The sequence below is a fragment of the Flavobacterium sp. UW10123 genome (assembly GCF_040538975.1).
GTDB lineage: Bacteria > Bacteroidota > Bacteroidia > Flavobacteriales > Flavobacteriaceae > Flavobacterium.
Map to the genome: position 1 here is coordinate 115343 of NZ_JBEWQE010000005.1, position 115343 is coordinate 230685.

Consider the following 115343-nt stretch of genomic DNA (forward strand, 5'->3'; position numbering starts at 1 on the left):
TCTAGCAATATTCCACCGCCATCAGCAACTGCTTCACGCTGAGGAACTCCATTGTGATTTTTACTCACTGTACTCTCATAAATTCCCGTTGCATGTCCGTATTGCTGATCTAAAGAATACACATCTCCTCCTTTTTTAACATCAATTAAGAAATTGAAAGAAAGGTTTTTGTACGTTAAAACGTTATTGAAACCACCAATCCAATCTGGCGCTACATTTCCAATTACAGCCCCTGCTGTCTGCAAGTATCTTCCATTTGAACGAATTACTTTTTCCCCATTTAAATAAGTGTATCCAGAACCAACTAGCTGTCCTACTGGTTTACCTACTTCTGCCACATAATTTACTCCTTGGAATGATCCTAATGAAATTTGACTTGCTCCTCCTAAAGAGATTACCTCATTTTTATTAGTTGACCAGTTTACTGTAGCTTGCCATGAAAAATCTTTAGTTTTTATTGGAGTTGCATTTACGGTTACCTCAAATCCTTTGTTTTGAACATCCCCAGCATTAATCCACGCTCTTGTATATCCTGTCTGCGTTGGAGTTTCTATAGAAAGAATCTGATTTGTTGTGTTGGTTTTGTAATACGAGAAATCAACTCCTAACCTGTTTTTGAAAAACTTAAGCTCAAGACCAGCCTCTACTCCTTTAGTTAGCTCACTTTTCAAATCAGAATTACTTTTATCATTATCTGTAGAAAAACGTACTCTACCTCCAAAATTGAAATTTTTAGGATAAAGTGTAGAAGTCACTCCAAACGGAGCATCGTTTCCTGTTTCAGCATAATTCAGACGTAACTTACCAAATGACAGCCAATCTGCTTTAATATGATTACTAAAAATATAAGTTGCTGTAATCGATGGATAAGAATAAGTATTATTATCTTTTGGCAAAGTAGACGATTGATCTATTCTATAAGTTCCTTCAAGGAAATACGTGTCAAGGAAATTAAAACTTGCCATACCGTAAACACTATTAGTTCCTAGAGTCTGCTGTATTTCTTCTGGATTTGTAATCCCATCAATTGAATTAGTTAATGCATAAATTCCCGGAACAACCAATCCTCCATTTGTTAACGCATAGATAGAATTGTTTACAGAACGTCTTGAGTTACCCCCTAACATACCATTAAAATTGATTCCATCAGTAATAGCTGTTTTGAAATTCAATACTAAATCTAAATTGATTTCGCGGAAATTTTTATCAAATCTAGAATATTGACCAAGACCATTTGGCGTTCTTTTAGAACCTACAGCAATACGTTCTTCCTGCAATTGATGATAAAAATCTACAGCACCACGCCCCATTATGTCAAACCAGTTTGTAACTTCTGTTTTCACTACTACATTACCAAAGAAACGATCTCTTTTTAATGAGTTGTAATTATTGGCACGTTGAAAATATGGATTGTCATGGAACTGAACTCTTAAATCGGTTGGACCGTATACATTCCATGTGGTATTTTTACCTGTTAACTCATAAGCATCTTTTAGATCTTGAAAATCGGCGTTAGTTGTGTACCATTGTCTAACACTGCTTAAATAGTTATTTCCTCCATCTCCATATCCTGTTTCGTTCATTCCAATAGCATCAGATGTCAAATAATTTGCTGATGCCGAAATTCTCGTTTTTGGCGTAACTTTATAACTTCCAGAAAAGTTAAAATTGTCTTTTCTATTGTTACTATTTGGAAGGATTGCTTGCTGTTGATTGTAATTGGTATATCCAAATCTAAAATCTCCCTGATCATTTGCACCCGAAAAAGAGATACTATTAATATACGTTAAGCTGTTTTGATAAAAACTGTTTGGATCATTTTTAACAGCAGTATATGGAGTTGCCTTACCATAAGTTGGCAATTCTGGATAAAACGAATTCCAGTTGTAAACCAGCAATGAAGGATCAAATTTAGGTCCCCAAGCTGCATCGTCGGTAGCTGTATAAGGATGAACACCACTACCTAAATCAACAGTTCCATAAAAATCACCATATCCTCCACCGTATTGTTTTTGATACTCTGGCAAGGTCTTTTTATCTACTACCCCAATGTTAACTCCTGAACTAAAATCAAACCCTAATCCTCCTTTAGTTTTGCTTCCTTTTTTAAGTGTCACAATAATAACACCGTTTGATGCTCTAGAACCATATAACGCAGTAGCCGCAGCACCTTTCAAAACGTTCATAGTTTCAATATCATCAGGATTAATATCCGAAGCAGCGTTTCCGTAATCGTAACCACCTTTGTTTCCTCCTGATTTTTGATCTGCTGTATTGGTATTGTCATTATTCAACACAATTCCGTCAACAACCCATAATGCCTGATTACTTCCTGTTAATGAACTTGTACCACGAATTACAACATTGGTAGAACCTCCGATATTATTATTTCTTCTGATTTCTACACCGGCAATTTTTCCAGAAATATTATTAGAAACGTTACCTGTATTTATTTTAGTTAGTTGATCTCCATTTATTTCTTGTGTAGCGTAACCAAGAGATTTTTTCTCTCTTTTAAGCCCTAATGCCGTAACTACGATTTCCTGCAATTGTGTAGATCCTGCAGTCATTTTTACATTTACGCTGTTACCGCGTGCTGGAACCTCTTTAGTCTGCATTCCAATAAAGCTAAACACAAGCACTGCATTTGCATCTGCTTTTATTGAATATTTCCCATCAAAATCAGTCTGAGAGCCTGTTTGAGTTCCTTTAACCAAGACACTAACACCTGGTAGCGGAACTCCATTCTCATCTGAAACAATTCCTGACACAACCCGATCTTGGGCAAAGGTCAGTTTAGTCAACAGTACAAAAAAGAGTACTGCAATTTTTCTAAAATTAATCTTCAATTTCATAAAATGGTTTTATAATTAATGTGGCAAATATTTTGCTTTTTAGATAATTATTCTGATAATATATTACCGAAAAACCTGCTTATATTACCCTATAAATATCAATTTCGTAATTATACATTTACTATATTACCTTTTTCAAAAAAAATCAAAATCAAACACTTAACTCAAAACCAAAAGAAATAAATACATAAAAAAAAGGAGAATTCCAATTTGATGAAATTCTCCTCTCTTTTATAATATATTACTTTTTTATTTTGCTCCTGGCGGGCAATTTTTTTCTGTATATCTCACAAATGTATCCATTAAATGTTGTGAGGTTCCTTCGCCTTCATCAATGCTATGCGAACGGTTTGGATAAATCATTAAATCGAACATTTTATTGTACTTCACCAATTCGTTGATTAGGACTTCTGCATTTTTATAGTGTACATTATCATCGCCTGTACCGTGAATATAAAGTAAGTTTCCTTTTAAATTCTTAGCATGAGTTACTGGAGAAGCCTTAATGTAAGTAGCTTCATTTTCATCTGGCAATCCCATATAACGTTCCGTGTAGATATTGTCATAAAAATGCTGATCTGTCACGGCTGCAATCGCAATTCCCGTTTTATAGATATCTGGGTATTGAAACATTAAATTTAAAGTTACAGCACCTCCGCCACTCCAACCGTGAATTGCTACGCGATCGGCATCAATAAAATTCCATTTTAGAACTTCTTTAGCTGCCATTGCTTGATCGTGTGTATTGATAATTCCAATATTTTTATAAATTGATTTTCTCCATTCTGTTCCTTTCATTGCAGGAGTTCCTCTATTATCCATAGCAATTCCGATGTATCCTTTTGGGACTAAAGCAGCGATAAATTCATTAAAATAAGGTCTGTCGTTGGCAACCGTAGCCATTGGTTCTCCATACACATAAAAGAAAACTGGATATTTTTTTGAAGCATCAAAATCTAATGGTTTTGCCATGATTCCGTCAATATCAATACCATCAACTGTTTTAACTTTAAATTTTTCTAATGAATAATCTCTATGAGGAGTTGCAAAAACATCTGCTTCTTTTGGATAAATCTTTTGATGTCCAGACAAAGCGATCAATCTACTATTATAGTCTCTCGAAATGCTTGCGTTGGTATGCTGTGCGTAAGCTGCATCTGTAGAAAAGATATATCGGTTTGAACCTTCAAAAATAGCTGGCGTTACTCTTTTTGTCTTCTTAGAACCTAAATTGGTCTCATACAAATAACGCTGTGTCGCATCTTCTGGACTGGCAACGAAATAGATTGTTTTTGTTTTTTCGTTATATGCTTTAAAATAAGTATCAAAATTAGTTTTGGTTATTAATTCTTTTGATTTTCCGTCCAAACTTATTTTATAGATATGCATCCATCCGTCGGCATCAGAACTCCATAAAAAGGATTTTCCATTATCCACAAATTGACAAGGAAAAGTATCATATAGTCCCGAAGAAATATCAAAAACATCTATCCAAGAATTTGACTCTTCTTTATAAATTACTCTTGCCGCACCCGATTTTACATTGCAATCGTACATAGTTACCTGATTCTGATTTCTGTTTAACTGAATTACCATAATAGACTCATTGTTAAGCCATTTCATTCGAACCAAATAATTATTATCTGGCTCTCCCGGAATGTTTAACCAGTTGGTTTGCAAAGAATCAATATTCACAATTCCGATTTTAACCGAAGATGGTTTTTCTCCTGCTTTTGGATATTCTACAGGAATAATTGTAGGATACAACGAATCGGTATTATTAATCATGTAATGAAATTTGGTAGACGTTGCATCTACTCTCCAAAAAGCAATACTTTTACCGTCTGGACTCCATCTAAATCCATCTCGTGCCGCAAGCTCTTCCTCATAAACCCAATCAAAAGTTCCGTTAATAATTTTATCAGTACCATCTGTTGTCAAGGGCGTAATTTTTCCAGAGTTCAGATTTTCAACATAAATATTGTGTTTTGAAACATACGCTACATTTTCATTATCGCTCGAAAATTTGGCAAACATTAATGATGATGCATCCAAGTTTTTGCCTAATTGTTTTCCTTTTCCCGTAGCTAAATCAAAATACCAATAATCGCCTCTAGTATTATCTCTCCATACTTTTTTAGAATTTGTATAGACTAATACTTTTGTTTTTAAATCGTTCCAGACTAACTGCTCAATTTCTCCACTAAAACCAGATGCCACTAATTGTGCTTTTGATAAAATAGTGTTTTCTTTGTCCAGCTTATCGACATCATAAACGACCACGCTATTGTTTTGATTCACCCAAAAAGAATGAGAATTTGGTAACCAATTTAGATTGTTAATATCAATCTTCTGTGCAAAAACAGAAGTGCATATAAACAGAAGAAACAACAAATACTTTTTCATCTTACTTTTTATTTTTAATTAAATTTTCAATATCGTCGATTTCAATAGGCAGGGCTTCACTTAGATTGATGTTTCCATCTTCTGTGATCAAATAATCATTCTCCAAGCGGCATCCTATTCCTTCTTCTCTAATGTAAATTCCAGGTTCGCAAGTTAACACCATTCCTTTTTCAAAAGGTCTTGTATATAAGCCAACGTCATGAACATCAAGCCCTAAATGATGTGCAGTTCCATGCATGAAATATTTCTTATAAGCAGGTTTTTCTGGATCTTGAGATTTAATTTCTTCTTCAGTAATTAACCCTAACTTTACCAATTCAGCTTCAATTAATTTTGCCATTTGAAGCTCATAATCTTTCGATAAAACTCCAGGTTTCAGCAATTTTGAACCTTCTTTCAAACAATGCAAAACAGATTCATAAACTTCTTTTTGTCTTGCACTGAAAGTTCCGTTAACCGGAATGCATCTTGTTGTATCTGAATTATAGTTGCCATAACAGCTTCCAAAATCAACAAGAACCATTTCATTCTCTCTGCAAATATCATCGTTAGTATTATAATGCAATGAACAGGCATTTACGCCAGATGCTACAATTGATCTAAATGCTTGTCTCGTTCCTCCGTTTTTTACAGTGGCATAAAGCAGTTCAGCTTCTAATTCGTATTCTTTTATATTTGGACGAATTGCCTCTAAAACTCTATGAAAACCTTCAACGCTAAGTGCTGTTGCTTTTTTTATTAAATCAACTTCCTCGTTTGATTTAATTGGACGTAATTCGCGGGTTATTTTTGCTACACGTTCGTATTGATGCAATGGATACTTTCCTTTACACCATTTAATCATTCGGTCTTGTCTGGTTTCAATCTCAGCAGTTACTCTTTTGATATGCTCATTGTGGCCTAAATAAAAAACATCGGACTCAAAAGCAAAAAGTTGCAAAGTCTTTTCAAATTCGTGAAGCCATTTTATATTCTGGATTCCGGAAATAGCTGTTGCTTGTTCTTTAGTCAAAAAATTACCATCCCAAAGAACTGTATGTTCATTTGCTTCTTTTACAAAAAGTATAGCCCTGTTTTCTTCTTTAAACGCATCTGGATAAAGCACTAATATGGTTTCATCCTGATCAATTCCAGAGAGATAAAACAAATCATTGTTTTGTGCAAAGCCCATAACATCATCAGCGTTATTTGGCATTACGTCGTTTGAAGCCAGAATAGCCAAACTATTCGGCTGCATTTTTTGGGTAAATCTTTTTCGGTTTTCTATAAACAAAGAAACCGGAATCTGGTTGTATCTCATATTTTATATTTGGAATCTGTCAATAGCTACAGAAGTCGGTTTACCAGAAATAATCTCTGTTATAATTTTTCCTGTTGCCGGTGCGAGACTTAATCCCATCATGGCATGTCCTGTTGCTAAGGTCAAATTTACGATTTTTTTGTCTCTGGCAATAATTGGCATTCCAGATGGCGTACAAGGCCTAAATCCAAACCAAGTGTCTTCTTTTTTTGGCATTTCCACTTTCGTATCAGGATAAAAATCATTAATGCTGTTTATAATTCCTTGAAGCCTATTTGCGTTTATTTTATTGTCTTTGGCGTGTGTTATTTCCATAGTTCCTCCAAATCTAATATCATTTGCCATTGGAGTTACTGCAACTTTTCCTTCACATAAAATAGACGGAATACTTGGTTTTTGGGATTTATCTTTTAAAGTAAAACTGTATCCTTTTCCTGGTAAAATAGAAATTGAGATATTTAACTTTTTAGCCAAAAAAGGACTCCAAGATCCTGATGCCAAAACCACTTCGTCAGTTCTAAAAAGCCCTTTATCGGTAACAATTGTTTCAATTTTATTTCCTTCTAAAACAAAATCTTTAACGCTGGTTTGTGAGTGGATTTCGACTTTTAAACGAGATAATTCTTCTTTTATAAAAGCCATAAATTTTTGCGGATACAAATGGGCATCACTTTTATAATGAACTCCTCCAATTACATTTGTATTGGTTCCTTTTTCTAAAAGTGCCACTTCAGATTTTGAGAGATAATCTACTTCAAGCCCTAGACGTTCTGCTTCTTTTCCTTCGTGATGCATTTCTTCTCCTACTTTATCACTTTTATAAAGCATTAAAAGTCCTTTTTCTTCATAAAAGAAAGAATTATTCTCTTTGGCAAAATCCTGATATAATTCTTTACTTAATAAAGATAGATCACGTAAAGCGGGCATCGCATTTTCTACATGGCGTAAATTGGCATGTTTATAAAACTGCATTCCCCAGTTTATTAAATCTTTGCTTAAACGCGGTTTTACATAAAATGGACTACGGCTGTCAAACATCCATTTTATTCCTTGAGCAATCATACCCGGCTGTGCCAGCGGAATAATGTGCGATGGTACAATCATACCTGCATTTCCGTACGAACAGCCATTGTTCATATCAGATTCATCAAATACACTCACCTCGTAACCTTCCTTTGCAAGATAATAGGCAGAACATAAGCCAATAATTCCACCGCCAATAACAGCAACTTTTTTCATAAATTTTTATTCGTTAAGAGTTCTTCGAACTACTAATTATATTTTAAATCTGTTGGATTAGATTATATTGTTTTAGTAAGTTAAAAATCAATTGCCTTGGACTTTGCTTAGCAATTGTTTTTTTGATTCCATTTTTAAACATAGCCCGTGGTGAAACCACGGGTATGTTATCAAAAAACAATCTATATGAACCCGTGGTTGAAACCACGGGCTATGTCTAAATACTATTTATTCTATGCTCAAATCTGAAATCGAAAATCTCTTAACTTAAGACATTGATCTTTAGATTGTGGTAATTAAAATTGTAAAAGATGGTTTTAGCTTAAACAACAACCACGTTAATTTGGCTAAAGCCCATCCTATTTACAATTTCTAAAATCTTTTAGTTAAAACTAGGGACTATTCAAAAAACAATAATTTAATTTAACCAACAGCTTAATCATATTATAAACTGATTTTTAAATAACCTGAAATCCAAATGCATATGGATCGTCGCTTTCATCAATTATAATATTATTATATCCGTACACTTTTGCCCACCCTTGAATGCTTGGAACAATAGCTGGAATATCTCCAATAGAAGTTTCTTCTACGACTTTTCCAATAAACTTACTTCCAATATAACTTTCGTGAATAAACTCTTCTCCTTTTTTTAATTTTCCTTTAGCGTGCAATTGTGCCAGTCTAGCCGATGTTCCTGTTCCGCAAGGCGAACGATCGATTGCTTTATCACCATAAAAAACCGCATTTCTACCAGATGATGTTGAATCTATAGGCGATCCAGTCCATAACATATGTGATACATCTCGAATTGTATCATTCTCTGGATGAATGAAATAATTTGGATATTTTTCATTAATCTTTTTGCGCACTTCCTGACTATACTGAACAATTTTGCTTGCTGTAAAATCTTGAACGCCAGAAAAATTCTTTTGCGGATCAACAATGGCATAGTAATTTCCTCCATAAGCCACATCAAAAACAATTTCACCCAACTCAGGGCAATCAATGGTAAGCCCTTCGGCAGCCAGATACGATTTTACGTTGGTCAGACGTACCCAATCTACTTTTTTACCAGTTTGCTGATATTCGATGTGCACTAAACCTGCAGGCGCTTCCATTTTGATAATTCCAGGAACTTTTGGAGTAACCAAACCTTCTTCGACAGCAATTGTAATAGTTCCAATTGTACCGTGTCCGCACATTGGCAGACAGCCAGAAGTTTCTATAAACAGAATCCCAAAATCATTATCAGGATTGCTTGGCGGATACAAAATACTGCCACTCATCATATCGTGACCTCTTGGCTCAAACATTAAGCCTTTACGAATCCAGTCATATTCTTTTAAGAAATGCTGCCGTTTTTCGCTCATCGAATCACCTTGTAGATTTGGTCCGCCACCGGCAACAACCCTTACTGGATTCCCGCACGTATGAGCATCTACGCAAAAAAAAGTTTTCTTTACCATTTTATATTTGAGATAGTGTTAGTTTATTATTTACTGTACGAAAAATTTGCAGTGGATTCTCGTTTTGTAATTCAGCTGGCAGCAAATGATTTGGCCAATTCTGAAAACTTACTGGGCGTACCCATCTATAAACCGCGTCTATACCTACTGCAGTATAACGTGAATCTGATGATGCAGGATAAGGTCCGCCATGAAGCATAGAAGCGCAAACTTCTACTCCTGTTGGCACACCATTATATATTAATCGACCTACACGATTCTGTAAAGCAGCAATTATTCCTTTATGCGTATCAATTTCGTTCTCCTCGCTTATGATTGTTCCTGTCAGCTGTCCTTCTAACTTAGAAATTACTTCTATTAATTCGGCTTCATTTTCGCATTCAATTAAAATTGAAAAAGGCCCAAAAACTTCATTATGCAATGTTGCATTCTTTAAAAATTCTTTTCCATCAACTTTCAAAACAGTTGAAGCACCGTGATTTGGCGTTGTTTCGCCTTTAAATTGAGCTATTCTTGAAACACCATTCTGCTCTTCTATTTTTGTTATTCCATTATTAAAATCAGCATAAATAGAAGGGTGAAGCATGCAACCTGGCTGAATTTTTTCGATTGCCTGATCCAGATTCTCTGTAAACTTATTTAATTCTTCTCCTTTTAAAGCTAACAATAATCCTGGGTTAGTGCAAAATTGTCCTGCTCCTAAAGTGATAGAACTTGCATACGCTGATGCCCATTTTGGGCTATTTATTTTCAACGCATTAGGTAATAGCACTACAGGATTTATACTTCCCATTTCGGCAAATACCGGAATTGGTTCTGGACGTTGTGCAGCTAAATCGCACAAAGCACGTCCACCTTTAATGCTTCCTGTAAAACCCACTCCTTTTACTAATGGATGCTTTACCAAACTTGTACCAAGTGTTCTTCCGTCACCGATAAGATTAGAAAAAACACCTTCTGGCATATTGGTTTTTTGAGCTGCTTTAATAATTGCAGAAGCAACCATTTCACCCGTTCCGATATGCATCGAATGGCTTTTTACAATAACTGGACAACCTGCAGCCAAAGCCGAAGCTGTATCTCCTCCGCCTGTAGAGAATGCAAAAGGAAAATTACTTGATCCAAAAACCACAATTGGCCCTAAAGGTGTTAACATTTTGCGTAAGTCTTCTTTTGGCGCAGGCTGTCTATCAATTATTGCAGTATCTATTGTTGCTTGTACCCAGCTTCCTTCTGTAAGCATACTAGCAAAAGCTTTCAATTGTCCGATTGTTCTTCCGCGTTCTCCTTCTGCCCTTCCTCTTGGATAACCCGATTCCGTACAGTATTGAACTAAAAGATCATCTCCTAATGCTAAAATTTCATCAGCAATGGCATTTAAAAATTTAGCTTTTTCTGCACCAGAATAGTTTTTATAACTTGCAAATGCTTGATTGGCTAACGCAACTGCTTCCTCAATTTCATCTTGAGTTGCCTCAGTAAAAACCCATGGATTTTCTGTATTCAATAGCGGATTAAACGTTTTTAGTATTTTTGTGCCGCCCGCTTTTAGCTGGCTTCCTATATAATTTTTTCCTGTAATCATGTTTTTTTCTTATAAATGAATTAAGAGCATTTTTTAGTTTTCAGCCGAGGTTTTAGTCTCAAGTTTCAGTCGCAGCCTCAGTAAACACAGTAACCGAAAACCCTGACTGTAAATGGAAACTGAAAAACTGAGACTGCGACTGAAAGCTGAGAACCGAGACTGAAAACTAAAAAAGCAGAGCCAATCTTTTAAATATGCCTATTATAAATTTTTATAATCTGGTAAAGTTGGTCTAGTGCGTAATCCTTCAGCGATAATAGCTAAAACTCTTTCTCTTTCTGCTCCTTGCAATGGCAATCTTGGCGCACGAACATATTCTGAACCAATTCCTGTTGCAACTTCTGCTAATTTGATATTCTGAACCAAAAATGCATTAATATCTAATTCTAATAAAGGCAAGAACCATCTGTAGATTTTCAACGCTTCATCAAATCTTCCTGCTTTTGCTAATTTGTAAATTGCCACTGTTTCTTCAGGGAAAGCACAAACCAATCCAGAAACCCATCCATCAGAACCCATAAATAAACTTTCTAATGCTAATGTGTCAACTCCAGATAATATTTTTAAACGATCTCCAAAACGGTTGATCATTCTAGTAACATTAGAGATATCTCTAGTTGACTCTTTTACTGCTTGAATATTATCATATTTTAATAATTCTTCAAACATGTCTAGCGTTACTTCAATTTTATAGTCAATTGGATTGTTGTATACCATAATAGGAAGAGAAGTATTTTTTGCCACTTCACTATAAAAAGTTACTGTTTCAAAATCAGATGCTTTATAACGCATTGGAGGAAGCATCATTAATCCTTTTGCTCCATCTTGTTCGGCTTTATTGGCTGCTAAAATTGCATTTTTTGTAGACTGCTCTGCAATATTCATAATTACAGGCACTTTATTTTCTGTTAGCGAAACAGTATGTTTTACTAATTCTCTTTTTTCTTCTTCTAAAAGCGTGCTGGCTTCACCTAAAGTGCCTCCTAAAATAATTCCTGAAACTCCAGCATTTAATTGTGCCTTCATATTAACTTCAAACATATTGAAGTCTAATTTGTCATCTGCAGTAAATTTTGTAGTTACCGCTGGCATAACGCCATTCCATTGAATACTCATATTTTTAATTTTTTATTAAGGCCAAAATTATCTAGAAACAACAGAGCGAACCCTTTAAAAATTACCACAAAATGATACTATATTACCCTATATAGTGGTAAATTTTAAAAAACTGAACATTATAGCATCATTTTTTTATTCAAATGCAATATATTTGATTATAACTAACTAACCACTATATGAAAGTTTTTCCATTTAAGATTCCAAAATCTGGAGAGGATCCCCTTATATATCAAGAAGATATCGAAGTATCATTCTATGATAAACTGCATCAGCATGAAGAAATTCAAATTAGTTTTATAGAAAAAGGAGAAGGAGCCGTTTTTGCAGGTGATACTATTTCGCAATATCATGAAGGCGATATACTCGTAATTGGAAGCAATTTGCCACATGTTTTTAGAAGCGACGTTCAAGAAAATGTAATTTCTGTAATGCGCACCTTATTTTTTACATTCAATTCGTTTGGAAAAGATTTTTTTGAGTTGCCTACTTTTAGAAATATCCATCCTATTCTAGAAAGCAGTAAAAATGGGTTCATCATCCATAATGCACCAAAAAAAGTTGTCAAATATTTTAAAAAACTCAAGAAAGCCGACAGTTATACGCGTTTTATATTATTTCTAGATATTCTAAAGTGGCTTTCAACATCTGAAACTACTCCGCTTTCTAATTATTTGTATCAAAAGAAAATAACGGATAACGAAGGAAAACGGATGCAGATTGTATTTGAATATGTAATGACCAATTTCCATAAAAATATCACTCTTGACGAAATTGCTTCGATTGCGAGTATGACAAAAAATGCTTTCTGCCGGTATTTTAAAGTCCGGACCAACAAATCTTTTTTTCAATTTCTAATTGAAGTACGTATTGAGAGAGCTGCAAAATTATTATCTAATAATGAAGAACTCTCTGTTTTGGAAATTGCCGAATTGTGTGGCTTTAATAACATTTCCAATTTTAATCGAAAGTTTAAGGAATTAAAACAGCTTTCGCCTTTGCAATATAGAAAGCTTAATTTGTAATTTGTGTAAAAAAATTGCTCGCAAAGTCACAAAGCCGCGATTTTTTTGCCACAGATTATTAAGATTAAAAGGATTTTTATAAATCTGTGCACATAAATATTTCACGCAGATTTTAAAGGATTAAAACAGATCAAAAAAATCTGCGAAATCTGCGAGAGAAAAATGCTCGCAAAATCGCAAAGCTGCAAAGTTTTTTTAGCCACAGATTATTAAGATTAAAAGGATTTTATATCTGTCATAAAAAGGCGTTACATTTCATTAGAAATCAACGCCTTTTTTGTCATTTACTAAAAAGAATCATTCTTACTTGACTTCACCTTTTTCAGGCTGTAAGTCCTCTAGAATTGGAGTTTCGGTCGATTTTACACTTGTTTGAAGCTTGTCATTCTTTTGTTCAAAAATTACAATTTCGTTGCTTCCTTCCTTCAGCCAACATCCTGGAACATATAAGGTTTGTTGTGGCCCAACACTCCAGTAACGTCCAATATTGATTCCGTTAATAAATACAATTCCTTTACCCCAATCACGCATATCAAGGAAAGTATCTCCTTTTTTAGCCAAACTAAAAGTCCCTTGATAAAGAGCAGGCTGTCCCGCTTTCGCATTGTTTTTAGCTTCAGCAAGATTTGGCATTTTGTCCATTGGTAGAGGATACATATTCCAGTCACCAGTTATTGTTTGTCCGTTGATTATAACAGGAGAAATTATACCTTTTGTACTATTAACAATTTTTGCTCCATAATTAATACGCCCCATGTTTTCAACAATAATGTCTAAAGTAGCGTTAAAAGGAACGTCAATAGTACATTCATAGTTTTTGTAATAGCTATTTAATTCAGCAACTTTTTGTCCATTTACATAAACAATAGCATAATCGCGAAGTCCTTTTAACTCTAATTTTCCGCTGATAGGCTGTTTGAATTTTTTACTATACCAAACATAACCGTGCCCCTGATTCAATTCTTCAAAAGTCATCGGTTTTTCATTGTTTACGGGTTTAATTTTATTCTTAAACGATTCTAAAGCAACGGCTTTAGTCAATTTGATTTCTGGTATTGCAATGACATTAATTTTTGCTGGAACATTTGGTGTATTTGCTGTTTTTAATAAATCACGAAGAGCATAGTACTTCTCGGTTGCCCAGCCTGCTTCGCTAATTGGGGCATCATAATCATATGAAGTTAAATCAGGCTGAATGTCATGATTCCCATCATAATTCGCACCAGAAGTAAATCCAAAATTTGTTCCTCCATGTACCATATAATAGTTAAAAGAAACACCTGCATCAAGATACTTTTTAGTTTGTTTAGCCACTTCTTCTGCACTCACTTTCGGGAAAGGTTCTGCCCAATGATCCAGCCAACCTGGATAAAATTCGGCTACCATGTAAGGCCCTTTTCCTCCGTTAAATTTGTTTACTACTTCTTTTAGTTTCGTAACATCGTCTTCTCCGTTAGCAGTTGGCAAAGCACCTGGAAGTGCCCCTTCAGCAAATAACCAGCTTCCGTCTGATGTAAAGAATGGCACATTAAACCCTACATCTTTTAGCTGTTGGAAAACGGCCGCACTGTATTTTTTATGTTCTTCAATCGAAATATCTTTACGTTGCGCAACATACGAACCAAATTCGTTTTCACCCTGAACCATGATAATTGGCCCGCCATTGGTTACTAGTAAATTTTTCACCTGCCCATAAAGCGCTGTAAAATATGCTTTTGTTGCTGCCAAATACTGTTTGTTATTTCCTCTAATGACCATGTCTGGCACTTTTTGTAAAAACCAAGGATAACCGCCAAATTCCCATTCAGCACAAACATACGGACCTGGGCGTAATATTACATAAAGCCCTTCTTCTTGAGCTGTTTTGATGTATTCTGCCAAGTTTCTGTTTTCAGTTTTAAAATCCCATACTCCTGGAGCAATTTCATGATAATTCCAGAATACGTAAGTTGCTACGGCATTTAATCCCATGGCTTTCATCATTTGCAAACGATGGCGCCAATATTCTTTTGGAATTCTGGCATAATGCATCTCACCACTATGAATTTGAATGGGCTTGCCGTCTAATACAAAATTGCTGTCTTTAATAGCAAATGTATGTTTTGTTTGCGCAGTTGCTTTTCCCGCCAGCAAAAGAAAAACGGATAAAATAAAAAGACTTTTTTTCATTTGATAATATTTAGATTATTATATTTTTTTGAAATAACATTGTTTGATTTCAATTTTCTATTGTCATTTACTAAGATTTAATTTGGTTCATTCTCGCACTTATGGAACCTCTATATTAATTTTTCATTTACATGGAAACACCATAAAATTCTATGTCTTTGATTGCGGTTTTACTATTCTCAGGCTGTACATCCAAAATAATTACTCTCACATATTTTATGTTTTCATACTTAAATAGTAAAGGCTTGTAATCCTGACCAGAAACTTTTATTTCCTTAAACACATTACTCCACTTTGTAGCGTCTTCAGAAACTTCTAGAGAGTACGTGTACCAATCGCTGTCTTTTCCCCAAACGATTTTACTTCCTTGCAGCATCATTTTCTTTCCAAGGTCTATTTGCATTACAACTGGCAAATTCCTTTTTGAAGATGACCACAATGTCGAAGCATTTGCATCTAAAATATTCTCCAGTCCTTTGTTATCGATTTTATTCGACAGACTCACTTGATTTGCAACAAGTTTTATAACTGGAGGCAATGCTTCTGATTTTGTTTTATTTGAAACCGACTGTTCCATATTGGTTTCTTTTTCTGTCTCCCATTTTGCATGATCACCATCTGGAACATATTCTCCCTGATATTGAACGGATTTAATATCTGTTTTCGCTGATTTTAGTCCGGGACTGGAAACTGATATTACAATATCCCCGGCTTGATTGGTTGTTCGAATTATTCCGTACCCGATTCCTCCTTCTGTTTGTTGTGAAGCAATTTTAATACGTGGAATATTTGCGCCAATCAGTACGCCATTTCGAGAGACTTCCACATTAACTTGATATGTTTCTAATGGACTTTTATTGCTAAGAACAGTTCCGTTTTTGTCGCAAACTTTAATATAAAAAGGAACCATATCAGAGCCATCTGCGATTGGATTAATTCCACGATCTGCGACTTCTATTTCAAGATGATCGGCTTCACCTGGAGTTTTAACAGCATGAGTGCAAACTACTTTTCCATTGATTATCCCTTCTGCCTTTAATTCACCAGATTGATAATCATTTGTCCTAAACTTAAAATATGGGCTTCCACCTTTGGCTGCTACAAAAGGAGCTGTTTTAGCATTCTCCTTTCTTGTCATTTCACCGACAAATACATCATTACGATATAATCGAACCTTATCACAATTAGAAAAAACAGTAATAACCGAATCGAGATCTGGGCGATTATTGTAACTGGCAACATATACCATTGGTCCATAAACAGGGTTTCGCGCGTCCTGCATTGCTTTGAGCTGATAGTATCCGAATTTCTCATAACGGTCTATGTCTACCACTCCGCTAAAAGCTGTGATGCTATCGGTTCCTCTGGTGTAATCGTTATAACTCCATAAGAAGTAACCTCCTATTCTTTTATTAGCATCGAGTCTGGCATGATCCCAGTAGGCGCCTTCTTCTTCGAGCATACTTCCGTTAAGTGCATTTTGCCTTAAATAGCATTGTGCTAAAAGTCCTTTTTCGGTATAAATTCGTGAAGCTCTAAGTCCATTTTCTTTTTCAGGATCTGCCATCCAAGTGTCTCCCCATTCACGGGTAAGTGAAGGCATTGTAATCATAGGATCTGTGCCATCTTCATTAATCACTTTGTAACTTACATCATAGAATTTTCTTCCTTTTGCAAAGAAATCATCAGAAGTAAACATTTGATCGTTTGGCATTTCCTGATGTGCAATCTTTACTATTTCTTTTGCCCAATAATCTGGTGTAGGCGACTCGTTAAGAGACGTTTCCCATAAAAAAACCGAAGGTCTGTTACGGTCTCTTCTGATCATTTCCCTGACATTTTGATGGGTACGAGCTATAAATACAGAATCTTTATTAAAAAACTGCCAGCTCGGTTCACATTCAATAACCAGCAAACCAATCTCATCACAAGCATCTAGAAAAGCTGGAGATTGAGGATAATGAGATGCTCTAACCGCATTAAAACCTCCTTTTTTGATTTGTAAAGCATCGCGATACTGCATCGAATTTGATGCTGCATCTCCTATGTTCTGATAACATTGATGACGGTTTGCACCACGCAGATAGAGCTTTTTTCCATTGATATAAAAACCGTCTGCTTCTCCTGTCGGTGATTTAAAAGAAATAGTGCGAATCCCAATTTTTGTGGTTTTAACGTCAGTAAGCTCTTTTCCGTCATAAACTTCTGAAACAACCTCATATAAATAGGGATGATCAGGATGCCATAATTTTGGCTTTAAAACAGTAAGATTTTGCAAAAAGTCTTTTTCTCCATAAAAAGATGCTGTACCGCTACCCTTTGCAACTTCTATTCCTTCTTTATTCCTTATACTTGTTTTTAAAAGAACTGATTTACTCATATTGGTCTCATTGACAACATGCGTTTTTATGCTTACTTCTGCTTTATCATTACTCACTTTTGGGTAAGTAATAAAAAGCCCACCTCCTGCAATTTTATTTGCTTCAAGTGGATCTGAGACATACAGTTTGTTTGTTACAGTAAGAGTTACATTGCGATAAATTCCGCCGTAATAATAAAAATCCAATCCAGATTGTGGTTTACCTGGAGGTGTCAATGGATCATTTTCACTAGAAACCCTAACAGCCAAAACGTTATTTTCATCATACTTAACCTTATTGGTTATATCTATCACAAATCCGATGTAACCACCATAATGCGTTGTTAGTTTTTCTCCATTTAAAAACACATCACAATTCATTTGAACACCTTCAAAGTTTAAGGTGATTCTTTTGTTTTGATTCAGCTTATCCAATTTAAAATAACGGCGATACCAGCCAATTCCCTGATAAATTGCATTTCCTCCATTATGCTTTTTTTCAAGACGCATGGTATGCGGAATACTTATCGAAGCCCAGTCTTTATCCTGACAATTTATTGTTTCTGCACCCTTGGCATCACCTTTAAAAAAAGCCCAATTGGTATTTAAATTTAAAGTCTTTCCGGGATTTTTTGCAGATGCTGTCATGCCCTTTAATGTTGACTTCTGAGCAAATGCTCCAAAAGTACTCTGCAATAAAAAGAGGCATAACAGAACTAAATATTGATTGATTTTAAACATACTGATTTTAATTTTTAGAACTAAACAATTGTCAGTTTATAAACCCTTAAACAGTTCTTTGCTTATGTAAATGTTATACTCTTTTATTTGTCCGTTTGGAGAATTCTGACGTGGAAGAAACTTCATTCCGCCAATACTTTTAATATTCCCTAAATCAATTACAATCTGATGAGGAAAGCTGTCTTCTGTTTCCGAATATTGAGTATGCCAATAGGTAGTGCTTTGCAAATCAAATACATTATCTGATCTTCCATCTTCACTTTCTGTTTCTTCGCTATCCGCATAAACCACTTTCCATTTGGTGCGCGGAATTTCTTTTCCATTTTCGTCAAAAAGATATAATTCGGCCAAACATGCATAAGGGCTTTTTTCCTGATATCCGTTTAAAGCTTCAAAACATACATAACGTCCAGTTACAGTTTTAAACTTTGCTTCCTGCCATTCAATCGAAGGTTTCGCTGTACCAGTAAATGCAGGCACCTGATTTTGCAACTGCAATTTTTGATTCTCTTTTTTGTGCTTTGTTCTAACTAAAGAAGGCGCTAAAGCATCAAGTATAGGGAGTTCCATTCCTGAAAGGACATTTTTAGAAGGTCCCATATAATCTAAAACAACCACCTCGTTATTTCCTTTTTTAAGCCATGGCTCTGGAACATACATAGATTGTGTAGGCCCAATATTCCAAAATCTGCCTAAACAATGCCCGTTTATCCAAACCAAACCTTTACCCCAAGTAGATACATTTAAAAATGTGTCACCGGTTTCATCTAGTACGAAGTTTCCTTTATGAAAAGCTGGCATTGTTGTATTCCTTGTTTCGAATTTTAAATAATCAGGAGTTTTGTTATTGTTTAAAGCAATTGGAAAAACTTTCCAGTTATACAAATCAATATTTTTTGAGTCACTATCGGTTAGAAATACTTTTTCGGTTATACCTTTTCTATCATGTAATGCCCCGCCATAATTTACTCTGCCCGTTGCTTCAACCAAAATATCCAAAACGGCTCCTTTTCTTGTGGCAGGTATTTTACAGCTATTTTCTTCTTTTCTTCGGTCAAGACTTGCTATTTTTTTTCCATCAATAAAAACCCATGCATAATCATGTATTTCTTTTATGTTTAAAGTAGCTGCTTTTCCGCCCTTCAATATTGTTCTATACAATATGCTTCCAAATCCCTGATTGTATTCTTCCATATTCTGTGGATTTTTGTCTTCAATAAAATCGGGAAGATTAGAAAATAAAGGAGCTACTTTTGTGGTCGCAAATTCTGGTATTTTAATGACTTTATTCCTCGCAGGAACTTTTGGCAAAGTTTCTCCTTCCTGCAAATAGTTAGCAAAAAGTTTGCGTAAAGTATAAAACTTCTCAGTATCCCATCCTGCCTCACTAATTGGAGCATCATAATCATAACTTGAAGTCTGAGGCAAATAAGGCGGACTGTTAGCGCCTGTCCACAATCCGAAAGTAGTGCCGCCATGTGCCATATATATGCTAAAGGACGCTTTGTGGTCTAGCATGTATTTTATTTCTTTTGCTACATTGTCGGCTGAACCTGTATGATGTTTAGTTCCCCAAGAATCAAACCAGCCTGGATAATATTCTCCACACATTAAAGGTCCTTTGGGACGAACTTCTCTTAGTGATTTGAAAGCTGACTCAGGATTTCCTCCAAAATTTACTACACTAAAAATATCCTCTCTCACATCATTTTTTAACTGTGAAGGCCCATCACAAGTAAAAAGCGGAACGGTAAAACCTGCTTCTTTCAAATAATCTCTTATTTTGCCTAAATATTCCTTGTCTGCTCCATAAGACCCATATTCGTTCTCTACCTGAGTCATAATAATATTGCCTCCATTATTAATTTGATGTGGAGCCAAAACACGCCCCACTTCTTTTAAATAAATACGACAGCGCTCAAGATAATAAGGATCTTGTGAGCGAAGCTTAATATCTTTCTTTTTAAGCAGCCACCACGGAAAACCACCAAAATCCCATTCTGCACAAGCATAAGGTCCTGGACGTAAAATAACGTACAATCCTTCTTGTTGTGCCAAATTGCAAAACTCAGCAGCATCAGCCATTCCTGTCCAATTAAATTTTCCCGGTTCTGGCTCATGCATATTCCAAAACAAATAGGCACAAACCGTATTTAATCCCATTGCTTTTGCCATTTTTAAACGATGCGCCCAATATTCTTTAGGTATTCTGGCAAAATGCATTTCCCCGCATCTTACAACATATGGCTTTCCGTTAAGCATGAAATCATTTTCTCCTATTTTAAAATCTGCTATCTGATTTACTGATAATTGATTTGCTGTTTTGTTTTGTGATGTAGCTGTTCCTACAATAAACAGCAAGATTAAAAGTGCAATTGTGTTTTTCATTATTACATTTTTTAGACAGTCAATAATTGATTTTATGCCTTTTGATTAAAGAACTAGTTTTAATGCCAAACCAGTCTTTTAATCAATATTCCTTAATCTCCATTCCTTTTATTCCTGCACCATTTATGGTTTGGCGAAGCTGAATGCTGATGACATTTTTTTCGTTCTTTCCAAAACGAAGCCAGCATTCTGGCAAATAGAATTCGCGTTGCGGACCTGCTTCCCAATGCCTTCCAATGTTATGTCCGTTCAAATACATATAACCATTACCTGAAGCATTAATTAAAAGTTTCCACATTTTTTCAGCATCAGCATTTTCGTTAAGTTCAAATTCTGTACGATACCACGTAACTAAATTGGTTGGATCTGCTTTAATCAGAGCTCCGTTTCCTTTCTTCAAAAGTTCTGTTGTGGTATCAAGATTGATTTTTTCCCATTTAGAAGTTTTGAATTCTGGTTTGGTAAATCCTGCTGTAATACCACCTAAATCTTTAGCAATTTCCCATTTCAGTTCGCAGTTTATTTTAGCAGTAGAATCAGATAAACCTGCACGTCTTATACCTGCTAATTCTTCCATTGGCATATAACCGTGTGCATGCCCTAAGTTTTCATAAACTACTATAATTTCATTATTTCCTTCTTTCAATAATCCAGACACGTCAAACTGATTGTCAAATACCTCTGATCCAATACGAATAAAACAATCACGGGTTGGCCAAGATTGCGCATCGGCTTTATCTGGAGCTATTCTTTTGGCTATTTGTCCATTTACCTCTGCATTAACAATGTCGCGGGTAAACATGTTGAATAATAGCTTATTCTGACTAACCGCCTGTTCTTTTGTAAGTTTGATGTTTGTTTTATAATAGCTGTATCTAAAATCATTTACTCCGTTTTCTGAAAGAGAAGTTTCTTCTTTCAAAGGCGCCCATACCGCACTTTCTTTCGGATCATCTTTCATAAATACTTTTGAAATACGAATGCTTTTATGATCTGAACTCCTTTTTTCAACGATACTGTTCTTTGGCCACCACTCGCCTTCTGAAGGATTTTTTCTGGGCGGAATCACCAATACTTTTGCATCAAGATCGGCTAGTTTGAAATCGACATCAAAAGCAGGAATATTTATAGTTTCTTTTGAATTTGCTCCTGTCGTTTCAATTAAGACTTTCTCGCCATTCTGATTGATGTTATAAATTGGCTCGCTAGTTTTATTGATTTTCCCAGGAGTAAGAGTAACTTTTCCTGATATCGGATTTTTATCATCAGTATTATGCAGAAAGACAAATTTTGTCCCATCGGCAGCAATACGTACTCCACCAAAAAGGTTTTTCGGAGCTGGTTTCCCATCTATACTCAAATCGCATGGCCCGCCTTCAGATTGCATTAATTTTGCGCCATATATTTTTAAGAAATCACCAATTTCTTTTGCAACATAATATTTCGCGCTTAAATCACCATTTTCTCTAATAGGTGCATTATAATCGTATGAAGTTGTCATTCCGCGGGCTCCCCATCCTTCAAAATGGGTTCCTCCAAAAAACATATAAGCATTTATTCCAGAAGCACCTCCTAATAAGCTCATTAGATTGATCGCTTTATAATGACGAGCATCTGAATAATTATCTTCGCTCAATTTTCCATTAACCAAAGAAAACCATCCGCCCTGAAGTTCGGTTACAAATCCGGGTGAATCAGGTTGTTTATTTCTAAGATCGGCCATTCTGATTGCACAGCTTGGTGCTTCGTTAAGTCCTACATAATAATTATCACTATCAAATACTTGAGATAATTCTGCATCAGTACTACTACGACATTCCTCAGTAAGACAGGTAAACATTGGAATATCAATACCATTATCCTTTACAGATTCATACAATCCTTTAAGTAAAACTTCTTTGTTTGCAGAATCATCGTGATTATATTCATTCTCAATTTGGAGCAAAATAATACCTTTTTTCCCTTTTGCTTTACGCGAAATTTGTTCGTTTTCTAATGCTTTGCATACGGCACTATACCAATGCTGTGACCACTTTATATGTTCAGGATCCGCACTGCGAAGCCAAAAAGTTTCTTTACCCGGACTATATTTGGCCAACCATTGCGGATAACCGCCTCCAGACCACTCAGCACAAATAAAAGGCCCCGGACGAACAATGGTGTAGAAACCAAATTCTTCGTGTGCCATTTTTAACCAAGCCAGTAAATCTGTAAAATCAAGTTTAGAATAATCGTTAATATTATCTGGCATTTCGCGTTCATGCCAATTCCAAGGTATATAAGTCTCTACAGTATTAAATCCTGCTTCTTTGATTTTTTTAAACCGATCTCTCCAAAGTTCTTTTGGGCAACGGAAATAATGGAATGCTGCACTATAAGCAAAAAATTCTTTTCCTTCAATATACATTCCTTTCCCATCATAACGAACGCGATCGGGATGAGCAAATTTCTTCGGAATTACTGATGCTTCTTCTTTTTTAAATGCATTTTCATTATTGAAATGAAACCAGTTAAAATCGGCAAAACCATCCACGCCTGCAGCTTTAGTGCTAAAATTAAACAAGGCAAAACGATTGGCTGTCCAATCTAAACCAAGTCCCATTTTTAAAGTATTCCCTATATGCAGAAATTTTTTGCCATCGGTACTATATTCAAAAGTTGCGATATAGTTCTCGTGCGTTACATTGGCTTTAAGCCAAATCGTATTTCCTGTAAATTTTACTGATGTTATGATAGTATCGTTATTAACCATCACCAGATTTTTTTCTTTTCCTTTTTGCTGTATAGCTACATACGCATACGGAACTTGAAAAATACCAAAACCAGCGGTGTTTCCATCCTTCAAACCGCTCACATTCATTTCTACAGTTCCTGTTGAATATGGCCCTTGAACTCTTTGGGTCAAAGTATTTTGGGCTTCGTAAAGCCTACTAGCTTTCAAAGCTTTTAAGCGCATATAACCTTTATGCTCTTTAAGCGACCATTTTTTATCATTGGGATTGTGATTCCACTGCCATTGCAATCCAAGATTTGAATTGTTGAATTCATCGGATGCAGCAGGAACCTTAATAGCAGATGTTTCATTTACAATAGGCTTTTTATAAGTTTCCACTCCTTTGCCATTAACACCTAACATTGGCCATCCATCAACCCACGTCACTGGTTCTAAATTGGGTGTACGACCAATTGGCCCACGATCCTGCATAATGATAAACCACCATGATCCGTCTTTTAACTGCACCATTCCGCCCTGATGCAAACCATTTCCGGGATACGTATGATCGTCATTGATGACTACTTTAGATTCGTAAGGTCCATAAATATTATCCGATCTCAAACAAACTTGTCGACCTTTTGTACCACCGGTAGAACCGAGAATGTAATATTTCCCATTTACTTTATACATATGCGATCCTTCGAGATAAGGATATTCTCTATTATCGTAAATTTCTTTTTGCGGAGTTTTAACAGATAAAGCATCTGCATTTAGTTCTGTTATATACAATTTTTGCTGTCCATGCGCCACATATACTTTTCCGTTGTCGTCAAAAAACAAACCTGGATCATATAAATATTCTGGAAAAATAGTTCTGGTCCACGGACCATTGATATTTTTTGCTGTACAAATGGAAAAATTCCCTTTTTCTTTATCCCAGTTTGGCGTGCAAAATCCAACGTAAAACAATCCGTTATGATGACGAATTGTCGCTGCCCAAGAACCTCTCAGGTATCGGTCTCCATCCTGTAAATTGTAACGCTTATCTTCATTGTATTTATCTACTGCATAACCAGCCATTTCCCAATTGACCAAATCTTTAGACTTTAAAATTGGACATCCAGGCACATAATGCATACTTGTGGAAACAAAATAAAACTCGTCACCAACACGAATTAAATCAGGATCAGGCCAATCACCCCACAGCAGTGGATTTTTAAAAGTTCCATCACCATTATCGGATGCCCATATTGGCGATATTGTTTGTGATGTAAGTATTGTTGTTTTTGCAAAAAAAACGAAAAGCAACAACAGAAATACTTTTTTCATAAATACATTTTATTAAATTATTTTCAGATAATAGTTTTCCAAAGCAGTAGCAATTCTACAATAGAACTTTCTGCATTTGATTTTCAAATTTCTCCGCTTTTAGCAGTTAAAATGTAATAAACAGAACTGCTCTGAGAAACGATTATGGCAAACTATAAAATTAAAAAGAGGAGCCCGAGCTCCTCTCTCTCTATTTAATTCAAAACTTAAACAACAGTAAAAGTTTACATAATACTAGTAACCAACATTTTGTTTTAAGTTCTTATTGATATCTATTTCTTTCTGCTTAATTGGCAATACATAATGTTTAGGATTTGTAAAAACACGTGTTGTAACCTCTTTTACAGTATTAGGTATTAATGTTAAATTACCGTTTGAATGGTCTACAGATCCTTCTAAAATTCCTTTTACCACTCCAGGCATCACATCTTGTGCAATCTTCCAACGTCTTGTATCAATAAATCTTAGTCCTTCAAAAGCTAGTTCTACTCTTCGCTCTCTTCTGATTAACTCACGCATTTTAGACTGGTTATTATACACCGTTTTGTCAACATTAGGCATTCCTGCTCTAGTTCTAACTTTATTGATGGCATCATATACAGACTCATCAATCTGATTCAATTCGATTTTAGCCTCTGCATAAGTCAATAAAACCTCTGCATACCTAATCACCATTATAGCTCCTCCAACATTGTCAATATCAGTACCGTAATCTGTTCCTCTATAATCGTCCAGATTAGAAATGTATTTTTTAAGATTATATCCTGTCTGCGATGTATTATCCATTACTAAATTGTAATCATCATCACCTTGATATGGATCAAAATAGGATCCCATATAGAAAGATCCTGGTCTAATAATGCTCATATCTAAACGTGGGTCTCTTTTTTTGTAAGGTTGCAACGGATCATAGGTTGCATCTTCTTCGATTGTTTTTCCGTTAATCGTTTCATAAGCATCTACAAGTGATTGTGTTGGCGCATAAGAACTCCATCCTCCTTGTGATTTCGGAGCATATCCTATTGGATACCATTCAGAATTAAGATCTTTTAAAGACTGACAATTAAGTAGTGTTTCCTGATTATCATGATTCATTGGTCTAAAAAGCTCCTCGAAATTTGGAAATAAAGTATACGTAAAAGGAGCTGTCATTAATAATGCAGAAGTTGTTGCTGCTCCAGCATAATCACCTTGAATAAGCTGAATTCTTGCCTTCAATCCCAGTGTAGCTCCTCTGGTAATACGCCCTATATCTGCACCTGAATAATTAACTGGAAGAAAAGGAGTAATTGCATCCAGTTCTGACATAATAAATGCCACAACTTCGGCTTTTGGAGTTCTCGGAATTGTGTTTGACTCAGCAGGAGTTAATGCGGTTGTAACCAAAGGCACATCTCCATAATAATTTGTCATTTTATAATATTGGTAAGCTCTCAAAAAACGAACTTCAGATTTCATTCTGTTTTTTAGGTCTTCATTTAGAGAAGATGCAGGTGTCTTATCAACATTACTTAGAAACCAATTGCATCGTTGAATGGTTTTAAAGCTCCAGTAATTGGGAAACCACTCGTCTCCCGGACTCACTAATCCCGAAGCCATTGGTTCATATCCATCCCAGCCAAACTGATCAAAACCATTATCTGTAAAACAGTCATCGCCAATAATAGCAGATCCAGACTCCCAGCCAGCATAACATCCGTTTAAAGCCGCTGTAGCATCTGCTTTTGAAGACCATAATGAAGCATCACTATAAGCATCTTTTGGAGTTCTTTCCAAAAAGTCGTCCTGACAGCTAACTACACTTAAGGTTGCTGCAAAACATATAAAAAGAAGTATTTTCTTCATAACGTATTATTTAAAAAAATCTTTAATTAAAAATTGATACTAAGTCCAATCGAGTTTGTTACTACTTGTGGATAGCTATAAATACTAGCGTTCGAACCTACTTCTGGATCTATCCAGGAATAAAAATCAGTAAACGTTAGAATATTCTGTCCGCTGTAATAAATCTTAGCATTTGCAATTCCAAGCTTTTTATTTAGGCTTTCCGGAAAATTAAAAGCAACCATTAACGATTTTAAACGCAGATAAGAAGCATCTTTTACCCAAAAAGATGATGGTGTACTTTCTGGATCATTTTGTTTGTAAGAAGTCCAAAGCCTAGGGAAAGAAGCATCTGGATTGTCAACCGTCCAGCTGTCTAAAAATGCTGTCGTAGGTTTAGAACTTGATCCTCCTATTTGCCCTATCATAGTTGATACGTTTGCTTTTACACCAGCTGCTCCCTGAAAAAATGCTGACACTTCAAACGCTTTATAGGTTGCACCAATATTAAATCCGTATGTAGTTTTAGGAAAATAAGTCCCTAAATATGTTCTGTCAGCCGCATCAATTTTACCATCATGATTAATATCTTCATATTTTAAATCTCCAGGGGCAGTATTTGCATTTTGTTTAGCATGACTAGCAACTTCTTCCTTTGTCCTAAAGATTCCTTCACTTTTATAACCGTATAATGAATTGATAGGGTATCCAACTTGCTGAAATGTTATACTTCCTGAACCAATTATAGGTCCTACACCTTTTAAATCGGTAATCTCATTATTGATGTATGTAAGGTTTGCACCTAGATCAAGTTTAACATCACTAATTTTTGTAGTGTATCTTCCTGAAAATTCCCATCCTTTATTAGATACTGAACCTGCATTTACAATTGGAGCTTTTAAACCATATACTTCTCCAACTGGCAAAGTCATTAAAATATCGTCTGTGTCTTTAGTAAAATAATCAACCGTAAATGACAAACTGTTATTGAGTACAGAAATATCAAATCCAAAATCAGTAGCTGTAGTAGTTTCCCATTTAGCATCGTTATTGGCACCACTATTAGGCGCAATGCCTGGAGCCAAAGATTGATTGAAAGAGTAATCTTCTCCAGATTCAACAGTTGCATAAGTTGGATAAGTAGTTGCTACTCCATCAACCGTTGTTTGCTGATTTCCTAATTTACCCCATGATGCTCTAAATTTTAATGAATTAACGACATCTTTAACCGGTTCAAAAAATTGCTCATTTGAAATATTCCAACCTGCTGAGAACGAAGGAAATGATGCCCATCTATTGTCTCCTGTAAAACGGGAAGAACCATCATATCTGTAATTTGCTTCAAACAGATAACGATCATTATAATTATAATTAAATCTTCCAAAATAGCCTTGTAAAGCCCAATCATTAGAATAACCTTCAGATTTTTGCCCAGTTGACGGACCTGCATTTATTTCTGTAAGTTCATTATTTAAAAAATCTTGTCGATAAGCAGAAACATATTCATAAAGACTGTACTCTTTAGTAGATCCACCTAGAAATGTCAAATGATGATTTTCTCCCAGATCTAACTTATAGTCCAATAAAGCTTGCAAATTATAATATGTGTTCTTATCCCAAACTTGGTACAATTGGTTAGGTCCTTGAGTTTTTGTTACGGCACCTGTTGCCTGACTAAAATACTCGATTTTTTCCATGAACTGCTTTCTTTGGCTTGAAGTACCGCGATATTGAACTGCTGGTCTGAAATGCAAGTTTTTTACAAGTTCCCAATCAGCACCAATATTTGCTGTAAGTGTATTTGCTATAGTTTTATTTTCAGAACCTGAATTTAACCAAGCCATAGGATTTCCATCACCAACATAACCATACTGACCATTTGGATATTGATTTACAACTGTATTAGAAATACGATTAAGAAGCTTTAACATAGAACTAAAACCAGGCGCATAAGAACTTATTGGCTCCTGTGTAGGCATATATTGATAGGCTATGTTACCATTGACATTTAACCTTTCACTAATTTTTGAATTGATGTTGAATCTGCTTGAATATTTTTGATTTCGCAAACCATCTACATTACCATTCTGATCAAAATACCCTAGAGAAAAAGAATATTGTGAGTTGCCATCGCCGCCGCTCACTCTAACATAATGGTTACTTTGCAGGGCTGCACGCTTGTAGAATAATTTCAACCAATCAGTATCAGGATAATTATACGGATCGCTTCCATCTTTTAATTTCTGAATTTTATCTGCACTCCACGGCAGATTATCTACAGAAGTTCCCTCATTTAACTTTGCCTGATTAAACATTTCTGCTTGCTGCCAAGCAGGTAAATAACTAGGTAAAGGACCTAAATGCTGAATTCCCGTATTGGATTCAAAATGTACCTGAACTCCTCCTTTTTTCCCTTTTTTAGTAGTAACCAAAATCACTCCGTTTGCTGCTCTTGAACCATAAATGGCCGAAGAGGCTGCATCTTTTAAAACAGTCACATTTTCAACATCAGAAGGATTCACCTCACTCATTGATGCTATAACCCCATCAACTACGACTAAAGGATTACTATTATTTAAAGTTCCAATACCACGTATTTTAATAGCAGCACCATCTTTTCCAGGCTGACCGCTGGTAGTAGTAACGGTTACTCCAGACATTGTTCCCTGAAGTCCTGTTGTTAAACTAGTAATAGGGCGATCTTCAAGCGCTTTTTGAGTTACAGATGCTTGTGCCCCCGTAAGTGTCTTTTTTTTCTGGGTTCCGTAAGCAACCTGTACCAAAACTTCTTCTAACTTTTGCTTTTGTGGAGTTAGAGTAACGGATAAAAACTCACCAGATATTTTTATCTCTCTAGTTTCCATACCAACGTAAGAAACAACCAAAATACTATTTGATGACTGTACTGTAATAGAAAAGCTTCCATCTACATCAGTTTGCACAGAAGCTGTTCCGTCTTTCTCCTTAACATTAGCTCCAGGAATAGGCATACCTGCATCATCAACTACTTTACCTTTAATCTGCTTTTGTATTGTTACCAAATTAGGACTCTTTACTTTCTCTGCATTACGTGCAAACGAGATTGTTTTTCCTTCAATAATCCATGTAATAGATTGATCTGCAAAAGTCTGCTGCAGCACTTTCTCTATTGGAGCATTGACTACGTTTAAAGAAATTGGTTTAAGATTTTTCAGAATTTCAACATCATAGAAAAAAACATAATTTGTTTGATTCTTTATGACTGATAATACTTTTTTAATCGCAACGTTCTTTCCAGAAAAAGTAACAGTCTGCGATGATACTGATGCCGAAACTTGTAAAGTCATGGCAACAACCAGTATGGAGGCTAATTTCATAACTTTCCGGGTTTTTGATGAGAGCCAATGTTTCTTTGGCTTTGGTTTTGGTAATAATTTCATACTTTCGTAATGGTTTTGGTTAATATTAAATTCTCCTTGCTTGGTTTGTTTATTTATTTTTCCATAACTGTTCCTTAGTTTTAAGGAACAAGCCAGCAAATGCTACCAACATCTGCTGGCTTTTTTATGAATCGTAAATAAATATTTTTAAAGGATCTAATCCTTTTGTTTAATCTGGCATCACTCTCAAAATCTTACCTTCAATTTTGAAATGAACTTTATTTTTTTCTAAAATTCGCAATACTTGCGACAAATTAAGATCTCTTTGAATTTCTCCTTCAAATGATCTTGAAGGCACACCTTTCTCATAAACTACTTCTACATCATACCAACGGCTCAATTGGCGTAAAACCTTTTCAAGATTTGCATTTTCAAAATAAAACAAACCATTTTTCCACCCTATTACTTCATCTGTGTTTACATTATCGTTTACAGCAATTACACCCGATTTAAGTTTTTGTGCCTGCTGTCCTGGTTTTAAGAGTATTTTTTTACTTTTCTCTGTAATTAATACACTTCCTTCCAAAAGCGTAGTATTTACAGTGGACTCATCTTCATATGAATTTATATTAAAATGAGTTCCTAATACATTTACTTGCATATCATTAACCAAAACCCTAAATGGCTTACTCTTATCTTTGGCAACTTCAAAATAGACTTCGCCAGTTATCTTTACTTTTCGTTCGTTTGCAGCAAATGAAGTTGGAAAAGTAATAGACGATGATGCGTTGAGCCATACTTTTGTTCCATCTGATAATTGCAGATGATATTGATGAGCTCTTGGCGTAGTCATTGTATTGTAAACCACTTGCGCATTGTCATCAGCGTTATATACAAGACCGCCATTTTTTTTTGAAACAGTTGTATGGCTTTGATTTGCCAATAATCCGTTTCCAACACTGTCCAATACTATTTTAGAACCGTTGGAAAGCGTAAGTATCGCACCTGTTTTTCCTGGCGCCTTATCTTCGATCTTTTTTGATGCCAATTGTAAAGATTGTTTATTCTTATTTTGGAAAAAAAGATGTGTTCCGTAGCCCATGACAAGTAAAATACTGGCCGCAACCGCAATTTTTCGCCAATTGAATAAACTGAAAACAGACGATTGTGAATCTTCTTCTTCTTCTTCTTCTTGAGAAACATCCATTTTCTTTCTAAGCTCACTTATAAATTTATCAGTCGCTTCAGGACTAACTTGTGGAATTTCAATAGAATCATAATTTTCCCGAAGAATAGCATCAAATTCCTCTGAATATTCAGGATTGTCAAGCATTGCAAGTAAAGCTGCCTTTCCTTCAGATGAAATTTCACCTGAAACAAAATGCTCCATGAGTACTTTAAATTGTTCTTTTTGATACATAAATACGGGGTTTTTGAATAGCCAAAACATGCCTTCAATTATAAAGACGAGGATTGGTTGTTAAAGTGGCAATGAAAAATGAAAAAATTATGAAAAAAAATACACGATGAATAAAACTAACATCAATAAATCGATATTATATTCTTTATGAAGGTGGTTTCTAAGGAAGTTTAATGACTGTAATAAGTGCCAGCGCACAGTTCTGGTTGCAATACCAAGTTCTTTACTAATATAATCTGTATCTCTGCCTTCCATTCGACTTAATAAGAAAACAGAACGTCTTGGTTCCTGCAAAAGTGCGGCACCTTCGTTTATAATTTCAACCAATTCTTTAAACTCATACTGTTCATCGGGCTTAAAAAATAACTCTTGCAATTTTTCTCCCTTAAGCGAATCTGTTTCAACTAATTTTTTTCGAATATGAGTAATAATCAGATTTCGGCTGATGATAAAAAGATAATTGTCAAAGCTGTTTACTTCGGCTAACTTTTCTCGTTTATTCCAAATTTGAAGAAAGACATCTTGGGTTAATTCCTCAGCAATTGGATACGATTTTACAAAACTGAGTGCATGCTGCAATACTTTTTGCCAATATTTTTCGACAAGTTCTGTATACATCAATTCGTTTCCAGCCGCTACTTTCAATAAAATAGCAGATTCATTTAGTAAAATCAATTGTGAGTGAATTTTAGCCACCGGGTAATTACTTTTTATAAAATAAACAAACCTTAAAACAATATTTTCTAAGCTCAAATCCAGAAAGTGAGCCACTATTTTTTTTCAACTTTTAAACCTTGTAATAGTAATTGTACTTTTTGTTTTAAAATGGCATATTCGCAATCCATTAAATTCAATTATTAATAACCAATTCTCACATCATCAATTATAATTCAACAATCTGTATGTAAAATTTTATATTTAATAAATATTACCATCATTTAGAGCCAAATGTATATATTATGTTTTAATAAAAAAAAGAAAAACATAAAAAATGTGCTCGAACACATTTTTTTCTTACTACTCTCAAAAAAGTAAATTATTATGGAAACTGACGAAATTGTTCCAATCATTTTAAATCTGCCTGAAAATCTATAGCGCAAAATATTTCACGCAGATCTAGCAGATTTGAGTAGATTAAATTGGATTTTATTTGAATGGAAACCGTATAAAAACAAATCAGCTGCTTAATCTCATTATCTTATAACGAGATCAAACAGCTGATTTTATTTTAGAAAAAAATCTTAATTTGCAGATACTGCTGTAATTTCAAGCACAACACTTGATTCTACTTTCGAAGAGGAAACTCTTAAACCTACATTCATCAAATAATCTCCTTTAAAAGATTCTCCTGATTCTTGCAGCGTTTTCTTTGCCTCAGGCATTAAATTAATTTCTTCTACTTTATACGTTTTATTGGCATTTAAACCTTGAAAACGAACCAAATTATATTGTGGATCATAAAGAGGATGAAGCGTATACGAAAATAAAACGGCTTTGTCTTTTGATTCATTAACATACATTAATACAGCACGGCTATCTTCATAAGGAGAAACAATTCGATACATATCGCCATGCCAGATTACAGAACTTAGTCTTTTATAGTTAGCCACTGCATCCTGAGTATATTTTAACTCTTTTTCTTTCAGTTCTTTTATATTAATATCAAAACCTAATTTACCCATCATGGCAACATCTGTTTTGAATTTAATAGACTGATTTCCCCATGATGTTACGTGATTGCAAATCGAAAAAGCTGGAAAAAACTGCGAGAAGCCCCACTGAATAAATACTCTATTGTAAGGATCTGTATTGTCACTTGCCCAAAACTCCGTGAAATATTTTAAGAAAGCATAATCTGTTCTTCCTCCGCCGCCAGCGCAAAGCATCATTGGCAAATGCGGATATTTTGTTTTAATTCTTTCTAAAACTTTGTATAAACCTCTGGTATATTCAATGAATAAGTGTGATTGTTGATTTTTTAAATAGGTAGAATACGCATTGGTCATCATTCGATTGCAATCCCATTTAAAGAAAGCAACTCCTCCGTTGGTCTGCATAATATCGTCTACTGTTTTAAACACAAAATCCTGCACTTTAGGATTTGATAAATCTAAAACCAATTGTGTTCTGTAATAACTCTCATCTCTATTTGGCAATTTTAAAACCCAATCAGGATGCTTTTCATACAATTCACTTTTTGGATTAACCATTTCGGGTTCGATCCAAATTCCGAATTTTACTCCTGTTTTTTCAGCCTGCTGCATAAGAAATCCTAAACCATTTGGCAATTTTGTTTTCGTTGCCTGCCAATCTCCTAAACCAGATTTGTCTCCACTTCTTGGGTACTTATTTCCGAACCATCCGTCATCTAATAAAAACATATCAACGCCCAATGTTTTCGAATCTTCAAACATATCTGTCAATTTCTTTTCATCGAAATTAAAAAATGTCGTTTCCCAATTATTTAATAAAGTTAAACGAGATTTGTCTCCATCTTTTACACCATAGTTTTTTGCCCAAGAATGCAAATTTCTGCTGGCTTGTCCTTTTCCTTTGTTTGAAAAAGTGTAAATGAAAGAAGGCGTAGTAAATATTTCTCCAGGCTGAAGACTATATTCTGAAGCAAACGGATTAATTCCAGAGCTGATTCTAAGTGATTTTTTATTGTCTAATTCGAAAGCAAACTTAAAATTTCCTGACCAAGCAATTGTTCCTGCAACAAGCTCTCCAGTGTTCTCATTAGCTTTGTCATTTAATGCCAAAAAGAAGACTGGCGTCTGATACATGTTAGTTCTCACGCCTAATTTAGAATCAATTACTTTGGCACCGCTAGTTAATTCGCTTTCCTGCATTCGAACTTCTTTTGCCCAATCGCCATGAAACTGGGTCAGCCAATATTTATCTGCGTCAAAATGCAGCATAGAGGAAGCATAGTTGTACAACGTTACAGGTTTCTTTTCACGGTGTACAATCTCAGTCCATTGTTCTATTACATTTTCTTTATAAAAAGATTTATAATGAAGTGTAACTTCTACAGGATAAACTGGATCTTTCATTTTTATGCTAGTTTCAGTCGTATTACCATCTATTTTTGTTGTCTGGTAGCTTACGTAAACTAACTCCAAAGCAGGATTTCCATCATTATGCGTCATTCTGATAGCCGACTCAAACAAATTATCAGTTCCATAAGTTGGATATGCCTGGTGTCTTAGATTAAGCAATGGATTTCCGTCGTTTATAACAAATGTTCTTTCTGTTTCTTTAGAAAGAGCATTATACGCCGAAGCTTCCAATTTTGTTCCTAAATAAGTTTGGTAAAGCAATCCGTTTTTTGCCACTTTTAAGATCAATGCTGTATTCTGAGTTTCAATTGCAATAGGATCTTGCTGTGCATTAGTCTTCCAAAAAAGAGTGGTCAGAACTAATAGAAATAGTACTTTTTTCATAAAATTTTAATTAATAATAGTGAATATTCTTTTTCGAAAATTTCTAAAAAGAGTCAAAAAACAAATCTTTTTCAGACTAGAATTTTAATTCTATTTGAAATTTCGTGCATCACATTTATCAATCAAACCACGAGAAAAAATTCATTTGGTTATATCATTATAGAAACACAACTGATATAATTCACTAAGAAAAAAGGTTTTAAGCTCTAGTAGACCATTTTTAATTATGAAGAAAATGAAATCCAAAAATAGCAAAATATAATTAAATCCATATTTATAACTGTTTCTTTTATCTTTTTAAGATTACAAGAAAAACATTTTAAAAATAGACTTTTTGATAAGTTTTCTATCCTTTCTTGTGTATTCTGATATTTTATTATCTAAAAATCGCTCCGAATCGCAAAATATGAAGGTAGATAAACAAGTTTACTCCTACATATTATCATAAAAATCCAGACTGGTATGGTTGGAATGATAATGCAGCCTTAAAAAATGAAAATTATACTGCAAAAAAAAATCTGATACTATGTTAACCACTTTCAAAATCAAACTAACTGTTTTTGAGGATAAAATTTGTCTTCTATTTTCAAAAAAATGAATTTAAAAATAAAATTTACTTCAAAAAAATAAGAAAACATTTACTTATTCATAAAAACTTCGACAGTTTGAGTTTTATGCATATATTATCCACTTTATTTTTTATATTATTTTAAATGCATCATGTTTTTTACACATATCGCAAAAAACTGGTAGGTACTGGTATGTGTTGATTTAGAAACATTTATACTTTTGGATTTCACATTTGTCTTTTTTTCATTAACAATCTGCAGGAGCTCAAGGCATTTTGTTTTTCAAAAATGAAAAAAAGATAAACAACGGACCACGAGAAAATAAATCGCTAACCAACAAAAACCACTAAACATGACCAAACAAAAACCAACAAAAGATTGGCTTTCTTCTGAGACATGGAAGATTACCAAACTCACCTCAGGAGCCTTATTAGCACTTACTCTGCAAACTTCTTTTGCTGCTGAGGCAAAAGAAACAAAATTCTCCACCAAACTAAGCAGTAATCTAACTTTTACAAAGGATGAAAACGCATTATCGTTTGTAGAAAAATTAGTAAAAGGAAAAGTAACGGGTCCTCAAGGGGAACCTCTTCCTGGTGTAAATATTCTTGTTAAAGGAACAAAAATAACGACGACTACCGATTTTGATGGTAATTTTACTATTGAGGTTCCTGATTCTAATAGTATTCTTGTTTTTTCTTACACTGGCTTTTTAACAAAAGAAGTTCCCGCAGATCAAGCAACAACCATTAAGCTTGAAGAGCAGAATCAGACTTTGAACGAGGTGGTTGTTGTAGGATACGGCACCCAAAAGAAGGCTTCTACAACTGGAGCTATTGCATCCATTAAAGGAGGTGTTTTGACTCAAAATGCATCTGCAAACGTATCAAACGGAATCGCTGGACGTATGTCTGGAGTAATCGCCAATAACCGTTCTGGAAGACCTGGTGATGATAGTTCTAGCCTTTTAATTAGAGGTTTTAACTCATTTGGTGGAGGTACAAGTCCGCTTGTAGTTGTGGACGGAATTCCTGACCGTGACTTGAACAGAATTAATCCCGATGATATTGAGTCTGTAACGGTTTTGAAAGATGCGTCGGCAGCTATTTATGGGGTTCGTTCTGCAAATGGAGTAATTCTAGTAACTACTAAAAGAGGAAAAGTAGGTGCTCCAACTATTAAAGTTGACGGATCTTATGGGGTTCAGCAATTAACTAGAATGAGCGAAAGAGTTAATTCGTGGGAATACATGACGTATTACAACGAACTTAATGCTCATAAAGGGAGTACGCTTCCTTATACTCAGGCAGAAATTGACAAGTACAAAGCTGGAAACGATCCAAACTATACCAGTACAGACTGGATGAAACAAGTTTATAGAAAAGATGCTCCACAGGCCAACCTTTCTCTTTCTGTAAATGGAGGTAATGAACAGGTAAAATACTTCTTTTCTGGTCAATATTTAAATCAAGATAGTAACCTTAGATATAGTGATGAGAGATACAGACAGTTCAATTTAAGATCAAATATTGATGTCAACATTACTTCAAACTTTAAGGTAAACTTAGATATTGCTACTCGTAAAGAAGACAGAAACTATCCAGCAGTAAGCATTGGAAGCATTATGCACGAAACGGTTAGTATGTATCCTTTTATTCCTGCATATTGGAAAAACGGACTTCCATCATCAGGTATTACAAATGGTAGAAACCCAATTTTAATGTCTTCACCGGCGGCAGGTTACGATAAAGTGGTGAACTTAATTGTAAACCCAAAAATCGGATTTGAGCTGAAATTACCAAGGATAACTGAAGGATTATCTCTTAGCGGGTATGCTGCATTTGACTATAACGTTCGTAATGAAAAGAAATTCACAAAACCTTGGGATGCTTATTCGTATGACAAAACAAATGATAGTTACAACAATGTGAAAAACAGCACTAGTATTACAAGTGTAATGCAAGATGAGCGAATTGCAAATCAAAATACGTATTTCGCAAAATTAGCATACGATCGTAAATTTAACAAACATGCTGTAAATGCTTTTGTAGGATATGAACAAACTACAATGGACAAAACCCAAACGTATGCTTATAGAAGAGATTTATTGAGCGACCAATTGGATCAGATTTTTACTGGAAGCACTAAAGGACAAAATGCTACTGGCAGCGCTTATCAAGATGGTCGCGAAAGTTTCCTTGGAAGAGTGGCCTACAACTTTGATGACAAGTATTTTGCAGAAGTTTCTGCTCGTTATAACGGATCATTCAATTTCCCTTCTTCTACACGTTGGGGTATGTTTCCTGCTATAAGCGCAGGATGGAAAATATCTGAAGAACCTTTCTTTAAAAACAACATCAAATTAATTAACCAGCTTAAAATACGTGCTTCATGGGGAAGAATGGGGAATGATGATTTAAAAGAAAAAATTAATGGAGTAGAATATCTTAATCAATATCTTTTCTTAACAAGATACCAGTTAACAACAGATCAGCAACTTTACAGCTACTTCGGTTCAGATTATACGTTAAACAACAGCATCTATCTTTCTGCTACCCCAAACCCTAATATTACTTGGGAAATACAAGACTCTAAAAACATTGGATTTGATTTTGGATTCTTTGGAAATAAATTAACAGCAACTTTTGATTATTTCAGTAATAAAAGATCTGACATCTTAGCCGCAAGAAATGCTTCTGTACCATTGTACACTGGATTATCACTTCCAAAAGAAAATATTGGAAAGACCATAAATAGAGGTACTGACTGGTCTATTAATTATGCTGATAATATTAATAGTTTTAAATATAATATCGGTTTTAATTTTACTTATGCACAAAGTGAAGTATTGTTTCGCGATGAAGCAGAAAATATTCCAGCTTGGCAAAAATCGACTGGAAAAGCTATTGATTCTTGGTTAGTATATCAAACAAACGGAATTTATCGTACTCAAGCAGAAGTTGATAGTTCGCCTCATTTTGAAGGAGCAAAACCAGGAGATCTTTGGGTAAAAGATACTGACAATGATGGAAGCATCACTTCGAATGATAAAGTGAGAATTCCTCAATCTGAGACGCCAAAAATTGCTTATGGTATTCCTATAAGAGCCGAATACAAAGGTTTTTCTGTAGACATGCTTTGGACTGGTCAGGCAAAAGCAAAACAAGTAATACTTCCGCAAGCTCAAGGTGCTATTGTAGCTCCTCCAAGATGGTTGTACGACGATAGATACACAGCAGATAATCCAAATTCTAAATACCCTGTTGCATTTAATGATTCTGACCCAAGAAACAATATAGAAGCTGACTTTTGGTTAAAAGACGCCTCATTCTTTAGATTAAAATCATTAGAGATTTCATACACATTGCCTGAAAAAATGCTATCTAAATTCGGAATATTAAATACGAGATTTTATGCGGGAGGAACCAATTTGTTTTCTATAGATCATATGAAACAATACAATTTAGATCCTGAAACAAATAATAAAACAGGCGTAATTTATCCACAGACCCGTATTTACAGAATCGGTGTAAGCATTGAACTATAACAAGGTAAAAAGATCAAGACATGAAAAATTATAAAATCAATAAACTAATAAATATAAAAAAGAAGGCACTTATCGTTGCTTCTCTTTTTATTGCTGTTGCTGCTGTAACATCCTGTAGTGAAGATCCTTTAGATAAAGTTCCTTTGGACTCTTACACTGATGAAAACGTATGGAATGACTTAAAACTTACAGAAGCTTTTGCTAATAATCTTTACACAGTATTGCCAAGCACCCAACACAACTGGAACGACAGAACAAACCGAAGCTGGATCTTATCTACTGCGTGTGATGAAGCATTTAATAATTTTAATGATTATGATGTGTGGAATCTTAATTCTGGAGCTATTACTCCAGACAATGCAGGAGACTTCAATACTTGGAAGCCTACTTATGCCACAATTCAAAATTGTAATATCTTTTTGTCCCGAATTGATAATGTACCAGGAGATGATGCTTGGAGAAACAGATTGAAAGGTGAAGTACTTTTCTTAAGAGCTTATGCATACTTTAAACTAATTAATGATTACGGAGGAGTTCCTCTTATTACTAAACCTTTTGAGCTTAATAGTGATTTTAAAGTAGATCGCAGTTCTTATGACCAATGCATTGATTTTATTGTTGGAGAATTGGACAAAGCGGCCGATTTACTTCCTTTAACACCTAAAGATCTTGGAAGAGTTACAAAAGGTGCTGCACTTGCTATTAAATCTAGAACACTGCTTTATGCGGCAAGTCCGCAATGGAATCCTTCTAATGATTTGACAAAATGGAAAAAAGCATCAGATGCTGCAAAAGCCGTTATGGATTTAAATATATATTCGCTTTACGATAAAAAATATGAAGATCTTTTTACTACAAACAATTCAGAAGTAATCTTCTCTCGTTTGTCTAGCAAAGATCCGCAATGGAGCGCTTTTAATGGTGTAGAAATGTTTAATTCGCCAAGCGGTTTTCACGGATGGGCCAATTTTGCTCCTAGCCAAAGCCATATCGATGCTTACGGAACAGCTGACGGAAAAGACATTACCGATCCAACATCTGGTTATGATCCTCAAAAGCCTTATGTAAACAGAGATCCACGTTTTTACAAAAATATCGTATATGATGGACGTGCTTACGGAAAACCTGAGTTCTTCCAAGATCGTTATGATGCAGGAAGCTCAAACAAAGCTGAATTCTACGAAGGCGGTTTAGATTCTCCGCAAGGATGGGATACTTGGAACGCCAGTAAAACACGTTACACTTTCCGTAAATATTGCGATACTACATACAATTATAATAATGAAACGCAAACTAATAAAGCTTGGATTATTTCTCGTTTAGGAGAAATCTATCTAAACTATGCTGAATCAGAATTTAAATTGGGACACGAAGGAACTGCAATTCAATATCTTAATTTATTAAGACAACGCGCAGGAATTACAAATCCTTTGACAGGTTTAACGGGAACAGCTTTAGAAAATAAAATCCGTAATGAGAGACAAGTAGAATTATGTCTTGAAGGTTTCCGTTACTACGATGTACGCCGTTGGAAAATAGCCGAAGAAACTGAAAACAAACCTTTAATGGGAGTAATTATTACTAAAAATAATGATGGCTCTAAAACTTACACCTACTCTAAAGTTCAGGAAAGGATTTTCAAACCGCAACATTATCTGCTTCCTATACCGAGAGATGAAATTAATAGAACGGGTTTACCCCAAAACCCGGGTTATAATTAATTATAACCAATTAAGCAAACCCATCTAGGGGGATGGGTTTGCTTTTAAAATGTATTCAAACCAAAATCCAAATCGAAAATAGCTTTATGAAAAATCATTTTTTAGTTTTACTGGCTCATTGCTGTTTCTTTTTGAATGCGTTTAGTCAAGAAACTGTTACTTTCAAATCTTCAAATGCTGCACTTCAGCTTGCTTTTGAGCGCGCCAAAAGTATGGCTTTGAGTTATAAAGGAGATTCTAACGATCCGGTTGGTCCATGGTATGAAGCAGCTCTTCCTTCTCGATCTGCATTTTGCATGCGCGACGTATCGCATCAGAGCATAGGCGCAGAAATCCTTGGACTGAATAAGGAAAATAAAAATATGCTTTCACTATTTGCTAAAAACATTTCAGAAAGTAAAGACTGGTGCTCGTATTGGGAAATCAATAAATACGGAAAACCAGCTCCCGAAGATTATAGAAATGACAAAGAATTTTGGTACAATCTGAATAGCAATTTTGATGTCATATTTGCTTGTTGGAGATTATATTTATGGACAGGTGATGAAGACTATATAAAAAATCCTGAGTTTGAAAATTTCTTCGAAAAATCATCAACTGCATATATAGAACGTTGGTCTTTGGAAGTTGATTCGTTATTAACTAGACCAGAATTTGTAAACCCTCCTTCTCCATTCAATATCAAAGACGATTTTCATAAATGCCGCGGACTGGCTTCTTATTCTGAAGGCATTCCAGGTCTAAAAATGGGGGTCGATCTGGTTGCAGCAATTTATAGAGGATTACTTACCTACTCTTCTATTTTAAAAGAAAAAGGGCAATTTGAAAAAGCAGCATTCTTTGAGAAAAAAGCAATAAAGTATCAAGAGCAGATAGAACAAATCTGGTGGGATCAAAATGCATCGGCCTACAATGTAATTTATACAGCCGACAGTAAATTCAGCAAAGATTTTGGCGAACTATTTTTATTATGGTTCGATGCTTTAACAAATACAGACAGAACCGAAAAAACAATTAAGAACATTCTTTCTGCAAAAAGCAATGTAGAAAACGCTTCTTATCTTCCTTTTCTATTATATAAATATGGCTACGAAGATAAAGCATACGAATACATTTTACACTTAACCGCACCTGAAACCAAAAGAAGAGAATATCCAGAAGTTTCATACGGCGTAATTGAAGGCATCATACACGGTTATATGGGAATAGAGCCAGATGCATCAAAAAAAACAATAAAAACCGTAAATCGAGGAAAAAAAGATAGCATTTCTGAGGTCGACAATTTACCCGTGTTACAGACAACATTAGCTGTGCAACACAAAAACCAAACAACAACACTACACAACAAAGGCGAAAATTTTATAGAATGGAAAGCTATGTTTACTGGAAATTATAATTCTATTTTTATAAATGATAAAAAAGCTGCCGTAATTCATGAAAAGGACAACAAGGGAAATCCCTACACTGCTATTACAATTCGTGTGAATCCTGGACAAAAAATAACGGCAGCCTTTCGCTAAAACAACTCGTCCAGCGTACTACTAATACAATGGACACAATTTAAAAATAAACGCTATGAAGATATCTTCTAGAAAAAAACTTAAACCTATTTTATTTGTCCTTATTGCATTCTGCTTTATTACAAATACAGCATTTTCACAAAACGACCAACGTTGGCAAATTAATACCGACGGTTCCATTTCTTGGCAAATAAACAATACAATTCCGCATGATGATCACATCGAAATGAGCGGTAAAAGAATCTCATGCGTTTTAAGATACGGCGTGGCAGCAGATGGTTCATTTCATGCTACACGCAGTTTGATTTGGCCAATGCTGAGAACTATTCCGAATAATACGCATGCTAGTTTAACGCGTCAGTTTGCACAGGATGCTTTTGATCTTGTTACTGTAAATTACAAACCAATTTCAGCAGAAAAAACAATCTCGCTGACTCTTAACGGAACATTATTAGTTAAAAGCAAGACAGACAAACTTGAACTTACAAGACAGTTTTTTCCTTCTACAGCTTTATCGGTTTACAATGAAATTTACACCATTAAAAATAGCTCAGATAAAAACTGTATTGTAGAGATTCCAAAATCGAATGCGGTTTATACCACAGATCCTGCAAAAGGAACTCAAGGCAGTTACACTATACACGCAGATCTTATTAATAATGGAAGTTTTAATCTGAAACCAAATGAAACGGTTAGTTTTTCTGTTATCTATTCAGGCGTTAAAGCAAACGAAACAGTTCCTGCTGTAAATGCTGAAGAAGAAAAAACTAAACGTCTAGAATTGATTAGCGAAATATGGAGCAAATTGATTCTGGAAACACCAGATCAGGTTTTGAATACTGAATTTGCCTTCGCCAAAATCAGAGCGGCAGAAAGTATTTTTGAAACCAAAGGCGGTCCAATGCACGGCCCAGGTGGAGAATCATATTATGCAGCCATTTGGGCAAATGATCAAGCTGAATATGTTGGTCCGTTTTTTCCTTATTTAGGATATGAATATGGCAATCAGGCTTCTCTAAATGCCTATCTTCAGTTTGCAAAATTCATGAACAAAGAATACAAACCTATTCCGAGTTCTATTGTCGCAGAAGGAACAGATATTTGGGCAGGCGCAGGAGATCGCGGTGATGGTGCCATGATTGCTTACGGAGCTGCTCGTTACGCGCTTTCGAGAGGAAATGCAGACGAAGCAAAACAATTATGGCCATTGATCGAATGGTGTTTAGAATACTGTCATAGAAAAATAAATTCTGATGGGGTTGTTACTTCTGATTCTGATGAACTTGAAGGACGTCTTCCGGCTGGAAAAGCCAATCTTAATACTTCTTCTTTATATTATGATGCCTTAAATTCTGCTGTTTATCTAGGTAAAGTTTTAGGGAAAAATGAAATACAGCTGAAAGAATATAAAGCCGAAGCTGAAAAATTGAGAACAGCTATAGAAAAGTATTTTGGAGCTAAAGTAGAAGGTTTTGAAACTTATAAATACTACAAAGAAAATGATGTTTTAAGAGCTTGGATTTGCACGCCACTTACAATGGGCATTTATGACCGAAAAGACGGAACTATAGACGCATTATTTTCTTCTAGACTATGGACTAAAGATGGTCTTGCAAGCATTGCTGGAGACAAAATATTCTGGGATCGTTCTACTTTGTATGCTTTAAGAGGAGTTCTAGCCGCAGGCGAAACAGACAAAGCGCTAGATTTCTTGCATTATTATTCTAATCGACGTTTATTAGGAGATCACGTTCCTTATCCTGTAGAAGCATATCCAGAAGGCGATCAGCGCCATCTTTCGGCTGAAAGCGGTTTGTATTGCCGAATTTTTACAGAAGGATTATTTGGTATTCGTCCAACAGGCTTGCACAGTTTCGATTTTACGCCAAGACTTCCTAAATCATGGTCTAATATGAAACTGAAAGGCATTCATGTTTTTGAACGCGATTTTGATATTACAGTTGAAAGAGCTGGTAAAAACCTAAAGTTAAAAATAACTGACGGTAAAAAACTTTCAATCAACAAGGTCATCAAAGATGGCAATACAATAAATATTGAGTTATAATTTTTTTTTTGAATTATTGTTTTTTGATACAAGCCTCCAAAATATATTTTGGAGGTTTGTTTTTTTTATTTCAAAGCCTTAAACAATATTTCTACCGGATGCAACGCCTTTCGTCTTGTGCCATCTGCAATTTGATGTCTACAACTTGTTCCTGAAGCAGAAATTAATGTCGCACTTTCTTCTGCCCTAATTGTTGGAAATAAAACCAGTTCTCCAATTTTCATCGAAATATCATAATGCTCTTTTTCATAACCAAACGAACCGGCCATACCACAACAGCCACTTGGAATATTTAAAACAGTATAGTTCTGTGGTAATGAAAGTATCTTTTTAAGCGGAACTAAAGACGATAAACTTTTTTGAAAACAATGTCCATGCATACGCACTCTTTCTGTTTGGTTTGTAAAACTATTAGATGTAATTCGTCCTAGATCCAATTCTTGGGCTAAAAATTCTTCTATTAGAAAAGTTCTAGTTGCCGCTTTTTTTGCTTTTTCTTTTAAATCTCCACGGCATAAATCAGGATATTCATCACGAAAAGTTAATATAGCCGAAGGTTCAATTCCGATAAAAATACCATCATTTGGAATCGCTTTTTCGAAATCCCTGATATTCTGTTCTGCAATTTCTCGGGCTTCTTTCAGCATTCCTTTTGACAAATACGTTCTTCCACTAATTCCAATTTTAGGAACTAGAACTTTATAACCTAATCTATTTAAAAGTTTTACAGCTGCCTGCCCTATTTCAACATCATAATAGTTAAGAAATTCGTCATTATACAAATACACATTTCCGTTTGAAAAATTGCCTATCTGTTTATAGCTTTTTATCCATTTAGCAAACGTAATTTTATGCATTAAAGGCAATTGTCTTTCTACGGCAAAACCAGTACTTTTTTTAATCCAATTCCCAAGAAATCCTTTAGCAGATAAATTATACAGCCACGGAACTGAAGCAAATAATTCATTGATTTTTGGTGTATTTCCAATAAGTTTAGATCTAAATTTTACGCCATTTTTATCATGAAACTGTTGCAATGTTTCAGCTTTCAGTTTTGCCATATCCACATTTGAAGGACATTCAGACTTACAGCCTTTACAGCTTAAACATAAATCCAAAACCTCCAGCAGATTTTCGTCATCAAATCGATTTGCTTTTACTGAGTTTGTTATGGTTTCTCTCAGCATATTGGCACGAGCTCGAGTCGTATGTTTTTCGTCTCGTGTAGCCATATAACTCGGACACATTGTACCGCCACTTTTCTCTGTTTTTCTGCAATCTCCAGATCCGTTGCACATTTCTGCTGCGCGAAGGATTCCGTTATTTTCCGAAAAGTCAAAATATGTTTCAGGCATCGGCGTATCTTGTCCTGCCGTATATCGCAGACTCGTATCCATAGGAGGAGTATTCACGATTTTCCCAGGATTAAAAACTCCCCACGGATCCCAGACCTTCTTCACTTGAACAAATAATTGATAAATTTCATTTCCCAACATTAGCGGAATAAATTCACCTCTAAGCCTTCCATCTCCATGTTCTCCACTCAATGAACCTTTGTATTTTTTTACCAAATGTGCAATATCAGTTGCAATTGTTCTAAAAAGTACAGTTCCTTCATGGGTTTTTAGATCTATAATCGGACGTAAATGCAATTCACCTGTAGCAGCATGCGCGTAATGCACACAATTTAGGTTTCTATCTTTTAGAATAGCATTAAAATCTTCTATAAAATCAGGCAAATCATTAACATCAACAGCTGTGTCTTCAATTACAGCAACTGCTTTAGCATCTCCCGGAATATTAGATAATAAGCCTAACCCTGCTTTTCTTAATGCCCATACTTTATTGGTATCTTCACCATAAACAATCGGGAAATGATATCCAAGATTTTTAGAACGCATTAGCGCTTCCATCTCTTTTGCAATACTATCAATTTCTTCTTGTGAGTCTCTTAAAAATTCGACAGCCAAAATAGCTTGAGGATCGCCTTTTACAAAAAAACGATTCTTGTTTTGTTCGATATTTTCTTTGGTGCATTCCAGAATATAATGGTCAATTAATTCAACACTATCTGGATTAAATTTCAACGCTTCAATATTGGCTTTTAAAGATTCATGAATACTTTCAAAATGCACGCAGACCAGAGCCGAATACGGTTTTAAGGCATCAACCAAGTTTAGTTTTATAGCCGTAGAAAAAAACAATGTTCCTTCAGAGCCTGCAATCAGTTTACAGAAGTTAAACTTTTCATCAGAATTATCAAATGGACTGCTGTCTGCCAATAAATCTAAAGCATATCCTGTATTTCTTCTCGGAATTGATTTCTTAGGAAAATTAGCCTCGAATAAGCTTCTATTGTGCTCAGACGATAATATCTCTTTAGCTTGCAGATAAATTGCTTGTTCGAGTTCGCTTACAACATTAATTCCATTACATTTATCTTCAAACTCGGCATTAGTCAACGAACCAAAAACAACTTCATTTCCGTCTGCTAAAAACCCTTGTATTTCGACTACATGTTCGCGGGTTGATCCATACACAACAGATCGTGCTCCACAGGCATTGTTTCCTACCATTCCGCCAATCATGCAACGATTGCTGGTAGAAGTTTCTGGTCCAAAAAAAAGTTTATATGGTTTTAAATGAAGATTCAATTCATCACGAATAACACCAGGTTCTACCCAAGCCGACTTTTCTTCCTGATTTACCGCAATAATTTTAGTAAACTCTTGCGAAATATCAACCACAATTCCGTTTCCAACCACTTGTCCAGCCAGAGAAGTTCCAGCCGCACGAGGAATTATACTGCTATTGTTTTCTTTTGCAAAAGCAATAATTTTCTGAATATCTTCTTTAGTTTTCGGAATAGCTACAGCCAAAGGCATTTCTTTGTATGCGCTTGCATCTGTTGCGTAAAGCAGACGCATGGTATGATCGTAAAATAACTTTCCTTCTAATTGCTTCTCTAAATTGGCAAGTTTATTATCATTCATTTTTTTACTTTATTGTATACAAATCCACTTCTATCAAAAATGATAAAAGTGAAAAGCTGTCGCTAATTTTGGTTTACTTAAATCGTTGTGCAGAATTAATTGAAAGCTTCCGCCGTTTTGCAGCGGAAGACTTTTTATTTTAAGGGAAAGGTTTTATAATTCGCTTAATGCAATGTCTAATAACTCAACCATTTCATCAGCATTTTGTTTATTAAACGGCATTGGCGGTTTTATTTTTAGAACATTATGCAGAGGTCCGTCTGTACTTAACAAATAACCTTTGGCTTTCAGTTTTTCAACTACAATATCAATCTCAGGAATCGCAGGTTCCATCGTAATTCTATCTTTTACCATTTCTGCTCCAATAAATAATCCGTGTCCACGAACATCACTGATAATAGGATATTTAGCCATCAAACCTTTTAATCCATTCATCAGATAATTTCCAGTTTCCAGAGCATGCTGCTGCATTTCTTCTTGCTGAATTACATCTAAAACAGCTAATCCGGTAGCCATAGAAACAGGATTACCCCCAAAAGTATTAAAGTATTCCAAGCCATTATTGAAAGATTCAGCAATCTCCTCTGTTACTATTACAGCTGCAAGCGGATGCCCGTTCCCAATTGGTTTTCCTAAGACAACAATATCTGGCACTACATTCTGTAATTCGAATCCCCAGAAATGATCTCCAATTCTTCCAAATCCAACCTGAACTTCATCTGCAATGCAAACACCTCCTGCTGCACGAACGTAGTCGTAAACAGTTTTTAAATAATTTTCTGGCAACGGAATCTGACCACCAACTCCCAGTAAAGTTTCACAGATAAAAACTGCGGGCGCTTTATCTTCTTTTTTTAAGTCTACGATAATTCGCTGTACATCTGCAGCATATTTTTCTCCTGCTAATGCATCGCCATATTTATAAGGACCGCGATACAAATCTGGATTTATGGCTTTATGAATCCATGGCATTTGCCCAGAGCCTCCTTTACTGTCAAATTTATACGGACTCATTTCCATTGCTACGGTCGAAGTTCCGTGATAAGCGTGATCCAATACAATAATATCTTTTTGTTTGGTATAATGACGGCTCATGCGAATTGCCAAATCATTGGCTTCACTCCCAGAATTGACAAAATAACAAACGCTTAATTTTTCTGGTAAAGTTGATGTCAGCTTTTGTGCATAATCGGTTATGGCATCATTCAAATATCTGGTATTTGTATTTAAAGTCGCTATTTGATGCTGCATTTTTCTTACCACAACCGGATGACAATGTCCAACATGCGAAGGATTATTTACACAGTCAACAAAAGTTCTCCCTTTGTCATCATACAAATATTGCAAAGCTCCTTTTACAATTTTAAGTTTGTCTTTGTAGCCAATACTTAGATTTCGTCCTATTTTCTGTTTTCTAATTTCAAGAAGTTCTGAATAATCATCATTATTAATTAATCCTTCAAAACCGCAAGCTTTTCTAAAGGCATCTTGAGCCTTTATTGGATTAATTTTTATCAATTTATAAAGCAAATCCCAAGCTGGTTTTTCGGTCACAAAATGATGCTCGTTGTTACTATCCAATGAAGCGTTATAAGCAGATTGTGTCACACTAATGCAAAGTCTTCCAGCAATTAAATAATACAATAAATCCAATTCCTGTTCTGTAAGTGCATACGAATTATGGTAGCCTTTGACAATTGTTGCAGCTACGCTCAATGGATCTTCTTCGTCAAGCATTGCATATACACAGCCAATAGCCAGATTATTGATTAAAGCGGTGTAAACCATATCACCAAAATCAATTAATCCGCTAATGCGATTGTCTCTTACTAAAACATTATAATCGTTGGCGTCATTATGTATATACGCATGTCTCAGTTTGTGCAATTGCGGCAATACTTCTGTATCAAACTGCAATAAAAAATAGCCCGCAATACGTCTTCTTTCGTGATTTAGAATATACTTTAAATTATCTCCCGCTTCACTGGCACGGCTAATATCCCAAGTATAATTGCGATGCATTGCCGGATGTGAAAAATTGGCAAGCTCAGCATCCAAATTGCCTAAAAATGAACCTAAATTGTAATGCAGTTCACTGTTTTTGTTCTTTTCGTCTACCCAAAAAGTACCTTCCAAAAAGTTGAGAATTCTAATATGATAAGTTTGAGAATCTATCGTAATCTCTGTTAGCCCTTCTCCTTTTTTATTTGGACAGAAATGCTGAAAACAATCTGAAATTGCACTATTGCCAAGATGTCTCAAAATAGAAGCCTGCGCCTTTAAAAATGGAAACGAATGACTTTCATTTGATACTTTGAGGATGTACTTTTCATTTTTATCATCGGATAAAAGAAAGTTCAATTCATCATATCCATTTAATGCTTTTACGGTTACGTTTAATCCGTAATGTTCTTTTACTAAGTCCTGAATAACTGCTTCTGAAAAAATCATTGCTATTCTATTAAATTGTTTATTTTCTATTTACGTTATCCTGCAAGGTCTTTTTCTGACCTTGTAGGTATTTGAACATATTCCGTAAAATCTACGATATTTTCTTTATTATAAACACCTACAAGGTTTTGAAAACCTTGCAGGAGCGCTATATGATTATTTCCAAATAACAGCTTGAGCCGGTTCTAATGGATTTTTTCCCACTAATATTTTACTTCCAGCAGGAATTGGCAGATTTATAGTTTCATTGGTATAATTTACACCCACATAAAAACCATCACGCCATTCTACATAAACCCCTTTTGGAAAATCTTCAATAGCCACTTTTGCACGTTCGTAAACTGTTCTTACCACTTGTCTTTCCAGATTTCCATCTTTACTTTCAGCTCCGATATAGGTAACAGTTCCTTTTCCAAGTTTTCTGGTAATCGACGCCGCTTTGCCTTTATAAAACTGATCAGCGTAAGAAGCTAAAACTTCAGTTCCTTGTTTCGGATTTAAAACATCTGCCCAAACATTCCATTTATAGGTATTGTTTCCTGCAGTTATTGTTCCGTTCACATCTTCAACCAACATATCAAAAAACTCAACGTCAGCTCCGATTAAAGGCACGATTGGTCCGCTCCAATTGGCTTCGAAGAAATGACCGTTTCTATCCTTCTGTCCTGTACGGCATGAAAGAATTAAATTTCCGCCATTTTCAACATATTTCGTCCATTTGTCTACCAGTTTTTGATCAATTAATTGATACGCTGGTGCAACAATAAACGGATAAGCTGAAAAATCGCTTTCTTCTGTAATAAAATCCATTGGCGCACCAGTCGATTTTATTGCTGAAGTGTAGGTATTTCTATGTCTCCAAGTACTCCAGAATTCGGTCTGTTTTTGGTTTTCTAAATCCCACAGATTTTCGTGGCTCCATAAAAATCCCGTTTTTCTTTTTGCAATTTCCTGCGGAATTACTGCTTTTGGATTATATTCTTTACGAAGCAATTTCATGTCTTCAATTGACTGAACAAACTCTTTTCCTCCCGTTGTTAACGTCACGCCATCTGTACCAACAATTCCGTCGTGATACATTTCGCTGCTTCCAAGCGGATGTCTGTATCTATACGTACAAGTAAAAGAACAGCCGCCACCAAAAGCCTGAGAAATCCACATATGAACCGTTCCTGGAAGAAGCTGCGGATTAATACTTGCCCAATTTACTTGTCCTGGCTGCATTTCCATTACTCCAGTAACGCCATTTATAGATCTGTAATAATCATTTGCTTCGGAAATTTTATTAGGATGTCCCATTCTAAAATTTTGTCCGCCTAAATTGTTTCTGCCACTTACTGGGTACATCGTATAGGTTACAAAATCCATTTTATCTGTTTTTCTTGGATCAGCACCGTAAACTACATTGGTATAATTTGTAGTAATCCACTGTTTTGGGTCGATATGCTTTCTAAGTATTTCAGCTTGTAAATTCAAATACTCAGCTTGAGAATCTGCTGTGTATCTTTTGAAATCTAAAATAGCATGCGGACTTAGTTTGTCTTCAAAATAAATCTCTGCATTTGGAATCGCAATCTGTTCAAAATTATTGTATCTAATGCTCCAGAAACTCGCTACCCACTCCGCATTTAATTTTTCGATTGTACCATATTTTGCTTTAAGCCATTTCTGAAATCCCTTTTGTGCTGATGGACTAAAATCGTCTGGTGCACCTGGTTCATTATCAACCTGCCAGCCAATAACGTTTTTGTTGTTACCGTATCTTTTTGCCAATTCAGTAACAATTTTGGCAACAAATTCTCTGTATTTTTCATTTGAAACCGATTGGTTTGCTCTGTTCCCATGCTCTCTGCGTCTTCCGCTTGCATCTACTAAATAGATTTCAGGATACTTTTCTCCCATCCATGCTGGCGGAGTTGGCGTCGGCGTGCACATAATAACTTTCAAACCTTGTTTTTCGGCAATTGCCAATGCATCGTCCAGCCATTTAAAATCATACTTTCCTTCTTCTGGTTCCATAAAAGTCCACGCAAACTCAGCAAAGTGCGTAAACTCAAAACCTAGTTTTTTAATATTTTTTAAATCACGCTCCCATTGTTCTCTTGGCCATTGCTCTGGATAATAATAAACTCCAATCTGCATTAAATCAGGCTTTGAGAAAAATCGCTGCGGATTTTTATTTTCTGAAACAGTATTCTTTTTATTTTGGGCAAAAAGAGGCGTTGAATGGCAACTTGCAATAAGCAATCCTGCCGTTATTATTTTTGTGAAAGATATATTGTGGTTAAACATAGTTAGTTGTTGTGTTCGTTATTAAATTGAATAGTTAAATTCAAATTATTTATCTTCTAAAAGTAGCATTAAATAGTGTGAAGCCGACCAGCTAAAGTTAAAAGCTTCTAATCCTTTTCCGGTTACAGGCTGATAGTTTTCTCTTATCGTAGTGCCTTTATCTAAAGCGCCTTCTGCGTTATGCATCAGTTTATGTGCCAGTTCATTTGCTTCTTTTGTGTAACCGTATTTTTCCAATCCATTAATACCAAAATAACTTTGGTCAAGCCAAATTGGTCCTCTCCAGTATCCTCCTTCTGGTTTAAACTTTGGATGATTGGCAGCCAATGTTGGTAAAGGCACAAAAGTGTTCAGACTAGCGGGATCAATCATATTATTTTTTGCTGATTTGGCTTGTTCTGCAGTAGCAACTTCTGCCCAAATCGGACAATATCCTTCACATCCCATTGCTTTTATCAATGTTTTGCCGTCAATTGTTGTGTCATAAAACCAGCCTGTCGCTCCATCCCAAAATTGCTTTTGAATTTTCAGTTTTAATGTATCACTTTCGTCTTTCCATTTTTTAGCTTCTTCCGTTAATTTTAAAACGGTTGCCATTTTACTTAGATAATTTTTCTCCGCAAATAAAAATGAATTCAAATCAACGCTTTCCTGATCTAACGAATATGCTTTTTCGCCATTTTTCAAGATTTTGCTATCATCAAAACGGACAGCATTATCCATTCCGCTTTCCCATTTTGCTGCAATTACAGTCCCATCTGTCGAACCAAATTCGCATAATCCATCCTGATCGTGATCACGTTCTTTGTACCACCAATTGTGATATAATTTAAGCTTTGGATAAAACTCTTTTATAAAATCAGCATCTTTCGTTTTTTCATAAATCTTCCAAATTGCCCAAGCTGCAAGCGGTGCTTTTGTATTTCGGTAATTGTTTTCTTCAAGAAGATTATTTCTATAAATACAATCCGGAATAAAACCATTTGGATCCTGATAATCGAACAAAGCGCGCATTTGATTTTTGGCTAATTCGGTATCATAATTCGCTACTGCAACGGCATGTTTCCAGCTGTCCCAAGCCCAAAAACCGTGAAACCATTCGTAATTATAACTCGGGAAAAGGCCTCCATGTTTTAATCCTTCTGCTGCAATTCTTGTATTGTTTTGTAAAGTCAATACCAATTTTGCTGCAAAATCTGAATAAATCTGATCTTTGTAAATATTTTTCTTTTTGGCAATAAGATCTGCAAACAGTTTTTCTTTTTCTTTTTGTGTGTTGTTTAACAGTGTAGTAAATACCGTTTTTTGTATAGTTTCATTTTCTGTTTTCCAAGAATATTGTGGAAAAATAAAACTTTGCGAAACTATAATTTCTTTGGTTTCATTTGGTTTTAAAACCAATTTTTCTGTCTGTGCTTTGAATCCTTGTTTTACAATTTCAATCTCAGGATTTGATTTTAAAAACTGAATATATCCTACAGCAGTACTTTTTGTAGAAACAATTTTTAAAGTGTTTTTTTCATTAGATAATTGTAAATCCTCTAAAAAAAGAGACGCATTATAAGAAGGAAAAATAGTGATTGTTTTTGCCGTTTTATTGGTAATGCTTGTTTTTTGCAAAGCCGAATGGCCTGATAAAAATACCAATTGCTGTTTTACTTCTAATTTGTCATTTTTAAACTGCTGTTCTAAATGGCTGTTGAAACTGTTTTGTGCAACCAATGAACTTTTCCAGTTGATTACTTCCTGTTTGTTTTCGTCTTTTAGTTCAAGCGAAACAAATGACGAACTTAACCAAACTCCATTTTGTTCTGTCATCAAAAAAGGTCCTGAAAATCCTGCTTGAACATTTGAACCTTCTAAAAATCCAAATGCAAACCACGCACCTTTATCAGAGAATGCTAATGGTTTTCTGTCGGTTGCGTTTGCTGGATTTCCTTTATAATTGATACTGTTTTTAGCAGATTCTAAGTTTGGGAAGCTTTTTTGAGACCAACCTGATTGTATTAGAAAGAGGGATGAAAGAATAAAAAGTATTTTCTTTTTGCTCATGTTGTGTCATTTTTGTGTTGTGTTGTTATATAGCAATAGGTCAGCCCATTTTACTGAGCAGACCAATATCTTTAGATAAAAAGAATAGCCAAGAAATATAGGCTATTCTTTTTAAATATTTAAATCATTTTGAGAATTAATTTGTTTGTAATTCTGTCAGCGGAATTGGGTAAAAGTTATTCTTTGCTGCATCAAAACCTGTTCGTCCAACTGCATCAAGAGCTTGTTTTGTTTTTCCCCAACGGCGTAGATCGTAAAAACGGAAATTTTCTAGAGGGAATTCTAAAATTCTTTCGTGTTCGATTTGCGCTTTTACTTCAGCGCCACTTGTTCCTGTCATTGCAGGCATATCTGCTCTTTCGCGAACTTTGTTGATGTATGGAATTGCTTCTCCTGGGCGACCCAATTCATTTAATGCTTCTGCCTGCATCAATAATACATTCGAATAACGCATTAAAGGAATGTTGATTGCAGTAAATTCCTGATCCATTTTTTCCTGTGTACTTGGAATAAATTTGCGAAAAACTGGTTTGTCTGTATCTCCAAATTTATCATCATAAGTTGTTCCTAATACTAATGGATTGCTAGCATCATTAAAATATGGATCTTTGAAGAAAATTGTGCTATAAAAACGTGAATCATAGTTTCCTGTTGTCGCAATTTTTCCTTCTTTTTTGAATTCGTTTACAAGCATTGGACTTGGAAGAATTTCGTCCCATCCGCCAAGCTCAGCCGCTGCCATCCAGTAGTGAAGTGCATTGCGGTAGAACGCTCCGTTTGCTGTAGTTTCTGAAAACTGAAGTTCAAAAATAGATTCTTTAGTGTTTTTGGTTGTACCATCAAACATAGAAACATAATCTTTAACCAGCTCATAACCTTGCACTTTGTTCAATGCAGTAAGTGCTTCATTAAGGAAAGTTTCTTTTTGAGCTGTTTCTTCATAAGCTCTTGTCAAATAAGCAAAACCTAAGTAACTGTTAGCAGCACCGCTTGTTGCACGTCCTGTTTTATCTGCAGATTGTTTTGCCGGTAGAACAGCTGCTACAGCTTTAAATTCGCTTGTAATAAAATCCCAAGCTTCTGCACGGCTTGACAACGGAATGTTTAGATCGCTTTCTTTTGTAACATATTTATTTCTGATATAGATTTGATCCCAATTCAAAATCAGTTTCATGTGGTAATATGCACGTAAAAAACGAGCTTCTGCTTCAATCTGTTTGCGGTCTTCATCAGTTATTTTTGATGCAGGAACCTGTGGCAATTTATCAATAACCTGATTGGCATTACTGATTCCTCTGTAATTAATTCTCCAATAGCTAGTAAACTGACTGTTTCCGTTTGTGTAGGTAAAAGTAGAAAGTTCAACCCAATTTTGATAGTTTAATGCATCGCTCCCTAATTCGTTTATGTCTTCACGATACGCTTCAACCGGCCATTTTACTTCGGCGAAAGCCCATTCGTCAACAGCACATTCTAATTGTGAGTAAGTTGAGGCCAAAGCAGATTCGGCATCTGCTTTATTTCTCCAGAAATTATCTGAAGTAAGCTGATCTGGAGATTGTTGATCCAAATAGTCATCACAGCTTGTAAAAGTGAATAAACCTATAGCGGATAATATTAAAAATATCTTTTTCATGATAATGTCGTATTAAGTAGAATTAAAATATATACTGAACTCCAGAAACAAATGATCTTGTAAATGGGTAAACAAAACGGTCTACACCTGTGTCAATTACTTTGTCACGTGAGAATTCAGGATCAATACCTGAGTAATTGGTGATGGTAAACAAGTTCTCAACACTTACATAAAATCTAAGTTTGTCGATTTTTGCTTTACCTAACATTTTGTTTGGAATAGTATATCCAAATTGCAATTGGCGCATTCTGATAAAATCGCCACTTTCAAGAAAACGATCCGATTCACGGCTGTTTCCGTTAGGGTCCTGTAATACAGCTCGCGGAATATTACTGTGGTTTTCTGGTGTCCAAGAATTTAATGTAGAAGCCAACATATTAGTTCCTGCATTCATAGACTCATAAAAATATCTGTTTCCGTTATATAATTTATTTCCCCATCCGCTTCCTATCAATGCAGAGAAGTCAAATCCTTTATAACTTGCACCTAAACTAAGGTTTACTTCCAGTTTTGGCAATCCTGTTCCAGCATACGCTTTATCATTTTCATCGATAACGCCGTCTCCATTCAAATCTTTAAAGCGAAGGTCTCCAGGCTGTGCATTTGGCTGTAATAAAACACCATTTTTATTGTGAGCTGCTACTTCTTCAGCAGATTGGAAAATACCGTCTGTTTTATACAAATAAAATCCGCTAATAGGACTTCCTACACGTGCCTGAGTTGGAAAGTGCTCGTCTCCATATTTTAATCCTTCTCCATAAATAGTTTGTCCGTCATTAGCCAATTCTTCTACTTTATTTTTAAGTGTCGTAAGGTTTAATCCTGCATTGTACTTAAATTCATTTACTTGGTCACGGTAATTTACTTCAAATTCAAATCCGCTGTTGCTAATTTTACCTACGTTAAGAACAGGATCATCGATTCCTGCAGAAGGAGCAAGTTTTTTTGTAATCAACAAATTATCAGTCACATTGTGGTAGTAGTTCATCGAACCGCTAATTTTTCCATTCAAAAGTGTATAATCTAAACCAATATTCTTAGAATCTGTAGTTTCCCATTGCAGGTTTCTATTTTCTAATGCTGTTGCAATACTACCCGGCCATGGGTTGCTTCCTATTCCCTGAACATAACCATTGCCTAAAAAATTCCCTGTTTTAATTAAGGTGTTTGCAGAGTAATAACCTAAAGCAGCTTCATTACCTAATTGTCCCCAGCTAGCACGCAATTTTAAAGTAGAAAGAATCATATCTTTTGGGAAGAAATCTTCTTGTTCGATTTTCCATCCTAAAGCAATAGATGGGAAAGTCCCCCAACGGCTGTCTTCTCCAAATTTAGAAGAACCATCTTTTCTAACTGTTACTTGCAATAAGTAACGATCATTGTATGAATAATTTAACCTGCTAAAGAAAGATACTCTATTGTATTGGAATTTTGAACCATCAGCAGAATAGGTTCCTCCTCTTCCTGCGCCAATTGTTTCAAAACCAGGATCAAGGAATCCTGAAGGACGATCGATAGAAACCAACTGTCCATTTTCTACAGTATAATCAGTTGTTTTTCCTTCAACACTAACCTGATTCCAGTTTGATGCCTGACTGTTAAAAGTATTCCCCAACATTAAACCAAAAACATGTTTTCCAAAAGTTTTGTCAATGGTGATGATATTGTCTAATATTTGCTCATTCCAAGTCGTTCTTAATTCTGTATGCATTGGATAAAGATGCACCTCTTTTGGATTTGCAATATATGGAGGAAAATGTGCAGTCTGTTGGTTGTTTTTTACACGGTAAGAATAAGCCAGTTTGTATTTTAACCATGGAGCAATGTTTGCAGTTGCAGCAATATTTGCCGTTATGTCCTGTCCGATGTCATTGCTTTTTCTAAAATGCTCTTCGGCAACTGGATTTGTTCCTGCTGGTAAACCATTTTTATTCGCGAGTCCGTAACCATATTCTTCATTTTCATCATAAACTGGAACCAAAGGAGCCATCGTATATACTTCTTTTAGCTGAAAATTAGGCAATGCATTTTGCGTTCCCATATACGCCATTTTTGCATCGATATCAAAAATTGATTTTTTAAAACTAACTCTCGCGCTACCAGTTTGCTGACCAAATTCGTTATCTATTACAATACCTTTTTGCTTCACAAAATTACCATAAAGCGCAAATTTAAAATCTCCCTGTCTACCCTGAATTCCTAAACCATAGTTTTGTGTAAAACCAGAACGGAAAACTTCGTCCTGCCAATCTGTATTTACATCTGATGGTGCTGTAATATAAGCTGGAAGAGGTTTTGGTGAAGTTGCATATTTATTGTATTCATCATACATTCTTTTATTGACAGTACGATAACCGTCAGCATCTAACATATCTAATGTTTTAGATGGATTTGTAATGCTTAAAAAAGAACTGAAATCTACTTTTACGCCTTCTTTTTGTCCATTTTTAGTGGTTACGATAATTACACCATTAGCAGCGACAGATCCGTAAATTGCAGCTGCGGCACCATCTTTAAGAACCTCCATAGATTCTATATTGGTTGGGTTTATGGTATTAATAGATCCCTGAAAACCGTCAATGATATAAAGTGGTTCTGTTGCTCCAAATGTATTAACTCCACGAATTTTCACGCTTACTGAAGCGCCAGCAACACCACCGCTTTTTTGCACATTTACCCCTGCAACTAATCCTTGAAGTGCTTCTGATGGACTTGTTGTAGCACGAGTTTCTAGGCTTTCTTTTTTAACGGTAGAAATAGCTCCTGTAACATTACTCTTCTTTTGAGAACCATAACCAATAATAACTACTTCGTTCAGTTTATTGGTTTCTTCCTGCATAGATATATTAAGTTCTGAACGATTATTTATACTCTCACTTATGGATATAAATCCTACATAAGAAAAAACAATAATCGGATTCTCCAACGTCGATGGATACACTAAGGTGTAATTTCCATCAATATCTGTCCCAGCATTGTATTTAGAATCTTTGATCGAAATACTTACCCCAGGCAGCGTATTATTTTTGTCATCTGTAACTTTTCCTGAAATTGTTTTTTGTGCTTGTGCAAAACTGATGTTTGGCAGCCACAAGCATAACAGCAGAGGAATAAAATAAATTACCCTAATTAGTTTTCTGTTCATCTTGGTAATGGTTTTAGTTAGTAAATTTTTAGGTTTCTTTTTTTAATTTTTAATATTTAGTTTTTGTATTGCATGTATATACATCTTGTTTGACAATGCGTTAAAACATTACCAAACAAAATGTAGTATTCTTGTTTATATTTTTTGCTAAGCTTTAGCTTTTCTGCCTGTTATAAGTCAAATTTAATTCCTTGAGCCAACGGCAGACTTGTAGTATAATTGATTGTATTGGTTTGTCTTCTCATGTAAATTTTCCAAGCGTCAGATCCAGATTCCCGGCCACCACCAGTTTCTTTCTCACCGCCAAAAGCACCTCCAATTTCAGCACCAGAGGTTCCGATATTTACATTTGCAATACCACAATCAGAACCTGTAACAGAAAGAAATAATTCGGCTTCTCTTAAGTTATTTGTCATAATTGCAGAAGAAAGTCCTTGCATTACACCATTTTGCATCTCAATTGCCGCTTCAACAGTTCCTGAATATTTTATTAAGTATAAAACAGGAGCAAAAGTTTCGTGCTGTACAATTTCAAAAGAATTATCAGCCTCTGCAATTGCAGGTTTTACATAGCATCCACTTTCATATCCATCACCAGAAAGTACTCCGCCATCTACCAAAATTTTCCCTCCTTGCTCGACAACTTTTTTTAGGGCATCATTATACAATTCAACTGCCTGCTTATCGATAAGAGGTCCTACATGATTTTTTTCGTCCAAAGGATTCCCGATGCGCAATTGTCCATAAGCAGAAATCAGAGCTTCTTTAACTTTTTCATAAATGCTTTCATGAATAATTAAACGGCGTGTAGAAGTACATCTTTGTCCTGCTGTACCAACAGCGCCAAAAACAGCACCAATAACGGTCATTTTAATATCTGCATCTGGCGTTACAATTATTGCATTGTTTCCACCTAATTCCAGTAAAGATTTTCCAAAACGTCCTGCAACTACCTGCGCTACAATTTTACCCATTCGAGTAGAACCTGTTGCCGAAATTAACGGAATGCGTTTATCATTGGTTAGCAATTCGCCAATTTTAAAATCTCCTGTAATCAAGCACGAGATTCCTTCAGGTAAGTTATTCTCTTTTATAACCTCTGCCATAATATTTTGGCATGCAACTGCACAAAGAGGTGTTTTTTCTGAAGGTTTCCAAACGCAAACATCGCCACAAATCCAAGCTAAAGCTGTATTCCAAGCCCAAACAGCTACTGGAAAGTTAAACGCCGAAATAATTCCGACAACTCCTAGAGAATGGTACTGTTCATACATTCTATGTCCTGGTCTTTCTGAATGCATTGTTAATCCGTGCAGCTGACGTGAAAGTCCTACTGCAAAATCACAGATATCAATCATTTCCTGCACTTCGCCATAACCTTCCTGCAAAGATTTACCCATTTCATAAGAAACCAGTTTACCTAAAGCTTCTTTGTTTTTGCGTAATTTTTCTCCAAATTGACGCACTATTTCACCACGCTGAGGCGCTGGCATTAGTCTAAATTGCTTAAAAGCATCAGTAGCCGATTCCATCACTTTTTCATAATCAGCTGTAGTTGATGTTTTAACCTTTCCGATTAATTTTCCATCTACTGGCGAGTAGCTTTCTAAAATTTCCCCATCAGAAAAATTATTCAGCCCTGTCCAAGTTCCGTTATTAACTTCCTTTATGTTTAGTTGCTCTAAAGCTTCTTTTATACCAAATTGCAAATCTGTATTCGTCATTGTGACTTTTAATTGTTCTTTTTTATACTAAATGAATATTATAATGCTTTTTGAAGCTTTACATCGGTGCTTTCAAATATTTTATCTGCCGATGACGCAACAAAACCTTGATATAATTCTCCGTTTGACATCGGATAACGCAATGCAAATTCGTAATAACATGATGGCACTTTCAACGTTCCTTCTTCAAAATCGATATTGTATAAATCTGCCAATGTGCTCGATTGTTCTAAAAGCTGTTCTGGAGTTCCTTTAATTTTTCCTCCAGATGCATTCAGTTCCCAGCCGCTAGCTTCTAAGAAATTATTCAATTCTTCTAAAGTTTTAAATCCTTTTAAAGCATTGGTATTAATAGTAAAGTGATTGGCTCTAAAACCATAAACATACATCCAAGCCGCATATTCAGATTCTTCCAACAATGATTTGTAAACTGCTTGCGAATTTCCATTCCAAACTGATCCGCTTAAAACTAATTCTGGATTATTAAACACATTCTGGTCGCAACTATCTAGCAAATTCGCTACTGTAGCCTGTAATTCAGCAGAACATTTTTCTAATTCCAATTCAGAAATAAAAATTCTTGGCGCGTCTTTGTCAGTTGCGTGCTCGTAATGTTTTGCATAAAGCTTTTTAGTTTCAAAATGATACTCTCCTTTTGCTTCGTAACCAACATTTAGAAATGGCTTTTCTAAAACTTGAATATTCACACGCTTATCATTGAAAGTACGAATCGCGATATGATCATTTTTAATTTCTTCCCCCTTGTTTTCCAGGAGTTCATGAATTTTTAATGCCGACGGAGTAATTTCTACATATTGCTCCCATAGCTTTTTAAGTAATTGATCCTTATTCATTTTGTAGTTAAGTTAAAATAGTGTTATTATGACACAAATCTATACATATAACTGTTATTATAACAGTATAGCAATACGATTATTTACAATTAGACATTTGTTATGCTATTTTTTGTAATTTTGACACTTTAAAAACCATTTTTAACAAAAGAATTGTCAAAATAATAGAATCACCAATTAAAAAGCACTTATGGCAAAGGTCAAGAAGAATGAAAATACTGACTATTTAGATCGAGAAATCATACAAAAACTCAGCGAAAATGCAAGAATACCATTTTCTGATTTGGCTAAAGAATTGAATATTTCCAATTCGCTGGTGCATCTAAGAGTTAAAAAATTGCAAGAAGCAGGAGTAATTAATAGTTTTTCTGTAAAATTAAATCCAAAAGAGCTTGGTTTTGAAACCATTACCTATACAGGAATTGTGACTAAAGAGGCTCGTTTTTCCTACTCTATTGCTGAAAAACTTAAGGAAATACCAGAGGTGATAGAATGCCATTGGGTATCGGGAAAATATGCTTTATTCATAAAAATAGTAGCAGCAAATAATGAAGAACTTCGTAAAATTCTATACGAACAAGTGCATCAGATTGAAGGCGTTGGAAGCACCGATTCTTTTTTCTCTTTTGGTTCTGCTTTTGAGAAAAATCTTCCTGTTTAAAAAATTTGATATTTCAACCGGTCTACCCAAAATATAAAAAGTGGTACATTTTGATGATACAGTAAAATGATACATTTGACCAAAAATCATTAAAAGCATATCAAAATAAATGAACACTCAAATTAGACACGACTGGAAAAAAGAAGAAATTCAAGCTATCTATGATCAGCCTCTTTTAGAATTGGTTTATCAGGCAGCAACTGTACATAGAGAGTTTCATAAACCTTCAGAAATACAGGTTAGCACATTACTTTCTATAAAAACAGGCGGATGTCCAGAAGACTGTTCTTACTGCGGACAAGCAGCGCGATACCATACCGATATTAAAGTTCAGGCGCTTCTTCCGACGGAAAAAGTATTAGAGCATGCGCAAAAAGCAAAAGACGGCGGTTCTTCTCGTTTTTGCATGGCTGCCGCTTGGCGAGAAGTTCGCGATAACAAAGATTTTGATCGTGTTATAGAGATGGTAAAAGGTGTAAACGATCTTGGTTTAGAAGTTTGCTGCACACTTGGAATGCTTACCGAAGAACAAGCGGTACGTCTTCAAGAAGCAGGTTTGTATGCTTACAACCATAATTTGGATACTTCTGAAACTTATTATGATGAAATAATCAGTACGCGTAAATTTGACCAACGTCTTGACACTATCAATAACGTCAGAAAAGCGGGAATCACGGTTTGCTCAGGCGGAATCATTGGTCTTGGAGAATCTAATGCTGATCGAGTTTCTATGCTGTTAACTTTGGCAACTATGCCTGTTCATCCAGAATCTGTTCCTGTAAATGCCTTGGCAAGAGTAAAAGGAACTCCACTAGAAAATAATCCGAAAGTGCCTATTTGGGATATGGTTCGAATGATAGCTACAGCGCGTATTGTTATGCCTGCATCAATTGTTCGTTTAAGTGCCGGACGCATCGAAATGACCGAAGAAGAACAAGCTTGGTGTTTTATGGCAGGTGCCAATTCTATTTTTACAGGAGAACGCGAAACTTTATTGGTAACACCAAATCCAGGATTGTCTGAAGATATGCAGATGTTTCAAAATCTTGGCCTTAAGCCTTTGGTAAAAGAAAATAAAAGCGCTTGTTCTGTAATTTAAAACGAGTTTTAATCACCCTTTTATAGCCCGTAAAACTGCACAATCTCGAAAACTTTCAGGATAGTGCAGTTTTTTTTAGTTCAAGAACTCCAGCTACGCAAAGTGTTCTCCTCGTTATTGCTACGCAATTCCGAAAGCCTTCGGGACTGACTTTACGCTCAGGGACATTTGTGCATCTTTTCATATAGAACCCTTCGGAGAGCGGGGCTGTTCTAATTTTTATGCGATATTAATATAAATCATTTGATAATCAGTAGATGTTCGACGCAGTAATTATGCATCAACACATCTGATACATTACCCTAAATAATAGCTTTTCCTCTTATTTCTTTTGGAATACTAGAATAAATCGGAGTATAAATAGTATTATAGTATGAAATTAAATCATCGTGATTATCAAGTCTATAAAATTCCTCGATGTTATTGCCTTGCTGTCTAATAACTTCCATAGTTAAACGTGTGGCTATTGAACCATATGCTCGGTAAATAAATTTCTCTAAATGTTTTACTTTTTCATAATCAACAACAACCCTGTTATTCACTTCTGCATTATGGATATAATACCAAATTTTAGCGTTTTTTTCATATGTAGTAAACACAGGACCAAAGTCCTTAAAATCAGGAATTGTTAACTCTATTTTCTTAGGTTTCAAATGTCCTAATACTTCCCATGTTTTATTTTTTAATGCTGGGTATATATTAAGGACATAAATGCCTCCAAGCAGTAAATCATTATCATCTATATTATTTACTACAATATCTTCATCTCTAAAAATTCTATCATAAACATAAATAAATTCATTATATCCAATATCTTTTTTAATTTCATTTAAGTTAATAAACTTAGCTAACACATAACCAAAATTATGTTCTAAAGGAATCTTAATTATTGATCCAGTTTCGATTTTATTTTTTTTCATTTTTCTTATTTGACCAGCCTCCACGCTCCGCAAAGTGTTCTCTTCGTTAGCGCTGCGCAAATGTCTCCGACTTTGCGCTTTTTTATACAGCAATTCATTAAATCGTTCTCTTCTAAAAGTCTCTGACTTTATTCTAAAACTATTAATAAAGATTATCACGAAAAACAGACCACGAATGCTTTCGGGATTGTGCAGCTTTTCATATGCAACTCTTCGGAAAGCGGGGAGCTTTGTACGCTGCTCTTATTTTTCCTTTTTGAATTTTAAAATCTGTTTTTTTTCAAGTATAACTAATGAATCACTTGTTAGCTTTAAAATTTTCCATTGAAAATTAGATACATCATCATCATTAAAAAAATCAATTACATTATCGTTCATTTCATACTCAAAAAACAATTGCTTATTATTAGGATAAAAATTCATTTTCATTGCCTTACCGCTAATATTCAGTTTAAGAATTAAGTCATTTTCCTTTGTAACCCAGTTACCACAAACAGAATTTATATTTGTTTTACTAACAGGGCTATCCGTTATTGAATTGTTTTTTTGGGAGTAAGCAAAGACCACAATAAAAATAATATAAATCAGGATAACAATTAGCATTTGAAAGAGGGATCTATTTTTTAAGAACCATGTAAGGCCAAAAGTTAAAAGCACACCTATAATACTAGAAAAAAGACTTCCTAAAATTGAAGAAGATTGGAGAACATATTCTTTAAAAAAGAAAAATGTCAATACAAATATAAACACTGCAAATCCAATCGTTTTATAAAATTCTTTTTTTAATTTTTGTTTCATTATTTTTTACTTTTTGTTCTTTTATTTCATCCCCCCCTGCTCCGCAAAATGTTCTTAATTAGCGCAGCGCAATCCTGAAAGCTTTCGGGACTGATTTTGAACCACATTAGTTTCTTTTAAGGCGTAAATATCTAAAAGTTTTTTCTTTTAAAGCAAAATCTAATACAAGTTAAAGACATTTATTGATTTTTAAGTCTTCTTCTCATTTCAAATCTTTATCGCTAATTTTACAAATCAACGAAAATCAGAAAAAACCAATGCTAAAAAAAGCCCTTCAACCCTTAATAGATAATTCCACAATTATTCTAATTATGGGAACTATGGCGGGCGAACAGTCTATTGCGAAGCAGCAATACTATGCGAACAAAGGCAATCTTTTCTGGAAAATTCTGTTTGCTATTTTTGACGAAGAATTCAGCACTTCTTATGAAGATCGAAAAGCGTTAGTGGCAAAATACAATATTGGTCTATGGAATGTCCTTAAAAGCTGCAAAAGAGAAGGAAGCAGCGACGCTAAAATAACAGAAGAAACTCTTAATGATTTTGAGAATCTGCACAAACAATTTCCGAATATCAAGCATGTTTTTTTTGAAAGCAAAGCTGCTGCAAAATACTTTCACAAACATACTATACCGCAAGAAGGAATTATTTACACAATCCTGCCTTCCACAAGCGGACTAAATGCAGGTTTAACTAAAGCTGAAAAAATGGAACAATGGAAAGCTGTATCGCAAGTTGGGCTTTCAAAAGATGAAGATTAATTTTCAGGCAATATTGAAAAATTACCTATTTCGCATGATATAGAATAGAATTTCTTCTTCTAATTCCCTTGACAGATTTTCAAATTTCATTCTACGTCGGAAATTTTTTTCGCTTCTATCCTTATAAAGCTCCGTTTTAGCCGTACTTGCGCAATAAGCATCACACATCACTTTAAATTTTTGATCTAGTATATACAATTCTTTCATCGAATCAAAATACGCTGCAAATTTAACATTGTACAATTCGTCAGGAATAGCGGCCATAGGTTTTGTATTTAAATTAATACTGTATTTTACCTTATAAGTTCATATTGCAATACTCAAAATAATCTGTTCTTCGTCTACATATAGAAAAACTGCATTAAAAGAATACTTAAAATTAAAATGAAAAACTTTAATCTTTCTTTCTGAACCTCTGGAAATGGTTTCAGATTATAATCTGAAACCAGAAATAGTAAAATGAACCTTGAACCGTTAAAATGAAACAATGAAAAATCAGGTGTTTTTCACATCATACACATAAATCTGCACCTCATCGTCACTGGCTAGGATTCTGCGGTCAGCGGCACATTGTTGTCCGATATCTGACTTAAAAGATTCCATCATCGCTTCCATAGATACAAAATATAAATTTGCTACAAGATATACATCTGAATGCTCTGTTGTTGATCGAACTGCTCCATTGCTTACTTCATATTTTATTAATCCTGGAAGTTTTTTTGCTAATGGAATGTGTACACCATAATAATGTTTTTCGAAAGAGTTGATGTCTTTTGGCGTTTTGTAGATTACTGTCATTTTTGCCATGATATTGATTTGCTTATAATGTTAGACAATTGTTTAGAGTAAATTTAAAAGCAAATTCTAAATTGTTTGATGTGAAAACCAGACATTCTCAATGGTGTATTTGGACAGCAACTTTTAGTACCTTTATATAAAAAAAGAAAATGAAACAGCTTACCATCATAGTTCCTGAAGGAGACAATAATCTTTCAAGCATATCTGGCGCATACGAAATCTTTACAAAAGCAAATACCTTTTATAGAGCAAATGGCAAAAAGGAATTGTTTCATATCCAACTTGCTGGAATTTCTGAAAAAGTAGAATTCAATCAAGGAATTTTCGAAGTAAAACCTCATCTTCATATTTCTCAGGTCCATAAAACCGACCTCATCATTATTCCTTCATTAAACCATAATTATAATCTTGCTCTTAAGCATAATGATGAATTGGTGCATTGGCTACAAAAGCAATATAAAAAAGGAGCCGAAATAGCCACTATCTGTACGGGTGCGTTTATGCTTGCCGCATCGGGACTTCTTGACGGAAAAAGCTGTTCTACCCACTGGTCTGTCAAGGAAAATTTCAGCAAAATGTTTCCAAAAATAAATCTTAGAATTGACGAATTGATTACAGATGAAAACGGAATTTACACCAATGGCGGAGCGTATTCTTTTCTAAATTTAATGATTTACTTAATCGAAAAATATTACGGTAGAGCTACAGCGGTTTATTGCGCAAAGGTATTTCAGATTGAAATGAACCGAAGCACACAATCGCAGTTTATTATCTTTTCGGGGCAGAAGAAACATGAAGACGAAATGGTGCTTCTTGCACAATCTTACATAGAGCAAAATTTAGGAGAAAAATTATCGATGAGCGATCTTTCTACTAAACTTAATGTAAGCAGAAGGAATTTTGACCGAAGATTTATAAAAGCAACAGGAAATACTCCAAGTGAATATCTTCAGAGAGTAAAAATCGAAGCTGCCAAAAAAGCTTTTGAGACAGATCGTAAAACTGTAAATGAAGTGATGTACGAAGTTGGCTATTCTGATGTGAAAGCCTTTCGAGATGCTTTCAAAAAAATCACTGGAATTCCGCCAATGGAATACAAAAAGAAATATCATAAAGGCGCAGCCTAAAACTAATTAGACTTTTTCTACAATTTGGACATATCAAAAATGCATTAGACATTTTTGAAAGTCCTTTTTATGCATTTTTGAAACATTGAGTCTTAAAAATGTTAATTAACACAACAAATACAAAAACACGTAATACTACTTATAGTAATATTCCTATAGATTAAATAAATTTACACTCCTTATTACAAGCCTCCTTTAATTCTATCTGAAATCAAGTTATAAAGCCTTTTAAATAATTAAAAATAGGTTTTGTTTAAAAGTCGGTTTTATAATTTAAGGAAAAAGTTATTATTTATTTTTCATTTCAAATGCAGCATTAGAAATAATGCCGTATTCAAAGAAGCAACAAATAGCACCCCAAAAATGCTCGAAAAAAAATCTATAGTAATTGGATGTGAGGATATCACAATACTGACTATGATATTAAATGCAATATCTATAGTATCTGATTATGCATTTTCTACAGTATCTGTTTCGAGAGGAGTAGATTTGAAGAATACTATAAACTCCCTGAATCCTGATTTAGTAATTTTAGGTTTCAAACAAAACCAGCTTGTGTTAAATGATGCCAATTTCGGTTCTGATAAAAGGGATATCCCAATTTTATATCTGACTCAAAATTATGAATGCGAATCCTTATGCTGGACAAAGCAAAACATAGTCTTTACCTATCCTTATAATCAAATTAAAAATACCGATTTTTTAATTTATAGAATACGTTCTATCTTTCTTCTAAAAAAAGAGCCTCAATGCAAACCCGCCGCATCATTTACAGAAGCAGCACTTCAAAAAAATGATCCCGATAAATTAAGCCATTATGTAATGGAACTGGATCAAAAAGTTGAAGTTCTCTTAAAGATAAAAGAACGTATTTCTTATCTCTATCCTAATGTTGACGATGTAACAAGAATTGAATTGATGTCAATCGTAAATTCGATCAAAACTGTTGCAAACGACAATAAACTTTGGGATGATTTCAAAATCTATTTTGAACAATCCAATCCAAATTTTCTTCTGGCTCTTGCCAAAAAACATCCTTCTTTAAGCTCTAGAGATTTAAAATACTGCTGCTACATTAAAATGAATATGAGCAACAACGACATTACCAATCTTCTTGGCATTAATCAGGAAAGTGTTCGCACCCATAAATATCGTCTTAAAAAGAAACTAACGCTAAAAAAAGAAGACGATATCATTTCTTACTTAAGAACCGTTTCCTAAAGAATAGACAAAAGTTTATCCTCACAAAAAAATCTGCAAACCAACCTCAGCATTTGTCTTTTCGACAAAGGAAAAATCGCATGCAAAATAAAAAATTGAAGATTCTAATAGCGGAGTCTCTTTTGTGATTTCGTCCTTTAGCCGAAAGGCAAGAACACATTATTGTATACGTAAAAAATAGACAAAATGCATTTCGTCGGCGAAATATGCATTTTGTCTATGTTATGTCTACAAAAGCACAAAATATCTTTTGGTTTTGTCTACGAAAAGTACATTACAAATTCTTCGTACAATTCTAATTCTCAGCTACTTTTACAATAAGGTAAAACAAATTAATTCAGTAGCATTTCTGTTAAATTAATTTAAAGGCTAAAGACGATGATACATCAATCACTTCAGTTTACAAATAAACTATTAGGACAGTTTTTAAAAAACCGTTTTGGTTTGACCGAAGACAAAACTGTCTTGAATTATCTCATTGAGCCAAGTGGCACTTTGCCAAAAGCAAATCAGAACAAAGTGGTTTTATCTCTTATAAATATCGAAAAAGAAACCAATCAGCCTTTTTATATCAGAAATCAGAAATTAGAAAGCGGCAACTATTCCAATTTCAATCCAACAGAAAGATACAATATAGACTTGCTAATCAGCAGTAATTTTGAAGATTATACCGAATCTTTAAAATTTCTAGACGCCATAATTGTCTTCTTTCAGATTAACAATTATATCGATGCTTCGTCCTCCTCTTCTATTCCAGACGGATTGAGCAGGTTAGAATTTGAGTACGAAAAGATTTCTTATCATCAGATGCACAGTTTATGGACCGCGATGGCAGCAAAATATCAGCCTTCGATTATTTATAAAATGAAACTGATAAAAGTTCAAGCACACGAAACTATGGAAATTATACCGTCTGTAAAAAACACCAGTAATAACATTGTCAAATGATACAGAGTAATTACATAAAGATTTTTGGTATTGCGGCCTATCATACTTTTTTTGATAACGGAAAATGCAATTGCCTTCACTTTATTCCAAATCATAAAACGGATAAAACATTAAAGAAATTCGGATTTAAAATAAATGCTGTCTCCAACGGATTTGATTTATATTCTAATACAAAATCTTCCTTGTCAGACTTATTAAATTATATTTCTACGACAACGCAGCAAAATTATTTTGAATTTGATATCAAATGCAGCAATCCAAATTTCATTCTCTTTACCACATTACCTATCAATTGGATTGGAGCTATTGCCTACTCTAGTCAGGATCCTAAAAATCTAAATAATAATGGTAAGATTGTACTCAACCAAACTTTAGAAAATAAACCTGTATCGTCTCATTTTGGGCATTTAAAAATTTATTTTGAAGATATTCTAAAAAATCAAAATACAGATAACGCTCCGCTTTTCGAAATAAACTTTACAGCAAGAGCAACGCAATGGCAATATTATTTTATCAATAAAAATGCCCTACATCTCAATAATCCTTCGATTACAGAAAAAGAAAACATACAATTTGATGGGCCTCAAAAAGTAACCATTCAAACAGGAGAATCGGCATTATTGTTTACTTCCAATAAAACCTATATCACACTTAGCGAAAAACCCAAATATAAATTTGATTTAATCAGCAGTTCAGCGTCGGCAAATCAAAACAATACCAAACCCAAAGTAATCATAAAAGGACTTCCGTGTCCAGATGTATCAAGAGTAGGAATAATCGAGAATAGCGACCAGAATGAGGTCGCATCACCAATGTATATCTATTTATAAAAAACTATTAAAAATGAACATTAAAAACTAAAATCAATGAATTTATCTACCATTCAAACTCCTGGTGTTTACATTCAAGAATTAAATGCTTTTCCCAATTCTGTTGTTGGAGTTGCTACGGCTATACCAGCATTTATAGGGTACACACCACAGGCCGTATACGAAGGAAAATCGTATACGAATGTGCCAGTAAAAATCACGTCATTTGCTGATTTTCAGGCTTTTTTCTGTTTGCCAGATCCACCTGCACCTGCAAGTCCGGCCAAACAGTATAATCCTGAATACTATCTGGTAGCAGAAAAGAGTCAGCCCCTAAAGGGAGACTACATGCTGATTGCAGGAACATACTATTCTATTGTTCCAGATCCGAACACCGTTTATTATTTATACAATAGCGTAAGGCTTTTTTATGAAAATGGCGGTGGAGATGCTTATATCGTTTCTGTCGGTTCTTATGGCCCCGCGTCACAAAAACCTGGAACTCCAGGCATTCCGGTTGTAAACCCAAATGTACAGTTGAATGATTTGACAAAAGGTCTTTCTCTATTACTAAACGAGCAAGAGCCAACCATGTACATTTGTCCAGAAGCTACTTTGTTAAGCGTAGAAAACAACGGAACTCTAATGCAATCCATGCTGCTTCAGGCTACGCAAATGCAGACTGCAATGTGCTTGTTTGACATTATTGGCGGTGATGCTCCTGATCCTATCTTGTATACTGAAGATATTACAAATTTCAGAATGAGTACAGGTTCTGTTGGATTGAATTACGGAATGGCCTATTATCCTTTTATAGGAACTACCATAATGCAAAATTCTGATATTGACTATACTAATTTATTTGGTGGAGATTTAAAACAGCTAGAAGCAATTCTTAATCCGCCAAGTGCTCCTAATCCAGCAGTTGCAACAATTATTGCCAATATTCAGAATCCGTCAAGCACTTTGACTGTTACGCAAAACAACAATGCATTGCTTATTGCAAGTCAGACGTATTCTTTGATGATCAAGCATATTTTGACCGATGCCAATATTCTTCCTCCAAGTGGAGCTATGGCAGGAGTTATTACTACTGTAGATAACGCTGTTGGTCCGTGGGAAGCTCCTGCAAACACTTCTATTGTAGGCGCGGCATCATTGCCGATTTCACTTTCTGAAAGTCAGCAAGCCAATTTAAACGTTGATGCTGTTTCGGGTAAATCGATCAATGCGATTCGAACATTTAATGGTTTAGGAATTCTAATCTGGGGATCAAGAACATTAGACGGAAACAGTCAAGACTGGCGATACATACCAGTAAGAAGAACCATGATTTTCTTAGAGCAATCTTGTAAGCTGGCAGCTCAGGCTTATGTATTCCAACCTAATGATAAAAACACTTGGGAAGCTGTAATCTCAATGATCAGCAGTTTTCTTAGTTCGATCTGGAAACAAGGAGGTTTGCAGGGAGCGAGTGCTTCTGAAGCTTTCTCTGTTGCCTGCGGATTAGGTTCGACAATGACTGCAGATGACCTCTTGAATGGTTTTATGAATATAACTGTAAAAGTTGCTGTTGTTCACCCTGCCGAATTTATCGTTCTGACATTTCAACAGCAAATGGCAACTTCTAGTTAATAGAATAAACGCCCTGATTAATAAAGTAATTTTTTTAAATATAAAAATAAAATAATATGGCAACAGATGACGGAAGCGCACAAGGCGCAACATGGCCCATGCCAAAGTTTAGATTCGAAGTAGATCTTGGAACAGAATTGACAAAAGTAGCTTTTCAGGAAGTTACAGGAATGGATGTCGAAAATCAAATTATAGAATATCGCAAAAGTAACAGTCCGCTTTTTTCTGTAGAAAAAATGCCTGGCATTACCAAATACGGTAACGTAACCATGAAGAGAGGAATCTTTGTAAACGATAACACTTTTTGGGATTGGCATCAGCAGGTTGTAATGAACACGATTAAAAGAAGAACTGTTCTGATAAAATTGTTGGACGAAAAAGGCGGTGTAACCATGCAATGGACTTTAAACAACGCTTGGCCAACCAAAATTACCAGCACCGATTTAAAATCTGACGGTAACGAAGTTGCAGTAGACACCATAGAAATTGCACACGAACAACTGATCATAAAAAATGGCGGTAAGTAATGATTATCCTGTAAGCTTTTATTTTACACTCTCTTTTGCGGGTGTAGATGCGGCTTTCAAAGAGGTATCTGGAATTTCTAAAGAACTAAGCGTAGAAGAAATTGTTTGCGGAGGCGAGAATAGATTTAAATATCGCCTCCCAACCATTTCTAGCAGTCAGAACTTGGTGCTTAAAAGAGCCATGGTGCCCGCAGGATCTCAATTGGTCAATTGGTGTGCCAACTGCATTGATCAAGGATTATCAAACCCCATACAGCCCAAAAACGTGATCTTAAAATTGCTTAATGCCTCGGGTGTAGTTTGCATGCAATGGACTTTTAATAATGCCTATCCTGTAAAATATTCCGTTTCTGACCTAAACTCTCAAGAAAGCAATATTGCGATAGAATCTATTGAACTGGCTTACACCTATTTTGACATTTCTAAGGATACCAAATTTGATAAACTTTTTACATAAACCATTATGCCAATCGAAATAAGAGAACTCATTATCAAAACAGAAATCGTAACGACAAATGCGAAAAATTCGGCTCTGACCAAAGAAAGAGAAATGTCCATCTTGAGAAAACAGCTTCTGGAAGAATGTAAAAGATTAATAGCAGAAAAAAATCAGGAGAATAGCTATAAACGGTAAAGCCACTCCCGATAGCTATCGGGATAAAGGATTAAAAAGATTAAAAACAAGAAATCTGCTCAAATCCATTTTAAATCTGCGTGAAATAATTCGGACCACAAATAAAAGTGATTAAAAAAATCTGCATGATCTGCGAGAGAAAATATTTCACGAACAAACTTAACAGGCTTAAAAAAAAATTAAACTTAAAATAACAAACCAATGGCAAGTTTAGAATTAATGAAAATTACGGGATATACAGACGAAGAATTTCAAAATAAATTCTCCGGAAATCCTTATGCTTTCATGATTAATCCTGATAATATCAAAATACAAAAAAGCATCGAATATAACGAACAGCAGGCTCCAGCAACAAGTTCTGCTTCTCAAAAATATAAAAGCACTCCAAGCGATAAACTGAGTTTTGAAATGGTAATAGACTGTACCGGAATCATAGATGCCAAACGTATTGATATGTCCAAAGAAATAACAGCTTTAGAAACGATTATTTATACCTATAATGGTAAAATACATCGTCCTAATTTTGTAAAAGTGCAATGGGGACAAAACATCACGTTTAACGGAGTTCTTGATTCTATTGACATCTCTTACACATTATTCAAACCAGATGGAAGTCCACTGAGAGCTAAGATATCTTTGTCATTCAGCCGTTACATTTCTCCAAAAACAGTAACTAGAACAGATGCTCCAGAATCTCCAGATCTTACTCACATTGTAAGCGTTTCTGAAGGAATGTCTTTACCGCAACTGTGCCAAAAAGTATGGAATGACGATTCGTACTATATAAAAGTTGCCGCTTATAACAAGCTAAACAAATTTCGAAACCTTAAGGGAATCGATAAATTAATTTTTCCACCTATAATCCCTTCCAATTAATGAGTGCTTCAAGCGAAATAAAAAGTGGCGGAATCGCAACATTTGTTGTGAAAGTTAACGGTTCACCAATAGCCGATGAACTAAGTGTGCTTTCTGTTCATATTGAAAAAAGAGTAAACCGAATTGCTTCTGCAAAAATTACAATTCTAGACGGAGAACCCAATACAGGTCAATTTGATGCCAGTTCTTCGGCTACTTTCGTTCCAGGCGCAACAGTCAGTATTGAAGCAGGATATGACAATACTAATACGGTTATTTTCACTGGTTTAATTATGAGCCAAACCATTCGAGTTGACAGCCTTGTAGGATCGGCTTTAGAAGTAGAATGCCGAGATAATGCCATAAAAATGATTGTGGGTCGAAAAAGCCTTACTCATTCCAAACAAAAAGACAGCGATATTATGTCATCTCTAATAGGAAACTATTCGGGATTAAGTGCAGATGTTACTGCTACAAGCACAACTTGGCCAGAACAAGTGCAATTTTATGTTACAGATTGGGATTATCTTTTGGCTCTTGCCGAAGCAAATGGATTAATCGTAACGACTTTAAATGGAAAAATTTCTGTATTTCCTCCTGATAAAACTACTACATCGGTGCTTACGGTAACTTATGGTGATACGCTGCTTGAGTTTAATGCTAAACTAAATGCCGTAACACAACTAGGAAACGTAGCTGCTAATAGCTGGGATTTTAAAACCCAAGCTGTTTCAACGGGCAATGCTGCACCAAATGTTTCAGGAGCTGGAAATTTAACTACAAAAAAACTATCCGATGTTGTTGGACTTTCTACGTATCAATTGCAGACTTCTGCCCCATTAGAAACTGCCGATTTAACCAATTGGTCAAAAGCGCAGATAATTAAAAGTGAATATTCTAAAATAATGGGTGAAGCTAAATTTCAAGGCACAAACTTAGTTGATCCTGGAAAATATATGACCTTCGCCGGTCTTGGAGATCGCTTTAACGGCGATTATCTAATTGGCGGTGTTACACACGATTTGTCTCAAGGAAACTGGGTTACTGCAGTAGCGCTAGGACTTTCTCCTTTATGGTTTACCGAAGAACCAGATGTTATGGCACCACCCGCTTCTGGTCTTGTTCCGGGAGCAAAAGGTCTCTTTAACGCAACAGTAAAACAGATGTATGAAGATCCCGATTCTCAATACCGAGTTTTGGTCGATGTTCCGTTATTGGATCCTAAAGGTCAAGGAATCTGGGCGCGTCTTACCAATTTTTATTCCACAAGCGGAGCTGGAGCTTTTTTCATGCCCGAAGTTGGAGATGAAGTTATTCTTGGTTTTATAAACGAAGACCCACGCTATCCTATAATTCTCGGAAGCGTTTATAGCAGTACAAGCATAAAACCTTTTGCAGGTTTAGATCCGAATCAGAAGAACTCAATAAAAGCTATTGTTTCCAAATCGGGAATATCAGTGCAATTTGATGATGAAAATAAAGTATGGACTGTTGCTACTCCTAATAAAAATACTATCATCATAAGCGATAAAGACAAGAAGATTACCATTCAGGACGAAAACAATAACAGTATCGTAATGTCTAGCAGTGGAATTGATTTATCAAGTCAGAAAAACATCAACATCTCAGCCGATCAAAATGTTACCATCAAAGGTAATCAAGGTGTCAACATACAATCAAGCGGCGGAGATGTCGCAATAAAAGGCCTAAACATCAAAGAAAACGCAGATATGCAATACAGCGCACAAGGCGGACAAATGGCACAAGTCTCAGGAGGAATGCAATTGACTTTAAAAGGCGCAATGGTAATGATTAATTAATTGGTTGACGGTTGATAGTTGTTGGTTGATAGTTAGTCTCCAATGATAATTAAAAAAGAAACTATGAACCCATTAAACAAAAACAACAAACTATAAACTAAAAGAAAAACACTATGCCACCAGCAGCAAGACTTACAGATTTTCACCAATGTCCGATGGTTACACCGGGATTGCCGCCAATTCCGCATGTGGGCGGACCCATTGTAGGACCATGTGCACCAACCGTTTTAATAGGCGGATTACCAGCAGCCAAAGTTGGCGATATGCTGGTTTGTGTAGGGCCACCAGATTCAATTATAAAAGGATCTGCGACAGTTATGATATGCGGTATGCCTGCCGCAAGAATGGGAGATCAAACTGCTCACGGAGGATCCATTATGCTGGGAGCATTTAATGTCATGATCGGTGGATAATATAGCACATAATGACACTGCCTTTTTAGGTTCAGGATGGGCGTTTCCTGTTTCCTTCTCTGCAGATAATCATCAGCTGAATTTATCTGCAAATGAGGCAAATATTAATGAATCTATTAATATCATTCTAAACACCCGTAAAGGCGAGCGTACTCTGGAATCTGAATTCGGTTCAGGAATACAGCAGTTTATGTTTAAAAAGATTGACAGCACGCTTAAAGGCGAAATTATAGAAACCATCAAGTTTGCCTTATTGCGCTATGAACCAAGAATATTGGTGCAAGATGTTCGAGTGGCATCAACAGATATTGTAAACGGAAAAATCGAAATATTGATTAGCTACGTCTATTCAAAAACCAATACAAGACACAACTATGTGTTCCCATTTTATGTAAAAGAAGGAACAAACCTAGATAAGAAAAAATGATTTTAGTTGATCAAAATAGCGCTATAAATTCTCTGAACGAAGCACTCGTTCCAAATCCGTATTTAATAGACGGAAGAACCGAGCAAGACTGGCTGTACTTTTTGACAGAATTTAGCAAATTGATCAATTTCTATAATGACAGCAATACTATCGAAGGAAACTGGAGTCCGTTTTTGCTAAAAGATCCGGTTTTTCTAATGGCTTCCATTTCAAAAACAAATTACAAAAAACTGTATACTGATTATAAAAACAGCTGTACCGAAATTCAGCGATTAGTTCAGAAAGAAAATGGCGGAGTTCCGCACTCAAATGCTTTAAACACTTTATTTGACCGTATTACAGCTATTTACAAGATTATAGAACGCTGGACGCATTATATGCTGCGAAATAGCGAAATCTACGATCTTAAAACCTATATTCTACAAGAAGCAAAAGCAACATTAAGCATAGATTTTTGGGCAATTCAGTCGTTTAGAGAATACTTGTATAGATTGTCTGTTGAGGGTTTGTTTATTGTTCCTGCCCCGCTTCAAGAGTTTAGTTCTTTTGACAAAAATATCTGGTACATCAATAAAGACAAAATACCATTCTGGCAGGTTTTTGGTTTTGAAACAGAACATCCCATTCTGCAGGAAAGAGGTTCTATAACTTCATTCAGTCTAGATATTCTAACCAAAATTGGCGATAGATTGTTTCAGTTTTTAGAAACCATAATTCATCATGCGGCAAAAGAATTCAAGAAACTAAACCTCAAAAAAGGACAATTTCCAGATACCGTTCTTTTGCGCTCTTTTGTCAATATTCTAAAACTCCAGCAAAACCAACTGAATGGTCTTTCAGAAAAACATCTTGATTTTTATTATAAAGATATTCTAAAGCAAACCAAACTGCCTGCTGTAGCAGATCAGACATTTTTATGCGCCACACTCACAAAACCAACTTCGGTTTATACATTGCCAGCAGGAACTTTGTTTAATGCAGGAGTCGATGCGCAGAAGAATCCAATTTTGTTTGCTAACCAGAAAAATGTAAATCTCAATCCTGCTACAATTGCAAGCGTACACAAGCTTTCTTACCAGGATAAAAACAATGCGTCTTACAATTTACAAACCATTGTTAAGCCTACAGAAATTCAATTAGATGCAGAAAATAAAGCAATCAGCTGGGAAACTTTTGGTACAGATGATCTTTCGCTAAACCCTTCTTTAATTGGAATTGGGTTTGCTTCGCCAATGCTATTATTGCGTGAAGGAAAAAGAAAGATAACCTTAACACTAGAATTTGATTCGCCGATAGATTTACAAATTCTTCAAAAAGCCAATTATTTTCTAAGTACTCAAAAAGATTGGCTAAAATTGGATTTGGTTCCATCAAATTTTGCAATCGACGCAACAAGACAGAATATCGTTACCATTGTTATCAATCTTGACGCTACTGTCGCTGCAATCGAACCTTTCTTGGTTAATCCAGACGGACTCAAAAGCGATTGGCCAATGATGAAGGTTTTGTTTCAAAACGTTCCTAATCCACAGAATCCACCTAAAGTTACTTCTATCACTATTGCCTTAAAAGTAACAGGGGTAAAAACATTTCAATTGTACAATGATTTTGGAGAATTAAGCACCAAAAATCCATTTCCTCCTTTTGGACCAATTCCGTTGGTAAACGCCAATTTTATTATCGGAAACAATGAAATCTTAAGCAAACCGCTTAATAGTTTTATTGTAGAAATAGATTGGGATAAAAGACCTAATGATTTTTCAGTGTATTACAAGGAATACAACCTTTATTTAAATCCTCCTCCAAAAAAACCGTCGCTTATTGAGGAAATCGAAGAGGGAATCAAACACATTTTTTTTCCAAAAGAAGAAGAGAAAATAATTGTTCCTGAATTTTCGAATGCCAGTTTTATGATTGATTTTAATATTATGCAGAACAAATCTTGGCAAAGTGTCAAAATGAGCAAAATTACCAGCAGTGAAGTTGATAAAGTATTTGTTCCCAAAGATCTTATCCCTAAACCTCTTTATCTGTTTGATCTTGAAACTGGAGATCCTAGCCAGCCTATTCTCAATGCATCTAGCAGTTATTATCTGTATTGCAAACCCGATTCGACTCTGAATACTATTGCGTCTCCAAAAATTCCTAAAATCTGGAAACCGGACCCAAACATTCAGAAAGAGGTTTTAAAATTTACAGAAGAAAGTTCATCTGGATTTATAAAAATGACTTTGTCTAGTCCAGAATATGGTTTTGGTTCAGAATTGTATGCAAACGTTGTGGCTAGCATTGCTCTGCAAAACGGCAATAAGCTTGCAATGGCAAAAGACAAAGAAGTAACCGATTTTATTGCTGCAGCCAATGTTCCGTTTGTTCCAAAAATACAAGGTTTTTCAGCTATTTATAACGCTAGTGTCACCTACAAACTTGATGGCACAGCAGGCGATTATCCGTTGCAGTATTTTATTTATGCTCCATTTACAAATTACACTGTATTTGATAGTGCTACGGCAGATAAAACCGAAACTAATCTATTCAGTACAGAAATCGTAGGAAGTTCTGAGAATGGTGCTGTAAAAGGTTTTCCGCTCTACCCGTCTTTCAATTATAACGGAGCATTGTTTATAGAACTGGATAATCTTATCTGCAACAGCACGTTGAATCTCTATTTTGAATTGGCCAGAAATTCGACTGCGCTTACCAATCAGAATAGTATTTCATATTATTATTTAAGCGATTCAGGTTGGAAAAACATTCAGCCCTTGTCTGATCAGACCAGCCAATTTAGATGTTCTGGAATTGTAGAAATACCAATTCCCGCAGATTGCAACAATGATAATACCATAATGCCTGGAACCAAAAACTGGATTTCTATTGCGGCTATTGGAAACCTTGCTTCTTTTTCTAAAACCACTTTTATGCAAACCAACGGTTTTAACGTGCAAAGAACAGGAACTACCTTTTTGACCGATACACAAAGTCCACATATTGATGCCAATACAATCACAAAACCAGAAAACAAAATTCCAGAAATAGGAACAATCACTCAGCCTTTTGCCTCTTTTGGAGGAAAAGCCGCAGAAGACAAAACCGACCGAAACAGAAGAGTAAGCAATAGCATTAAAACCAAAAACAGAGCTAGCACATTAACAGATTACTACACACTAATTGCTGAGAAATTTGATGAAGTTTATTATTCAAAAGTGGTAACTAAAAAAAGCGACAACAGCACCAATGTGTATTTGGTCAAAAAAATTGCGTCAGATAATGATTCAAACGCTTTTATTCCTTTAGTGACAAATGCTCTTGAAATTCAAATACAGCACTATTTAAACGCCAATTCGTCGCCATTTATCAACTTAAATGTTTCCAATTTTAATCTGGAATATGTTTGTATTAATATCTCAATTATAGTCGATCCAAACTATCAGGTGACTTTAATTAATAAAGAGGTCAATCTGGCGCTAAAGAAATATCTGTCGCCATGGATTTCCAATTGCCCTTCTCAAATAGAAATTGGCAAACCGCTTATTGATGCCAAAGTGAGCACATTTATTCAAAATATAAAAGGTATTCTTTCTGTAGAAAACGTATCCTTTTCAAGCTATTATATCGATCCTGTTACAGGAATGCAAACCAATTTAAAAAGCGATAAAAAAACCTTAATGCCTTACGGTCCCGCAACACTTTTGGTTTCTGCGCCCAATCATAATATTTCATTTCTAAACTAAATGGATACAAATAATCAAATAACAAAAACACAGCTTCCGCCTTATCAGGATTTTAATTTCCTGAAAGACGAGGCTATTGATTATATCCAAAATCATATTGGTAACGAATGGACGAACTTTAACCCGAGTGATCCCGGAATGACCATTCTAGATCAGGTTTGTTATGCGCTTACAGAATTAGGCTATTGCACCGATTTTTCTATTCCCGATATTTTGACAGACTCTACAGGGAAAATGGAAATAGAAAATCAGTTTTATCTGCCGTATAAAATCCTAACGACTTCACCTTATACTATTGATGATTACATAAAATATATTGTAGATGGTATCGATGAGGTGTATAATGCTGTCATAACAGCTTACAATGGAAATACTCTTCCGTTTAATAGAATATATCAAGTTTATCTGTATATAAATCCAGATATTACCGATAGCATTCAACGCAATACAATCTGCAAATCGGTATTTTATTATCTAAATCAAAGCCGCAATATTGGCGAACTTTTTAATATGCCAATTGCGCTCCAACCCCAAACTTGCTGGATTGGCGGAAAAATCGAAATCGAAAAAAATGCCGATGAACATGCCGTTTTATTAGAACTGCAAGACAAGCTCCGCACTTATATTTTTCCGAAAATAGTTCAGATAAATTATGACGCTTTAAAAGAAGACGGATATAATGCTGCCGAAATATATGATGGTCCTTATCTAAAAAATGGCTGGATTTTAAATGAATCTTTATCAAATAAAAAAGATATCTTGAAAGCCATTGATTTAATTCCTGTGATTGAATCTGTAACAGATGTCGTTTCGGTTTCTGGATTGCAACTTTATCAGAACAAAAATCTTGTTCAAGCGCTGCAGTCTACAATAAGTCAAATAGTTTCTATCGATGTTCTCGCTTCTTATGGTGAGAAAAAATTACAATTAATTTCTAATGGAAAAGAAGTATTGGTTGATGCTATAAGTCCGTTGCAAATTAATCTCGTCAAATATCAGGAAACTGCCATAAGCTTAAACAATAAACCTGCAATCAAACTGCCTAAAAGCAGTTTTAGAGACATTAACAGCTATTATTCTATCCAAAATACATTTCCGCAACAATATGGCATTGGCGACGATAAAATCGAAGATGACTCTGCTCCGATACAAGTGGCACAGTCACGTCAGCTGAAAGGATATTTAACCTTATTTGATCAGGTTTTGGCCAATCAGTTTTCACAATTAGCCAATGTTTCCAAACTATTTTCTTTTACTAATTCTGTATGCGGAGCGCCTTCAGACAAGGATACTTTTTATGCGCTAAAAGATAAATTTGAAAAGAAACACCTGGAATATCCTGTTCCATACAAGATGTTTTCTCCAAGCTATTTTTATCAGTCGCTGTACAATGTTCCTCATATCAAGCCTTTATTAAAAAACAATAATGTCTTTGGGTTTAGTTATGGTGACGAAACCAAAAAGGAACTAAACGAAAAAAGCTGGCTAGACTATCAGCAAGATCCATACAATGCTTACATCTTTGGAATGATGAAAATCATGGAAGAAGAAGATGTTAATTTTGATCGAAGAAATAAAATACTCGATCATCTCCTTGCCAGACATGGCGAATCGCCTAAGGTTATTGATGCCATAATTGATGGTACAATCTATACAGGAAATAAGAAAAAAGATCAGATTATTTTAAAAAGTCTGTATCTGCAAAACCTTGATTTATTGTCGTATAACAGAATAAAAGGATGCAATTTTCTGACGGCTTCCAAAATAGTTCCTGCTAATAATTTAAGCATTAAAAATGAGCATTTTGATCATATAAGCGAAAACACCTCCGATTTTATTTTCAAATCAGAACAGCTCAATAAAAAAGAAAAATTAAGCAAAACAGATTTCAGCAATTTTTCTGGTTTAGAATTGAAACTGAATTTGCTATTCGGATTAAAAAACATATACAACAACTTTATTACGGCTCAATTTGAAACTTCACAAAATTCTATTGAAGATCAATTAAACGCCAACAAAACTATACAAAAAGTATATTGGCTTAAAGAAAAAAGAAAAGGAAGCATTTTTATTGAAACTTCTATCCTTTTAAGCCAATTAAAATATAATATAGAAATTGCTAAGCAAAGTAACAATTCACATAAAAACATTCAAAACATTGACTTTCAATCAACAGCAAATATAAATTATATTTTAAACACTGCAAGTCAAGCCATTTTGGACACACAGCTTCAGAATGGTTATTTGGAATTTGCTTCGGAAAAATATGCTTTTGCTTCTGATGATTCTCAAACTGCAATAACTCAAGATTATACAAAAAGTAAATTATCCGATTATTCATTTCGTATTACCGTTTCTTCTGGAAATGGAGTAATTGCAATCAATAACGAACTTTTTAAGAAAAATGCAGTTCTATTATTTCCAGATTTTATACCAGAATTGCAAACTCCTGAATTTAAAAAACGTTTAAAACAATTTTTAGCAATTAGTCTGCCAACCAACATAAAATGCGAATGTTTGTTTGTAAGCCTTCAAGAACTGGAAACCTTAGTGCCAAATTATTGCGACTGGCATGATAGTTTGCGTTTCAAAAACACTCAGGATTTATTACATAAACAGGCAAACAATCCTGAAACCGTTATTTCAGATCCTGAGCAATCGGCAGTGAATTTGATCAATAGTCTAACCTCAATTTTAGAAACGAAAAATGGAAGAAATAAATAGCCATATTGTATCTAGTCTAAAGTGGGACACAACTTTTGACCAAAGGAAAGAAGGTTACAGACTTCAGGAACGCTTGAGTGCCTGGAGCAAAATTAATTTGCCTAGAGAAGTCGCGACTATTTTTAATGAATTATGCCCGCAAGAACAAAGCTGGCGAATTGAATCATTGGAACTTGATCTTGGCTCTTGCGATTATGGTGATCTTGAATTTGATCTGAGTCGAAAAATACGCAATTTATTACGAGAGAAAATTGCGGAATTGATTCTGTATCAAAACAGTCAGAAGCAAAACGGAATTGCGGTTTACAATAAAGAAAAATCGGTTCTGGAAAATCTGAAGGTCTTTTTACTAGAAGGTTATCTGCCTTGGAATTATCAGAACAAAGAAGGTTCTGTAAACCAAATTATGGCAGAGTTGCTTCAGAATAATCTAGCTGAGGTTATTGCAATTATCAAGGAAACAGGAATAACGCATGAAGAAGTAAGAAAACGTATTGCGTGGCAGTTTGACGAAAAAAATATAACCAAAATAATTGCGGCGCTCGAACCTAATAATAGCAGTTCGATAATTGAGTTTAGCTCGATTATGGTTAATATTCAGGTAAAAGAAACTATTATCCAGACTAGTACAATAAGTTTCAAAAAGAATCTGTGGTTCTTTATTCTTAACTTTTTACTGCTGGAGCGCGGTACTCTGTTTAACAAGCTCGCTTTCATGAAAAGCAGTATTCTGCAAATGGCAAATCATTACAATATTGCTTACGCAGAACTTATTGTTTTAATTGAAAATACGATTGTAAAACTCTCTGATAAAACTTCTCAAAACAACAATTTTATTGCTTGCTTAAAAATATTAACTCAGGAATATGAAACACAAAAAATTGAAAATCATTTACCTGATTTTAAGATAAATTATTGGAATCTATTTGAACAATTACTTAAAGATAAAAACAACCGAAAATTTAAGGCAGACAAAGACAATTTGAACGAATTGATTGTGGCATTAAGTACTGAGAACAAAACAAAATTTAATGCACTTATTCAGCCCATTTTGAAAGAAGAAAATCTGTTTGCTTCTCTGCTTCAAGATTTAAACGAAACTTCTATAAAAGTACTTTTTTCAAGATTAGACACTACTCCATCGCTTCTTCAAATGGAATCTATAATTTATTTGAATAAGCTGAGCCAAACTTTTAAACTCAAAACAAACAGTAAGGCTTTGTGGGAAATTGGAATGCTTTTTTTAATTAAAAATAAAAATGCTGACAATAGTGCGTTTCTGCTTTTCTGCATTAAAGAATTAGGCAGAAAGAACAATTTGAGCCACGAGCATTTATTGGCTCTGTTTACCAATGCTAAAGTTCCTGCGGCGGTAAAAAACAATAATTCGGCAACCATTTATACCAATCTCAATGCGATTTACTGTAAGGAAATAAACCGTAACAATTCTAATTATCCAGCTGTTCATTTTAAGAATCTTGTTGCCAAATTAGAACTGGAATTACAGAAAAACAGCACCAAAAGTGTCTTTTTTATCGATTTGCAAAGATCACTTACGAGAACCATTTTATTACATCCTAAAATGGCTTTTGAGGTAATGCTTTCATACGGAAATAAAGAAGTTTTAAAGAAAATACTTCCGCTGGTTCTTAATCGTGAAATGCTGCAATTATTGGTAAAAACTGCCAATTATAAAAAAACAAAATTGGTGCAGACCATTCAGATTGTCTATGAAATCCTGAACGAAAAGGATAAATATGATTTTCCAGAAGAATTGATGACGGATAATTTATTACTTCTCGGAATGCAGGAAATACTGTTTCATCCCGAACATAATTCCTCTTTGTTTCTTGAAACTATTATCGTTCAGTTATCAAAAAAAGTAACTGATACGAGACGCAACGATTATTTTCAGTTTATCACAAAATTGATTCAGTCCAAACGAATTAAATCTTTTGGAGTTGCCATCAAAAAGACATTTTTAAATCAATTAAAAAATGCAAATTCAATTGATACAGTTGCGCTTGCCATGCTCATTCAGAATACATCTCAGCAAGATCAACAGGAATTAGCGCAATTGCTGACCGCTAATTTTAATGATTCAGGATTTGTTTTGCTTCGAAAACAAGACCGAAAAGAAAGCGAAAACGTATTGCATTATTTCTTAACAAATGGAATGGCTTTGAAAAAGAATTGGATTCAGAAAACCTCAACTCTTATCATGAGCAATTCAAAATCAACTTCGAAAACTAAAATTACTTGGGAATTAAATGAGCTTTTCTGGAACGTAATTTTAAAATATTCAGCTTATAAAGGCAATGAAATCTTGTTTGAGAAACTGCTTCAGAAAGAACTGAAATTGCATCTGAAAAAGACTGTTTTAAAAGAGAAAATGCAGCTTCAAAACGAAACAAAATCTATTGAATCAGCAAACTCCGTAACAGAATTAGAACATTTTTTTGAAAGCGAAATGAATTCAAGTTATACTTTTTCTAATACAATTTCAGAATCCATCAATTCAGACCTACTTTTTGAAATTCAACAATTATCAGAAAAAGAAAAATACAGATGGATTTCTTCTATAATTATCGAACGTCAAATTCCATCTGTTTTCAGCATTTCTAAAACAATAGAAATCAAAGATATTCTGAATGTCATTATGGTAAAAGAGCCTCAGATTTTCTTTAGGGTTATGAAAAAAGAACTTATTCCCGAAGCCCAAATGGATTGGCTTTGCCGTACTATTAGCTTTCATAATCTATGCAATGCCGTAAGTCAATTGGACAAAAACAGAGAATCGTATTTGAGAATTCTGGAAAAATTTAATCATGTACTGGAAGCTGTAACCATTAAAGGTTTGGCTTCTAAAGAAATGCAGCGTCTTTTGCTTCGAAAACTTTTAAAAGCTGTTGTCAATGACAATTGGAGGCTTATCGCTATTGATAAAATCTGGAATGAATTGATCTGGGAAGTGGTTACCAAAAAAGGAGTTTCTAAGAAAAACTTCCTTGCAGAAATGGAAAAATATATTTATCAGTTTCCTCCTGCCTTACAGCTTGGTTTCAAAGAAATTCTCAGAACCGAAAAACAAACTACCTCTATCTTAAAACAAACCGAAATACTGTCGAAAATGGAATCAATTAAAATTAAAGAAAAACCAAAGACTAACCTCAAGCAAGGCGTTGCAGTTAGAAACGCAGGAATTGTGCTCTTGAACGATTATATCGCAATGCTGTTTGACCGATTGAACTTGACATCAGAGAATAAATTTATAAGCAATGAACATCAGGTTAGAGCTGTGCAATATTTACAGTACGTCATTACGGGAATGCAGGAAACCGAAGAAGTTTATCTGCCTTTGAACAAAGTTTTGTGTGGCCTGCCATTGACAGACACAGTACCCGATTTTATTGAAATATCTGATCAGGATAAACAATTAATAAACGGTTTGATACAAGCGGCGATTTCGCATTGGCCAGAAATTGGAGATTGCTCCATTGACGGTTTTAGAGGAAACTGGCTTGTTCGCGACGGAATTCTGGTAGAACTGGAAGACAAATGGGAACTTACGGTAGAGAAAAGGGCTTATGATATATTGATTAACAGATCTCCTTTTGCCTTTTCGATTATGAAATACCACTGGATGGATAAGCCTTTGCATGTCATTTGGCCTTATTAAGAGCATATTGGACCTAATTATTAAACACACAGAAACATAGATTTTATACATAAAAAAGAGTACAAAAAGAAACAAGTTTCTTCCACATAGTTCAAGCTATGTGCATTCAAATAAGTGAAACGCCTTTTAAGAGAGTAAAACCTATGTTTCTGTGTGTTAAAGAATAAAACCATTGAATACGATCTTGAAATATAAATTAATCAACTAAAAAAACTATTATGAACAGTTACAATGAAAATCTGCATTCTAGTGTATTGTCATCATTAGAAAGTCAGGAGATGACCAAAAAACAATTGAGTACACAATTGAGTACTTCAATGTTTACTCTTTATTATGCCGAAGGAGCTGAAATTGTTGCGCAGGAAAAACTTGATGCAACGACTAAAATGTACAAAGAACAGCAACATATAAATAATGTAGTTGTTAAGAATAAGAACATGGCAGACAACTTGCTATTATCTGCAAATCAGCAAAAAACGTATGTGACACAAGCCGTTACCAATATGGCGGTTTGTGCGTCTAACATTCAGATTGCGTCAAATTCTATTGTGCGTTTGGCTAGCGATATCGGAAGTATTTATAGCATTATCAATGCTGCAGATTATGGAACTCAAATTTACCAACAAGCTCTTGAGGCGTACAATCTGATAAACAAAACGGCTTATATCGCTGAACAGACTTCGCAATTTTCGATGGAAGCTACGGCATCAATTTCTGAAGTTTCAACCTCAACAGTTGCTGACGGCGCTAAGCTAACAAATACTTCTGTCAACAATTTATTGCAGGTAACAACTGCTGATTTAACAGCAACAACTGCTGTGTTAACAATCGACAACGATACAAAAGCTAAAGCAAGCATTGCTACAAGAGCTGCAGAAGGTGCCATAAAATGTAGTGAAGTAGAATATGATGCGTCTAAAAAAGCGTATAACTACAACAATGCATTATTTAACCAAAGTTTGGTTGTAGAAGTGCCAAAACAGTTTGATCCTGCAACAGGCGCTTTTAGCGTTTCATTTGATGCTTACAGAAGTCCTTTTTCACCAGAAGACAGAGATCCTGGAACACAAAACAAAGGATTAGCAAATCCTGTTTTAAGCTATAATATCATTATGGTAAAAGACAGCAAAAAATCATTTTTTAGCGCTTCTCCTGCAGAATTATTAGTAGGCAATCCAGCTCAATGCAAAAGTATTCCTGCTTCTCAGAATCCAGATGCTAAAGGAAAATATAAATCATCTATAGTCTACAAAGAACTTAGAGATTCTGACAATGATCCTCTGGTGCTTGGTGAAAATTATGTTGCATTTCTTTTAATCATCTTTACAGAAAACTACAAAAAAGAAATCAATACGTTTGATGAATATTTATCTGCTCCTTCTGAAACGTTTGCATTGACTTATACCTTAAAAACTGCTAAGAATATAGCGAATTCTAGAGAGCAGGCTTCGGAAGATTTATCTAAAATAACTTTTACTGTAGACAAAGAAGAAGTCTTAAAAGCAAATGAAATTGATTACAGATGTTTCTTCTTGCCTTATCCTGACGATATCGCTACAAATGAAGATTTGGAAACTCTTGAGTACAAAATTGAAACAATGGAGTTAGAGGAAGAAATTAAAACTGTCGACACAGAAATTAAATCTCTTCACGAAGAAATAGAAACATTAAACAATTCTGCTAGTCAAGCCGACGGAGCTAAAAAAGATAAAGAAACAGATCAGGATAAGCAAAAGAATTTAAGTTTGAAAAGTGCTTTGGCCGATGCTAAAGAAAAACTACGCATTGCAAAAAGCCAGTTAGCAGATTTAAATGCTAAACTGAAAGACGTTAAAGAAAAATCTCCTAAACCCGTTAAAAATAGCAATGCTTTCTACTTCAATTTAAATTTAGCAGAAAACATTCCAGCTGGAAACTTTACGAGTGCTAAACACCACAAAGCAACTTCTGGTCAGGAATTTAGTGTGCCTATTGATACTACAACTACAGATAATTTTGGAAATCCGCTGATTGAGGATAAAAGTTATATTCCTGTTGTGTTGTCTTATTACAAAGGCAGTGAAAACTCTAAAACGAAATACACCAACAGTCTATCTGATTGGCAAAACACAACGCCAATACCTTATTCTACAAAAGAAAATTCGAAATCAACAACCATTTAACACCTCAACTATATGGAAACTATATTATCACCAAGTCCTAATTTGCAGAGATACGGAATTACCGAAAAGAAAAAAGCTGAATTAGATTTTATAAAAAATCAAGTAGTTGATGCAACAGCGATTGTACAGCAGCAGCAAACCATTGTAAACTCACTTAATGAAAAAGCAACCAGATATCAAGGTTATTTATTGGTTTCAGAAAGTAATCGTTCTCATACTTTAAGCAATAAAAACTTAATAGATCAGGTTGTTCAAAACGCTTACGATTTAGCGCTTAATTCAGAGAATGCTTTCTCAAAAACGGCAACTGCAACTCAGGATTCAAAAAGAGTAAGCATTTGGATTAGCGATTTGATTAGCAAATTAATTTATTCTGTAGAAATAATTAATAAACTGTCTAACCTTGTTATTCGCAAAAAAGCGCTTAATCCGTTAATTTCTGATGATTTAATTACCAGAATCAACACCGCCGGTACAGACGCTAACAATGCCGTTGCTCTTACGCTTGTTGCTTTAAAATCTACATTGGCTGCAGAAGCTTCAGTTCTCGAATCTGAAGAAGCAATTACTCTAGAGACGAAACAGGCTGCTAAGTTGTATTTTACTTTAACAAACAACAAATCTTTAGACGCAACTTTGCCAGCACCGTCACCTTCCGATTCTTCAATTAGAGGATTAATATACAATGCATATAAAAATGCTCAGATTGCTTACGAAAAGGCGAATACTGCAAATGATGAGACAGGAAGACAATTGGTTATTGCAACAAGTAATTTAAGCAAAGCACAAATCAAACTTCAATCGCTTCAATCTAGCTTAGCAGCCGCAACTGCAGCCGCTTACGCTTCTTAAAACAAATAAAATGTCCACTGTTTGGGTATTGCATTCAGTGGACTTTAATTCTAATTGTTTAAGGTTATGGATCATACTAACAAGAATTTCTACAGACAGTTTTATCTAAAAACCGGAGGATTTCTGCCTACAAAACCGTTGAATAAAAGCCTTTTTCCTGGCGATTATTTTCAAATCAAAAATGGAGAAATAATTCTGCTTGGAAACATTTATCGCAACGGGATTATATCGCATCACGATGCTGATATTAGCGGTACAATTGCTTTGAATGATGCTAATTGGAATTTCAGCGATGGGATTTCAAAACCTTATTCTGGACGATCGATTGCGCATGGTTCTATTGAAGGCGATTTTGAATTCAGCAAACAGATATTGGCTTTTTCTCATAAAGGAAGTTTTATTTTTAAGGCCGAAGAACCAGAATCTGTAAAGATTAATAATTGGAACGAAATCCAACAGCAGTTAATTATAAAACTAACGCAAACCTTATATTCTTTCAGAGAATTGTACGTAGTGACAGAAAGTGCAACAGCCAAAAACACTACTCTGGCTACTGCTGGCGAAGCTAATGCAGAATTGGAACTAGCTTGTGAAGCAGAAAACTTTGGTCTGATAGATATTTTTGGGCATCCTAAAACCAAAACAATTCAGTCAAAAGATATTGAATATTACCACAGGGAAACCAAAAGAAAACCTGCTTATTTTAAAGCTAAAAAATTAATAGTTCAGGATGAAAAGCTTTCTTATTTCATAAGTGATTTTATAGCTAAAGAAAACAATGTAAGCGCATGGACAGATTCTTTTTTTGATTCGAATTTTCATAATGATACTGATTACAATACTCAGATGATTATGCAAAATGCACAAGGTTTTTATTTGGATATGCTGCAATCTAATGAATTAAATCCTAATACGGCTTTGTTATACTTTAAATGGGCTGATGCTAATTTGGACGATGTAGAAAAACTATTTGGGGCTTATGGAAACTAATTCCAATATTATGGTTTTGTATAATGAAATGGATTGGTTGCAAAAGGTAATCGATCAGGTCATTTGCAGTTATCTGCTTCAAGAAGGCCACGAAAATCGTTGGCAGGATATTCCGCTTCCCGAAGCTGATGCCAATACTGAAGACAGCGTTTATTACAAAAAAATAGCCGATTGGAATCTAAATCTCTACGAAAGGCTTTGTCTTGCTTTGATTCTAGCGCCTCAGATTAAACCTGAAGTTCTTGATATTTTCTTTAGCAAAAATGCTATGTACGATCGCGGTTTTACTGAATTTGGAGGTGTTGTCAATAAAAATCATAGTGGTTTTTTGCCAACAGGTCAAACGCTCTCTTTTTTGGTTACGGCTGTTAATCCTGAATTAAGAATTGAATTACTCCATATTCTGAACACATCAAATATTCTTGTCAAAGAACAGGTTTTGGTTCTAGAAAGCACCGAATCTAATGTTCCAATTCTGAATCAGATTCTTTCGATTAATGAACGTTGGCTAAACTTTTTCATAACGGGCACTTTGCCTAAATTGGAACATAGTGTTTCGTTTCCAGCGCAGCAAATTTCGACCAATTTAAATTGGGACGATTTGGTTCTCGAAGAACATGTTATGAATCAGGTCATGGAAATTAATGCTTGGCTTAATCATGGTGAAACCCTTATGAAAGAATGGGGTCTTGAAAATAAAATAAAACCCGGATATCGAACTCTTTTTTATGGCCCTCCTGGAACTGGTAAAACGCTTACGGCAACATTATTGGGAAAAAGCACAAACAGAGAAGTATACAGAGTAGATCTTTCTATGATTGTTTCAAAATATATTGGAGAAACTGAAAAAAATCTGTCTAAAATATTTGATGTCGCACAACACAAAGATTGGATTTTATTTTTTGATGAAGCCGATGCACTTTTCGGAAAAAGAACAAATGCTTCCTCTTCAAACGATCGGCACGCCAATCAGCAAACGGGATATTTACTGCAAAGAATTGAAGATTTCCCTGGAGTTGTTATTCTAGCATCCAATTTAAAAGAAAACATTGATGAAGCTTTCTCGAGAAGGTTTCAATCGATGATTCATTTTATGATGCCAACCGCCGAAGAAAGAATGCTTTTGTGGGAAAAAGCATTTTCAGGAAAATGTCAACTTGATCCTGATATTGACATCGAAAATATTGCTGAAAACTATGAACTGGCTGGCGGCGCAATTATCAATATTTTAAGATTTTGTGCTTTGGCTGCCATTCAGAAAAACGAAACTATCGTGAGTCAACAGGATTTATTGGAAGGCATTAGACGTGAATTTAAAAAGGAGAACAAAACCCTCATGGTTAGCCAAATGAATTGACGCATTATGAAAAAGAATGAAAACATAAAAAAAGTTGCCGTTGCTGCGCCACAATTGCATCGCCTAAAAGTGACTCTTAAAATTGGAAACTGGAAAAAATATTTCGATTCCAATTATGTAAACACCATAATCGCAATGGCTTTGAATGATTTCGACGACAAGATCTTTTTTTTGATAAACGGATATCTTATTACGACCCAAAATATTTATTTGGTTGTACAAACTACCGAAAAAAGTGTAGATGAAATGGTGAGCAAAATTGAGGCTAAGATTATTCACTTATTAAAAACCAATCCTCAAAAACTAAAAGAAAACCGTGGCGAAATTTCTTTTATTGCAGACGATGAGAGTCTTTTCTATGCTGCACGAAAACCTCTTTTTAAAGTATATCCTTTAGAAAATGATCATCTTATAAAACTCATTACAGGAAAAAAGGTAAAACTCCCCTATTTCGATAAAAATCTAGAGAATTTAAAAACTATAATTCATAACCATCCTTTTTGTTCGGCGATCCATTATTTAGGCGGTATCGGTCCTGTAAAAGTCACATCGTTTAAAGATCAAATAGACTCGGAAGAATAAGCAGTTATCTAATTCAAAAAAGAAGAAAATGACGCAACAGCATAAAAAAATATCCGAAAATGAGACAACTGTAATTGCAGCAAATGCAACTCAAGGAAATAATACTACCAAATTACAGGATAATCGAAAACTCTCTGTTGTTCAAAGAAAACTCTCTGAAAATATCACAACAAGTGACTTACCCATTCAAAGAGTAATAAAAAATGCCACAGTTACATGGGGTGTAACTCATATTGTTAAACTTGAAGGAAATTCATTATTTGGAAATGACCACGGGCTTTCTAATGAATTAAAACCATCTGAAGGAGGTCAATTAAAAAAAGGAGATACACTAAAAATTGATGATGCACCCGTTCTTATTTCAAGACGCGGATCTAATCAAGAAATTGCTAAAAAAAGAGAAGAAGACAAAAAAGGAGAAAAAGTATACGAATGGGTACGGGTCCTGAAAATAATTCATAATGATGGTGGCGAAATGTCTTTTGATACCAATGAAATGTATGTAAGAAAAGAAACAATCCATGTAGAAGAGAAATCAGAACACAAAGCAGTTAAGAATAACGACATTGAATTAGAAAACATAACAGACTGGAAAAAAGAACGTATGCCAGAACAACTGGCTAAAATAGCAGTGCTGTGGGGAAACAAAGGGCGACATGCCAGAACACGTAGCACCGGTGTGATAGCTATTAATAAGGCAGATCGTGAAGATAGAGAAAAGGGATCTGGCAGACATTGGGAACAAGAGGATGATGGTTGGGATGTAGCAAAAGATATGGCATATGAAACGCATGTACCTTTTTATAAAGATTTACGTCAATGGCGAATTAAAGCAGTTGAGAAAAATACTAAAGAATTAGTTGGGGTATTAATTGTAGAAGAACTTCAAGACTCGACACTTTACCTCAGATGGATGATAGGTAACCCCAATATAAAAGGAGGCGGCAGCGCACTTTTGGCTGCAGTAAAAAAATTATTAACTCAAACTGGTGCTGCAAGTATAGAAGTCACTTCAGCATATACAGCAAAAGAATCTTATACAAAAGCAGGCTTTGTGGTTGCTGAAGATCATGAAGAAGATCATGAGGAACATAGTGGAGAGAAAGATAAAAAGGAGGAGCACAAAAAAGGAGAAGAATTTAACTTGACTCTATCCAAAGAAAGTTTTACAGAAGAAGGCATACATAAAGACTATCGTTCTTTTAAGCCAGAACCATATACAAAAGCACAATCAGAAGAAGAATCTATTCCAATAAAAGATAAAGAGGAACTAGATGAAGTTTCTCCAGAAGAGATAATGAAGAAATTAAAACTTGTTGGTAAATAGTATAAAAATACCTAAAAAGAGTTTTGCGCTTCATTAATCCAATTAATCAAATTCAGGCAGATGCTATAAAACGCAATACAATTTTAATTTTAAAGAGTAAAAATGGCTCAGGATTATCAAAAAATATCTGAAAATAAAATACAAGCTACTGCTGCAAATGCAAATTGTGGCAAAACCGCCATTCAGTTAAAAGATAATCGAGAACATTCTGTTATACAACAAAAACTTGCTGAAAAAACTGCTAATCAGGAAGCAGCTTCGTCTCCAATTCAGGCAAAAAAAAATTTCACCGGTTTGCCAGACAATCTAAAATCGGGAATAGAAAACCTTTCTGGACATTCTATGGATGATGTAAAGGTTCATTATAATTCAGATAAACCTGCACAGCTAAATGCTCACGCTTATGCGCAAGGATCCGATATTCACATTGCATCTGGACAAGAAAAGCATTTGCCTCATGAGGCGTGGCATGTTGTACAGCAAAAACAAGGACGTGTGAGACCTACGATTCAAATGAAAGGCAAAGCAAATGTAAATGATGACAAAATTTTGGAAAAGGAGGCTGATGTTATGGGGGTGAAAGCTTTACAATTAAAACCAAACAAATCTTTTGAAAAAAAAATTAAAAAAGAGCTTTCAAGATCCAATAAGACCTTACAAAAGAAAATTAAGAACGTTTCGGGAACTGTGGAAAAAACTCCGGCTGGCGCCATTACCGAAGTATTAAAAGTATCGGGAAAAGAATTAAATCTACCAGGCGTACAACCTGTTGGAGATCTATATAAAGCAGGTGAAGTTGAAGCCGAAATTAAAAAATCAACACTTAGAAGCACTGAACGTACAAAAGATGGCAATTTGTCTAAAGTTACAAGTATGGCACGTGCAGAACAGTTATTGCTTCAGGGAGCAGATATTAAAAAATTTTATGATGCTGGACATTTAGTTGCAGATCAATTAGCAGGCAAAAAAGACAACACTTTCGAAATGTGGAACTTAGCCCCTCAAATTTCCGAATTTAATTCTCCTGCATATGCACAAACTATGGAAGAACAAATTAAAAAAGTTGCTAATGCTGGAGGAAGTGTAACCGTCAATGTAAAAGTTGGTTACGATTCGACAACATATCCTGTTGAAGTACGGAAAATCTTAGATCTTCAAATAATAAAACATACGAATTTAGGTCCTACACATATTAAAATAGGTTCAAAAATACATCCTATTGCAATTTTAGACGAAATTATAAACATTCCAAGGAGAATTCCAGTTACTTGGAATATGAAGGCTGTAACAGGAGGTAAAGCTTTTCCATTGGCTAATATACCTTCTGGTCCAGGAGGCGCCGCAAACAAAGCTGTAGACCCGACTACGATACCGGGTATAACGCCTAATATTGGTAATAAATTTGCCTTCGGAATTAATAATTCAGCAAATGATGGACAGAATTTGACTTTAGCGCCAACAAACAATAGAGAATTGACTGCAAAACAATGGGCTCCATCATTGCACGGAGTACATAAAGATGATGTTGTCGCTTGGATCGCTTCAACTTTTCCAGAATTAGGAAATGCCGATGCCATAGTACAAGCTCTAAGCCGTGATAAACAAAGCGTTCTTCAATTATTACACCAAGCTCATCATTCTGTCGAACAAAAGTATGAACGAACAATTCTATCACTTGCAAATGTCCTTGATCCAACTTTATTGGAGGAACTAATAACAAACAAAATAGAAGCTGCTAGAGCATTATTGGATAAAGCTAATGAGCTAGTAAAAGCAGGCGATTTAGATCAGGCAATCAAAAAAATAATTAATGCTGATTCTGCAGTTGAAGACTTAAATGCTGCTATCAAAGAGGCTATTTCAACACAAAACGAACAATTTGTATTCCCGTTACATATAGTACAACATTTACAACGAAGCGTAGAAGAATTTAATACAGCCAAAACTTTGTCGCCAGAGTTCAGACATTTAGCCAATGCTCATAAACAATTTGCAGGAGCATTATATGATGTAAAAGGAAAATCTGAATGGGGAGGTTCTTTTGAATTTTTCCATTTTGGAGCTCCTTGTATGGTGGAAGAACCTATACTTATTGGTAGTCCTATGGAAGCACAGATGATGGTTGTTATTGCATCGAGAGTCGTAATGATTCAGCCTGGTGTTTGGGAAATAACATATCGCTATCCCGGTAAGTAATTTTTCAGTAACACTTATTGATTTTAATGATTAGCAAAACATCACATAAAAACAAGTCGAAGACTGATATGTTTCTTAAAGTTTGATTATAATTATTATTACTATTTAAATATGGGATATTCACTTCATAAAATAAGTCAAAATAAAGATCAATCTGTTTCTGCTTCTTTTGAAAAAAAAACCATTCAAAATAAAGCAAAAGCACTTCAGGATAATCGTCCTGCCTCTATCTTACAAAGAAAAACAAACAATACTGGTTTACCCGACAATCTAAAATCGGCTATAGAAAATCTTTCTGGTCATGCTATGGATGATGTCAAAGTTCATTATAATTCAGATAAACCTGCGCAACTCAATGCTCACGCTTATGCTCAAGGAACAGATATTCATCTAGCTTCTGGACAAGAAAAACATTTGCCTCACGAAGCATGGCATGTCGTACAGCAAAAGCAAGGACGAGTAAAACCAACTTTGCAAATGAAGGGTAAAGTGAATGTGAATGATGATAAGGGTTTGGAAAAAGAAGCTGATGTTATGGGGGTAAAAGCTTTACAAAAGAAACCAAAGTTGCAGTCTAGCAATACAAAAATATCTCAAAACAACAGTTTACAAAAAAAAGCAAATGTTGCACAACTAGCCATTACTCATGCTGCTGGGGCTGATTACACAGGAACGCTTTCTCAAGAAGAATCAACTAAGCTAACAATCGTAATGGGATACGTTCAAGAAGCTTTAAAAGCCACAAAAACAGGAACTCTACGAGCAATTTTTGTGAATGTTGTAAAAATGAACGGGACTAATCCTGCCGATACACAAAAAAGTGGCACAGCTATTCTGATCAATATGGCTGATTGGTTTTTGAGGATATCATCTGTTGGTGATATTGCTGGTATGATTGCTCATGAAATAGGCGTGCATACACTAGCATCTGAACTCATGACCGACAAAGAAAAAAGTGAAGAAAACGATTATACAGATCAACCCTATTCACAAATAGTTGGATTGCATAGACATACTATTTCTCCAATGAAAAATGCAAGAACAGATCGCAGACAAAAAGATCATATCAATGTTGTAAAAGATCTGGGAGGGCCTGAGCCTTTAAGAAGCAGAAAGAGATATGGAAAAAATTATAAAAAAACACTTAAAAGTAAAAGAGCCAAAAAATTAAATCAGGATTCTGTAAATACAAGGGCAATGCATTATGTAAATGTAGTCTTAAAACTAGGTGATACAATTAATGCTGATAATTCAATTAGTCCGACAGAGAAAGACAGACGAATACACGACTTACTTAATTCATATCTGTTTGATATCGCCAGAATATTAGTTACCGACGATACTGGTCCACGTGTTCTAGATAAAAGTTTTATGGTTGCTCAGGTTTATAATAGCTACAAAACTCTTCTTTTACAACGACATCAAAATAAACATAAATGGTTACAACGAAAAACTGTTCAACCAACAGCAACTGGTTCAGGTTTAATCCCTTATCTAACTCTAAAAGCATCTAGAGCCCTTCAAGATCAAAATAGATATATTGGAAGAGGTACGATTCCAGGAAAAGTGATTGATACAGTGGCAAGCTTTGCAAGTCCACTAGCAGACAAATTATCTGATACTACTGCAAAATATACTCCGGAAATAGTTAAATCTGTTGCAAGAACAACAGACAGAGTATTGGGAGAATTTCCAAGTTTTATTCTTCCAAAGGTTGTGGATACCTTCTCATGGGGTGTAAAAAAATTAAAAAATGGCATTGAATGGTTTAGATGAAATTAAACGAAAAAGTTCTAATTATTAAAAGAGTTAGAGAACAAATCTTATTTGCAAATTTTCTAAATATTAATCTTTAAAAACTACAAAAATGAACGACATTTCAAGAATTCCAAATGCTTCGGCATTATTTCCTATGCGAGGAAGCGCTTATGTACCAGCGCCATCAGATGATGCGTTAAATCCTCCTGACAAGTATTTTGACACCGATTTTACCAATTCTAGCTTTCCTCTTATATGGGGAAGAACAAATGGTGGTCGTGGTGATCTTTCTAATTTTGCCAATGATCTCAAAGTAAACTTTTTACATCTCTACGATTGGAGTGTGCCTCCATTTCCTGGTCAGGAACCAGGACAACATCAGAGATCACATATTTTATTTTTAAATGAATGTGTGACTAATAACATTAAGGTTTTTGTTCCTATTTCTAATTACTTTATGGAAAAATTACACAAAGGAAAAGAAGATGTAACTCCTGATATTAAAGCAATGGTAACTGAAATTTACAATGCTGGAACTACTCCTCATAAAGCTGCGGGAATATGGGGAATTGGAAATGAATTTGATCTTGCAGGGGGTTTTTCTGTTACTGATGTTGCCAAGATGATTCAGATTCTTGTCAATATTGAAACCAGTTTAGGAATTCCTGCATCGAATTTACTACCAATTACCGCACCAGTTTCATTTGCTGATCCCACAAATAAAGATATACCTGGAATCATTGCTATCCAAAATCTTCATGCTGCACTTCAAGCCATAGGCCTAGAGAATGTTTGGAATACCAGATTTATTGCTTCAACAAATCCACAGAATATTGGTTCCTATATAAAAAACTATATTGATAATACATTTCCATACTATTTTCCTAATATTCCCTTTTTCTTCGCAGAAATGGGCACTCCTATCAAACAGGATCCAGGTTGGCCCGTAAAAACAGAAGAAAAGCAAGCTGAATGGGTTCTTTCTCAAATACAAAATTCACATCCTCGAGGTAACTTTTTAGGCGCTTGTGTATTTCAATTTCTGAATCAGACTACCCTTAAAGAAGGTTCTGAAACTACTTTTGGAATGACAAAACCTTCAGGTTCTTTTACAACTGGCACTATTCCAAACAACTATACACCTGGAGGTGGACAACCTTATAGAATAGATAATTTAACGAAAAAACCAATGTATCAGAGTGTGAAAACAGGTTTTTCGGCAATTTAATACATTATTTGAATGTTCCTATTTAGAATAAATCAGTGAGCAGTTTTCAACTTAATAACACAAAACTGCTCAACGATTTAAAACTTCAATGAAGTGTTTCAGGTATACTTAATCAATTAAAGCCATGAAAAATTACAATAACAAAAGTTTTTTTTGCTTGACCAAAAAAATTGATTTATCTACCTACAGTTTGTACTTTTGCCGTTATGAGTGATAATTTTACAAATGAATACTTCGGTATAGGAATACAAAATGGTAAAACACCTGAAAATTTAGGGGTTTTATGGCGATCTGCTCAAAACTTAGGCGCTACTTTTATATTTACCATAGGAAATCGCTATGCCAAACAAGCCTGTGATACGCATGATGCAGTAAAAGCAATTCCTTATTTTCATTATGATACTTTTGAAGCTTTTTTCGAGAATTTGCCCAAAGGAGCTAGATTAGTTGGCGTTGAATTATCTGAAAAAGCGGATGACCTAGAAACTTTTGAACATCCTAGACGCTGTGTTTACATATTGGGAGCAGAAGATCATGGCTTATCAAAAAAGGTAATGGAAAAATGCCACCATTTAGTAAAATTTAAATCAGAAAAAAGTTTGAATGTGGCCGTGGCAGGAACTATTGTTATGTATGATAGAAATTTGTCTAAACCGCGTTCTTAGAAAATCTAATTTCAACACAACTTTCTAACTAGAGCATCAAACTAAAAATTCTATAACAAATAAAATGCAGTTTTTCATTCTTGTTAAGGAATCTGATTTTTTTTGTTATGGAATTTTCTAATTAAAAAGCATAATTAAACTTTAACTATCTCAGTATAAAACCATTTTTCATAGGATCTTTAGAATCTATTAAAAACGTATTTATTCCTGTTACAAAAGCCGTTCCCTCAACTTGGGGAATCACAGCTTTGAAAGGACCAAATTTTTCTTCCCTTACAAGCGATCCTATAAAAGTACTTCCTGTTATACTTTCTATTGTGATAAATTCATTCGCGTCTATCACATTTCTAGCTCTCTCAATCGCTATTCTTCCAGAAACACCAGAACCTGTTGGAGAACGATCTACTTCTCCATCGGCAAAAACACAAACATTTCGACTGTGATTTGAGATATTCATTGGTTCGTCGATAAAAATAGTTCCGTATAAAAAGCTCAAATCCTCCTCAAATGGATGCTGAATATCTTTATTATAATTCATAACAGCATGTTTTATATCTACTCCAGTTTGAATAATCGCTCTATAGTTTTCTTCAGTTAATCCAAAATTCAAATGGGTATTTTTTCTTAAATCAACATAAGCGTAAAAAGCACCGCCATAAGCCAGATCATACACAACATCGCCAATGCCTGGAACATTTACAAGGCGATCCAAACTTACTACAAAACTTGGCACACAATGAAACCTTACTCCTGTTACTTCTCCATTTAATATATTGACAAATGAAATAATTCGACCGCAAGGAGCGTCTATTTTCAATTCATTTTCACCTTCTTTAACATTAATCCAGTTCATTTTTGCAGCCAATGTGCTTATAGCAATAATAGCATGACCGCACATACTGCTATATCCTTCATTATGCATAAAAAGAATACCAAAATCTGCCTCTTCATCATTTGGCGGCAGCAAGATACAGCCATACATATCAGCATGACCGCGAGGTTCAAACATCAATGCTGTTCGTAAATAATCGTAGTTTTCTTTTATATCTCTTCGATATTCTAAAACATTACTGCCTTTAAGTTCTGGAAAACCAGAAACAATTACACGCAAGGGTTCTCCACCTGTGTGCATGTCAATAGTTTTTATCTGCAGTACAGAAGCATCTGGTTTATAATCAATATTATTACAAATTTTTTGGTATGTATTAGGCATTTTTTTGTGTTTTTAAATTATACTCTTCATAGAAATATCCAGCTGCAACAAGATCTTCCAATGCATGTCCAACGGATTTAAAATAGGTGATTTCGGCATCTGATGTTCTACCCTGTTTGGCATTACTGCACAGTTCAAATAAATCTGCTTTGATTGTTTCTTTTGTGATGATTCCATTTGTGAGCGGAATCAAAATATCGCCGCTTTCCTTTAATCCGCCTTGGTAAGTATCAAGAAATAGACTTGATTTTAAAACTGCTTCATCATCTGCTTCGCGCATATCCTTTTTATATGCCCCAACAAGGTCTAAGTGCTGTCCTGCTTTCAGCCATTTTCCTAAAACAAGCGGAACAGGTGATAAAGTCGCTACCGAAATAATATCAACTTCAGAAATAACTTCTTCTATTGTTGAAACTGGTTTGCAGATCAGTGAAGAGTTTTTAAGCGCATCGCAAACCAATTGAGCTTTTTCTACCGTTCTTCCCCAAACATAAACTTCTTTTATAGGTCTAACACTTGCATGTGCCTGAATTAAATTAATGGCTAATGCTCCAGTGCCAATCATGAGCATAGACGAAGCATCCTTTCGCGAAAGGTAACTGCTTGCTAAAGCCGATGTTGCCGCAGTACGTTTGCCAGTAAGTGATTTTGCATCAAGAATTGCCTTTATATTTCCTTTGTGTCCATCAAGATAAATGTAAGTTCCCTGAATTGACGGCAAATCATATTTACCGTTATTAGGACTTACTGTAACTATTTTTACGCCTAAATCTTTGCCTGATTGAAACGCTGGCATTAGTAGTAATGTTGAATCTTTGCCTTCTTCTGGATTAGAATAATCATGATGATGACGCATAGGCACATTGATATCCGAGGTCGAAAATCCTGCCCGAAGTCTTTCTATAAGTTCTTTAAAATTGCATTTTTCTTCAATGAAATGATCTGAAATAAGTTGTATTGGTTCCATGTATTTTGTTGAAATTTCACTAAAAATAGAAGATTATTTCACCATAATACTATTTCACTTACAATCGGATAACATACACTAATTTACGGTTAATATAGTACAAATTACCTGTTTCATTAATATTGTGTACTGAAATAGGAAATCAAAAAATAAAGATTGAATAATGGAGAAACTAACTCAATTTTTATTTTTTTTTTTAGAAAATTAAAGGTGGTTTTTAATCTATTTCACCGAATGTCTAAATGCATTTTGGCCTGCTTATCATTATTTTTTTTAATGATAAGCAGGCCAAAACAAATATTTATACTATTTTATTTAAATAATCTAGACGCAAACTGATGAAAACATCTTCTCCAAGTGAGCCATTCGTGAGCCGTATCAGGCGATTCGTAATATACATACTTAATTCCCTGCTGTTCTAGCATTGTGCGAAAGGCACCAATTGATTTAGGAAACGGAGCAGGCTCTTTTGTTCCTAATCCGAGCCAGAACAGTTTAATCTGTTTGTTCAAGGCATTTCCGTCTTTATATTTTCCGTCTAAAAACGTAGAAGCATCAATTACATCAGAACTTGGATAATTTGCCGTACCGCTAAATCCTCCATAATACGAAAAAGTATCAAGATGATTCATCATAATTCTCATGGTCTGATTGGCTCCCATTGAAAGCCCTGCAATAGCCCTGCTTTCACGTTTTGGAATTGTTCGGAATTTAGCATCAATCATAGGGATAACTTCTGTAATAAGCACGTTTTCAAAAACAGATTCCTTAGATTGATTTTTATCTGTAAAATTAACATCGAGAGTTTTATAAGCATAACCATTATCCATTACAATAATCATTGGAAGAGCTTTTTTTGAAGCAATTAGATTATCTAAAATCAGATTTGCTTTACCTTGTGAAGACCAGCCTGTTTCATCTTCAAAACTTCCATGTTGCAGATAAAGTACTGGATAACGCATTTTCGTGTTTTCGTTATAACCATCTGGGGTGTAAACGAAACAGCGTCTAAAAGAATTGGTGAGTTTAGAAAAATAAATATTTTCGCTTACCAGTCCGTGGGGTACATTTTTCAAGGCGAAAAAATCCTGATCTGCCGAGGGAATTTCGATACCACTTCCTAGCCTTCCTGCGCCGTAAAAATATAAACTTCCCGGATCAGGAACCGAAGCTCCATCAATATTTAACTGATAATAATGAAATCCTTCATCCTGTGGATTTGATTCTCCTATCCAGACACCTTTATCGTCTTTTCGCATATCATATTTTACTCCTCCAATGTCAAGCTGCACTTTGTTGGCATTTGGAGCCAAAATACTGGCACGAACTTGTTTTTGCGAATTAACCTGAGGAAATATTTTTTCTGGCTGGTTGAGCGATGAGGGTTTAAAATCTTCAATAACTTGAAGTTTTTCCTGACTCCATGCCATTTGAAAACACAATTCGAAAATTATTATAATTGCATAAAGTATTAATTTCATTTTTCGGTTTTTAAAGTTTGTCTTTTCAGTTAAATGTTCTGACATTATCGCATAAAAATTCAACTGTTACCTAAACAATAATGGAGCTAATTCTTTAAAGCTTCTACGCCAGGTCAAAAATTCGTGGGCCGTATTTTCAGAAATATATGAAACGGCATTAAAGCCCGCATCTTTAAGTATTTTTACGGCAGACTGTACTGATTCTGGTCTTTCACGGCTACCACAGCTTATAAAAATCAGTTTAAGCTTTGACTTATCTTTAATTTCTTCCGGCTTATAAATTCCTCCACTTAAAAGTGCATAATGAGAGAAAACATCAGGTTTGTTTAGCGTGATAGAATGCGTTTCCATTCCGCCCATTGACAGTCCAGCCATAGCACGGTTTGCTTGATTGGAAACTGTACGGAAGTTTGAATCAATGTAAGGAATTAACTCATCTACCAGAACAGTCTGAAAGGGTTCTATTTTAAAACTTGCCAAACCACCATACTTAATTTCGTTTGTCATTCCGTAAGTCATCACGATAATAAAAGGTTTTATTTTACCTTCTGCGATCAAATTATCCATAATTAAGTTGACGCGTCCTTGATTGCTCCAAGCCGTTTCATCTTCTCCCCAGCCATGCTGTAAATACAAAACTGGATATTTTTTGTCTTTATCTTTATGATAAGAAGGTGGAGTATATACAAAAGCCCTGCGTGATGTATTGGTGCTTTTTGAAGGAAAAAGAATCTGCTGTACATTTCCGTGCGGAACATCTTTTAATGCATAAAAAGCCTGATCGTGTGCTGGAATTTCGATACCACTTTCCCAACGCGTAGATCCATAAAAGTTAAGTGCACCTGGATCATTAAAAATTCCACCATCAATAGTAAGATGATAATAATGGAAACCTTCATCCATTGCTCCTTCTGTAGTGCCTCTCCAATAACCGTCCTGATCTTTTGTGAGGACAGTTCCTCCTTTGGCACCTCCCAACCCAAGACTTACCACAACCGATTTTGCTTCGGGAGCTGTAATTTGAAATCGAGCATAGCCTTGAGAATTAACTTTAGGATATTCCTGTCCCGGCTGATTTAGTACTGAAGGCTTAAAGTCTTCAATTACCGAGGTTGTTTTTGTCTGTGCAAATCCAACAAATCCTGATAAAAGCAATAAGATAACAATTCTGTACTGTTTCATATTTTTTTGTTTTAAAAGTTATTTTACTTCTGGAACAATAATTTGATATTTTCCGCTAAGATGCATTAGACTAAAAAGATACATCAGCCCATCATAATAGGGATCAAAGTAACCGTCTTCATAAGGTTCAAGTTTTGCGTTCCAGACCGCATGAACAAAATCCAAACTTTCTTTATCTTGATTGACTAATGATGCTGTTGCTGAAGTAGCTACTAACCCAATAGAATGTCTTAGCTTTTTGACAGGGCCAGCCTGAAGGATAAAGTCGGGAGTTGAACCGTCCAAATTAAATTGGTCTTCAAACTTGTCTAATCCTTTAGATCTAAGAAAATCTTGAAAGCGTTGAGCATATCCTTCTTGCCATTTTTTATCTTTTCCATACCAAGTATAATCCATTGCCACATTCATAGGAACGCGCCACGAATCATAGCGAAATCCAGCAGGCATCCAAGGTGTTGGATGCGGTTCGCCACTAAACTCAGTATAATCTGAATTCAAGCCTGTTAAGGGATGACAGGCTTTATGCAAAAAATTACGCGAAACTTCTGCACATTCTTTATAAAATTGTTCATGGCCATCTTTAGCATATAGCACCCATATTTCGTAGAATGCTGGAACATGATAGGAAGGGTCTGTCCAGTTATAACCGCCTCCCTCAGGCACAAATGAAATCTGTTTGTTTTCAGTGTTTATAATGTTATGTACATTCCCTGTGCCATCTTTTTTCCACATGGCATCAAGTATTCTTCTGGCTTCTTTGTAATAGTCAATTCCCGTAGCATTGCCCCATTTGTTAGAAGCAAAAAGAAGACTCGTTACATAATATAATTCACCATCTGAAGCTGAACCTGGAGAATTCTGTTTTTTGGTCAGCGGATTTACGCTCCAAGCAAAATAACCTTCTCTTGGTCCATCCTGATGCTGCATATATTTTACAGACCATCTCCACAAACGATCGAAAACTTCTTTCTTGTTGAGCTGAACGGCAACCATCATACCGTAAGACATTCCCTCGGTGCGAGCATCCTTATTTTTAACATCAGAAACATATCCGAGAGAATCGCCTTCTTCAAAATATACTTTATTTGGACCTTCGAATATATCAAAATAAGCTTTGGCAACTTTCTTATCTATTTCATCTTGGCTGTAGCCTGCTTCCTTAAAGAGATTTCTATACTGAGGTCTTTTAGATTCTGTTTTAGCAGTCTTCTTTTTGTTCTGCCCGATTACACACAATGGTGTTCCCAGCATGAAGATCATCACAAAAGCCAAAATTTTAATACTTAGATTTTTATGTACAATCATATTTATTTGTTTAAATAGTATTTCTCCATCCTAAAAATTTAAAATGAAGTTTTATTTTACTGAACTCACACCCTCTGTTGTTTGTATAATTTTTTGGATAGTTCCGTCTTTATTGTAATGGATATAGTCTACACAAATTGAACGTCTGTAACTGCCTCCTGTTGGCAGACTTCCGTTGTGGTAAAAAAAGTACGACTTTCCTTTATAATCAATAATACCAGGATGCGTAGTAAAACTATTCGGCACATTTTCCTGAATAATTCCCTGGTATGTCCATGGTCCAGTTATTTTTTTTGCTGTACAATACTCTATCATTTCAGGTTTGGTCCCAGCGCTGGCGTAAACTAAATAATAAATCCCTTTTCTTTTATAAACCCACGGACCTTCAATATAATTTTTAGGTGTGAAAGTAGTAATTTCACCATCCACCTCTATCATGTTCTTCTTAAGTTTTACCCACTTGCAACTTCCATTTCCCCAAAACATATAGGCTTGTCCATCATCATCTATAAATACAGTTGGGTCGATGTCATCCCAACCATACTTCATATCTGTGGTCATTTCATTAATGATAAGCGCTTTTCCTATTGCATCTTTAAAAGGCCCTACTGGACTGTCTGAAACTGCCACGCCTATTGCTGCACCACCTTGACTAACTTCATCTTTTTTATGAAATGTGGAAACGAACCAGTAGAATTTTCCATCTCTTTCAATACACTGAGCTGCATATGCGTCGCCCGTTGCCCAAGAAAATGTGCTAGGAGAAAGCAATGCCCCATGATCTTTCCAATCTTTCATATTGGTTGTAGAAAAAACGTGCCAGTCGGCCATTTTATAATTAGTATCTTCTTGGGTTGCCACATCATGTCCTGTATACAAATACAAAGTACCTTTATGCACAAGAGGTGCGGGATCGGCAGTAAAAATATCTTTGATAATAGGATTTTGTGCTTCTGTATATACTGCAAATAAATTGCAAAAAAGCACAAATAAAATTTTGCCTGTATTTTTCATTTTATTTGATTTAATTGAAATAATTTAAAATATGCAATCAGTTTTTCTCCTGTTTTGTTTCTGTAAACAATAAACAGCGCATTAAATGCGCTGTTTATAAAAAAACTAACTTAACTTAACTTGACTTTATTTAACTTAAACTAACCAAAATTTAATTATCTTAATAACCAGGATTGTTATCACTTGGTTTTATATTAGGATTAGAAGATGTTTCTCTATTTGGTATAGGCCATAATTCACTTTTGCCAGCTGTAAAACCTGTACCTTGCAATACAGTACTTGCCATGTTCCATCTTATAAGGTCATCAAAACGAGATTGTTCTCCTGCAAATTCTACTTGACGTTCATGAACAATTGCGGCAAAAACTGCGTCTTTTGATGCTGTAATATTTGTTGTCAAGTTTGCTCTATCACGAACTTGCTTAATGTATGCTATCGCTGCTGTTTGGGAACCGCCATCTCTTTGGTTTTCACATTCAGCTTTCATAAGCAATACATCTGCATAACGCATCACTTTAAAGTTAATACTTGATCGTGTTGCCTCATCTTCTCTGTTATAATAGTTTTGGTATTTTTTCCAACCCGCTCTTCTAATTCCTGCAGAAGTAGTAAAATTACTAGCGACCATTACCTTAGTCCCTTTTAAATAAGATGAACCAGGCACATAAAAAGTATCACCAAAACGGTTATCACCAGCTTCATAAGAATCTAAAAGATCATCTGAGGGATAAACATTGTACCAGCTAAGATTACCATATTCTTGACCTCTAAGTGTTGACTCATCAAAACCAGTTCCTCCACTATCACCAACAGCTCCCCATTGATCTCCAGTTCCATTTTTTTCGTCAAACTCTATTTCAAAAATCGATTCTTTGCCATGCTCTGTTTCTTCCATAAAGTTGTTGTAGAAATTCCCTTTATCTTCAAGACTGAAACTTGTAACATTATTAAGTGCAGCTAAAGCTTCAGTATATTTCTTTTGATATAATAAGACCTTACCCAATTGTGCGTAAGCAGCTTCTTTATTGGCTCTTCCTGCTGCTTCTGATGCTTTTGGCAAAAGATTTTGTGATGCAAATACAAGATCTTCTTCAATTAAAGCATATGCCTCTGCTTTAGGGCTTCTTGCATTTCCAACAATAGTACCTGTTTTATAAATTGGCAAATCGCCAAAACGTTTTACTAATAAGAAATAATAATACGCTCTTAAAAAATGAGCCTCTCCTAAATATTTATTCTTTTTTTCCTGAGATAAAACAGAATTTGGAAGCGCATTGATTTTAGGTTCATTGTCCAAAACAAAATTGGCTCTAGATATTCCTATATAACAAGATTCCCAGTAATATTGAATAATATCGTTTCCTGCGTTAAAAGAAAAATCCTGAAAAGGTTTTTTGTTACCTTCCAATTGTGGATTTCCTAAAGCATCATGCCCCATAAGATCCATAGCAAAGAAAAGATTTCTTCCATAAAGTCCTCTTGTCTGAAGATTTGCATACGAAGCGTTTACAGCAGACTGCACTTGTGCTTCTGTTTTAAAGAAAGTTTCAGGCGATAAAGTATTGGGATTAGTCAATTCTAATTCGCTACTGTCACATGAAGTTATTGTTAAAGCTCCAGACAGTACTATAAGTATATATTTGATTTTTTTCATCATCTTTAAATATTAAAATGTAACATCAATTCCAAAAATTACCGACTTCGGCTGTGGATATCTTCCTAAATCAATACCAGCTGAATTTGCATTAGCATCTGCACGTGCAATTTCTGGATCTAAACCAGAGTAATTTGTAATTGTTATAAGATTCTGTCCGCTGATATAGAATCTTGCTTTTGAGAAATAACTCTTAAATGCATCTCCTGTTAATGTATATCCTAAAGCGATGTTTTTTAATCTTGTGAAAGAACCATCTTCAATATAACGCTGATTTGCTGAAGACCAGTTGATATCAGCTCCTTGAGCTCTTGGCAATGTAGCTGAAGGATTCGTTACAACACCGTTTTGAACAATTGCTCTGTCTAAAACATCTGTACTTGCGTTAAACAAACGGTTCATTCCTTTTAAATCAAAAGTATTTGCATTATAAATATCGTTACCTGCAACTCCAGTTATAAAACAATTGAAATCAAAGTTTTTATATGCTGCAGTTAAGTTTAATCCGTAAGTAAAATCAGGATATGGATTTCCGATATTTGTTTTATCATCAGAATTAATCACTTTATTGCCATCACGGTCAACAATTTTAATATCACCAGGTTTTATAGTAGTCTGGCCTGGTCCAAAAACAGCATCAACTTCTGCTTGGTTTTGGTAAATTCCATTTGTCTGATATCCATAAAAATAGAATAACGGCTGTCCTACCTCTAATCTTGAGAAATTTTCAAGACCAGCTCTTGCTGCAGGACCACCTAATACGCTAGTTACTCCAGGCGCCAAGCTTACCACCTCATTTTTACTTGTTCCTAGATTTGCCAATGCAGACCATGTAAAGTCTCCTTTTCTGTCATTGTAACCAATAGAAACCTCAAAACCGCTTACTTTTACGTCTGCAATATTTTGAATTTGAGTACCACCACCTGCAGATCCAACAGAAGCAGCAAGAGGAACTGCAAAAAGAATGTCACTACTTTTATTGTTAAAATATTCAAACGAACCTGTAAGTTTATCATCAAATAAACCAAAATCAACACCTATATTTCTATCTAATTTTGATTCCCATTTCAAGTCTGGATTAGCTGCAACACCTAAAGAAACCCCTGGCGCATTTGCTCCTCCAATCGGATAGTTATAATTTGCCAACAAAGTAGCGCTGTATTGATAGTTGTCTATTCTATCATTTCCTGTTGTTCCTGTACTAGCTCTAAGTTTTAATGTGCTGAAAATAGAGTTTTCCATAAAACTTTCTTTAGCTATGTTCCATCCTACAGCAACCGAGTAGAAATTCCCCCAGCGGTTATTTGACCCAAAACGAGAAGATGCATCTCTACGTCCTGAAACAGCTAAAATATATTTATCATCATAGTCATAGTTGATACGTGCAATATATCCTAAGTTTTTTTCTTCATAATTAGCAGATCCTAAACTTCCTTCGTTATAACGCAATTGATCAATTTCGTTTGAAATATAGTAGCGGCTTCCTGCTGCTACGCTTTGTGATTTTCCGTCAATTTTAGTAATAACTCCCAATACTTCAAGGTTGTGCTTTTGAGCAATAGTCGTTTTATAAGTCAAACTATTATCAAAAACGATAGTCTGCCCTTGTGAGTTTGTTTCGTTTGTTGAAGAAAATGCCTGTTTGTGATAAGAACCGTCCTGAAAACCAGGCACAAAAGTATGGTCTTTGCTTGTGTAGTAATCTAAAGAGACTTGTGATCTGAATTTCAAACCTTTGTAAATTTCTAACTCCGCATAAATATTCCCGATAATAGATAAATTATTTATTTTCTGATATCCTAAATTAGCTACACGCACAGGGTTTTCAGCATCGTTACCATCAATAGCACTTGGCCCTTGGTACCCTCCTACGTTATCTTCATTATAAATTGGTAAATAAGGAGCCATTTTAATGGCATGCTCTAATAACGTTCTTCCACCTGAGGTACGCTCAGGATTAATAGTGCTAAAAGAAACTCCCATGTTACTTCCTATTTTCAGTTTGCCAATATCTTGTGTATTATTAGCTCTAAAAGAATAACGTTCGAAACCAGTATTCACAATAGCTCCTTCCTGTTTCATATATTCTGCAGAATAACGCCCTGTTGAAGTTTCTGTCCCATTTGAAAAGCTCAGGTTATAATCCTGCATAACTCCGGTTTGAAAAATTTGGTCTTGCCAGTTTGTGTTAATGTTTCCAAACTCAGCTGCTCTTGCTGTTAAATCGCTTCCTAGATCTTTAGCGTACTGAAGGTATTGCTGCGTGTTTAAAACATTATATCTTTTTGTCACTTCCTGTCCTCCAACATAAGTGCTAAAGCTTAACTGACCTGGGCCTTTTTTACCTTTTTTGGTAGTAACCATAATTACACCATTAAAAGCTTTAGAACCGTATAAAGCTGTAGTCGAGGCATCTTTCAAAACAGAAATGCTCTCGATATCATTTGGACTTAAACCAGAAAGGTTCCCCGTTAAAACTCCGTCAATTACATATAAAGGAGCACTATTTCCCATTGTAGCCAGACCACGAATACTAACGGTAGGATTAGAACCAGGTGCACCATTTACAACTGTAACCCCTGCTGCACGTCCTTGTAAAGCAGACTCAGCATTGGTAATAGGCACTGCGGCAATATCTTTTGAGCTTACCGTTGAAACTGCCCCTGTAACTTTCGTTCTCTTTTGCGTACCATAAGCAACTACGACTTCATTTAAATTTTGTGTGGATTGAACAAGGGTAACATTAATTGAATTTCTTTCACCCACAGTAATGGTTTGTGAGATTAAGCCAACATAAGAGTATGTTATTTTATCGGTGGGGTTAACTCCTTTCAATGAGTATTTACCGTCAAAATCTGTTGATGCGCTATTCTGCGTACCTTCTACATTAATACTGGCACCTGGCAAAGGAAATCCTGAAGGATCGGTAATCACCCCAGTAATGGTCTTTGATTGTGCCATTATACTATGGCTGCTTGCTATCAGCAGCCCGATTAGTGCAATTTTGAGTTTTAACTTCATATTAATTGTTTTTTGTTTGGTTTAAATAGTTAATGGTTTTTGTTTTTAAATTAGTAAAGGTTCATATGTATTCTTTTTTCTATTTATGCTTAAAAATCTTTTTTTACAAAAGACTACTTAGATATGAATCAATTTTACAAACAACATATCATCAACAAATATAAAAAAACAACTTATAAAACAATCGGTTGCTTTATATTTTTTTTAAAAAAAACTCAAAAAATAGCATAAATAAAAACATTAAAAATATTTTTATCCAAAAAAAATTAATTATTATCTATTTTGAAAATAATTTTAAAATAAATAATAATAATTTAGTAGCCAACTGACCACTTTTCTACAAAAAGTATAATATTAAAAAAAGAGAGCAAAATCTTTAAAAACTTATAAAATATAAGTAAAAATTTACTAAAATTGGTTAAAACGGTCAATTTTACAATTTATCTTATACTAGTGTTGCTTAAAAAAGCGCTGTGAAAAGCTAAAATAACAATCGGTTGTTAAAAAAATAACCGTTTTTTATTCAACAAGCCTTATTTTCAAAAAAAAGCCCGATGCAATCGCATCGGGCTACAAAAAACACTTAAATATATATTTATTTCATTCCGTTTAATCCGTCTGCAAATCTTGCATAGGCCGGTTTACGGGTAAACTGTATATTCCATAAAGCTTGGTTTTCGCCAGGAAGCCAAGAAGAATCTTTACTACTGTCGGTAACTCCCCAAACCGTAATACCATATCTTTGTTTGGCTGGAATATATTTTGAATACATATCTATTACATACTTATACATTTCAGCTTGCTTTTGGAGCGCAACTTCATTTGCATCTCCAGTTCCTAGTGCTATATCCAACTCAGAGACTTTAATAAGTTTACCGGTAGTTGCTAATAATTGAAACATGGTTGCAATACTTTCTTTATTCGAATTAATGTTAATGTGCATCTGTGTTGCAATCCCGTCAACTTTTTGGCCTTTACTTTCAACATACTCTACGTATTTGATAAGTCCTCTACATTTATCTAGATTATACTCTAAATTGTAATCATTTATAAACAATTTATCTGTTGGGTTACCATACTTTCTTGCCAATCTAAATGCCTCTACCGCATAATCTTTACCTAGATAATCCTGCCAGAAAAATTCATCTGCAGCGAGAGTTTTTCCAATACCCGTTTTTAATTCGTAAGGGTTGCCATCATCCATTGGCTCATTTACTACATCCCAAGCTTTTACAGTAGGCGCGCATGTTTTTACCATTTCAGATATCCATTTCTCTAGACTTTGATTAATGATGTTTTTCTTCTCTTCTGGAGTTTTCTCAATGATTGTACTGCCTCCCGTTGGATTATATTTTTTTAATGTGATATTATCAAAATAGTAAGTAGTAGCTGTTTTTCCAAGATTAAAAGCGATTGCCCCGCAAGTTGCCTGCTCTGCCGACACGGTAATTTCCTTTGTATAGGTTGTCCAAGTTGGAGTTGAAGAAATTGTTCCGAAAAAATCCCAGTGTTTATATGCTCCAGGTGTTACGTGAGCTTGTGTAGAATATGAAGCATCTACATCAGAACGAACATCCATAGACAGCTGATATTTTTCACCTGCTTGAACGGCTGGAGAAAATTTTATAAATAGCTGCGCCTCCCAATCGTTTGCACGAACTGCCGCGTTGGTTAGTTTAAGCGCTCTACCCGATCCGTTTGGACCTCCGCCAACTGCAGTATATGCAGCAGTTACATTTGAATTCACCTGATAATTGGATGTATTGTCTGTTTCAAAATCATTCCCTGTTACAAGATCCCAGCTTGGACCTCCTGTTGATGGAATAATTACAGGAGCAATAAGACTCTTTAAGTAAGTCGCATTTTGATTTGAATGCCAGCATAAAGTATGTCCAAATACTGTAACTCCAGATTGTCGACTGGCTGCAAGAAGTTTATCTATTCCTGAAAAATCAAACGTCCCGTCATTTTTAACTACTGCTCCATGTTTCATTTCATATCCCATGGTAATTTCGTCAAAATTTCGATCTACAAGTCTTTTAACAATTCCACCTGAAACATATTCTGATATCGAAATTCCAGCGCCTAATTTAAAATCTGGATTTCGAGATCTATCGACATATGTTTTTAAATCTTTATAAGCATCTATTTTTTCCTGATTTGCAATTGATTCAGGTTTAGCATATTCAAAATCTAAAACACTATCATTTGCACAAGACCAGATTGCTGCTGTAGAGCAGAATAGCATCGCCATTTTATATAATTTATTCATATTGTTTAAATTTATACTTTTAATAATTTTCAATTATTTGGCAACTGGCGTAAATAATTCTGCAGTTACGCCTCTATCACGAAGTACTAATGTATCTTGGGTCGTTAAACTAAAATCTTGAAAATTTACTTTATAATCTAAATAAAGTGCATCACGATCCTTGCTCCCCCAGCTGTTTTTTTCTCCTTTTTTTACAAATTTACCTGTTCCAGTTGCTGTAAACTGAGTGTTATTGTTTCCAGAAATAGTACAACCATTATTATCATCGAATGTGAGCACCAGATTAAAATTAATATTGGCTCCCGAATTATCTTTAATAGTAACTGGAAAATCTATAGTCTTCATTGACAAGGTATTTATTCTGTTAACCTGATCTTTCTCAACATATTCGTTGTGACGTTTCACCACCTTGTTAAGCGCTGTGTTTCCGTTATTTCCAACAAAAGTATCCTTGCCTCTTCTTAAATAAAATCCGTCCCATGGGTTTACGTATTTAATAGCATAAAAAACAAAGTCTTTAGGAGCCACACTCCAATCGGAAGCTATAGGTCGTAATGGATTTGCAACGAGTGCCTTCCCTAATAATATAGAATCAGCATTTACAACTTTTGTCATTTGAAGCGGAATAACGTATGTCTTTTTTATCGCAAGAGGATCTGCAAAGAAAGCATCTGTCAACTGAACTTCTACTCCTCCAGAAATCTGGCCTTTCGGAATCACAATTTTATTACTCAAAAGTGTGTAGTAATTTGCAGGCATTGCAACAATCTGCTCGCCTCCGTTATTAAATAAAAGATTTAATGTTAAAGAATTGGCAACCGAAACATCAATTGTTACGTCTTTTCCATTCTCATAAACTCCGCCTAAGGTTCCCATAATTTTACATTTATGGGCGTTATCTAGTGAGGTATCAAATATATCTTCTCCTAAAGTTATAGTTCTAACAGGAAACTGATAGGCAAAATAAACTGCTGAATATTCGTAATCATCAAAATTTTGATCATCGTTAGTGCATGCCGTCAATAAGCCAAAAACAACCGCGACCATTAAAAGTATCTTGTTTTTCATTTTTCTATGCGTTTTAATAATAGACATTTTAGATAGAAATAATTCTACCATCCTTTGTTCTGAATCAGTGCGTTAAACTTAAGAACCTCAGAATATGGTATTGGCCCATAATTCATATGCTCTTGAAAAAGTCTATTTTCTACAGTA

72 protein-coding genes (2 of these 72 running past the window's edge) are annotated in these 115343 nt (G+C 35.0%); 33 read left to right on the forward strand and 39 right to left on the reverse strand.

From position 1 onward, the window contains the following. The 7 genes from ABXT06_RS07650 to ABXT06_RS07680 form a co-directional block, all read right to left on the reverse strand. Positions 1–2855, reverse strand: the 5' portion of a protein-coding gene (locus tag ABXT06_RS07650; protein ID WP_354590210.1) for a SusC/RagA family TonB-linked outer membrane protein. 349 nt of this gene lie to the left of the window's left edge; the window shows 2855 of its 3204 coding nt (coding positions 1–2855); the start codon lies at positions 2853–2855; the stop codon falls past the left edge of the window. A 249-nt stretch (positions 2856–3104) separates the two neighbouring features. After that, a complete protein-coding gene (locus ABXT06_RS07655) occupies positions 3105–5261 on the reverse strand; it encodes a S9 family peptidase (protein WP_354590211.1) in 2157 nt (718 codons plus the stop codon). Between the two features lies 1 nt (position 5262). Next, entirely contained in the window at positions 5263–6561 is a 1299-nt protein-coding gene (locus ABXT06_RS07660; RefSeq protein ID WP_354590212.1) for an aminopeptidase P N-terminal domain-containing protein, read from the reverse strand. Positions 6562–6564: 3 nt separating this feature from the next. Continuing rightward, a complete protein-coding gene (locus ABXT06_RS07665) occupies positions 6565–7800 on the reverse strand; it encodes an NAD(P)/FAD-dependent oxidoreductase (protein WP_354590213.1) in 1236 nt (411 codons plus the stop codon). A 458-nt stretch (positions 7801–8258) separates the two neighbouring features. Then, the gene (locus ABXT06_RS07670) at positions 8259–9269 is read right to left on the reverse strand and encodes a 4-hydroxyproline epimerase (protein ID WP_354590214.1); all 1011 of its coding nucleotides are present in this window, start codon (positions 9267–9269) and stop codon (positions 8259–8261) included. A gap of 1 nt (position 9270) precedes the next feature. Then, positions 9271–10854, reverse strand: a complete 1584-nt coding sequence (locus ABXT06_RS07675; RefSeq protein ID WP_354590215.1) for an aldehyde dehydrogenase (NADP(+)) — start codon at positions 10852–10854, stop codon at positions 9271–9273. A 201-nt stretch (positions 10855–11055) separates the two neighbouring features. Continuing rightward, positions 11056–11970 carry a dihydrodipicolinate synthase family protein gene (locus ABXT06_RS07680; RefSeq protein WP_354590216.1) on the reverse strand — a complete coding sequence of 305 codons (915 nt, stop codon included), beginning with the start codon at positions 11968–11970 and terminating at the stop codon, positions 11056–11058. 179 nt (positions 11971–12149) lie between these two features. Between ABXT06_RS07680 and ABXT06_RS07685 the strand changes: the two genes are divergently transcribed. Next, on the forward strand, positions 12150–12995 hold the full coding sequence (locus tag ABXT06_RS07685) for an AraC family transcriptional regulator (RefSeq protein WP_354590217.1): 846 nt from the start codon (positions 12150–12152) through the stop codon (positions 12993–12995). Between the two features lie 303 nt (positions 12996–13298). On the opposite strand, the gene ABXT06_RS07690 is transcribed toward ABXT06_RS07685, so the two are convergent. From ABXT06_RS07690 to ABXT06_RS07730, 9 genes are all read right to left on the reverse strand, one after another. Continuing rightward, the gene (locus tag ABXT06_RS07690; protein ID WP_354590218.1) at positions 13299–15164 is read right to left on the reverse strand and encodes a glycoside hydrolase family 35 protein; all 1866 of its coding nucleotides are present in this window, start codon (positions 15162–15164) and stop codon (positions 13299–13301) included. A gap of 127 nt (positions 15165–15291) precedes the next feature. Further along, positions 15292–18264 (reverse strand): glycoside hydrolase family 2 protein, encoded by a 2973-nt coding sequence (locus ABXT06_RS07695; RefSeq protein ID WP_354590219.1) that lies wholly within the window; start codon positions 18262–18264, stop codon positions 15292–15294. A gap of 36 nt (positions 18265–18300) precedes the next feature. Then, positions 18301–20652 carry a beta-galactosidase gene (locus tag ABXT06_RS07700; RefSeq protein ID WP_354590220.1) on the reverse strand — a complete coding sequence of 784 codons (2352 nt, stop codon included), beginning with the start codon at positions 20650–20652 and terminating at the stop codon, positions 18301–18303. 82 nt (positions 20653–20734) lie between these two features. Beyond that, positions 20735–24697: a beta-galactosidase gene (locus ABXT06_RS07705; RefSeq protein ID WP_354590221.1), complete on the reverse strand. Its 3963-nt coding sequence runs from the start codon at positions 24695–24697 to the stop codon at positions 20735–20737. Between the two features lie 234 nt (positions 24698–24931). Next, complete coding sequence (locus ABXT06_RS07710) at positions 24932–26542, reverse strand: RagB/SusD family nutrient uptake outer membrane protein (RefSeq protein ID WP_354590222.1); 1611 nt, start codon at positions 26540–26542, stop codon at positions 24932–24934. A gap of 26 nt (positions 26543–26568) precedes the next feature. Continuing rightward, positions 26569–29877 carry a TonB-dependent receptor gene (locus ABXT06_RS07715; protein ID WP_354590223.1) on the reverse strand — a complete coding sequence of 1103 codons (3309 nt, stop codon included), beginning with the start codon at positions 29875–29877 and terminating at the stop codon, positions 26569–26571. A gap of 232 nt (positions 29878–30109) precedes the next feature. Further along, a complete protein-coding gene (locus ABXT06_RS07720; RefSeq protein WP_354590224.1) occupies positions 30110–31300 on the reverse strand; it encodes a FecR family protein in 1191 nt (396 codons plus the stop codon). Positions 31301–31387: 87 nt separating this feature from the next. After that, the gene (locus ABXT06_RS07725) at positions 31388–31975 is read right to left on the reverse strand and encodes an RNA polymerase sigma factor (protein ID WP_354590225.1); all 588 of its coding nucleotides are present in this window, start codon (positions 31973–31975) and stop codon (positions 31388–31390) included. Positions 31976–32541: 566 nt separating this feature from the next. Then, positions 32542–34746, reverse strand: a complete 2205-nt coding sequence (locus ABXT06_RS07730; RefSeq protein WP_354590226.1) for an alpha-galactosidase — start codon at positions 34744–34746, stop codon at positions 32542–32544. A 921-nt stretch (positions 34747–35667) separates the two neighbouring features. Between ABXT06_RS07730 and ABXT06_RS07735 the strand changes: the two genes are divergently transcribed. The 4 genes from ABXT06_RS07735 (at position 35668) to ABXT06_RS07750 (ending at position 44168) form a co-directional block, all read left to right on the forward strand. Continuing rightward, entirely contained in the window at positions 35668–38862 is a 3195-nt protein-coding gene (locus ABXT06_RS07735; RefSeq protein WP_354590227.1) for a SusC/RagA family TonB-linked outer membrane protein, read from the forward strand. A gap of 20 nt (positions 38863–38882) precedes the next feature. After that, the gene (locus tag ABXT06_RS07740) at positions 38883–40583 is read left to right on the forward strand and encodes a RagB/SusD family nutrient uptake outer membrane protein (protein WP_354590228.1); all 1701 of its coding nucleotides are present in this window, start codon (positions 38883–38885) and stop codon (positions 40581–40583) included. A gap of 86 nt (positions 40584–40669) precedes the next feature. Continuing rightward, positions 40670–42103 carry a hypothetical protein gene (locus tag ABXT06_RS07745; RefSeq protein WP_354590229.1) on the forward strand — a complete coding sequence of 478 codons (1434 nt, stop codon included), beginning with the start codon at positions 40670–40672 and terminating at the stop codon, positions 42101–42103. A gap of 55 nt (positions 42104–42158) precedes the next feature. Continuing rightward, positions 42159–44168 (forward strand): hypothetical protein, encoded by a 2010-nt coding sequence (locus ABXT06_RS07750; RefSeq protein WP_354590230.1) that lies wholly within the window; start codon positions 42159–42161, stop codon positions 44166–44168. Positions 44169–44233: 65 nt separating this feature from the next. Here ABXT06_RS07750 and ABXT06_RS07755 read toward each other — a convergent pair whose 3' ends face one another. The 8 genes from ABXT06_RS07755 to ABXT06_RS07790 form a co-directional block, all read right to left on the reverse strand. After that, a complete protein-coding gene (locus tag ABXT06_RS07755) occupies positions 44234–47161 on the reverse strand; it encodes an FAD-binding and (Fe-S)-binding domain-containing protein (protein ID WP_354590231.1) in 2928 nt (975 codons plus the stop codon). Between the two features lie 153 nt (positions 47162–47314). Further along, positions 47315–49612 (reverse strand): aminotransferase class III-fold pyridoxal phosphate-dependent enzyme, encoded by a 2298-nt coding sequence (locus ABXT06_RS07760; RefSeq protein ID WP_354590232.1) that lies wholly within the window; start codon positions 49610–49612, stop codon positions 47315–47317. A gap of 156 nt (positions 49613–49768) precedes the next feature. Next, complete coding sequence (locus ABXT06_RS07765) at positions 49769–51904, reverse strand: beta-galactosidase (protein ID WP_354590233.1); 2136 nt, start codon at positions 51902–51904, stop codon at positions 49769–49771. A gap of 45 nt (positions 51905–51949) precedes the next feature. Continuing rightward, positions 51950–53956 carry an MGH1-like glycoside hydrolase domain-containing protein gene (locus ABXT06_RS07770; RefSeq protein ID WP_354590234.1) on the reverse strand — a complete coding sequence of 669 codons (2007 nt, stop codon included), beginning with the start codon at positions 53954–53956 and terminating at the stop codon, positions 51950–51952. Positions 53957–54092: 136 nt separating this feature from the next. Then, positions 54093–55592 (reverse strand): RagB/SusD family nutrient uptake outer membrane protein, encoded by a 1500-nt coding sequence (locus ABXT06_RS07775; RefSeq protein WP_354590235.1) that lies wholly within the window; start codon positions 55590–55592, stop codon positions 54093–54095. A 22-nt stretch (positions 55593–55614) separates the two neighbouring features. Then, positions 55615–58737: a SusC/RagA family TonB-linked outer membrane protein gene (locus tag ABXT06_RS07780; protein ID WP_354590236.1), complete on the reverse strand. Its 3123-nt coding sequence runs from the start codon at positions 58735–58737 to the stop codon at positions 55615–55617. Between the two features lie 170 nt (positions 58738–58907). Beyond that, positions 58908–60461 carry an L-piperidine-6-carboxylate dehydrogenase gene (amaB, locus tag ABXT06_RS07785; protein ID WP_354590237.1) on the reverse strand — a complete coding sequence of 518 codons (1554 nt, stop codon included), beginning with the start codon at positions 60459–60461 and terminating at the stop codon, positions 58908–58910. 38 nt (positions 60462–60499) lie between these two features. After that, on the reverse strand, positions 60500–61315 hold the full coding sequence (locus ABXT06_RS07790) for a DUF1338 domain-containing protein (protein ID WP_354590238.1): 816 nt from the start codon (positions 61313–61315) through the stop codon (positions 60500–60502). 190 nt (positions 61316–61505) lie between these two features. On the opposite strand from ABXT06_RS07790, the gene ABXT06_RS07795 reads away from it, so the two are divergent. Both ABXT06_RS07795 and bioB read left to right on the forward strand, forming a co-directional pair. Then, positions 61506–61976: an Lrp/AsnC family transcriptional regulator gene (locus ABXT06_RS07795; protein ID WP_111364653.1), complete on the forward strand. Its 471-nt coding sequence runs from the start codon at positions 61506–61508 to the stop codon at positions 61974–61976. Positions 61977–62085: 109 nt separating this feature from the next. Then, positions 62086–63075: a biotin synthase BioB gene (bioB, locus tag ABXT06_RS07800; RefSeq protein WP_354590239.1), complete on the forward strand. Its 990-nt coding sequence runs from the start codon at positions 62086–62088 to the stop codon at positions 63073–63075. A 302-nt stretch (positions 63076–63377) separates the two neighbouring features. Here the strand turns inward: bioB and ABXT06_RS07805 are convergent, their stop codons facing one another. After that, positions 63378–63995 carry an Imm26 family immunity protein gene (locus ABXT06_RS07805; protein ID WP_354590240.1) on the reverse strand — a complete coding sequence of 206 codons (618 nt, stop codon included), beginning with the start codon at positions 63993–63995 and terminating at the stop codon, positions 63378–63380. 243 nt (positions 63996–64238) lie between these two features. Beyond that, positions 64239–64793: a hypothetical protein gene (locus ABXT06_RS07810; RefSeq protein WP_354590241.1), complete on the reverse strand. Its 555-nt coding sequence runs from the start codon at positions 64791–64793 to the stop codon at positions 64239–64241. 257 nt (positions 64794–65050) lie between these two features. On the opposite strand from ABXT06_RS07810, the gene ABXT06_RS07815 reads away from it, so the two are divergent. Further along, positions 65051–65554, forward strand: coding sequence for a DNA-deoxyinosine glycosylase (locus ABXT06_RS07815; protein WP_354590242.1), 504 nt, complete (start codon positions 65051–65053; stop codon positions 65552–65554). 21 nt (positions 65555–65575) lie between these two features. On the opposite strand, the gene ABXT06_RS07820 is transcribed toward ABXT06_RS07815, so the two are convergent. Together ABXT06_RS07820 and ABXT06_RS07825 are read right to left on the reverse strand one after the other, a co-directional pair. Beyond that, positions 65576–65818, reverse strand: coding sequence for a hypothetical protein (locus ABXT06_RS07820; protein ID WP_111364648.1), 243 nt, complete (start codon positions 65816–65818; stop codon positions 65576–65578). A 231-nt stretch (positions 65819–66049) separates the two neighbouring features. Further along, a complete protein-coding gene (locus tag ABXT06_RS07825) occupies positions 66050–66361 on the reverse strand; it encodes an EthD family reductase (RefSeq protein ID WP_354590243.1) in 312 nt (103 codons plus the stop codon). A gap of 140 nt (positions 66362–66501) precedes the next feature. Here ABXT06_RS07825 and ABXT06_RS07830 point away from each other — a divergent pair, with 140 nt between their 5' ends. From ABXT06_RS07830 to ABXT06_RS07950, 25 genes are all read left to right on the forward strand, one after another. After that, a complete protein-coding gene (locus ABXT06_RS07830) occupies positions 66502–67479 on the forward strand; it encodes a GlxA family transcriptional regulator (protein ID WP_354590244.1) in 978 nt (325 codons plus the stop codon). Between the two features lie 363 nt (positions 67480–67842). Next, positions 67843–68700, forward strand: coding sequence for a helix-turn-helix transcriptional regulator (locus ABXT06_RS07835; RefSeq protein ID WP_354590245.1), 858 nt, complete (start codon positions 67843–67845; stop codon positions 68698–68700). A gap of 378 nt (positions 68701–69078) precedes the next feature. Next, positions 69079–69648 carry a Pvc16 family protein gene (locus ABXT06_RS07840; protein WP_354590246.1) on the forward strand — a complete coding sequence of 190 codons (570 nt, stop codon included), beginning with the start codon at positions 69079–69081 and terminating at the stop codon, positions 69646–69648. Beyond that, entirely contained in the window at positions 69645–70478 is an 834-nt protein-coding gene (locus ABXT06_RS07845; protein WP_354590247.1) for a hypothetical protein, read from the forward strand. Before ABXT06_RS07840 ends, ABXT06_RS07845 begins: the two co-directional genes overlap by 4 nt. 36 nt (positions 70479–70514) lie before the next feature. Then, positions 70515–72092, forward strand: coding sequence for a phage tail sheath family protein (locus ABXT06_RS07850; RefSeq protein ID WP_354590248.1), 1578 nt, complete (start codon positions 70515–70517; stop codon positions 72090–72092). A gap of 56 nt (positions 72093–72148) precedes the next feature. Beyond that, positions 72149–72619, forward strand: a complete 471-nt coding sequence (locus tag ABXT06_RS07855) for a phage tail protein (RefSeq protein ID WP_095930122.1) — start codon at positions 72149–72151, stop codon at positions 72617–72619. After that, a complete protein-coding gene (locus tag ABXT06_RS07860; protein ID WP_354590249.1) occupies positions 72606–73076 on the forward strand; it encodes a phage tail protein in 471 nt (156 codons plus the stop codon). Before ABXT06_RS07855 ends, ABXT06_RS07860 begins: the two co-directional genes overlap by 14 nt. 6 nt (positions 73077–73082) lie before the next feature. Further along, positions 73083–73253, forward strand: coding sequence for a DUF5908 family protein (locus ABXT06_RS07865; protein WP_354590250.1), 171 nt, complete (start codon positions 73083–73085; stop codon positions 73251–73253). Between the two features lie 201 nt (positions 73254–73454). Further along, positions 73455–74129: a CIS tube protein gene (locus ABXT06_RS07870; protein ID WP_354590251.1), complete on the forward strand. Its 675-nt coding sequence runs from the start codon at positions 73455–73457 to the stop codon at positions 74127–74129. Then, positions 74129–75928 carry a type VI secretion system tip protein VgrG gene (vgrG, locus tag ABXT06_RS07875; RefSeq protein WP_354590252.1) on the forward strand — a complete coding sequence of 600 codons (1800 nt, stop codon included), beginning with the start codon at positions 74129–74131 and terminating at the stop codon, positions 75926–75928. Before ABXT06_RS07870 ends, vgrG begins: the two co-directional genes overlap by 1 nt. A gap of 113 nt (positions 75929–76041) precedes the next feature. Then, entirely contained in the window at positions 76042–76341 is a 300-nt protein-coding gene (locus ABXT06_RS07880; RefSeq protein WP_354590253.1) for a PAAR domain-containing protein, read from the forward strand. Next, positions 76334–76768, forward strand: a complete 435-nt coding sequence (locus tag ABXT06_RS07885) for a GPW/gp25 family protein (RefSeq protein WP_354590254.1) — start codon at positions 76334–76336, stop codon at positions 76766–76768. Before ABXT06_RS07880 ends, ABXT06_RS07885 begins: the two co-directional genes overlap by 8 nt. Continuing rightward, entirely contained in the window at positions 76765–80499 is a 3735-nt protein-coding gene (locus tag ABXT06_RS07890; protein WP_354590255.1) for a baseplate J/gp47 family protein, read from the forward strand. The genes ABXT06_RS07885 and ABXT06_RS07890 overlap by 4 nt, the downstream gene beginning before the upstream one ends. Next, positions 80500–83223 (forward strand): baseplate wedge protein, encoded by a 2724-nt coding sequence (locus ABXT06_RS07895; protein WP_354590256.1) that lies wholly within the window; start codon positions 80500–80502, stop codon positions 83221–83223. Continuing rightward, positions 83207–86902 carry a contractile injection system tape measure protein gene (locus tag ABXT06_RS07900; RefSeq protein WP_354590257.1) on the forward strand — a complete coding sequence of 1232 codons (3696 nt, stop codon included), beginning with the start codon at positions 83207–83209 and terminating at the stop codon, positions 86900–86902. The genes ABXT06_RS07895 and ABXT06_RS07900 overlap by 17 nt, the downstream gene beginning before the upstream one ends. Before the next feature lie 218 nt (positions 86903–87120). Next, positions 87121–89064: a hypothetical protein gene (locus ABXT06_RS07905; protein ID WP_354590258.1), complete on the forward strand. Its 1944-nt coding sequence runs from the start codon at positions 87121–87123 to the stop codon at positions 89062–89064. A 12-nt stretch (positions 89065–89076) separates the two neighbouring features. Beyond that, positions 89077–89916 (forward strand): hypothetical protein, encoded by an 840-nt coding sequence (locus ABXT06_RS07910; protein WP_354590259.1) that lies wholly within the window; start codon positions 89077–89079, stop codon positions 89914–89916. A 66-nt stretch (positions 89917–89982) separates the two neighbouring features. Continuing rightward, positions 89983–90906: a hypothetical protein gene (locus ABXT06_RS07915; RefSeq protein ID WP_354590260.1), complete on the forward strand. Its 924-nt coding sequence runs from the start codon at positions 89983–89985 to the stop codon at positions 90904–90906. After that, positions 90896–92263: an ATP-binding protein gene (locus ABXT06_RS07920; protein WP_354590261.1), complete on the forward strand. Its 1368-nt coding sequence runs from the start codon at positions 90896–90898 to the stop codon at positions 92261–92263. Before ABXT06_RS07915 ends, ABXT06_RS07920 begins: the two co-directional genes overlap by 11 nt. Positions 92264–92269: 6 nt before the next feature. After that, positions 92270–92845: a hypothetical protein gene (locus tag ABXT06_RS07925; RefSeq protein WP_354590262.1), complete on the forward strand. Its 576-nt coding sequence runs from the start codon at positions 92270–92272 to the stop codon at positions 92843–92845. Positions 92846–92873: 28 nt separating this feature from the next. Further along, positions 92874–94172, forward strand: coding sequence for a hypothetical protein (locus ABXT06_RS07930; protein ID WP_354590263.1), 1299 nt, complete (start codon positions 92874–92876; stop codon positions 94170–94172). Between the two features lie 102 nt (positions 94173–94274). Continuing rightward, the gene (locus ABXT06_RS07935) at positions 94275–96368 is read left to right on the forward strand and encodes a DNA/RNA non-specific endonuclease (protein ID WP_354590264.1); all 2094 of its coding nucleotides are present in this window, start codon (positions 94275–94277) and stop codon (positions 96366–96368) included. Between the two features lie 111 nt (positions 96369–96479). Continuing rightward, positions 96480–98144, forward strand: a complete 1665-nt coding sequence (locus ABXT06_RS07940) for an eCIS core domain-containing protein (protein ID WP_354590265.1) — start codon at positions 96480–96482, stop codon at positions 98142–98144. A gap of 91 nt (positions 98145–98235) precedes the next feature. Further along, positions 98236–99354 (forward strand): hypothetical protein, encoded by a 1119-nt coding sequence (locus ABXT06_RS07945; protein ID WP_354590266.1) that lies wholly within the window; start codon positions 98236–98238, stop codon positions 99352–99354. Positions 99355–99560: 206 nt separating this feature from the next. After that, positions 99561–100019, forward strand: coding sequence for an RNA methyltransferase (locus tag ABXT06_RS07950; RefSeq protein WP_354590308.1), 459 nt, complete (start codon positions 99561–99563; stop codon positions 100017–100019). Positions 100020–100164: 145 nt separating this feature from the next. On the opposite strand, the gene ABXT06_RS07955 is transcribed toward ABXT06_RS07950, so the two are convergent. The 11 genes from ABXT06_RS07955 to ABXT06_RS08005 all read right to left on the reverse strand — a co-directional run. Beyond that, on the reverse strand, positions 100165–101232 hold the full coding sequence (locus ABXT06_RS07955) for a proline racemase family protein (protein WP_354590267.1): 1068 nt from the start codon (positions 101230–101232) through the stop codon (positions 100165–100167). Then, positions 101225–102199, reverse strand: a complete 975-nt coding sequence (lhpI, locus tag ABXT06_RS07960) for a bifunctional Delta(1)-pyrroline-2-carboxylate/Delta(1)-piperideine-2-carboxylate reductase (RefSeq protein ID WP_354590268.1) — start codon at positions 102197–102199, stop codon at positions 101225–101227. The genes ABXT06_RS07955 and lhpI overlap by 8 nt, the downstream gene beginning before the upstream one ends. A gap of 311 nt (positions 102200–102510) precedes the next feature. Next, positions 102511–103680, reverse strand: coding sequence for an alpha/beta hydrolase-fold protein (locus ABXT06_RS07965; protein WP_354590269.1), 1170 nt, complete (start codon positions 103678–103680; stop codon positions 102511–102513). 66 nt (positions 103681–103746) lie between these two features. Continuing rightward, positions 103747–104862: an alpha/beta hydrolase-fold protein gene (locus ABXT06_RS07970; protein ID WP_354590270.1), complete on the reverse strand. Its 1116-nt coding sequence runs from the start codon at positions 104860–104862 to the stop codon at positions 103747–103749. An 18-nt stretch (positions 104863–104880) separates the two neighbouring features. After that, positions 104881–106167 carry a family 8 glycosyl hydrolase gene (locus tag ABXT06_RS07975; protein WP_354590271.1) on the reverse strand — a complete coding sequence of 429 codons (1287 nt, stop codon included), beginning with the start codon at positions 106165–106167 and terminating at the stop codon, positions 104881–104883. A 51-nt stretch (positions 106168–106218) separates the two neighbouring features. Next, positions 106219–107181: a glycoside hydrolase family 43 protein gene (locus tag ABXT06_RS07980; protein WP_354590272.1), complete on the reverse strand. Its 963-nt coding sequence runs from the start codon at positions 107179–107181 to the stop codon at positions 106219–106221. A gap of 160 nt (positions 107182–107341) precedes the next feature. Then, a complete protein-coding gene (locus ABXT06_RS07985; protein ID WP_354590273.1) occupies positions 107342–108838 on the reverse strand; it encodes a RagB/SusD family nutrient uptake outer membrane protein in 1497 nt (498 codons plus the stop codon). Between the two features lie 9 nt (positions 108839–108847). After that, complete coding sequence (locus ABXT06_RS07990; RefSeq protein WP_354590274.1) at positions 108848–111856, reverse strand: SusC/RagA family TonB-linked outer membrane protein; 3009 nt, start codon at positions 111854–111856, stop codon at positions 108848–108850. Between the two features lie 595 nt (positions 111857–112451). Further along, complete coding sequence (locus ABXT06_RS07995) at positions 112452–114128, reverse strand: endo-1,4-beta-xylanase (protein WP_354590275.1); 1677 nt, start codon at positions 114126–114128, stop codon at positions 112452–112454. A gap of 33 nt (positions 114129–114161) precedes the next feature. Next, positions 114162–115196, reverse strand: a complete 1035-nt coding sequence (locus ABXT06_RS08000; RefSeq protein WP_354590276.1) for a DUF5627 domain-containing protein — start codon at positions 115194–115196, stop codon at positions 114162–114164. A gap of 44 nt (positions 115197–115240) precedes the next feature. Continuing rightward, on the reverse strand, positions 115241–115343 hold the 3' portion of the coding sequence (locus ABXT06_RS08005; protein ID WP_354590277.1) for a RagB/SusD family nutrient uptake outer membrane protein. The gene runs 1637 nt beyond the window's last position; the window shows 103 of its 1740 coding nt (coding positions 1638–1740); its start codon lies off the right edge, out of view; the stop codon is at positions 115241–115243.

Excerpts from the sequence above, each read along its gene's own strand:
- ABXT06_RS07655 (WP_354590211.1), bottom strand. The coding sequence starts at position 5,261 with ATGAAAAAGTATTTGTTGTTTCTTCTGTTTATATGCACTTCTGTTTTT.
- ABXT06_RS07660 (WP_354590212.1), bottom strand. The coding sequence starts at position 6,561 with ATGAGATACAACCAGATTCCGGTTTCTTTGTTTATAGAAAACCGAAAA.
- ABXT06_RS07665 (WP_354590213.1), bottom strand. The coding sequence starts at position 7,800 with ATGAAAAAAGTTGCTGTTATTGGCGGTGGAATTATTGGCTTATGTTCT.
- ABXT06_RS07670 (WP_354590214.1), bottom strand. The coding sequence starts at position 9,269 with ATGGTAAAGAAAACTTTTTTTTGCGTAGATGCTCATACGTGCGGGAAT.
- ABXT06_RS07675 (WP_354590215.1), bottom strand. The coding sequence starts at position 10,854 with ATGATTACAGGAAAAAATTATATAGGAAGCCAGCTAAAAGCGGGCGGC.
- ABXT06_RS07680 (WP_354590216.1), bottom strand. The coding sequence starts at position 11,970 with ATGAGTATTCAATGGAATGGCGTTATGCCAGCGGTAACTACAAAATTT.
- ABXT06_RS07685 (WP_354590217.1), top strand. The coding sequence starts at position 12,150 with ATGAAAGTTTTTCCATTTAAGATTCCAAAATCTGGAGAGGATCCCCTT.
- ABXT06_RS07690 (WP_354590218.1), bottom strand. The coding sequence starts at position 15,164 with ATGAAAAAAAGTCTTTTTATTTTATCCGTTTTTCTTTTGCTGGCGGGA.
- ABXT06_RS07695 (WP_354590219.1), bottom strand. The coding sequence starts at position 18,264 with ATGTTTAAAATCAATCAATATTTAGTTCTGTTATGCCTCTTTTTATTG.
- ABXT06_RS07700 (WP_354590220.1), bottom strand. The coding sequence starts at position 20,652 with ATGAAAAACACAATTGCACTTTTAATCTTGCTGTTTATTGTAGGAACA.
- ABXT06_RS07705 (WP_354590221.1), bottom strand. The coding sequence starts at position 24,697 with ATGAAAAAAGTATTTCTGTTGTTGCTTTTCGTTTTTTTTGCAAAAACA.
- ABXT06_RS07710 (WP_354590222.1), bottom strand. The coding sequence starts at position 26,542 with ATGAAGAAAATACTTCTTTTTATATGTTTTGCAGCAACCTTAAGTGTA.
- ABXT06_RS07715 (WP_354590223.1), bottom strand. The coding sequence starts at position 29,877 with ATGAAATTAGCCTCCATACTGGTTGTTGCCATGACTTTACAAGTTTCG.
- ABXT06_RS07720 (WP_354590224.1), bottom strand. The coding sequence starts at position 31,300 with ATGTATCAAAAAGAACAATTTAAAGTACTCATGGAGCATTTTGTTTCA.
- ABXT06_RS07730 (WP_354590226.1), bottom strand. The coding sequence starts at position 34,746 with ATGAAAAAAGTACTATTTCTATTAGTTCTGACCACTCTTTTTTGGAAG.
- ABXT06_RS07735 (WP_354590227.1), top strand. The coding sequence starts at position 35,668 with ATGACCAAACAAAAACCAACAAAAGATTGGCTTTCTTCTGAGACATGG.
- ABXT06_RS07740 (WP_354590228.1), top strand. The coding sequence starts at position 38,883 with ATGAAAAATTATAAAATCAATAAACTAATAAATATAAAAAAGAAGGCA.
- ABXT06_RS07745 (WP_354590229.1), top strand. The coding sequence starts at position 40,670 with ATGAAAAATCATTTTTTAGTTTTACTGGCTCATTGCTGTTTCTTTTTG.
- ABXT06_RS07750 (WP_354590230.1), top strand. The coding sequence starts at position 42,159 with ATGAAGATATCTTCTAGAAAAAAACTTAAACCTATTTTATTTGTCCTT.
- ABXT06_RS07755 (WP_354590231.1), bottom strand. The coding sequence starts at position 47,161 with ATGAATGATAATAAACTTGCCAATTTAGAGAAGCAATTAGAAGGAAAG.
- ABXT06_RS07760 (WP_354590232.1), bottom strand. The coding sequence starts at position 49,612 with ATGATTTTTTCAGAAGCAGTTATTCAGGACTTAGTAAAAGAACATTAC.
- ABXT06_RS07765 (WP_354590233.1), bottom strand. The coding sequence starts at position 51,904 with ATGTTTAACCACAATATATCTTTCACAAAAATAATAACGGCAGGATTG.
- ABXT06_RS07770 (WP_354590234.1), bottom strand. The coding sequence starts at position 53,956 with ATGAGCAAAAAGAAAATACTTTTTATTCTTTCATCCCTCTTTCTAATA.
- ABXT06_RS07775 (WP_354590235.1), bottom strand. The coding sequence starts at position 55,592 with ATGAAAAAGATATTTTTAATATTATCCGCTATAGGTTTATTCACTTTT.
- ABXT06_RS07780 (WP_354590236.1), bottom strand. The coding sequence starts at position 58,737 with ATGAACAGAAAACTAATTAGGGTAATTTATTTTATTCCTCTGCTGTTA.
- amaB (WP_354590237.1), bottom strand. The coding sequence starts at position 60,461 with ATGACGAATACAGATTTGCAATTTGGTATAAAAGAAGCTTTAGAGCAA.
- ABXT06_RS07790 (WP_354590238.1), bottom strand. The coding sequence starts at position 61,315 with ATGAATAAGGATCAATTACTTAAAAAGCTATGGGAGCAATATGTAGAA.
- ABXT06_RS07795 (WP_111364653.1), top strand. The coding sequence starts at position 61,506 with ATGGCAAAGGTCAAGAAGAATGAAAATACTGACTATTTAGATCGAGAA.
- bioB (WP_354590239.1), top strand. The coding sequence starts at position 62,086 with ATGAACACTCAAATTAGACACGACTGGAAAAAAGAAGAAATTCAAGCT.
- ABXT06_RS07805 (WP_354590240.1), bottom strand. The coding sequence starts at position 63,995 with ATGAAAAAAAATAAAATCGAAACTGGATCAATAATTAAGATTCCTTTA.
- ABXT06_RS07810 (WP_354590241.1), bottom strand. The coding sequence starts at position 64,793 with ATGAAACAAAAATTAAAAAAAGAATTTTATAAAACGATTGGATTTGCA.
- ABXT06_RS07815 (WP_354590242.1), top strand. The coding sequence starts at position 65,051 with ATGCTAAAAAAAGCCCTTCAACCCTTAATAGATAATTCCACAATTATT.
- ABXT06_RS07820 (WP_111364648.1), bottom strand. The coding sequence starts at position 65,818 with ATGGCCGCTATTCCTGACGAATTGTACAATGTTAAATTTGCAGCGTAT.
- ABXT06_RS07825 (WP_354590243.1), bottom strand. The coding sequence starts at position 66,361 with ATGGCAAAAATGACAGTAATCTACAAAACGCCAAAAGACATCAACTCT.
- ABXT06_RS07830 (WP_354590244.1), top strand. The coding sequence starts at position 66,502 with ATGAAACAGCTTACCATCATAGTTCCTGAAGGAGACAATAATCTTTCA.
- ABXT06_RS07835 (WP_354590245.1), top strand. The coding sequence starts at position 67,843 with ATGCTCGAAAAAAAATCTATAGTAATTGGATGTGAGGATATCACAATA.
- ABXT06_RS07840 (WP_354590246.1), top strand. The coding sequence starts at position 69,079 with ATGATACATCAATCACTTCAGTTTACAAATAAACTATTAGGACAGTTT.
- ABXT06_RS07845 (WP_354590247.1), top strand. The coding sequence starts at position 69,645 with ATGATACAGAGTAATTACATAAAGATTTTTGGTATTGCGGCCTATCAT.
- ABXT06_RS07850 (WP_354590248.1), top strand. The coding sequence starts at position 70,515 with ATGAATTTATCTACCATTCAAACTCCTGGTGTTTACATTCAAGAATTA.
- ABXT06_RS07855 (WP_095930122.1), top strand. The coding sequence starts at position 72,149 with ATGGCAACAGATGACGGAAGCGCACAAGGCGCAACATGGCCCATGCCA.
- ABXT06_RS07860 (WP_354590249.1), top strand. The coding sequence starts at position 72,606 with ATGGCGGTAAGTAATGATTATCCTGTAAGCTTTTATTTTACACTCTCT.
- ABXT06_RS07865 (WP_354590250.1), top strand. The coding sequence starts at position 73,083 with ATGCCAATCGAAATAAGAGAACTCATTATCAAAACAGAAATCGTAACG.
- ABXT06_RS07870 (WP_354590251.1), top strand. The coding sequence starts at position 73,455 with ATGGCAAGTTTAGAATTAATGAAAATTACGGGATATACAGACGAAGAA.
- vgrG (WP_354590252.1), top strand. The coding sequence starts at position 74,129 with ATGAGTGCTTCAAGCGAAATAAAAAGTGGCGGAATCGCAACATTTGTT.
- ABXT06_RS07880 (WP_354590253.1), top strand. The coding sequence starts at position 76,042 with ATGCCACCAGCAGCAAGACTTACAGATTTTCACCAATGTCCGATGGTT.
- ABXT06_RS07890 (WP_354590255.1), top strand. The coding sequence starts at position 76,765 with ATGATTTTAGTTGATCAAAATAGCGCTATAAATTCTCTGAACGAAGCA.
- ABXT06_RS07895 (WP_354590256.1), top strand. The coding sequence starts at position 80,500 with ATGGATACAAATAATCAAATAACAAAAACACAGCTTCCGCCTTATCAG.
- ABXT06_RS07900 (WP_354590257.1), top strand. The coding sequence starts at position 83,207 with ATGGAAGAAATAAATAGCCATATTGTATCTAGTCTAAAGTGGGACACA.
- ABXT06_RS07905 (WP_354590258.1), top strand. The coding sequence starts at position 87,121 with ATGAACAGTTACAATGAAAATCTGCATTCTAGTGTATTGTCATCATTA.
- ABXT06_RS07910 (WP_354590259.1), top strand. The coding sequence starts at position 89,077 with ATGGAAACTATATTATCACCAAGTCCTAATTTGCAGAGATACGGAATT.
- ABXT06_RS07915 (WP_354590260.1), top strand. The coding sequence starts at position 89,983 with ATGGATCATACTAACAAGAATTTCTACAGACAGTTTTATCTAAAAACC.
- ABXT06_RS07920 (WP_354590261.1), top strand. The coding sequence starts at position 90,896 with ATGGAAACTAATTCCAATATTATGGTTTTGTATAATGAAATGGATTGG.
- ABXT06_RS07925 (WP_354590262.1), top strand. The coding sequence starts at position 92,270 with ATGAAAAAGAATGAAAACATAAAAAAAGTTGCCGTTGCTGCGCCACAA.
- ABXT06_RS07930 (WP_354590263.1), top strand. The coding sequence starts at position 92,874 with ATGACGCAACAGCATAAAAAAATATCCGAAAATGAGACAACTGTAATT.
- ABXT06_RS07935 (WP_354590264.1), top strand. The coding sequence starts at position 94,275 with ATGGCTCAGGATTATCAAAAAATATCTGAAAATAAAATACAAGCTACT.
- ABXT06_RS07940 (WP_354590265.1), top strand. The coding sequence starts at position 96,480 with ATGGGATATTCACTTCATAAAATAAGTCAAAATAAAGATCAATCTGTT.
- ABXT06_RS07945 (WP_354590266.1), top strand. The coding sequence starts at position 98,236 with ATGAACGACATTTCAAGAATTCCAAATGCTTCGGCATTATTTCCTATG.
- ABXT06_RS07950 (WP_354590308.1), top strand. The coding sequence starts at position 99,561 with ATGAGTGATAATTTTACAAATGAATACTTCGGTATAGGAATACAAAAT.
- ABXT06_RS07955 (WP_354590267.1), bottom strand. The coding sequence starts at position 101,232 with ATGCCTAATACATACCAAAAAATTTGTAATAATATTGATTATAAACCA.
- lhpI (WP_354590268.1), bottom strand. The coding sequence starts at position 102,199 with ATGGAACCAATACAACTTATTTCAGATCATTTCATTGAAGAAAAATGC.
- ABXT06_RS07965 (WP_354590269.1), bottom strand. The coding sequence starts at position 103,680 with ATGAAATTAATACTTTATGCAATTATAATAATTTTCGAATTGTGTTTT.
- ABXT06_RS07970 (WP_354590270.1), bottom strand. The coding sequence starts at position 104,862 with ATGAAACAGTACAGAATTGTTATCTTATTGCTTTTATCAGGATTTGTT.
- ABXT06_RS07975 (WP_354590271.1), bottom strand. The coding sequence starts at position 106,167 with ATGATTGTACATAAAAATCTAAGTATTAAAATTTTGGCTTTTGTGATG.
- ABXT06_RS07980 (WP_354590272.1), bottom strand. The coding sequence starts at position 107,181 with ATGAAAAATACAGGCAAAATTTTATTTGTGCTTTTTTGCAATTTATTT.
- ABXT06_RS07985 (WP_354590273.1), bottom strand. The coding sequence starts at position 108,838 with ATGATGAAAAAAATCAAATATATACTTATAGTACTGTCTGGAGCTTTA.
- ABXT06_RS07990 (WP_354590274.1), bottom strand. The coding sequence starts at position 111,856 with ATGAAGTTAAAACTCAAAATTGCACTAATCGGGCTGCTGATAGCAAGC.
- ABXT06_RS07995 (WP_354590275.1), bottom strand. The coding sequence starts at position 114,128 with ATGAATAAATTATATAAAATGGCGATGCTATTCTGCTCTACAGCAGCA.
- ABXT06_RS08000 (WP_354590276.1), bottom strand. The coding sequence starts at position 115,196 with ATGAAAAACAAGATACTTTTAATGGTCGCGGTTGTTTTTGGCTTATTG.